General features: G+C 63.4%; 100 protein-coding genes, 1 tRNA gene and 1 other RNA gene (2 of these 102 only partly in view). 88 read left to right on the top strand and 14 right to left on the bottom strand.

All coding sequences use genetic code 11. The features are described 5' to 3' along the window. Both HMPREF0762_RS04035 and HMPREF0762_RS04030 read right to left on the bottom strand, forming a co-directional pair. Positions 1-245: the 5' portion of an FMN-binding protein gene (locus HMPREF0762_RS04035; RefSeq protein ID WP_006362181.1), read on the bottom strand. The gene continues 112 nt to the left of window position 1, outside the view; the window shows 245 of its 357 coding nt (coding positions 1-245); its start codon is at positions 243-245; its stop codon lies off the left edge, out of view. Positions 246-397: 152 nt separating this feature from the next. Next, a complete protein-coding gene (locus tag HMPREF0762_RS04030) occupies positions 398-1,408 on the bottom strand; it encodes an FAD:protein FMN transferase (RefSeq protein ID WP_006362180.1) in 1,011 nt (336 codons plus the stop codon). 280 nt (positions 1,409-1,688) lie between these two features. On the opposite strand from HMPREF0762_RS04030, the gene HMPREF0762_RS04025 reads away from it, so the two are divergent. The 10 genes from HMPREF0762_RS04025 (at position 1,689) to recR (ending at position 12,258) form a co-directional block, all read left to right on the top strand. Further along, positions 1,689-3,263, top strand: a complete 1,575-nt coding sequence (locus tag HMPREF0762_RS04025) for an MBOAT family O-acyltransferase (RefSeq protein ID WP_006362178.1) — start codon at positions 1,689-1,691, stop codon at positions 3,261-3,263. Continuing rightward, complete coding sequence (locus HMPREF0762_RS04020; protein ID WP_006362177.1) at positions 3,250-4,590, top strand: hypothetical protein; 1,341 nt, start codon at positions 3,250-3,252, stop codon at positions 4,588-4,590. The genes HMPREF0762_RS04025 and HMPREF0762_RS04020 overlap by 14 nt, the downstream gene beginning before the upstream one ends. A 13-nt stretch (positions 4,591-4,603) precedes the next feature. Next, positions 4,604-6,121 carry an amino acid adenylation domain-containing protein gene (locus HMPREF0762_RS04015; protein WP_006362176.1) on the top strand — a complete coding sequence of 506 codons (1,518 nt, stop codon included), beginning with the start codon at positions 4,604-4,606 and terminating at the stop codon, positions 6,119-6,121. Continuing rightward, positions 6,121-7,311 (top strand): alanine racemase, encoded by a 1,191-nt coding sequence (locus tag HMPREF0762_RS04010; protein WP_006362175.1) that lies wholly within the window; start codon positions 6,121-6,123, stop codon positions 7,309-7,311. The genes HMPREF0762_RS04015 and HMPREF0762_RS04010 overlap by 1 nt, the downstream gene beginning before the upstream one ends. A gap of 18 nt (positions 7,312-7,329) precedes the next feature. Further along, a complete protein-coding gene (locus tag HMPREF0762_RS04005) occupies positions 7,330-7,575 on the top strand; it encodes a hypothetical protein (RefSeq protein ID WP_006362174.1) in 246 nt (81 codons plus the stop codon). Between the two features lie 150 nt (positions 7,576-7,725). Then, an RNA gene (ffs, locus tag HMPREF0762_RS08975) (signal recognition particle sRNA small type) lies at positions 7,726-7,821 on the top strand. Further along, positions 7,808-8,545 carry a VTT domain-containing protein gene (locus HMPREF0762_RS04000; protein WP_245935491.1) on the top strand — a complete coding sequence of 246 codons (738 nt, stop codon included), beginning with the start codon at positions 7,808-7,810 and terminating at the stop codon, positions 8,543-8,545. The genes ffs and HMPREF0762_RS04000 overlap by 14 nt, the downstream gene beginning before the upstream one ends. A gap of 70 nt (positions 8,546-8,615) precedes the next feature. Then, positions 8,616-11,204, top strand: coding sequence for a DNA polymerase III subunit gamma/tau (gene dnaX / locus HMPREF0762_RS03995; RefSeq protein WP_006362172.1), 2,589 nt, complete (start codon positions 8,616-8,618; stop codon positions 11,202-11,204). Positions 11,205-11,334: 130 nt separating this feature from the next. After that, positions 11,335-11,646: a YbaB/EbfC family nucleoid-associated protein gene (locus tag HMPREF0762_RS03990; protein WP_006362171.1), complete on the top strand. Its 312-nt coding sequence runs from the start codon at positions 11,335-11,337 to the stop codon at positions 11,644-11,646. A gap of 15 nt (positions 11,647-11,661) precedes the next feature. Further along, positions 11,662-12,258, top strand: a complete 597-nt coding sequence (gene recR / locus HMPREF0762_RS03985) for a recombination mediator RecR (protein ID WP_006362170.1) — start codon at positions 11,662-11,664, stop codon at positions 12,256-12,258. Positions 12,259-12,640: 382 nt separating this feature from the next. Here the strand turns inward: recR and HMPREF0762_RS03980 are convergent. Continuing rightward, positions 12,641-12,715: transfer RNA gene (locus HMPREF0762_RS03980), tRNA-Val, on the bottom strand. A gap of 209 nt (positions 12,716-12,924) precedes the next feature. Between HMPREF0762_RS03980 and cpaB the strand changes: the two genes are divergently transcribed. The 19 genes from cpaB (at position 12,925) to HMPREF0762_RS03880 (ending at position 28,839) form a co-directional block, all read left to right on the top strand. Beyond that, positions 12,925-13,752, top strand: a complete 828-nt coding sequence (cpaB, locus tag HMPREF0762_RS03975) for a Flp pilus assembly protein CpaB (protein WP_040619000.1) — start codon at positions 12,925-12,927, stop codon at positions 13,750-13,752. Next, a complete protein-coding gene (locus HMPREF0762_RS03970; protein ID WP_006362168.1) occupies positions 13,749-15,053 on the top strand; it encodes an AAA family ATPase in 1,305 nt (434 codons plus the stop codon). The genes cpaB and HMPREF0762_RS03970 overlap by 4 nt, the downstream gene beginning before the upstream one ends. After that, the gene (locus HMPREF0762_RS03965) at positions 15,050-16,393 is read left to right on the top strand and encodes a CpaF family protein (protein ID WP_006362166.1); all 1,344 of its coding nucleotides are present in this window, start codon (positions 15,050-15,052) and stop codon (positions 16,391-16,393) included. Before HMPREF0762_RS03970 ends, HMPREF0762_RS03965 begins: the two co-directional genes overlap by 4 nt. Further along, positions 16,345-17,352, top strand: coding sequence for a type II secretion system F family protein (locus HMPREF0762_RS03960; RefSeq protein WP_006362164.1), 1,008 nt, complete (start codon positions 16,345-16,347; stop codon positions 17,350-17,352). Before HMPREF0762_RS03965 ends, HMPREF0762_RS03960 begins: the two co-directional genes overlap by 49 nt. A gap of 10 nt (positions 17,353-17,362) precedes the next feature. After that, entirely contained in the window at positions 17,363-18,001 is a 639-nt protein-coding gene (locus HMPREF0762_RS03955; RefSeq protein ID WP_006362162.1) for a type II secretion system F family protein, read from the top strand. A gap of 47 nt (positions 18,002-18,048) precedes the next feature. Beyond that, positions 18,049-18,336, top strand: a complete 288-nt coding sequence (locus HMPREF0762_RS03950; RefSeq protein ID WP_245935490.1) for a class III signal peptide-containing protein — start codon at positions 18,049-18,051, stop codon at positions 18,334-18,336. Beyond that, complete coding sequence (locus HMPREF0762_RS03945; RefSeq protein ID WP_006362159.1) at positions 18,333-18,596, top strand: hypothetical protein; 264 nt, start codon at positions 18,333-18,335, stop codon at positions 18,594-18,596. Before HMPREF0762_RS03950 ends, HMPREF0762_RS03945 begins: the two co-directional genes overlap by 4 nt. After that, positions 18,580-19,098: a TadE family protein gene (locus tag HMPREF0762_RS03940; protein ID WP_006362158.1), complete on the top strand. Its 519-nt coding sequence runs from the start codon at positions 18,580-18,582 to the stop codon at positions 19,096-19,098. Before HMPREF0762_RS03945 ends, HMPREF0762_RS03940 begins: the two co-directional genes overlap by 17 nt. Positions 19,099-19,145: 47 nt before the next feature. Then, the gene (locus HMPREF0762_RS03935) at positions 19,146-20,990 is read left to right on the top strand and encodes a hypothetical protein (protein WP_006362157.1); all 1,845 of its coding nucleotides are present in this window, start codon (positions 19,146-19,148) and stop codon (positions 20,988-20,990) included. After that, the gene (locus tag HMPREF0762_RS03930; protein ID WP_006362156.1) at positions 20,987-21,406 is read left to right on the top strand and encodes a hypothetical protein; all 420 of its coding nucleotides are present in this window, start codon (positions 20,987-20,989) and stop codon (positions 21,404-21,406) included. Before HMPREF0762_RS03935 ends, HMPREF0762_RS03930 begins: the two co-directional genes overlap by 4 nt. Further along, positions 21,403-21,747, top strand: a complete 345-nt coding sequence (locus HMPREF0762_RS03925; protein ID WP_006362155.1) for a DUF192 domain-containing protein — start codon at positions 21,403-21,405, stop codon at positions 21,745-21,747. Before HMPREF0762_RS03930 ends, HMPREF0762_RS03925 begins: the two co-directional genes overlap by 4 nt. A 652-nt stretch (positions 21,748-22,399) precedes the next feature. After that, positions 22,400-22,675 (top strand): FeoA family protein, encoded by a 276-nt coding sequence (locus tag HMPREF0762_RS03915; protein WP_006362152.1) that lies wholly within the window; start codon positions 22,400-22,402, stop codon positions 22,673-22,675. Positions 22,676-22,761: 86 nt separating this feature from the next. Beyond that, a complete protein-coding gene (locus HMPREF0762_RS03910) occupies positions 22,762-23,004 on the top strand; it encodes a FeoA family protein (protein WP_006362151.1) in 243 nt (80 codons plus the stop codon). A gap of 118 nt (positions 23,005-23,122) precedes the next feature. After that, positions 23,123-25,405, top strand: coding sequence for a ferrous iron transporter B (gene feoB, locus HMPREF0762_RS03905; protein WP_040618998.1), 2,283 nt, complete (start codon positions 23,123-23,125; stop codon positions 25,403-25,405). Between the two features lie 101 nt (positions 25,406-25,506). Next, complete coding sequence (locus HMPREF0762_RS03900) at positions 25,507-25,707, top strand: hypothetical protein (RefSeq protein WP_006362149.1); 201 nt, start codon at positions 25,507-25,509, stop codon at positions 25,705-25,707. A gap of 305 nt (positions 25,708-26,012) precedes the next feature. Next, positions 26,013-26,441, top strand: coding sequence for a metal-dependent transcriptional regulator (locus tag HMPREF0762_RS03895; protein ID WP_006362147.1), 429 nt, complete (start codon positions 26,013-26,015; stop codon positions 26,439-26,441). A gap of 114 nt (positions 26,442-26,555) precedes the next feature. Further along, positions 26,556-27,236: an FAD-dependent thymidylate synthase gene (gene thyX / locus HMPREF0762_RS03890; RefSeq protein WP_009077393.1), complete on the top strand. Its 681-nt coding sequence runs from the start codon at positions 26,556-26,558 to the stop codon at positions 27,234-27,236. Between the two features lie 3 nt (positions 27,237-27,239). Next, the gene (locus HMPREF0762_RS03885; RefSeq protein ID WP_006362145.1) at positions 27,240-28,445 is read left to right on the top strand and encodes a DUF1385 domain-containing protein; all 1,206 of its coding nucleotides are present in this window, start codon (positions 27,240-27,242) and stop codon (positions 28,443-28,445) included. After that, positions 28,435-28,839: a Fur family transcriptional regulator gene (locus HMPREF0762_RS03880; protein ID WP_006362144.1), complete on the top strand. Its 405-nt coding sequence runs from the start codon at positions 28,435-28,437 to the stop codon at positions 28,837-28,839. Before HMPREF0762_RS03885 ends, HMPREF0762_RS03880 begins: the two co-directional genes overlap by 11 nt. Positions 28,840-28,883: 44 nt before the next feature. Here HMPREF0762_RS03880 and HMPREF0762_RS03875 read toward each other — a convergent pair whose 3' ends face one another. Beyond that, positions 28,884-30,077 carry a dicarboxylate/amino acid:cation symporter gene (locus tag HMPREF0762_RS03875; RefSeq protein ID WP_006362143.1) on the bottom strand — a complete coding sequence of 398 codons (1,194 nt, stop codon included), beginning with the start codon at positions 30,075-30,077 and terminating at the stop codon, positions 28,884-28,886. A 135-nt stretch (positions 30,078-30,212) separates the two neighbouring features. Beyond that, on the bottom strand, positions 30,213-31,007 hold the full coding sequence (locus tag HMPREF0762_RS03870) for a mechanosensitive ion channel family protein (RefSeq protein ID WP_006362142.1): 795 nt from the start codon (positions 31,005-31,007) through the stop codon (positions 30,213-30,215). A gap of 202 nt (positions 31,008-31,209) precedes the next feature. Here HMPREF0762_RS03870 and HMPREF0762_RS03865 point away from each other — a divergent pair, with 202 nt between their 5' ends. From HMPREF0762_RS03865 to uvrB, 4 genes are all read left to right on the top strand, one after another. Then, complete coding sequence (locus HMPREF0762_RS03865) at positions 31,210-31,674, top strand: 2-thiouracil desulfurase family protein (protein ID WP_084779347.1); 465 nt, start codon at positions 31,210-31,212, stop codon at positions 31,672-31,674. 479 nt (positions 31,675-32,153) lie between these two features. Beyond that, positions 32,154-33,353 (top strand): 30S ribosomal protein S1, encoded by a 1,200-nt coding sequence (gene rpsA, locus HMPREF0762_RS03860; RefSeq protein ID WP_006362138.1) that lies wholly within the window; start codon positions 32,154-32,156, stop codon positions 33,351-33,353. Between the two features lie 164 nt (positions 33,354-33,517). Further along, positions 33,518-34,162 (top strand): dephospho-CoA kinase, encoded by a 645-nt coding sequence (gene coaE / locus HMPREF0762_RS03855; protein WP_006362137.1) that lies wholly within the window; start codon positions 33,518-33,520, stop codon positions 34,160-34,162. Positions 34,163-34,221: 59 nt separating this feature from the next. Further along, positions 34,222-36,381, top strand: coding sequence for an excinuclease ABC subunit UvrB (gene uvrB / locus HMPREF0762_RS03850; RefSeq protein ID WP_006362136.1), 2,160 nt, complete (start codon positions 34,222-34,224; stop codon positions 36,379-36,381). Positions 36,382-36,471: 90 nt separating this feature from the next. Here uvrB and HMPREF0762_RS03845 read toward each other — a convergent pair whose 3' ends face one another. Together HMPREF0762_RS03845 and HMPREF0762_RS03840 are read right to left on the bottom strand one after the other, a co-directional pair. Further along, positions 36,472-36,927 carry an Hsp20/alpha crystallin family protein gene (locus tag HMPREF0762_RS03845; protein ID WP_006362135.1) on the bottom strand — a complete coding sequence of 152 codons (456 nt, stop codon included), beginning with the start codon at positions 36,925-36,927 and terminating at the stop codon, positions 36,472-36,474. Between the two features lie 321 nt (positions 36,928-37,248). Next, a complete protein-coding gene (locus tag HMPREF0762_RS03840; RefSeq protein WP_006362133.1) occupies positions 37,249-38,778 on the bottom strand; it encodes an alanine/glycine:cation symporter family protein in 1,530 nt (509 codons plus the stop codon). Between the two features lie 458 nt (positions 38,779-39,236). On the opposite strand from HMPREF0762_RS03840, the gene rpoB reads away from it, so the two are divergent. Together rpoB and HMPREF0762_RS03825 are read left to right on the top strand one after the other, a co-directional pair. Then, positions 39,237-42,806 (top strand): DNA-directed RNA polymerase subunit beta, encoded by a 3,570-nt coding sequence (rpoB, locus tag HMPREF0762_RS03830; protein WP_040618994.1) that lies wholly within the window; start codon positions 39,237-39,239, stop codon positions 42,804-42,806. Beyond that, complete coding sequence (locus HMPREF0762_RS03825) at positions 42,807-47,183, top strand: DNA-directed RNA polymerase subunit beta' (RefSeq protein ID WP_006362130.1); 4,377 nt, start codon at positions 42,807-42,809, stop codon at positions 47,181-47,183. A 393-nt stretch (positions 47,184-47,576) separates the two neighbouring features. Here HMPREF0762_RS03825 and HMPREF0762_RS03820 read toward each other — a convergent pair whose 3' ends face one another. Beyond that, complete coding sequence (locus tag HMPREF0762_RS03820) at positions 47,577-47,930, bottom strand: hypothetical protein (protein ID WP_006362129.1); 354 nt, start codon at positions 47,928-47,930, stop codon at positions 47,577-47,579. A 142-nt stretch (positions 47,931-48,072) separates the two neighbouring features. Between HMPREF0762_RS03820 and HMPREF0762_RS03815 the strand changes: the two genes are divergently transcribed. From HMPREF0762_RS03815 to HMPREF0762_RS03675, 29 genes are all read left to right on the top strand, one after another. Then, positions 48,073-48,795, top strand: a complete 723-nt coding sequence (locus tag HMPREF0762_RS03815) for a DUF554 domain-containing protein (RefSeq protein ID WP_006362128.1) — start codon at positions 48,073-48,075, stop codon at positions 48,793-48,795. 3 nt (positions 48,796-48,798) lie between these two features. Further along, positions 48,799-49,425, top strand: a complete 627-nt coding sequence (locus HMPREF0762_RS03810) for a manganese efflux pump MntP (RefSeq protein WP_006362127.1) — start codon at positions 48,799-48,801, stop codon at positions 49,423-49,425. Between the two features lie 236 nt (positions 49,426-49,661). Then, complete coding sequence (locus HMPREF0762_RS03805) at positions 49,662-54,884, top strand: InlB B-repeat-containing protein (protein ID WP_245935489.1); 5,223 nt, start codon at positions 49,662-49,664, stop codon at positions 54,882-54,884. A gap of 9 nt (positions 54,885-54,893) precedes the next feature. Next, positions 54,894-55,721 (top strand): DUF4430 domain-containing protein, encoded by an 828-nt coding sequence (locus tag HMPREF0762_RS03800; protein ID WP_006362125.1) that lies wholly within the window; start codon positions 54,894-54,896, stop codon positions 55,719-55,721. Then, entirely contained in the window at positions 55,700-56,581 is an 882-nt protein-coding gene (locus tag HMPREF0762_RS03795) for an energy-coupling factor transporter transmembrane component T (RefSeq protein WP_006362124.1), read from the top strand. Before HMPREF0762_RS03800 ends, HMPREF0762_RS03795 begins: the two co-directional genes overlap by 22 nt. Then, entirely contained in the window at positions 56,569-58,017 is a 1,449-nt protein-coding gene (locus tag HMPREF0762_RS03790) for an ABC transporter ATP-binding protein (RefSeq protein WP_006362123.1), read from the top strand. The genes HMPREF0762_RS03795 and HMPREF0762_RS03790 overlap by 13 nt, the downstream gene beginning before the upstream one ends. Further along, positions 58,014-58,739: a DUF6580 family putative transport protein gene (locus tag HMPREF0762_RS03785; RefSeq protein ID WP_006362122.1), complete on the top strand. Its 726-nt coding sequence runs from the start codon at positions 58,014-58,016 to the stop codon at positions 58,737-58,739. Before HMPREF0762_RS03790 ends, HMPREF0762_RS03785 begins: the two co-directional genes overlap by 4 nt. Continuing rightward, positions 58,736-59,398, top strand: a complete 663-nt coding sequence (locus HMPREF0762_RS03780; protein WP_006362121.1) for an L-threonylcarbamoyladenylate synthase — start codon at positions 58,736-58,738, stop codon at positions 59,396-59,398. Before HMPREF0762_RS03785 ends, HMPREF0762_RS03780 begins: the two co-directional genes overlap by 4 nt. 143 nt (positions 59,399-59,541) lie before the next feature. Then, complete coding sequence (locus HMPREF0762_RS03775) at positions 59,542-60,126, top strand: prepilin peptidase (protein ID WP_245935488.1); 585 nt, start codon at positions 59,542-59,544, stop codon at positions 60,124-60,126. Between the two features lie 28 nt (positions 60,127-60,154). Continuing rightward, on the top strand, positions 60,155-61,096 hold the full coding sequence (locus HMPREF0762_RS03770) for an alpha/beta fold hydrolase (protein WP_006362119.1): 942 nt from the start codon (positions 60,155-60,157) through the stop codon (positions 61,094-61,096). Between the two features lie 13 nt (positions 61,097-61,109). Further along, positions 61,110-62,606, top strand: a complete 1,497-nt coding sequence (glpK, locus tag HMPREF0762_RS03765; RefSeq protein ID WP_006362118.1) for a glycerol kinase GlpK — start codon at positions 61,110-61,112, stop codon at positions 62,604-62,606. A 268-nt stretch (positions 62,607-62,874) separates the two neighbouring features. Next, on the top strand, positions 62,875-63,330 hold the full coding sequence (gene rpiB / locus HMPREF0762_RS03760; RefSeq protein WP_040619251.1) for a ribose 5-phosphate isomerase B: 456 nt from the start codon (positions 62,875-62,877) through the stop codon (positions 63,328-63,330). Positions 63,331-63,381: 51 nt separating this feature from the next. Continuing rightward, complete coding sequence (glyA, locus tag HMPREF0762_RS03755) at positions 63,382-64,632, top strand: serine hydroxymethyltransferase (RefSeq protein WP_006362116.1); 1,251 nt, start codon at positions 63,382-63,384, stop codon at positions 64,630-64,632. Positions 64,633-64,728: 96 nt separating this feature from the next. Beyond that, positions 64,729-65,373: a uracil phosphoribosyltransferase gene (upp, locus tag HMPREF0762_RS03750; protein WP_006362115.1), complete on the top strand. Its 645-nt coding sequence runs from the start codon at positions 64,729-64,731 to the stop codon at positions 65,371-65,373. Between the two features lie 83 nt (positions 65,374-65,456). Further along, positions 65,457-65,918 carry a deoxycytidylate deaminase gene (locus tag HMPREF0762_RS03745; protein WP_009076873.1) on the top strand — a complete coding sequence of 154 codons (462 nt, stop codon included), beginning with the start codon at positions 65,457-65,459 and terminating at the stop codon, positions 65,916-65,918. Positions 65,919-66,090: 172 nt separating this feature from the next. Then, a complete protein-coding gene (locus tag HMPREF0762_RS03740) occupies positions 66,091-66,390 on the top strand; it encodes a hypothetical protein (RefSeq protein ID WP_006362112.1) in 300 nt (99 codons plus the stop codon). A 26-nt stretch (positions 66,391-66,416) separates the two neighbouring features. After that, on the top strand, positions 66,417-67,211 hold the full coding sequence (gene atpB / locus HMPREF0762_RS03735; RefSeq protein WP_006362111.1) for a F0F1 ATP synthase subunit A: 795 nt from the start codon (positions 66,417-66,419) through the stop codon (positions 67,209-67,211). Positions 67,212-67,326: 115 nt separating this feature from the next. Continuing rightward, positions 67,327-67,548: an ATP synthase F0 subunit C gene (atpE, locus tag HMPREF0762_RS03730; protein ID WP_006362110.1), complete on the top strand. Its 222-nt coding sequence runs from the start codon at positions 67,327-67,329 to the stop codon at positions 67,546-67,548. Positions 67,549-67,562: 14 nt separating this feature from the next. After that, a complete protein-coding gene (gene atpF, locus HMPREF0762_RS03725; protein WP_006362109.1) occupies positions 67,563-68,210 on the top strand; it encodes a F0F1 ATP synthase subunit B in 648 nt (215 codons plus the stop codon). After that, positions 68,200-68,775, top strand: a complete 576-nt coding sequence (gene atpH / locus HMPREF0762_RS03720) for an ATP synthase F1 subunit delta (protein WP_006362108.1) — start codon at positions 68,200-68,202, stop codon at positions 68,773-68,775. The genes atpF and atpH overlap by 11 nt, the downstream gene beginning before the upstream one ends. Further along, on the top strand, positions 68,769-70,337 hold the full coding sequence (gene atpA / locus HMPREF0762_RS03715) for a F0F1 ATP synthase subunit alpha (RefSeq protein WP_006362107.1): 1,569 nt from the start codon (positions 68,769-68,771) through the stop codon (positions 70,335-70,337). Before atpH ends, atpA begins: the two co-directional genes overlap by 7 nt. Positions 70,338-70,350: 13 nt before the next feature. Then, on the top strand, positions 70,351-71,265 hold the full coding sequence (atpG, locus tag HMPREF0762_RS03710) for an ATP synthase F1 subunit gamma (protein ID WP_006362106.1): 915 nt from the start codon (positions 70,351-70,353) through the stop codon (positions 71,263-71,265). Continuing rightward, positions 71,266-72,723 (top strand): F0F1 ATP synthase subunit beta, encoded by a 1,458-nt coding sequence (gene atpD, locus HMPREF0762_RS03705; RefSeq protein WP_006362105.1) that lies wholly within the window; start codon positions 71,266-71,268, stop codon positions 72,721-72,723. Between the two features lies 1 nt (position 72,724). After that, a complete protein-coding gene (gene atpC / locus HMPREF0762_RS03700) occupies positions 72,725-72,994 on the top strand; it encodes an ATP synthase F1 subunit epsilon (RefSeq protein ID WP_006362104.1) in 270 nt (89 codons plus the stop codon). 231 nt (positions 72,995-73,225) lie between these two features. After that, entirely contained in the window at positions 73,226-76,744 is a 3,519-nt protein-coding gene (gene dnaE / locus HMPREF0762_RS03695; RefSeq protein WP_040619249.1) for a DNA polymerase III subunit alpha, read from the top strand. 5 nt (positions 76,745-76,749) lie between these two features. Continuing rightward, positions 76,750-77,709 (top strand): tRNA pseudouridine(38-40) synthase TruA, encoded by a 960-nt coding sequence (truA, locus tag HMPREF0762_RS03690; protein WP_115314205.1) that lies wholly within the window; start codon positions 76,750-76,752, stop codon positions 77,707-77,709. 398 nt (positions 77,710-78,107) lie between these two features. Continuing rightward, positions 78,108-79,481: a sodium-dependent transporter gene (locus HMPREF0762_RS03685; protein WP_040618988.1), complete on the top strand. Its 1,374-nt coding sequence runs from the start codon at positions 78,108-78,110 to the stop codon at positions 79,479-79,481. A 1,127-nt stretch (positions 79,482-80,608) separates the two neighbouring features. Next, entirely contained in the window at positions 80,609-80,995 is a 387-nt protein-coding gene (locus HMPREF0762_RS03680; RefSeq protein WP_084779346.1) for a Fur family transcriptional regulator, read from the top strand. An 80-nt stretch (positions 80,996-81,075) separates the two neighbouring features. Further along, positions 81,076-81,507: a Dps family protein gene (locus HMPREF0762_RS03675; protein WP_040619246.1), complete on the top strand. Its 432-nt coding sequence runs from the start codon at positions 81,076-81,078 to the stop codon at positions 81,505-81,507. A 548-nt stretch (positions 81,508-82,055) separates the two neighbouring features. Here HMPREF0762_RS03675 and HMPREF0762_RS03665 read toward each other — a convergent pair. After that, on the bottom strand, positions 82,056-83,510 hold the full coding sequence (locus tag HMPREF0762_RS03665; RefSeq protein WP_006362088.1) for an aminopeptidase: 1,455 nt from the start codon (positions 83,508-83,510) through the stop codon (positions 82,056-82,058). Positions 83,511-83,636: 126 nt separating this feature from the next. On the opposite strand from HMPREF0762_RS03665, the gene HMPREF0762_RS03660 reads away from it, so the two are divergent. The 5 genes from HMPREF0762_RS03660 (at position 83,637) to HMPREF0762_RS03640 (ending at position 91,067) form a co-directional block, all read left to right on the top strand. Further along, positions 83,637-85,157: an IMP dehydrogenase gene (locus HMPREF0762_RS03660; RefSeq protein ID WP_006362087.1), complete on the top strand. Its 1,521-nt coding sequence runs from the start codon at positions 83,637-83,639 to the stop codon at positions 85,155-85,157. 93 nt (positions 85,158-85,250) lie between these two features. Then, entirely contained in the window at positions 85,251-86,348 is a 1,098-nt protein-coding gene (locus HMPREF0762_RS03655; protein ID WP_006362086.1) for a coiled-coil domain-containing protein, read from the top strand. 122 nt (positions 86,349-86,470) lie between these two features. Then, on the top strand, positions 86,471-89,050 hold the full coding sequence (gene leuS / locus HMPREF0762_RS03650; protein WP_006362085.1) for a leucine--tRNA ligase: 2,580 nt from the start codon (positions 86,471-86,473) through the stop codon (positions 89,048-89,050). A 74-nt stretch (positions 89,051-89,124) separates the two neighbouring features. Next, a complete protein-coding gene (locus HMPREF0762_RS03645) occupies positions 89,125-89,772 on the top strand; it encodes a SanA/YdcF family protein (protein WP_009076897.1) in 648 nt (215 codons plus the stop codon). A gap of 116 nt (positions 89,773-89,888) precedes the next feature. Continuing rightward, on the top strand, positions 89,889-91,067 hold the full coding sequence (locus HMPREF0762_RS03640) for a 4Fe-4S binding protein (protein WP_006362083.1): 1,179 nt from the start codon (positions 89,889-89,891) through the stop codon (positions 91,065-91,067). 40 nt (positions 91,068-91,107) lie between these two features. Here the strand turns inward: HMPREF0762_RS03640 and HMPREF0762_RS03635 are convergent, their stop codons facing one another. Further along, complete coding sequence (locus HMPREF0762_RS03635) at positions 91,108-92,745, bottom strand: helix-turn-helix domain-containing protein (RefSeq protein WP_006362082.1); 1,638 nt, start codon at positions 92,743-92,745, stop codon at positions 91,108-91,110. 240 nt (positions 92,746-92,985) lie between these two features. Here HMPREF0762_RS03635 and HMPREF0762_RS03625 point away from each other — a divergent pair, with 240 nt between their 5' ends. The 8 genes from HMPREF0762_RS03625 (at position 92,986) to HMPREF0762_RS03590 (ending at position 101,436) form a co-directional block, all read left to right on the top strand. Beyond that, positions 92,986-95,502, top strand: a complete 2,517-nt coding sequence (locus tag HMPREF0762_RS03625; RefSeq protein WP_040618977.1) for a DMSO/selenate family reductase complex A subunit — start codon at positions 92,986-92,988, stop codon at positions 95,500-95,502. Between the two features lie 28 nt (positions 95,503-95,530). Beyond that, entirely contained in the window at positions 95,531-96,193 is a 663-nt protein-coding gene (locus HMPREF0762_RS03620) for a 4Fe-4S dicluster domain-containing protein (protein WP_006362079.1), read from the top strand. A gap of 330 nt (positions 96,194-96,523) precedes the next feature. Further along, complete coding sequence (locus HMPREF0762_RS03615; RefSeq protein WP_009076880.1) at positions 96,524-97,153, top strand: 4Fe-4S dicluster domain-containing protein; 630 nt, start codon at positions 96,524-96,526, stop codon at positions 97,151-97,153. A 49-nt stretch (positions 97,154-97,202) separates the two neighbouring features. After that, positions 97,203-97,895, top strand: a complete 693-nt coding sequence (locus HMPREF0762_RS03610; protein WP_006362077.1) for a molecular chaperone TorD family protein — start codon at positions 97,203-97,205, stop codon at positions 97,893-97,895. Positions 97,896-97,904: 9 nt separating this feature from the next. Then, entirely contained in the window at positions 97,905-98,768 is an 864-nt protein-coding gene (locus HMPREF0762_RS03605; RefSeq protein WP_006362076.1) for a dimethyl sulfoxide reductase anchor subunit family protein, read from the top strand. Positions 98,769-98,897: 129 nt separating this feature from the next. After that, positions 98,898-99,734, top strand: a complete 837-nt coding sequence (locus HMPREF0762_RS03600) for a transporter substrate-binding domain-containing protein (protein ID WP_040618975.1) — start codon at positions 98,898-98,900, stop codon at positions 99,732-99,734. 120 nt (positions 99,735-99,854) lie between these two features. After that, positions 99,855-100,508, top strand: coding sequence for an amino acid ABC transporter permease (locus HMPREF0762_RS03595; protein ID WP_006362073.1), 654 nt, complete (start codon positions 99,855-99,857; stop codon positions 100,506-100,508). Positions 100,509-100,665: 157 nt separating this feature from the next. Continuing rightward, positions 100,666-101,436 carry an amino acid ABC transporter ATP-binding protein gene (locus HMPREF0762_RS03590; protein ID WP_006362072.1) on the top strand — a complete coding sequence of 257 codons (771 nt, stop codon included), beginning with the start codon at positions 100,666-100,668 and terminating at the stop codon, positions 101,434-101,436. Positions 101,437-101,525: 89 nt separating this feature from the next. On the opposite strand, the gene hpf is transcribed toward HMPREF0762_RS03590, so the two are convergent. Continuing rightward, positions 101,526-102,086, bottom strand: coding sequence for a ribosome hibernation-promoting factor, HPF/YfiA family (gene hpf, locus HMPREF0762_RS03585; RefSeq protein WP_009076884.1), 561 nt, complete (start codon positions 102,084-102,086; stop codon positions 101,526-101,528). Between the two features lie 267 nt (positions 102,087-102,353). On the opposite strand from hpf, the gene HMPREF0762_RS03580 reads away from it, so the two are divergent. From HMPREF0762_RS03580 to HMPREF0762_RS03555, 6 genes are all read left to right on the top strand, one after another. Then, positions 102,354-103,151, top strand: coding sequence for a YebC/PmpR family DNA-binding transcriptional regulator (locus HMPREF0762_RS03580; protein WP_006362070.1), 798 nt, complete (start codon positions 102,354-102,356; stop codon positions 103,149-103,151). Between the two features lie 100 nt (positions 103,152-103,251). Beyond that, the gene (ruvC, locus tag HMPREF0762_RS03575; RefSeq protein ID WP_006362069.1) at positions 103,252-103,803 is read left to right on the top strand and encodes a crossover junction endodeoxyribonuclease RuvC; all 552 of its coding nucleotides are present in this window, start codon (positions 103,252-103,254) and stop codon (positions 103,801-103,803) included. Further along, positions 103,800-104,390: a Holliday junction branch migration protein RuvA gene (ruvA, locus tag HMPREF0762_RS03570; RefSeq protein ID WP_006362068.1), complete on the top strand. Its 591-nt coding sequence runs from the start codon at positions 103,800-103,802 to the stop codon at positions 104,388-104,390. Before ruvC ends, ruvA begins: the two co-directional genes overlap by 4 nt. A 279-nt stretch (positions 104,391-104,669) precedes the next feature. Beyond that, the gene (ruvB, locus tag HMPREF0762_RS03565; RefSeq protein ID WP_006362067.1) at positions 104,670-105,770 is read left to right on the top strand and encodes a Holliday junction branch migration DNA helicase RuvB; all 1,101 of its coding nucleotides are present in this window, start codon (positions 104,670-104,672) and stop codon (positions 105,768-105,770) included. Then, the gene (locus HMPREF0762_RS03560; RefSeq protein WP_006362066.1) at positions 105,770-106,210 is read left to right on the top strand and encodes a hypothetical protein; all 441 of its coding nucleotides are present in this window, start codon (positions 105,770-105,772) and stop codon (positions 106,208-106,210) included. The genes ruvB and HMPREF0762_RS03560 overlap by 1 nt, the downstream gene beginning before the upstream one ends. A 324-nt stretch (positions 106,211-106,534) precedes the next feature. Then, positions 106,535-106,738, top strand: coding sequence for a cold-shock protein (locus HMPREF0762_RS03555; protein WP_009077005.1), 204 nt, complete (start codon positions 106,535-106,537; stop codon positions 106,736-106,738). A 147-nt stretch (positions 106,739-106,885) separates the two neighbouring features. On the opposite strand, the gene HMPREF0762_RS03550 is transcribed toward HMPREF0762_RS03555, so the two are convergent. Continuing rightward, positions 106,886-107,794, bottom strand: coding sequence for an HAD family hydrolase (locus tag HMPREF0762_RS03550; protein WP_281269786.1), 909 nt, complete (start codon positions 107,792-107,794; stop codon positions 106,886-106,888). Between the two features lie 301 nt (positions 107,795-108,095). Here HMPREF0762_RS03550 and HMPREF0762_RS03545 point away from each other — a divergent pair, with 301 nt between their 5' ends. From HMPREF0762_RS03545 to HMPREF0762_RS03525, 5 genes are all read left to right on the top strand, one after another. Beyond that, a complete protein-coding gene (locus tag HMPREF0762_RS03545) occupies positions 108,096-108,821 on the top strand; it encodes an epoxyqueuosine reductase QueH (RefSeq protein WP_006362063.1) in 726 nt (241 codons plus the stop codon). Continuing rightward, positions 108,808-109,887, top strand: coding sequence for a tRNA preQ1(34) S-adenosylmethionine ribosyltransferase-isomerase QueA (gene queA, locus HMPREF0762_RS03540; RefSeq protein ID WP_006362062.1), 1,080 nt, complete (start codon positions 108,808-108,810; stop codon positions 109,885-109,887). The genes HMPREF0762_RS03545 and queA overlap by 14 nt, the downstream gene beginning before the upstream one ends. 99 nt (positions 109,888-109,986) lie before the next feature. Further along, complete coding sequence (tgt, locus tag HMPREF0762_RS03535; RefSeq protein ID WP_006362061.1) at positions 109,987-111,135, top strand: tRNA guanosine(34) transglycosylase Tgt; 1,149 nt, start codon at positions 109,987-109,989, stop codon at positions 111,133-111,135. Between the two features lie 181 nt (positions 111,136-111,316). Continuing rightward, positions 111,317-113,965 carry a protein translocase subunit SecDF gene (locus HMPREF0762_RS03530; RefSeq protein ID WP_006362060.1) on the top strand — a complete coding sequence of 883 codons (2,649 nt, stop codon included), beginning with the start codon at positions 111,317-111,319 and terminating at the stop codon, positions 113,963-113,965. Between the two features lie 4 nt (positions 113,966-113,969). Then, positions 113,970-114,299 carry a DUF1292 domain-containing protein gene (locus HMPREF0762_RS03525; RefSeq protein WP_006362059.1) on the top strand — a complete coding sequence of 110 codons (330 nt, stop codon included), beginning with the start codon at positions 113,970-113,972 and terminating at the stop codon, positions 114,297-114,299. Positions 114,300-114,620: 321 nt separating this feature from the next. Here HMPREF0762_RS03525 and HMPREF0762_RS03520 read toward each other — a convergent pair whose 3' ends face one another. Both HMPREF0762_RS03520 and HMPREF0762_RS03515 read right to left on the bottom strand, forming a co-directional pair. Beyond that, positions 114,621-115,052 carry a pyridoxamine 5'-phosphate oxidase family protein gene (locus HMPREF0762_RS03520; protein ID WP_006362057.1) on the bottom strand — a complete coding sequence of 144 codons (432 nt, stop codon included), beginning with the start codon at positions 115,050-115,052 and terminating at the stop codon, positions 114,621-114,623. A gap of 11 nt (positions 115,053-115,063) precedes the next feature. Continuing rightward, a protein-coding gene (locus HMPREF0762_RS03515) for an energy-coupling factor transporter transmembrane component T family protein (RefSeq protein ID WP_006362056.1) crosses the window boundary here: on the bottom strand, positions 115,064-115,343 show its 3' portion. Its footprint extends 521 nt past the window's final position; 280 of the gene's 801 nt are visible here — the last part of the coding sequence; its start codon lies off the right edge, out of view — the gene reads right to left on this strand; it ends in the stop codon at positions 115,064-115,066.

Genomic DNA, 115,343 nt, shown 5'->3' with positions numbered 1-115,343 from the left:
TTGTAGGTGCCGTCCTGGATGGCCTCATAGCCGCCGATGCCCTGGGTCTCGTTGTCGCCCTTGATCTCGGAAACGGTGATGGTGCCGTCGGAAGCCTTCGCGAGGGTGACGGTGATCTCGCCGCCCTTGCCCTGGCCGGTGCCGGTTGCGGTCTGACCGTCGGCAGCGCCCGAGCCACCGCCGCAGGCGGTAAGGGCGAGGCAGCTCACGACGGCAGCGGATGCAGCAATCTTCGTAATCTTCATCCTAGATCCTTCTTTCGAATCGCCAACAGTAGGATGCGGGCAAGTGTATAGCATCGTTGCCAAGGTGCGTTCTGAAAAGGACGAAATCTCGACAATTATGGATGAAAAGGCATCACCCGCAGATAATTTCTCTATGCAACCAGGTGAAAAAGCTATTTCGAAGCGCTTGGGACGGTCTTGTCGACGACGTGCGCGACATTGTCGCGGTCGATGAAGACCGCCGTCGTGATTTCCGGCCTTGACCGGGCATAGTCCATGCCGTATTCGATGCCGAGCGCGCAGAGCGTCGTGGAGAATCCCTCGCAGTCGACGCTGCGGGGGCCGACGACCGTCACGCCTTCGACATCGGTTTCGACGGGCATGCCGGTCTGCGGGTTCAGGATGTGCGCGAACCTGCGCCCGTCCTTCTCGAACATGCGCTCGTACAGGCCGCTCGTGACCACCGAGCCGTTCGCGATGGATACGGCGCCGAGGATCTGCGAAGCGTCGCGCGGATCCTTCACACCGATGCGGAACGGCGTGCCGTCGGGGCGCCCGCCATGAACGGCAACATTTCCGCCCAAGTTGACGAAGAGATGCTCGAGCCCTTGGGATGTCATGAGATCGATCAGCCGGTCCGCGATCCAGCCCTTCGCCGTGCCGCCCACGTCGATCGAGGCCTCGGGGTCGGAAAGCGTCGCGATGCAGACGTCGTCGCCGTCCAGAAGCTTCAGCTTCTGCCATCCCACGTGCGCGACGGCTTCGTCGAGGGATTCCTGATCGGGGATGATGCCCCGATGGAAATCCCAGAGCCGCGTGACCGAGCCCATCGTGATGTCGAGCATACCCTCAGACAGCTCGCAATAGCGCAGGCTGTGCGCCAGCACGTCGTAGGTATCGCGCGCGATGACGACGCTTGCGCCGCGCGATTCATTGATGCGCGCGATGTCGCTGTGGGGAAGGAATCGCGAGAAGAGGCGCTCGTACGTTCGGCACGCATCGCGGCCGGCGAGAAACGCCGCCTCGACGGCGTCTCGGTCGCCTGATGCCTTGAAGGTGACGATGGTGTTGAAGGCGTAGAAATTCGCTTCATGGTAGCGATGCGGATCGTCCGCGGATGCTTCCTTGAAGCGCCAGTCCTCTTCGCGCGGGATTATGTCAAGTGCGGTGTCGTTGGTGTCCATGCGTCCATTGTAGGATGCAGGGTATGCGAAGAGTTTACGAAAAGAAAACCATATCGAATTCCCTCAGGGGAAAGCGGGTATGCTTTTCGCACATGCGCATTTCTCGGGCGATTTCATGGTATGACGTGCGAGAAGCCGGATGCCGTCCCGCAGCGGGGCGCGTCCGCGCATCGAAAGAGGAAGTGGCAGGACGAAGGCGGATCGCGTCGTTCCAAGATGCCGGTCGTGCGTCTCGGATCGCGTCGTCCCCGGAAGGACGCTAGGGGAGTTAGGCTAGGACATGCAACTGTATTCGCTCGAGTTCGTCTGCTTTCTCTGCACGCTGCTCGTCGCATATTTCGCCGTCGGACGGCTGTTCGGACGCGGTCAATGGATCGTGCTTCTCATCGGATCGCTCGGGTTCTACACGGCCACGGGCTGGCAGCACCTCTTCTTCATCCTGCTGACGGCCGGTTCCACCTGGCTCGTCGGCCTGGCGTTCGGCAAGCTCGACGCGCGCTGCAAGGAATTGCGCAAAGCCGCGGAGAAGTCCGAGAAGAAGAAGATCAAGGCGAAGTTCGCCCGCCGCAAGTGGTACTTCCTGCTCGCAGCTCTCATCTTGAACTTCGGCGTGCTTTCCTACATCAAATACTGGAACACGTTCCTCGACACCGTGGGCGCGGGCGACAGCTTCCTGGCATCCAGCCTGCTTCTGCCGCTCGGCATCTCGTTCTACACGTTCCAGTCCGTCGGATACCTGATCGACACCTACAACGGCAAGGGCGAACCCGAACGCAATTTCGCGAAGTATCTCCTGTTCGTTTCGTACTTCCCGCAGCTTATCCAAGGTCCCATCAACCGCTTCGACGCGCTCGCCCACCAGCTGTACGAGCGCCATTCGTTCGACGCGGACAACGCCAAGCGCGCGCTTCTGCTCATCGGCTTCGGCATGATGAAGAAGTTCGCGATCGCGGACCTGCTCGTACGTTCGATCAATGGCTGCCTGAACCACATCGACGGCTCCACGCCGGGCTCCATCGTGGTGTTCGGCATCCTGCTCTACTCGGCCCAGCAGTATGCCGACTTCTCCGGCGGCATCGACATGGTGCGCGGCGTCTCCCAGCTCTTCGGCGTCAAGCTCGCCGAGAACTTCCGTCAGCCGTATTTCTCCATCTCGCTCGGCGACTTCTGGCGTCGCTGGCACATCACGCTGGGCGCGTGGATGCGCGACTACGTCTTCTATCCGTTCGCGCTGCGTCCCTCGATGCAGAAGCTGGGCAAATGGTCCGGCGACAAGCTCGGCCGTCACTGGGGCCGCACGCTGCCGGCATCCATCGCGAACATCCTCGTGTTCTTCCTCGTGGGCCTCTGGCACGGCGCCGACGCCCACTTCATCTGGTGGGGCCTGTACAACGGCATCGTCATCGCGGCGGCCGACCTCGCATCGCCTCTGTTCGAACGCATGATCAAGCTATTCAGGGTGAATACCGAAACCGCGTTCTGGCACGTCTGGCGCATCCTGCGTACGTTCATCGTCGTCAACATCGGCTGGTACTTCGACCGCATCGAGGATTTCGGCGACGTGCTCACCGGCTTCTACAACACCATCTTCAACTTCAGGGCCGATCTGTTCATGTCGGTGCTGAAAAGCTACAGCGTCAATTACATCGGCATGTCCTTGCGTATCGCCATCATCGGATGCCTCATCATTTTCGTCGTGAGCGTCCTGCGCGAACGCAAGGTGGATGTGGCCGGCGAGATCCTGAAGCTCAACGTCGTCGCTCGCTTCGCGATCTATACGTTCGTGCTCGTGCTGACCATCGGATCGTTCGCGTATGCGCCGAGCGCAGGAGGATTCATCTATGCGAATTTTTAAGGCAGGGGCGAAGATCGTCGCCGTTCTCCTCTTCATCGTCCTCGTGAACTGGGGCTTGACGTTCGTGATCGAGCCGACCGGCTCCAAGAGCCAGGTCATGTGGCATGACTACTACGAGCAATCCGATATCGACACCGTCTATGTGGGCACGTCCCAGGGCGAGCGCGGCTTCGATCCCGCGGTCATCGACAAGGAATGCGGCACGTCCTCGTACAACATGTGCACTCCCAGCCAGCTGATAGAGGAGTCGTTTCTCGGCATCAAGCAGGCGTACAAGGATCATCATATCAAGCGCGTGGTTCTGAGCTTCGAGGTGTCGCTCGTGCAGAGCGAGGACTCTCCGAGCCCGGGCGGCGCCTATATCCGCAACAAAGACCGCGGCAAGCCGCTGCAGTTCGCCAAAGACGCGCTCCCGTGCCTGACCGACGATCGCTTCTATGGCAAGAAGGATTCGATCAACTGGATGTTCCCTTGGGTGATCAATCATGTCGACGCGAAGCCGCAGAAGCTGTATCGCAACATCAAGATGAAGCTCGACGGCACCTCGATCGCCGATGCGGCCATGGAAAACGAGAAGGGCTGGACCTACTACGGCAAGGGCTACGGCAACTACGACAGGGTCTACGACTACAATCCCAAGGTCTATCGCAGCTACCTGGATACCTACGGCAAGAGCAAGCCGAACGACCGCAAGATGCAGACGCTTGCCGATATCTGCGACTATTGCGCCGATCACGACATCGAGCTCGACGTCATCTGCACGCCCCTGCCCGCTTACGACATCCTCGAGTACGACGGCTATTTCGACAAGCTGGTCGGCATCAAAAGCCTCGTCGAAGAGCATGGCGCGCACTACTACGACTTCAACCTGGCGCGCCCCGAGCTTTTCGATCAGAAGCCGGAGTATTTCGCCGACTATCAGCATATGAACACCGAGGGCGGCAGGATCTTCAGCGAAGGCGTCGCGAAGCTGTTCCAGCATATCGATGCGGGCGACGACGTGGACGGCCTCTTCTATGCGCCGGAGGACTACGCCTCGCACATCGACTATATCGACATGGTCACCTACAAGACCAAGAACAACGACGACGGCAGCACCAAGATCGACGCCAGCGTGCTTGCCGGCGAAGGCGTCCAGGCCGAATACCAGTTCCTCGTGAAGAACAAGGACACGGGCAAGTGGGACGTGCTGCAGGATTACTCCGATGAGTCGAGCTACACCTTCGACCCCGACAAGCCCGGCACGTACCGCGTCTGCGTCAATGCGCGCAAGGTCGGATCGACCGCCGAATACGAGCGCTGCAGGACGTTTTCCATCACGAAATAAGATAGGAGAAGGCATGAGAAACGTACTTGAGTGGCTGGAGTCCACGGCCGCCGTCTCCCCTGACAAGACGGCATTCGCCGATCCCGATTCGACGGTGGGCTTCGCCGAGCTCGTGGCGCGTGCGCAGGGCGTGGGAACCTACCTCGCCGCGCGGCAGGCGCCATGCACGCCGGTCGCGCTGTTCCTCGAGAAGAGCACCACGGCCATCTGCGGCATGCTGGGCGCCACGTACGCGCGCTGCCCGTATTCCGTGCTCGACGTCCGCCAGCCTCGCGAACGTCTGCTCGGCATCGTCGGAACGCTCGAGCCGGGCATCGTCCTGACCGACGCCGCCTATGCCGATGCCGCGCGCGAGGCATTCGAAGGCACGTCGCTCGATGTGGTCGAGCTGGAAGGCATCCTCGGCACCGCGGCCGATGCCGATGCCATCGCCGCTCTCCGCGCGTCGGCGCTCGACGTCGATCCGCTCTATATCAACTTCACGAGCGGTTCGACCGGCACTCCCAAGGGCGTCGCCGTGTGCCACCGTTCCGTCATCGATTTCATCACGCACTTCACGAGCCTTTTCGGCTTCACTGCGCATGACGAGATCGGCAATCAGGCTCCGTTCGATTTCGACGTGTCCGTCAAGGACATCTACAGCGGCCTTCTGACGGGCGCGACGGTACACATGATTCCGCGCGATTACTTCAGCCAGCCGGCGAAGCTGATGGATTACCTGGTGGAACGTAAGATCACGACCTGCACCTGGGCGGTAAGCGCCATGTGCTTCGTCTCGATCATGGGCGGCTTCGACTACAAGGTTCCCGAGACGGTGAACAAGGTCATCTTCAGCGGCGAGGTCATGCCGGTCAAGCAGCTCAACGTCTGGCGCGCGCATCTGCCGCACGCCACGTACGTCAACGTGTACGGCCCGACGGAGATCACCTGCAACTGCACCTACTACGTCATCGACCGCGAGTTCGCGCGCGACGAGGTCATTCCTGCAGGTCGCGCGTTTCCCAACGAGAAGGTCTTCCTGCTCGACGAGGACGATGCCGAAGTCGTCGGTGCGGGGGAGCACGGCGAAGTGTGCGTGAGCGGAACCGCCCTTGCGCTCGGGTACTATAACGACCCGGCGCGCACGGCCGAGGCATTCATGCAGAATCCCCTGAACGCGCGCACGCTCGAGATGATGTACCGCACGGGGGACATCGGCATGTGGGACGAGGCGGGCAACCTTGTCTACGTCGGGCGCAAGGACCATCAGATCAAGCATCTCGGCCAGCGCATCGAACTCGGCGAGATCGAAGCGGGCGCCCAGGCGGTCGACGACGTCGAACGCGCCTGCTGCATCTATAATGCGAAGAAGAAGCGCATCCTGCTCTTCTACACGGGCGGCATCGACAAGGACGCGCTGCTCGAGGAGCTGAAGTCCAGGCTTCCGCAGTATATGGTCCCGAGCAAGGTCTTCGAGGTCGAAAGCATGCCCATGACCAAGAACGGCAAGATCGACCGCAAGGTCCTGGCGGAGATGGGAGGCGTCAGATAATGATGACGAACGAAGAGCTTTCAGCCGTCGTCGCCGATTACGGCACGCCCGCATTCGTGTTCGATGCAGGCGCCCTCGAGCGCCGCATCGCGGCATGCAGGGATATCGTCGGCGAGACCGTCGGCCTATGCTACGCGATGAAGGCCAACCCCTTCTTCGTGCGCCCGGCCGCCCATGCCGCCGACCGCCTCGAGGTCTGCAGCCCCGGCGAACTCGACATCTGCAAGCGCGCCGCCATCGATCCGGCGAAGATCGTCTATTCCGGCGTGAACAAGCTGCCGGAAGACATCGGGGACGCCATCGACTACGGCTGCGGCGTATTGACCGCCGAATCGCTTCTGCATGTGCGTTACATCAATCAGGTTGCGCTCGAAAAAGGCCTGGTCGTCGACGTGCTGCTGCGTCTCAATGCGGGCAGCCAGTTCGGCATGTCCAAGGAAGACCTCGTGTCCGTCGTGGACGACCTGGGTGCCTGGCCCGGCATCCGTGTGGTCGGCATCCATTATTTCGTGGGCACGCAGCGCAAGAAGCTCACGCACCAGATCAAGGAGCTCGAGAAGATCGAAGCGTTCATCGACGAGCTCGCATCCGAGCACGATTTCGTCGTCGAGCGGCTCGAATACGGCCCCGGCCTGGCTGTCCCGTATTTCATGGACGACGATTTCTCCGACGACCTCGCGCCGCTCAAAGAGATGGCCGACGTGCTGAAGCGCGTGGCGACCAAGGCGGAGCTCACGATCGAGATGGGCCGCTTCTTCGCGGCTCCCTGCGGCGCGTACGTCACGCGCGCGATGGACATGAAGTCCAACAAGGGCACCAATTACTGCATCCTCGATGGCGGCATGAACCATCTGACCTATTTCGGCCAGATGATGGGCATGCACGTTCCGCAGATCGCGAACCTTTCGCACCTCGATCGCACGGTCGATGCCGGCAACGTCGCGGAATGGTGCCTGTGCGGCAGCCTCTGCACGATCAACGACATTCTGACGCGCGCGGTCGAGCTCGAGGACTTCCGTCCGGGCGATGTGCTCGCGTTCTTCAACGTGGGAGCCTATTCCGTCACGGAGGGAATCCATCTTTTCCTGAGTCGCACCATGCCGCGCATCGTCGTGCGCTATGATGACGGGAGCGTGGCGCTCGTGCGCGATTTCATCGAGACGAGCACCCTCAATTGGATCCAGCAGTAGCGAAGGAAAGAAGCATCCATGGAAGAAATCACGCTTGATGCGGTCATCGAAATGCTCGAAGACGTCAAGGAAGGCGTCGACTACCGCAACGCCACCGCGCTCGTGGACAATCGCGAGATCGACTCGTTCGATATCCTTGCGATCATCTCCGCGATCGACGACGAGTTCGACCTTTCGGTTCCCGCGAAGGACATCGTTCCCGCGAACTTCAACAGCGCCCAGTCCCTCTGCGCGCTGATCAACCGTCTCGCCGAAGAGGAATAGCCGCCCGGGCGCGCATGGCGTCTGAAATCGGGAAACGGAGGGCGTTCGGGCCGATGCGGCTCGGGCGCCCTTTCGGCTATGGCCGTTTGGTGGCAGAGCGCATCGCGCTCGGCCGTATCGGGTATACTGAACCGAGTTCATGCAGTGCCTTGGACGGGCATGGGCGGCGATATGTTTCGAACCTGGTCAGGTCCGGGAGGAAGCAGCCATAAGGAACCTCTGACGAGCGCCCTTGCCTGTCCAAGGCACTGCGTTTCTCGGCCTCGCCCGCGGTGCGGTGGCATCCGAGGCCATCCGACACAGGCAGGCGAACGTGGGCATCATCCGATTCTTCATCAATCTGCTGAGCGACCCTCGCACGGCCATCGCGGGATGGATCGTGTCATTGGGCCCGGCGCTCGTCTACGCTCCGCTCTTCCTCGTCGTGTTCGTTGAGACGGGGCTCGTCTTCTTTCCGTTCCTTCCCGGCGATTCCCTCCTGTTCGCCGCAGGCGTCTTCAGCGCCGACGGCGGCGGGCTCAATATCGTCGCGACGCTCGTCGTCTTCTGGACGGCGGCCATTCTCGGCAACACGTCCAACTACTGGATCGCACGGTTCTTCGGATCGCGCATCGTCGATTCCGGCCGGGTCAAGGCCCTGACGCCCGAGCGTGTCGCCAAACTGGACGGGTTCTTCGCGACATACGGCGGGCTCACGATCGTGATCACGCGGTTCATGCCCTTCTTCCGCACGTTCGCGCCGTTCGTGGCGGGCATGGGACACATGGGATTCGCGACGTTCACGCTTTTCAACGCCATAGGCGGCGTATCATGGGTCAGTCTGTTCGTGCTGTCAGGATATTTCTTCGGCGGGATTCCGCTCGTCCAGGCCCATTTCGAGGCCATCCTTTTGGGTATCGTGGCGGTGTCGGCCGCGCCGGCGGTCGTCGGCGCGGCACGGTCTGCGCTCGCATCTCGGAAGAAGCGATAGCCGACGGTGTTTTCAGATGCGGGACGTGCGAAGATGACGTTCCGGAGGTTCATGGCGAAGGCAGGTTTCTATGACAGAGGCGCTCTATAGGAAGTATCGCCCGCAGACGTTCGACGACGTCGTGGGCCAGATCCATATCGAACGCACGATCAAGAACGCGCTCGAATCCGATCGCGTGAGCCACGCCTATCTCTTCTGCGGCCCGCGCGGCACGGGAAAGACCACGATGGCGCGCCTGCTGGCGAAGGCGCTCCTGTGCGAGAAAGGTCCGACGCCCGCGCCCGACGGCGAATGCGAGCAGTGCCTCGCCATCGCCGAGGGCACGCACCCCGACGTCAACGAGATGGACGCGGCCAGCCGCACGGGCGTCGAGAACGTCCGCGAGGAAATCATCGGCCGCGTTCAGTTCGCCCCGGTCCGCGGACGCTACAAGATCTATATTATCGACGAGGTCCACATGCTGTCCACGGCCGCCTTCAATGCTTTGCTGAAGACGCTCGAGGAACCTCCGAGCCATGTGGTCTTCATCCTCTGCACGACCGATCCGCACAAGGTTCCGGCGACCATCCATTCGCGCTGCCAGCGCTTCGACTTCCATCGTCTTGCGAACGAGGAGATCATCGCGCGCCTCGGCGCCGTCTGCGCCTCCGAAGGCGTGGAGTTCGAGGCGGAGGCGCTCGAGCTCGCGGCCAAGCGCGCCCAAGGCGGGATGCGCGACGCGCTGACGACGCTCGAGCAGCTCATCGCGTTCGGCGAGGGCCGCGTCACGATGCAGGTCGCTCTCGACGTCCTGGGGGCACTCGATTCGAACGACATGACGGACATCGTCGCGCGCATCGCCCGACGCGATGCGGCCGCATGCTTCACATGGGTGGCGGAATATGTCGAAACCGGTGCCGACCTTGCGCAGTTCGCACGCGACCTGGCATCGTACGTGCGGGATCTGTATGCGTTCATCCTGACCGACGGGGCGCTGGAGCCTCGGTCGTCGGCGACGAACGAGCAGCTTGCGGCTCAGGCGGGGCTGTTCGGTCCCGATCGGCTCGCGCATGTCCTTTCGATTCTGGGCGATGTGTGCGCCGAGCTGCGCTCATCGGCCAATCCGCGCCTGTCGTTCGAAATCGCGCTGACGCGCATGGCGCGCCCTGAAAGCGATCTGACGCTCGCATCGCTGGCGGCGCGCGTCGAAGAGCTCGAGCGCGCGTGCGCGCAGGGCGCCCGTCCCGTGGATGCGCCTGCCGTTCGTGTTGCGGCTTCGATGTTCGACTCGACGTCGGTCGCCGACGTGCCGATGGCTGCGTCCGCAGCTGCGGATGCGCCTTCCGCATCCGGCCTCTCACCTTCGGTGATCGCGGCGGCGCGCGCGATCAAGGGGGGAGGGGCTCCGTCGTCCGTACCTGTCGTCGATACCGGCGCCCCGGCATCGGCTGCGTCCGATGCGTCGGGATCCGACGCATCTTCCGGCGCGGCTGCGGTTGCGTCTGCAGAACGCATTCCCGCCGTGCAATCGGGGCTCGATTCCTCGCCGGCGCCTGCGGCGGATTCTCCGTCGGCGTCTGAGCCGAAGCTGGCCTTCTCGTCCGCGGAGCCTTCCGAAGCCGTCCGCGCGAAGCTTTCGAATCCCGCTGCCCTGCAGAGAGGATGGCAGGCGGCCGTCGCCGAGGTCAAGAACCTGAGGACGGCATATGGCGCGTTGCTCCTGTCCGCAAGCGTGTCGCCCGTTCAGGGCGCGTCGGGCTTGGCCGTCGAATTCTCGCATGAGAATTCTTTCGCGTTCTCGGCCGTGCAGAAGCCCGAAGTGTCCGAGATGGTCTCCGCCGCGCTCGCGCATGCGTTCGGAGGAGAGGTGCCCTTCGAATTCACGCAGGGAGGCGGCCGTCCCCAAGGATCGTCGCGCACGAAGGGCGGCGATTCGGCTTCGTCCGCTTCGGTGCCTGATCAGTCGCGTTCTTCGGGACGTGCGGGGATGAGCGCTGCCGAACGCGCGCGCGCCGCTATGGAAGCGGCCCGTGCGCGCGGGGATATGGACGCATCCGTCGCACCCGCGTTCGACCGTGCGACGACGCGTCCGATGCCGATTCCGTCCTCTGCGCTTCGGCCGGCCGTCGCGGAGGCGGCTGCGCCGCCCGACGGAGATGCCGTCCCGTATTCGGATGCCGACGCGGAATCCTACGCCGACGAGGCTGCCGCGCACGCCGTCCTGACCGTCGACGGTGCGAAGCCCGTCGATCCCGCCGAGGCGGGCAGGCGTCTCGGATTCGATTCCATGGTTCCCGCGCGCAGCGAGGAGATGCCTCCTCTCGCCGGATGGCCGATGCCTGAAGATGCTGCCGGGACGTCGAACCCTGCACAGGAAAAGGCATCCGTCCCGGAACCTTCGGCGAAGCGTGCGCCGCATCCGTCTGCGATGCCTGCGAGGAAGGCGCCGGCATCGTCCGCGTCCGCCTCTGCTTCGGCCGATTCCGACCCGGCGGCGCCCGGCGTTTCGGGGCAGCAGGCCGGAGGCCGCCCTCGACCGTCCGATTCGGAGCCTCGGACCAAGAGTCGCCCTCGACCGCCCGCGCCGGCGCCTGAGCCTGCGCAGGATGCGGGGATGGATGCCGCGAGCATCTTCAGCGCGCTCGGCGTTTCCCTCGACGACGTGCAGGAAAGCTCGTAGGTCCGTCGCGGCGGCGTGGCTGCCGCCGCGCGTCGTGGCGCGATTGCCGTCGGACGACGAACGATATGAGATAATCCGCTGCGGCGCCCGTCGGCGTCGCAGCCTTGGATCGAGACGAAGGAGCATTCCCATGCCCGATATGAAGCAGATGATGCGTCAGGCCCAGAAGATGCAGGCCCAAATCGCAGCCGTTCAGGACGAGATCAAGGACATGACCGCCGAGGCGACCGCGGGCGGCGGCATGGTCAGGGCCGTCGCGGGCGGCGATATGTCGATCCGCGAGCTCGTCATCGATCCGGCCGCCGTCGATCCCGAAGATGTCGACATGCTGCAGGACATGGTCCTCGCGGCCTGCAACGAAGCGTTGCGCGCCGTCACCGCCAAAGGCGAGGCCCGTATGAGCATGGTCGCAGGCGGGATGCATATTCCCGGCCTTATGTAGGAAGGCGGCCGACCAGTGGAGGCCGCTCCTGCCATACAGACGTTGCTCGACGAGCTCGAGCGCATGCCAGGCGTCGGTCCTAAGAGCGCCCAGCGCATCGCGTATTGGATCCTGAATTCCGATAGAGCGACGGCCGAACGTCTCGCGCAGGCCGTGCTCGATGTGAAGAGCTCCGTGCATTTCTGCCCGCGCTGCTTCAACTACGCGCAAGGCGATGTCTGCGATATCTGCGGGTCTGCGAATCGCGATGCGCATACGATCTGCGTGGTGAGCGAGCCTCGGGACATCGCGGCCATCGAACGCACGGCGGTGTACAAGGGTCTGTACCATGTGCTCGGCGGGGCCCTGTCTCCCATGGACGGCATCGGTCCCGACGATCTCAAGGTCGCGGAGCTCATGGCGCGCCTTGCCGTCGAAGATGTGACGGAGGTTCTTATCGCCACGAACCCCGATGTCGAAGGCGAGACGACGGCGACGTACCTTGCGCGCCTCATCAAGCCGTTGGGCATCGAGGTCTCGCGCCTCGCGAGCGGCCTTCCGGTCGGAGGGGACCTTGAATTCGCCGATGAGGTCACGTTGGGGCGGGCGATCGAAGCGCGCCGCGCGCTATGACGGACGCGTTCGCGATTTCGCTCGGGGCGAAGCCTTGCCTGATGTGTAGAAACGTTGTAGAATAATCCTCGTTTACAGAGGCGCAAGCTTCGGTAAGTTTGAGGACCTTGCTCATAGGAGGGGAAGCAAGGTCCTCTTCTTGTGTGCGGATGCGTTCGATTTCTTCGGCATGGTCGCATGCATTGAACATTCCATCTCGGGCTATAGGTGAGAATGCGCGCCCAGGGCCCATCGACGATCCGAATGCATCGAATGGTCCGTTCAGAGCGTATGCGATGCATCGAAGGCGTCCGGCGTGCATCCGAAGCATAAGGGCCATAGCCATAGGCCCAGCATGAAAAGGAGAACGGCCTCGGAATCGTCCGAGGCCGTTGTGCATGCATGGTGGGCGATGAGGGGTTCGAACCCCCGACCTTGTGCGTGTAAAGCACCTGCGCTCCCGCTGCGCCAATCGCCCATAAGGCAATCCATTTTCACACATCCCGACGTTCGTGTCATGGCTTTTCTCGGAACGTGATGAGAAGCGCATCGGATCCGACGGCCTTCTCCGCAAGAAGGGATCGCATCGCGCGGCGTATCCCCTCGTGCTTTCGGCAAGGCTTCGGATAGGGCGGCGCAAGGTCGTCGCGCTACCGTCTCTTCCACGCAACAGGCGAGGAGGAAGCGATGAGGAAACGAAGATCCCTGGCGTTCGGCGCGGCATGCGGGGTCATATGCGCCGCATGCATGGCGGCATATGGCAACCAGCTCGAAAGCGCGGTAGCCGACGAGCGCGCGGAGATGCTCGAAAGGTTCGGAGGCGAGCAGGTGGAAGTCCGCGTCGCGACGCGCGATATCGCGGTCGGCGAGAGGCTGAGCGATGCGAATTCGACGTCGCAGCTCTGGCTTTCCGCCCTCCTTCCCGATCAAGCCGTCATAGACGCGGGCGATGTGGCGGGACGTTCCGTCACGACGCCCATATTCGAAGGGGAGGTCGTGTGCGCCCAGCGCTTCGACGAGACCGAGGAGAAGCCTCTGCAGGTTCCCGACGGCATGTGCGCGGTGAGCGTTCCGGCCGACACCCTCGCAAGCGTCGGCGGTTCGGTGGCCCCCGGGGCGCTCGTCGACGTGTATACCTCGTCGGGTTCGTCGACCGATCTGCTCGCCCAGTCCGTGCTCGTGCTTTCGACGAGCGCATCGGGCCAGGCGTCCGCTTCGCCTGCGGCGTCCTCGCCTCTTTCCTGGGTGACTCTCGCGGTGGCACCCGATCGCGTCGAGGAATTCGTTGCCGCCGCCCAAAGGACCGAGCTGTACTTCACCCTGCCGGCTTCCGGCGTTCGCGGATCCAAAGAGGGCGGTGCGCAGGGCGAGGACGGCGGATCGGCCGATGCCGATGCGAAACGGGAAGAAGGCTCGCCCGGCATGTCGGCCGGGACGGCAGGTACGGAAAGAAGCGCAGGGGCGGCATCGACCGATGGCGAGGCCTCGCGCGCCGATGGCAAGGAGGGGAAATGAAGCGGCTCAGGCTTCTGTGCGCCGAGGAGGAAGTTCTCGCGCATCCGGAGATGATGGGGCTTGAAGGCGAGCGTCTCGATGCGCTCGAATGGGTCTTGTGCGTGCATGGCGCCGAAGAATGCCGAAGCGCGGCGGAATCGCTTCCCGATTCGGTCGGCGTATGGATCGTGTCATGCGACGACATGGATGCCGTGAACCTTGCGGCTGCGCTCAAGCGGGACGATCCCGATCGAAACGTGTCCCTGGTCTCCTTCTCTCCCGACGGATCGCTTTCGAGCCGCGCATCGCAGGCGAGTATAGACGGCGTGCTCGACGAGGGCGCGTTCAAACGGGAATTCGCCACATGGAAGGCGATGATGCGAGGGTTCGTCGCCGCAGAAGGACCGATGCGCGAAGGCGTGCGGACGGTGGGGGAGTTTGCCGAGGACGATCCGTGCGACGCGCTTGAGGAGCGCGCGATGCCTTCGCTCGAAGCCTCGGTGCCGCGCATGCTTTCGCATGCGCCCGATTCCGCCGAGGCTTGCGGCAAGGCTATAGGCATTCTGTCGGCGAGCGGAGGTTCGGGCAAGAGCACCGTCGCGGCCCTGTGCGCCATCCGGGCCGTCCACCTCGGCTTGAGCGCGGTGATCGTAGATGCCGACCTGCAGTTCGGCGATATAGCGTGCGCATTCGGCGTGAAGGACCCTCTTTCCGCGGACGAGGCTCTGAGACGTCCTGACCTGGTCACGTCTTCGGTCGAGGGCGCACCGGCCGTCGTAGGGCCTCCTGCCTCGATCGAGGATGCCGAGGCGGCGGCGATCGCCCTTCCTGCGCTTGTTCGAAAACTGAAGGCTCGGTTCGACGTCGTCGTCGTCAATACCGGCTCGTTCTGGACGGACGTGCATGCAGCGATCCTGGATTGCACGGATGCGGTCGTTTTCGTTCTCGACCAGCGTTCGACGTCGTTGAAGTCGACGGTTCGGGCGGTCGAGCTGTGCGGGAGGCTCGGCGCCGCTACGAGCTCGTTCTCCTTCCTCGTCAATCGATACGAGGAGTCCGGCCTGATCACGATTATGGATGCATCGTGCGCGCTGCACGGTGCGCACGTCGGTGCCCTTCCCCGTGCGGGTCGGGAGGTCGAGGAGCTGTTCAGCTCGGGATGCCTCATCGAGCTCACGAGGGAACGCAACGCCCTGTGCGACGCGCTCGCCGAGGCCGTCGATCCGTTGCTTCCCGGCATCGAGCCTCGCGGCGCCCAGGAAGGAAAGGCGAAACGGTGGAGCCCGTTCGGGTTCCTTCGCAAGAAGGAGGCGTGCGCATGAGCCTGGCGCAACGGGTCGAGGAGGCGCGTTCATGCGCGTCCGATTCGGCGGCCGAGGGCGTCGCCGTCGACTTCGCCCTGCTTCGATCCGCCGTGTCTCGATTGCTCGATGCCGACGAGCTCGCGCGCATGGTGTCCGACAATCCCATGCAGGCGCGAAACGAAATCAGGGAGGCGTGCAGGCGCGTCTTCGCGCGTCCCGATTGGAACGGCAGGTCGACGGCGCTGAACGAAAGCCTCGTCCAGGCGCTGCTCGACACCGTCTTCGGCCTCGGTGCGATCCAGCCTCTCATGGACGACGGGGATATAACCGAGGTGATGGTGAACGCGGGGAGAAAGGTGTTCGTGGAGCGGCGGGGCGTTCTTGAGCCCTGTGCTGCCCAGCATCTTGACGAGAAGCAGGTCAGAGCATTGATCGATAGGATTCTGTCGCCGCTCGGCCGTCGTGTGGACGAGTCGTCTCCCATGGTCGACGCTCGTCTTCCGAGCGGTCATCGCGTGAACGTGGTCATTCCGCCCATAGCGGTCGACGGTCCGTGCATGACCATCCGCAAGTTCACCGTGCGCGTCATGACGCTCGATGAGATGCGAGGCTCGGGTTCGTTCGGCCGCGAGGAGCAGACGATGCTGGAATGGGCCGTCGCCCTGCGCAAGAACATCGCGGTCTGCGGCGGGACGGGAAGCGGGAAGACCACGATGCTCAACGCCCTTTCATGCCTCATTCCGCAGGACGAGAGGATCGTGACCATCGAGGATTCCGCCGAACTGCGATTCCTGGAGCATCCTCACGTCGTGCGCCTGGAAGCGCGGCCGGCGAGCTCGGAGGGGTCGGGCGCCGTCACCATTCGCGACTTGGTAAGAAATGCGTTGCGCATGCGGCCCGACCGCATCGTCGTGGGGGAGTGCCGCGGATACGAAGCGCTCGACATGCTTCAGGCGATGAACACCGGACACGATGGGTCGCTGACCACCCTGCATGCGAATTCGCCTGAGGATATGACGATGCGTCTTGCGGCCATGGTCCGTTTCGGGTCCGACCTTCCGGTCGACGTCATAGAGGGCATCATCGCGTCTGCGCTTGACGTGGTCGTGCAGGTGGCGCGTTGGAGAGACGGCCGCAGGTTCGTATCTTCGATCGCGGACGTCCTTTCTGCGGACGATGGAGCAGGCTGTCGCGTCGTGCGCGCATATGAAAGGGTCTCGCCGGATGCTCCGGGCGCATGGAGGGCCGTGCCGCGATGGCTTGACGAGGCCGCGCACGTGGATGAGAGCCTGGGAGGGGAGGTGGAGGCGTGGATGCGCAGGTGCTCTTGGGCGGAGCCTGTCTTGCGGCGGGCATAGCCTGCGGAATCGTTGCGGCCCGCACGTTCGCCTGGGGTTCAGGGGTGCTCGTGCGCGCACGGGCGCAGGCGGATTCCTTTCGCGGTGAAGATCGATCGGGCGTCGGCGACACGGGCAGGGCGCTTCGTATCGTCGGATACGTGACGCGAAACGGCGTTCCGGCGTTTTCGTGGGCGCGAAGGGCGGTCCTGTCCTTCCCGCGCGCGAGGCGGCGCTTCGAAGGGGTCGCGGACATCGTGTCCCGATCATGCGGAGGCGCATCGGTCGAAGGGGTCTGCGAGGCATTCCTTCTGCTCCTGTGCATGCTTGGAACCGTGTCTTTGATCGCCGCGAGGTCCGTGATCTTCACGGCTTGCCTCTGCGCCCTGGCCGTCGCGTGCACCTTCGCGGCTGCGTCTCGTCGAAGGGATGCCGAGCTGCAGCGCATGCGCGAGCTCGTTCCCGACGCCCTGCGATGCATGGAAGCCTGCTTCCATGCAGGCCTTACGGTCCCCCAGGCGTTCGCAGAGGTCGCCCGTGAAACCAAGCCTCCTTTGCGCGACGCGTTCTCCATGGTTTCTCACGACATGGAGCTGGGCAGGTCGGTCGATGAAGCGCTCGAAAGGTTTCGACGGGCGTCGAGCCTTCCCGAGCTGTCGTTCGTCGCCATGGCGCTTGACGTGCAGCATGCATGCGGTGGCGATGCGTCGCGAATCGTGCAGAGCGCGCAGGAAAGCGTGGAGAGGGGAATCGAACTCAGGCGTTCGCTCAGGGTGCAGACCGCGCAGGCGAAGCTGTCCGCCCAAGTCGTCAGCATCATGCCGATCGCCCTGCTCGTCGTTCTGTCGGGCATAGACCCCGGCTTCATGGACCCGTTTTTCGAAAGCGGCGCAGGCATCGCCCTGCTCGTGTGCGCTGCGGCTATGGAGATCGCCGGCATCGCGATCGTGTCGCGCGTGCTTGACGTCGATATAGGATAGGAGGAATCCCATGAACGTGCTTCCGATGGCAGCCGTGCTCTTCGCCGCTGCAGGAGGGGTCGTCATCTCGACGGAGGCGATGCGCTCTCGCGCGCGAAAAGAGCTCAAGCGTTCCGTGCTGCACGCGTCGTCGCTTCCCGAGCGTCCTGCCGAAGAAGGATCGCTCTTTCGCTTCCGGCCATTCGTCCCCACGTCGGGCGGAAAGCCCGATCTCAGGATCGAGCGGCATGCATCGGAGCTGTTCGATGCCGTTTCCCTTGGCATGAGGGCAGGGCTTTCCTTCGATGCGGCCTTCGCCTTGTATTGCACGAGGTTCGACGACGAGCTTGCAGGGGTGTGCCGGGATGCGCACAGGGCATGGTCGACCGGCGTGCTGACCCGCGCCGAGGCGCTTGCTTCCATAGCGTCGAAAGCCCGAAGTCCCACATTGGAGCGCTTCGCCGCGAATGTGGAAAGAAATGTCCGGTTCGGAAGCCCCATGGGGCGCATGCTCGACGCGCTCTCCCGGGAATCGTCGGGCGCGTACCGCACGAAGATCGAAGAGCGCGTCGCAAAGGCGCCGATCGAAATGCTCATTCCGACGGCGACGCTCATACTTCCCGCGATGCTCATCGTGATTCTCGGCCCCGTGCTTCTCGACCTGGCATGACGTATGCGTCATGCATCATCACGAATTTCTCAGGAAAGGATCTTCCCATGTATGAGAACCAGCTCTCTTATCTCTCTCCTGCCGCCTCGCGCGATGGAGCATCCTGCGTTTCGGCGCCGTCGCCCGCCCGTGTACGCACGCGTGCGATCCGCATTGCCCAGAGTCTCCACGCGTCGGCGAAGGCGAAGCTTGCGTGCAGGAAAGGGCAGGGCACGACGGAATACGCGATCCTCGTGGGCGTCCTGGTGGTGATCGCCATCCTCGCGATCACGGTGTTCAAGCCCAAGATCCAGGAACTTTGGGATGCAATCGCGAGCGGCATAAACGGGCTATGAAGCGGTGCGGTGCGGATGCGCGCCGGCGGCTCGCGACGGGCTTGCCGCGCAATCCGATGGGCTTTTTCAGGCGGGCACGTGTCGGGGATGCGGGCCAATCCACCGTCGAATACGCCGTGGCCCTTTCCGTCGCGACGGCGATTTTCATCGCGCTCGGGGTCTTCTGGAGATTCTCTTCAGGGGAGGGTTTGTCCCAAGGGATCGTCGAATCCCTCATGAGCAGGATTCCAGGAGGTCTTGTCTATGCTGCGATGCTCTGACCTGCGTTTGCGTTGTCTTGCTGGCGGAGCCTTCGGTCAGGCGACCGTTGAAGCGGCGCTTCTCATACCGGTGCTCTGCATTGCGGCCCTCCTTGTCCTTCAACCTTCGTTCATCCTGTTCGGACGCCTCGCCATGCAGGCATCGGCAGCCGATGGGTGCAGGGTTCTCGAAACCCTCGAACCTGGCCACGAGGCGTGGGCGAAGGATTTCATAGCGTACCGGCTGTCCGGAGTGCCGGATGTCCCGGCGTTTCATGCAGGCCCGTGGGACATCGCGGTCGAAGGGGACGAGACGTCCTCCGTCGTGCATGTGAGCATCGCGCACCGCGTGAAGCTCCTGCCCTTGCTGGGCTTCGCGGCCGGTGCGGCCGGGTTCGCGGATGCGGACGGATGCTGCGAAGTGAGCGTCGAGGATTCATTGACGAAAGACGAATGGCTGGCCGAGGTCGAGTCGGGGCTTGCGCCGTCGGTCTGGGTAGCGCGTTGGGAGGAGAAGGTGTGAAGCACCGGTCGAAGCAGCGGCGCGCAGGATGCCGCGTAAAAGGGGCGATGGGCCTGTTTTTCAGGGAGGATGGCTACACGACGGTCGGCGCGGCGCTGGCCGTTCTTCTCACGTGCTCGCTCGTGTGCATGTCGGCCTGGGCGTACGAGGCGCAATCGCGCACGTCTTCCATCCAGTCGATTGCCGACGCCGCGGCGTTGGCGGCGGAGAACGAGGTCGCCGAGTTCGATAGAGTCGTCAAGGTGGCGGATGCCACGTTGCTGAGCATGTCCCTGACGGGAATCGTCCTGCTGGGAGTCGGCACCGTCTGCTGCTGCGTTCCTGCAGCCGCTCCTCTGGGGGAACGGCTCGTGGAAGCGGGAGCGAAGGTCATAGAGAAGCGTTCCGCGGTTGCGAAACGCTTCTCGGAATCCCTGAACGCGGCCCAGGCCGCGCTGCCCGCCCTCGCCGTCGCATCCGCCGAGGCGGTCATTCTGGAAAACGCTTCGGACGATCTGCATCTGTTGGGATACGTGGAGGTCGTGCCCTGGAAAGGCGAGGCTATAGACGTGCCCGACCCTGCTTCTCTCAAAGACGCCTCCGATACGGCCGAATCGAACGCCGAAGAAGCCGAGCGGCTGGCCAAAGAGGCGGACGAAGCGTCGACGCGCGCGAACGAAGCGCTCGAGCGCGGGTTCGAGGCGGATTGCGGGGCGTACCCAGGCGCATGCATGCGCGAGAGGGCCGAAACCCTGTCGACTATCTCGCCGATCGACAATCCTTTGTATGAATCGAGTGCGACCTGGACGTTCTCCGTCGCCCTCGAACGTGCGCGCGCATATTACCGATGCCGCTACGACCAGGAACGTCCTGCTTCGGCCAGCATGGAGGAAGAGGTGCGCAGCGCGCTGCGCAAGAGGTTCTACGATTTCGCGATGGACGAGCTCGCCCGCGGGAGGGCGTACGACGACGGCGTGTCGGAGCCCGACCTCTATTTTCCGCTGCTGCCGAAGAACGCCGACGAGTTGAAGCGCACGTCGCTGTACACCGACCCGCTCTTCCCAGTGAGCGGCGGTGCCCATCGATACCTCTGCGCCTGGTCGGGATGCCCGTCTCTTGCGGAATCCGGTTCGGCGGGCATGGGATCCCTCTCGCATATCGATGCGGGAACGCTCGAGGTATGTCCGCATTGCGGCGTGAACGCGTCGTACATGGGAAGGGTCATGGCGGCTTCGTCCTCGATCGATAATGGCTTCGAATACCACTATCGCATCGTCGCGGATGCCGCAGAGGAATACGAGTCGTCCAAGAAGGCCGCAGTCGAGAAGACGAACGAGGCGAAGGATCTCGTCACGAATACGTTCGACGCGCTGGGCCGGGCGCTTGCCGATGCCGTTTCGTATCGAATCGAGGCGTTTCCTCCCGGCAGGTTCGGCGTCGTCGTCGCCGTATCGGCCGATGCGAGCGCCGAAGCGCCGGCGGCGTTCGTCACCGCGCCCGGCGATCTGGGCTCGTTTACGGCCATCTCGGCGAGCACATGCGTGGAAGATCCATCCGAGAACGTCATGGCGTCCTTGCTCGACGGAGCGCGCGAGGAAGTCGACTCCGAGCTCGTAGCGGGAGGAGACGTGGCTTTGGGGATCTGGGGCGTGATGATCGATGCGTACGGGGGAGGCGTGGACGCGCTCGCATCCGGAATCGAATCGATCTTGAACGGCATTCCCCTCATCGGACCGAGCGGACTTGGAACCTGGGCCTCCGATGAGCTGACGAGGCGCATTCGGGATATCGGCCTCGAGCCTGCAAGCACGGGGGCTCCGAAACCGGTGGTCATCAATACGAGGCATGTGCTCGACCGGGTCGACGGTCCCTTGGCCGAAGCGATCATGCGTGTGAAGGAGGTGGCGCCATGAGATCGGAGAAGCGCATAGCGGGTCAGATGACCGTTGAGTTCGCCGTCGCGTTTCCCGTCATCGCGATGATCGCGGCAATCGCCTGCCTTAGCGTCGCCTACATGGGGTTCTGCGCATCGTTCGACGGTGCGGCGAGGAACGCTATGCGGCTTGAGGCAGACGACGGGAACGACGCCGCGGCATCGGCTGAAATCGCGGATCGCATAGCGGCTGCGACGGGCATCGATCGATCGTGCATCTCGGTCGATCGGTCGCGCACGGGGCTCGGCCACATGCGGTATACGGCCACGTTCTCGTTCGATCCTTCCTTGGTGGGGCTTCATGTTCCCACAAGCATCTTCGGGATCGAGATGCCGATGCTCACGCACGAATGCAGCCTGGTCGTAAGCCCGTACAGAAAGGGGGTGGTCGTGTGATCGGGGATGCGGTCGTTCTTTTCCGCTGGACCGCGCGCCTGCGCGGACTGATCGCGCGCGATCAGTCGTGGAATGCGATGGTCGTGCTCGTGCCGTGCGGGAGCATCCACACGTTCGGCATGCGCGCCTCGATAGACGTCGCATTCTTCGACGCCCGAGGAAGGGCTCTCGCCTCCTTTCAAGGAGTTCCGCCGAATCGGCGTCTTGCGGTGCGCGGCGCCCGATTCGTATGCGAACGATTCGCGCGTGAGGAAAAGGCCTGGTTCCTGCCGGGACAGAGCGCATTTCGCGATTTCGAGGGCCGATGCTGCGCGTGCGCGGCCGGTGACGATTCCCCGTAATCGGGGCGGGCGGATCGCGCCCGTTTCGACCGTGCGTCTTCAAGCGCGATGGCAGCTGAGGGGCAGGCGCCTCGACAAGGCCGAGGACGTCATGCGCGCAGCGTGCGCCTTCACGTGCGATCGCAGGCGGGGAAAGGCTTCGCGCTTCGCGAGCCGTTTTTCAAGATCCCATATCGATGAAGGAGAAATGAATGAAAGAGTGTCCTATATGCGGCTCGCGTTGCTTCGACGACATGGATAGGTGCTACGGATGCCTGCATGATTTCACGAGAGACGAGGCCGGTGCCGTGGAATCGGGCGTCGATGGCTCAGGAGCAGGAAGCGGCGAAGAGGCGCATGCGCTTCGACGGAGCGCCTCTCGGCAGGTATCTCATGCGCCGAGCGATCCGGGTTCGCCGGAGGGGGATGTGCGGCCGGAACATGCCGCGCCCGCCCTATCGTCGTTGAACCTCGGTTCCGCTTCGGGAGAGCTTTCGTTCGTCGTGAGGATCTCGCTCAGCCCCATGGCTTCTTGAGCATCTCGGGACGAGCCGTATGGAATAAATATCCGTAGTTTACTTTTTAGTTAGTTGAGGATTACTATAATGCCTTAGTTTGTCGAGTTTACTTCGCACGGCATTCGTGCGAAGGATGATGAGAAGGAGGTGCAGGCATGGAAGATACCGCTCTTTCCGCAGGCGCGCATAATGCATCGACGGGCGTCAGCATGCCGAGCATGCCGCTTTCGTTTCTTCATGTGAACGAAAGCGCGACCATCGTGAGCATCCATGCGGACGAGAAGCTCCACCACCACCTTGAGAACATGGGGTTCGTGGAGGGCGCTTCCGTGACGATCGCGTCCCAGAATGCCGGCAACATCATCGTGCAGGTGAAGGGCGCCAGCATCGGCCTCGATAAGAACATGGCTCGCAAGATCATCGTGGGCTAGCGTAACTCGTATTGCACGCCGCTTCCCGCAATGGGGGCGGCGTTGCGATAGCCACTATCCAATCGAAAAAGGAAGGGGGAAGAACGATGGAGACGAAACAGGTCACGCTCAAGGAGATTCCCGTCGGCGGCAAGGCCAAGGTCCTGAAGATCACGGGATCCGGCGCCGTCAAGAAGCACATCATGGACATGGGCGTCACCAAGGGCGCGGAAGTGTTCGTGCGCAAGGTCGCTCCTATGGGCGATCCGGTCGAATACACCGTGCGCGGCTACGAGCTCTCGCTTCGCAAGGACGAGGCTCAGAACGTCGTCGTCGAGCCGCTCGCGTAGCGGCGGCGAACGACGTCGGCCGTGAAACAAGATGCCGATGGGCAAGGACCGCTTCAAGCGGTTTTTTACGGCATCGGGGTTAACGAGAGTTGACCGTATAAGGTAAGGAAGGAATGAAATGGCTATCCGCATTGCTCTTGCAGGCAATCCCAATTGCGGCAAGACCACAATGTTCAACAAGCTCACGGGCGCGAACCAATACGTTGGCAACTGGCCCGGGGTCACTGTTGAGAAGAAAGAAGGAAAGTACCTACGCGACAAGACCGTGACCATCACGGACTTGCCGGGTATTTACTCTCTCTCCCCGTACTCGCCCGAGGAGATCGTCGCGCGCGATTACCTCATCGACGAACGTCCCGACTGCGTGGTCAATCTGGTCGACGCGACCAACCTCGAGCGCAACCTGTATCTCACCACGCAGATCGTCAACCTCGGCCTTCCCGTGGTGGTCGCGCTGAACATGGCCGACCTCCTCGAGAAGAACGGCGACAAGATCGACCTGGCGAAGCTCTCGAAGACGCTGGGGTGCCCCGTCGTCACGACGAGCGCCCTGCATAACAAGGGCCTCGACGAGCTTCTCGACGAGGCGATCAAGGCGGCGAACGCCGGCGTGGCCGCCAAACCCGCCTTCAGGTTCGACGCCGCCGTCGAAGACGCGCTCGCCGAAATCGAGAAGACCCTGACCGCCACGCCGGATTACCTCCGTCGCTGGTACGCCATCAAGCTCTTCGAGCATGAGGAGCGCGCCATCGCGACGCTCAAGCCGGGCAAGGACGTCCTCGCGAAGGCCAAGGCCGTTCGAGAAGGCCTTGAGAGCCAGTTCGACGACGACGCGGAGTCCATCGTCACGTCAGAACGCTACGACGCCATCGCGCATATCGTCGATGAGACCGTCAAGCGCTCCGGCAAGACCCTGACCGCCACGCAGAAGATCGACCGCATCGTCACGAGCCGTTGGCTCGGCCTGCCGATCTTCATCCTGGTCATGTTCATCGTCTACTACGTCTCCATCTCCACGGTCGGCACGGGTGCGACCGACTGGGTCAACGACAGCCTGTTCGGCGATGGGTTCTTCATTTCCGGAGGCGACGGCTTCGAAGAGGCGACGGCGGCCGCCGAAGAGGCGGGCGCGGAAGCTCCCGATCCGTCCGAATTCGGAACCTGGGTCAACGGCATCCCCACCGTGGTGACCGGCGCCCTTGAATCGGTCGACGCCGCTCCTTGGCTCCAGTCGCTGATCATCGACGGCATCATCGCGGGCGTCGGCGCCGTTCTCGGCTTCATCCCGCAGATGCTCGTGCTCTTCCTCTTCCTGGCGTTCCTCGAAGGATGCGGCTACATGTCGCGCGTCGCGTTCGTCATGGACCGCATCTTCCGCAAGTTCGGTCTGTCGGGCAAGAGCTTCATCCCCATGCTCATCGCCTCCGGCTGCGGCGTGCCCGCCGTCATGTCCACTCAAACGATCGAGAGCGAGAAGGATCGTCATATGACGATCATGACCACGACCATGATTCCGTGCTCGGCCAAGCTGCCGATCATCGCTCTGGTCTTCGGTGCCCTTGCCGGCGCCGAGGACAGCACGGTCTGGTGGGTCGCTCCGCTGTTCTACTTCATGGGCGTCACGGCGATCATCGTCTCCGGCATCATGCTGCGCAAGACGCGCCTGTTCGCCGGCGAGGCAACGCCGTTCGTCATGGAGCTTCCCCAGTACCACGTTCCCACGGTGCGTTTCGTCCTGCAGTCTTCGTGGGATCGCATCAAGAGCTACTGCATCAAAGCCGGTACCATCATCTTCCTGTCCACGATCGTCATTTGGTTCCTGCTCAACTTCGGGTTCGGCGAGGGATCGTTCGGCCTCATCGATCAGGAAACCCAGATGGATTCCAGCCTGATGGCGTACCTGGGCAAGGGTCTTGCCTGGATCTTCATCCCGCTCGGCTTCGGCGACTGGCAGGCTACCGTCACGACCGTCACCGGACTCGTCGCCAAGGAGAACGTCGTCGCCACGATGGGCATTCTCACGAGTCTCGGATCCGAGGTCGGCGAGACCGACCCGTCGCTGTGGTCGTCCTTCGCCGCCATGTTCGGCGGATCAGCCCCCGCGATCATGGCGTTCTGCGCGTTCAACCTGCTGTGCGCGCCGTGCTTCGCCGCCATCGGCACCATTTGGCGCCAGATGGGCAATGCCAAGTGGACGTGGATCGCGATCGGGTATATGACCGGGTTCGCGTATGTCGTCGGTCTGATCATCTACCAGCTCGGCATGCTGCTCTCGGGCCAGGGCTTCGGCATCGGCACCGTCATCGCCGTCATCGCCCTCGCAGGCATCCTCTTCCAGCTCTTCCGTCCCATGCCTCATTTCGAGGACAAGAAGGATGAAGCGGTCGTAGAGAACGCGTAGCGATTCCGTTGCTTCTATCGGGTCCTGGACGCATGCGTTCGGGGCCCGATGTACGTTATGCGATGAGAAAACGAACGATCCTGTGAAAGGAGGATGAGGTCATGAACTTCTCGACATTCATCATCCTGCTCGTGCTCATCGGCCTTGTGACCCTGTCTATCAGGTACTATCGGAAGAAGGGCACGTGCGGGTATAAGGATAAGTGCGGCCATCAGGATTGCAACGCCGAATACACCGGGGAATGCAGCGCGGCGGAGAAGATGATGGAAGACGTCCGCCGCAACCTTGAGTCGCATTCTTGACAGGAATGCTTAATGGGACGGAGATCCCGTCGTGCGTGCAGGAGGGGCCTTCGAGTCGTTGCGTCATGACGGGTCGAAATCCTCGGCCGCATGTTCCGTTCGAAGAATGTATTCTTCCGTCCGGCATTCGCAAACGCGGAGCTTGGCGGAAGGATTTCTTGCTAGAATGCAAGCAGTATCACCATCGTGCAGTATCACCGATGCGCCTCGAGGGTTCGAACCTGAGAGCCGCCGAGCCTCCACGGGGCCTTGCAGTCGCGTATTTCGCGTGAAGCAGGCATGCGTGGACGCAGGAAGGGTCTGACATGACGAACGCTCCCACCGAAACAATGCTCGAGTCTCGCGAAGACGAGGTCCTGAGCCATTCGCTCGAAGACTACCTCGAAGCCATCGTCGATCTTGCGGGGCCGGAGCGCAAGCCCATCCGCGCGGTCGACCTTGCCAACAAGCTCGACGTCTCCAAGGCGTCGGTTTCCAAGGCCCTCACGACCCTCAAGGCGAAAAGCTATGTGGAACAGCCGTACTACGGTGACGTCACGCTTACCGAAGAGGGCGAGGAATACGGCTCGTACATCTGGCGCAAGCATAACAAGCTCTATAAGTTCCTGAACGAGACGCTCGGTATCGAACCGGAGCTTGCGAACTACGAGGCATGCCAGATGGAACACACCATCAGCCGCGATTCGTTCGCGAAATGGGAAGCGTTCTTCGAAGGGCTTGAATCGAAGAACTGACGCTTCCATTGCGGTTTTTCCGAATTACTTATGGGCGGCATCTTTCAGGTGCCGCCTTCTTGTATCGTGGCATGCATTCCGCTCGCTTCCCAGGCACAGAAGGATGGCCGTCCCATGCACGTAGAGCTGCTGTACCATACGCCCGAACCCGAGCGCGCCATCGCCACGGCCGCACGCCTGTGCTATGCGCCCGTCGGTGCTGCCGAGCTGATGGAGACCATGCCTGCAGAGCGTGTGACCAGCGTGCTTTCAACGATTCTGAAAAGCGGCCACCATTCGACGCTCGAACATGCGAGCTATACGTTCGCGGTCGAAGGCGTCTCGCGCGCCTTGACGCACCAGCTGGTGCGTCATCGCATCGCAAGCTTCAATCAGCAGTCGCAGCGCTACGTCAAGTTCAAAGAAGGCGTCCCATACGTGACGCCCGATTCCGTATCGTCCGACCCTGAGCTCTCGCGCGTCTTCGATGCGGCCGTCGATGCGGCCGTGCAGGCCTACGAGAAGCTCCTCGCTGCGGGCGTCCCCGCAGAAGATGCGCGCTACCTGCTTCCGAATGCGACGGAATCCAAGATCGTCATCACGATGAACGTTCGCTCTCTGCTCAATTTCTTCTCGCTGCGCTGCTGCAATCGCGCGCAATGGGAAATTCGCGAGCTCGCATGGAAGATGCTCGAGCTCGCGCGTCCGACCGCACCGTTCATCTTCATGGACGCGGGTCCGTCGTGCGTGCGCGAGGGCTGCCACGAGGGGAAGATGACCTGCAAGAACCCGTATCCTAAGATCGTGAGGCCGTAACCTATGCCGAAAGCCCGCATCGAAAGCGATTTGAACAGGGCCTTCGCCGAAGACGGTCCGCTGAAGACGCATGTGGGCGGGCAAGCCCTGCTGGGCGGCATCATGATGCGCGGGAAATACAACTGGTCCGTGGCCGTGCGCGAGTCCGATGGTTCCATCTATACCGAGGAACATGACCTTGCAAGCGGCCGTCGCAGGAACTCCTGGATGCATTGGCCCGTCGTGCGCGGATGCCGTGCGTTCGTCGAAAGCCTCGCGCTCAGCTACAAGGCCTCGGGCATCGCGGCGGAGCATGCCTTCGCGGAATTCACCGAAGATGCCGACGGGGAACCATCCTCCTTGTCGACACCCGCTTCCATCGCGTGCGCCGGCGCCGGCGACGCGGCTCTTGCCGATATGCCGGCATCCCCGTCGACGACGCCTTGCGCGGATGTCCCCGACGCCTCCGGCACGTCCGATGCCTGTGGCGTGCTCGCAGCCTCGAAAGAGACTCCGTCCACGAAGGCCGGAAAGCGTTCGGGCGACGGCGGCTTCGGCGGCAAAGAAGTCACCATCTCCCTGGTCATCGGCCTTATACTGGGCGTCGTGCTCTTCGTCGTGCTGCCTGCGTTCCTCGCGAACGCCATCGTCGGCGAGTACGATGCGCATACGTTCGCATGGAATATCGTCGACGGCATCGTACGCGTCGCCATCTTCGTGTTCTATATCTGGCTCATCGGCCATATGAAGGACGTCCGCGACATGTTCGGCTATCACGGCGCCGAGCACAAGACCATCCACTGCTTCGAACACGGGCTTCCGCTGACCGCCGAGAACGCGCGGTCGTTTCCGCGACTGCACGTGCGATGCGGCACCGCGTTCCTCATCATGGTCATGATCATCGCGATCATCGTGTATACCCTCACGCCCTTGAACGCGCTCATCTCCGCCTGGGGCGTTCCCGACGGCGCTCCGAAGCTTGCGCTGGTCATCGTCGTGCGGATCCTGCTCATGCCCCTCATCGCGGGCCTAAGCTACGAGATCACGGTGAAGTGGGCGGGCAGCCATCCCGATAATCCGCTGGTCAAAGTCATCTTATGGCCCGGCATGCAGATGCAGTATCTGACGACGAACGAACCTGACGACGGTCAGATCGAATGCGCCATCGCGGCCATGCGACTCGTGCTCGAACGCGAGGAACGGGAGGAAGGCGCGGCCCATGCGTCCTGATACCCGTCAAACCGTTCAGCGTTCGCTCGTTCTCGAGGCCGTTCGCGCATCGAACGACCATCCGACCGCCATCGACGTCTTCGAGACCGTGCGCGGGAAGCACCCGTCCATCTCCCGCGCGACCGTCTATCGCAACCTGAACGTTCTCGCCGATGCAGGGCGTATCCAGCGGATCAGCGTGCCCGATGCCGCGGATCGCTTCGACTGGCGCCTCGATGCGCACGGGCATGGAATCTGCGTGCGCTGCGGGAAGGTGGTCGACGTGGAATTGAACGACGGCATCTCGATTCCATCCCTCGTTCGCGGCGACGCGCCGATGGACATCGATTCGTTCACGGTCGTATTCTCGGGCATCTGCGACGAATGCCGAGGCCAAGAATCGAATTCGCTCTAGGATGCGGGTACCCGGCGCATGCGCTCGGCCGCACGGGTTCGCACTTAGAAGATATTTCCCGACTCGGTGACCTCGGCGATGCCCTTCTTGTCGGCATATCCGCTCAAAAACAGCGTGAGCGCGCCGTCGCCCGTCACGTTGCAGGCGGTTCCGAAGCTGTCCTGCAGCGCGAAGATGGTGAGGATCAGCGCCGTGCCGGTCGCATCGAATCCGAGCACGCCTGCAACCAAGCCCAAGGATGCCATGACCGTGCCGCCGGGAACGCCGGGCGCCCCGAGGGCGAAGATTCCGAGCAGAAGGCAGAAGAGCACCATCGTCGCGATGTTCGGGATGAATCCGTAGAGCATCTGGGAGATGGTCATGCAGAAGAACACCTCGGTCAGGACGGAGCCGCACAGGTGGATGTTCGCGAACAGGGGAATGCCGAAGCGCACCATGTCCTTGCGCAGCGGCTCGGCCTTCTCGGCGCACTGGAGCGACACGGCGAGCGTCGCGGCGGAAGACATCGTGCCGATGGCCGTCAGGTACGCGGGTCCGTACCGCCTCAGCACGTTCAGCGGGTTCTTGCCCGAATACGCGCCGGCCACACCGTAGATCAGCGCAAGCCAGAGGTAGTGCCCGACGATGACGATGAGAATGACCGCGAGGAAGACAGGCAGCTGCTTGGTGATGGTTCCTTCGTACGACAGGCACCAGAACGTCGAGGCGATGAAGACGGGCAGCAGCGGGATGACGATCTTCGTCACGATGGCGAGCACGATCTTCTGGAATTCGTCGAGCAGCTTCGCCATGGTCTCGCCGCGCGTCCAGACGGTGGCCAAGCCGAGCAGGATGGCCAGCACGAGCGCGCTCATGACCGGCATGATCTGAGGAATATCGAGCTGGAAGACGACGTTCGGAAGCTCCTTGAGGCCGTCGACCGTCGTGGCGATGGAGAGGTGGGGGATGATCGCGTATCCGGCGACGGTCGAGAAGAGCGCGGCGCCGATGGACGATAGGTAGGCGATGACGACGGCGACCCCTAAGACGCGCGAAACGTTCGAGCCGAGCTTGGTGATGGACGGCGCGATGAATCCGATGATGATGAGCGGCACGCAGAACATGATGATCTGGCTCAGCACGTATTTGACGGTGACCACGACGTTCATGACGGATTCGTTCGAGACGAGCCCGAGGACGATGCCGACGACGACGGATACGAGAAGGATGAAGGGCAGGCTCGTGACTATCTTCTTCATGGCATGCTTTCCGTGACGGGCGTGCCGTCTCCCTGCGGCCCGCGGATCGGTGCATAAATGTACCAGTTTCATCGGCAGGAACGTTCGAGAGCGCGACGAGCGGAGGAGGATGGCGGGGCTGCTGCGGCAGAGACGCTACTCGGCGCCTTCGCCCGCATGCGTCTCGCGGCGCGTCATGGGCGCGATGGCCGTGATCACAGCGTCGATGACGTCGTTCGCATGCGCAGGGTCGTCGATGCTCAGGGCGAGCTTGCCCTTGAATCCGTATTCGGTGATTTCGGAGAAGGAGGCATGAGGCCCCTCCGTGATGGGGCATACGGATTCGGCGGCCTGTTTGGCGGATGCTTCGATGTCCCGCTTCACGGCACGCATATCATGCGCGTCGCCCGTCACGGCGAAGGGCACCGAGACGCGTTCCGCCGGGGGGAGCTGGACGAGGGCGGTCGTCGCGATGACCGAGTTCGGTATGACCACCGTTTCGCCGAGACGGTTCGAAATGGTGGTATGGCGCCAGTTCACGTCCTGCACCACGCCGGCATCTCCGCCGACTTCGATGTGGTCGCCCGGCACGACGATGCCCATGAGCGTCATCTGAAGGCCGCCGATGAAGTTGGAGAGCGTGTCCTTCAGCCCGAGCGATAGGGCGACGCCTCCGACGCCTAGGGCGGTCACGAGCGCGTTCACGTTCACGTCGAAGCAGGCATCGAGCATCACGCTGATGCCGATAGCCCAGATGGCACCGCGCACGACATTGACGATGAGGCTTGTGGACGGCAGGGGCGTCGCGTCTTTGTCCAACAGGTGGCGCAGAGCCTTGGCGGCGACGTGGGCGAGCGCCGCCGTGACGATGACGATGACGACGGCCATGAGAAGGTCGCGTGCGAACTCGCTTTCCGACGAGATGCCTAATGTCGCGAGGAACTGGGTCATGGCCTGCCTTCCGAAAAGCCGCCCGTGGGCGGAGAGATGGGCGAGATGCGGCCCGGCGCCGTAGGGGAAGCGCGCTTCGCCGTATTCGCGCCGTCGGGCCGTGCCAACATATCATGTCGGAATCGCTCGGTCGAATCAGCGATTGGCAAGGTTCGCGTAAGATAGGGGCGAACGGACCGCCATCGATCCTTAAGGAGCCGCCGTGCCGCCGAAACCGAAGCTTGCCATCAGCGCCTGCCTGATGGGGGAGCCGTGCACGTATCGGGGAGGCCACCATCGCCTGGATTGCCTCGCGCAGCTCGAGGCCGCGTTCGACCTGGTGCCCTTCTGCCCCGAGACGGCAGGCGGGCTGCCCGTGCCGCGTGACCCCGCTGAAATCAGCGGCGGACGGGTCATGTCGTGCGCGGGCGAGGATGTGACCGACGCGTTCGTCCGCGGGGCCGGGTCCTGCCTTGCGTATGCGCTCGATGCCGGCTGCACGCATGCCCTTCTCAAAGGCAAGAGCCCGTCGTGCGGATGCGGGAGCGTCTACGACGGGACCTTCTCGGGCCGGCTCGTCGCCGGCGACGGCATAACGGCCGCGCTCTTCAAGAAGGCGGGGATCGAGGTCTTTCCGGATACGAAGGCGCGCATGCTGATCGAAGCCGCCTCGACTGCGCGCGGATAGGTTTCGAGCGAGCATCGGGACCGAGCCTGCGACCATGACCGGCCCGGCTGCGCGCGGATTACGCCGGATACGCCTGCGACGTGCAGCCGTCGGCGAGTATGCGCGAGAGCCGCCTCGACTGCGCGCGGATATGCTGCTCGGAGCGGCGGATGCCTCTCGGCGCCCGCCACCGTGCGCGTGTTCGGTTCAGGCTGCGCGCGCCCTCAGGCGGATGACGCAGGCGATTCCATACGGCGATGTCCGATGCCTTGCGCATGCGCGGCGGTAGAAAGCAGGGTTTCAGCAGGAATTTCGGAGGGTTTGGGGAAGGTCTCTTCGAGGGTGGGAGCGCATGGGGGCTATGGTACAATGCAACGGCTTGTCTGAGAGATGGCAGGCCCCGCATGCAAAAGCACGCGGGAACCGCAACTGTAGGCCCCCGAGACATGTTGTATTCAACCACCATGGCGAAGGGTCCCTGTGCTTGAAAGGGGTCCGTTTTGACCGACATCAAGAACACGTCCGTCATCGATTTCGAGGACATCAGCGACGAGCAGATGAACGCGATGATCGATGGCACCCTGACCGACTTCGACGAAGGCGATCTGGTCAAGGGCACCGTCGTGCAGATCGAGCATGACGAGGTTCTGCTCGACATCGGGTTCAAGAGCGAAGGCGTCATTCCTTCCCGCGAGCTCTCCATCCGCAAGGATGCCGATCCCTCCGAGATCGTCGCCCTCGGCGACGAGATCGAGGCCCTCGTCCTCCAGAAGGAAGACAAGGAAGGCCGTCTCATCCTGTCCAAGAAGCGCGCCGAGTACGAACGCGCCTGGATCAGCGTCGAAGAGAAGTTCAAGGCCGGCGAAGCCGTCACCGGCGAAGTCATCGAAGTCGTCAAGGGCGGCCTGATCATCGACATCGGACTGCGCGGCTTTTTGCCTGCATCCCTCGTCGACCTGCGTCGCGTCAAGGATCTCGACATGTATCTCGGCACCGAGCTCGAGGCCCGCGTCATCGAGATGGACCGCAACCGCAACAACGTCGTGCTCTCCCGCCGCGTCCTCCTCGAAGAGGGCCGCAAGAACGAGCGCGCCGAAATCCTCAGCAAGCTCACCAAGGGCATGCGCCTCAAGGGCACCGTCTCCTCGATCGTCGACTTCGGCGCATTCGTGGATCTCGGCGGCATCGACGGCCTGGTCCACATCTCCGAGCTTTCCTGGAACCACGTCAACCATCCCTCCGAGGTCGTCAAGGTCGGCCAGGAAGTGGAGGTCGAGGTTCTGGACGTCGATCTGAGCCGCGAGCGCATCTCCCTCGGCCTCAAGCAGACCACGCCTGATCCGTGGATCAAGCTCGTCGAGTCCTATCCGGTCGGCTCCGTCATCGACGGCAAGGTCACCAAGATCGTTCCGTTCGGAGCATTCGTCGAACTCGGCAGCAATGTCGAAGGCCTGGTCCACATCTCCGAGATGGCTCCTCGCCGCATCGAGACCCCGGCTCAGGTCGTCAAGGTCGGCCAGGAGGTCAAGGTGAAGGTCATGGAGGTCAACCCCGACCGTCGCCGCATCTCCCTGTCGATGAAGGCCGCCGCCGAAGAGCTGGGCATCGAAATCGAAATCGACGAGACCGTCCAGGCCGAGCCTCGCCAGCCCCGCAAGAAGGACCGCAAGGACGAAGAGTCCGAAGCCGCTGCGGAGTAAGCACCCCTCGCACCCATCGACCGGACCGTCTCATCAAGCAAGGCGGTCCGGTCTTGAAGAACCCGGCGTCCGTGCATCATGGGCGTCGGGTTCTTCGTATGCGTAGATGAGGTAGTATCGCGTACCGAGGAAGAGATGCACGGCGCATCGAAAGGAGTCGGCGCATGAGCGGACGCGCGCCCATCGTCATAGTGGCAGGCGGGATCGGTTCCGGAAAAAGCCTGGTTGCGCGCCTCATGTCCGACTATGGAGCGGCGGTCATCGATCTGGACGCCATCGGGCGCGACGTCCTGCGCGATCCTGACGTCGCGTCCGCCCTGGCGCATGCGTTCGGTCCGGACGTCGTCGATTCCGACGGACGCGTCGATGCTGCCGCGCTTGCGCGTGCGGCGTTCTCGACGCCCGAAGGAACCGAGACGCTCAACGGGATAACGCATCCCGCCATCATCGAGGCTGCCCGTGCACGTTCCGAGGCGCTTGCGCTTACGCATCCTCTCGTCGCGGTCGAGGTGAGCGCAGGGGAAGCCACGCATGAACGGTACCCCTGGTCCGATGCCGTCGTCGCCGTCGTGGCCCCTCTCGAGACCCGCATCGCCCGCGTCGTCGCGCGCGGCCGGCAACGCGAAGAGGATGCCCGTGCACGGGCATCGCGCCAGCCGGACGAGGCCACGCTGCGTGCATGGGCCGATTATGCGATCGTGAACGACGGCCGCATCGAGGACGTCGAGAAGCAGGTCCGCCGTCTCGTCGATGTCCTGACGGGTTTTCCCCCTGGTGCGCGCCGCGCATCTCCATCAGACGTACGATAGCCGAAACGTCCCCGCCTGCACCGTGCAGGCGGGCAGACGCACGACGGAGGAGTTCGCGCATGTCCAGCCATCTCAAGAACATCGAAGGCGCCGTCATGGAAGGCAAGCTTCCCGAGGTGCGCCTATCGAGCGAACCGTTCAAGGTTGTGTCCCCCTACGAACCGTCGGGTGATCAGCCTCAGGCCATCGCGTCGCTCGCCGAAGGCGTCGAGCGCGGTCTGCGCTATCAGACGCTTCTCGGCGTGACAGGGTCGGGCAAGACGTTCACGATGGCGAAGACCATCGAGGCCGTGCAGAAGCCCACGCTCGTCATGGCGCCGAACAAGACGCTCGCCGCCCAGCTCGCTGCCGAGCTCAAGGAGTTCTTCCCCCATAACGCGGTCGTCTATTTCGTCAGCTATTACGACTACTATCAGCCGGAAGCCTACGTGCCTCAGACCGACACGTTCATCGAGAAGGACGCCTCCATCAACGAAGAGGTCGAGAAGCTGCGCCATGCCGCGACCTCAAGCCTGCTCAGCCGTCGCGATGTTATCGTCGTCGCCTCCGTGAGCTGCATCTACGGCATCGGAAGTCCGATGGACTACGCCGGCATGGCCGTGTTCGTCGACCGGCAGAAGCCTGCCGAGCGTGACGACGTGATCCATCAGCTCATCGACATCCAATACGATCGCAACGATTACGAGCTGTCACGCGGCACCTTCCGCGTGCGCGGAGATGCGCTCGACGTCTTCCCTCCGTATGCCGACAATCCGTTGCGCATCGAGTTCTGGGGCGACGAGATCGAATCCATCCAGGAGATCGACAATCTCACGGGCGAGGTGCTGATGAGCTTCGAGGCCATTCCTATCTGGCCCGCATCGCACTATGTCACGGCGCGTCCCAAGATGCGGAAGGCGATCGGCACGATCCAGGAGGAGCTGCGCGGGCGCCTTGAGCAGCTGCGCGCCGAAGGCAAGCTCCTCGAGGCGCAGCGGCTCGAGATGCGCACCAACTACGATCTCGAGATGCTCGAAACCATGGGCTTCTGCTCCGGCATCGAGAACTATTCGCGCCATCTCGACGGCCGCAGCCCCGGCGAGCCGCCGTATACGCTCATCGATTATTTCCCGGACGACTTCCTCTGCATCATCGACGAGAGCCATGTGACGGTTCCGCAGATCAGAGGTATGCACGAGGGTGACCGTAGCAGGAAGGTCACGCTCGCCGAGCATGGGTTCCGCCTTCCGAGCTGCCTTGACAACCGCCCGCTGCGCTTCGACGAGTTCGAGGAGCGCGTTCCTCAGTTCATCTACGTGTCGGCGACTCCGGGCGATTACGAGAACCGTGTGAGCGAGCGGCGCGTCGAGCAGATCATCCGTCCGACGGGGCTCCTCGATCCCGAAATCGAGGTACGCCCGATAGCCAGCCAGATCGACGACATCATCGACGAGGCGCGCGCACGCTCGGACGCCCATGAACGCGTGCTTATCACGACGCTTACGAAGAAAATGGCCGAAGATCTGACCGATCATCTTCTTGATCAAGGGATCCGATCGCGATACATGCACAGCGACATCGGTACGCTCGAGCGCGTGGAAATCCTTCGCGACCTGCGTACAGGTGAATTCGACGTGCTCGTCGGCATCAACCTGCTGCGCGAGGGGCTCGACCTGCCGGAGGTCACGCTCGTCGCAATCCTCGATGCCGATAAAGAAGGCTTCCTGCGCAATCATCGCAGCCTGATCCAGACGATCGGCCGCGCCGCGCGCAACGTGTCGGGCAAGGTGATCATGTACGCCGACAAGATCACCGATTCCATGGATCTCGCGATCACCGAGACGCGCCGCCGCCGCGCCATCCAGATGGCTTACAACGAAGAGCATGGCATCGAGCCGAAGACCATCCGCAAGGCCATCAACGACGTCATGGGATTCATCACGGATGGCGACAACAACGAGGTCGGTACGGCCGAAGACGTGAACAAGGTGCTTGCGGAGCTTTCGCGCGGGGAAGTGATGCGCATCATTGCAGGCATGGAGGAGGAGATGGCCTCAGCATCCGAATCGATGGACTTCGAAGAGGCCGCGCGTCTGCGCGACCAGGTGGTGAAGCTTCGCGCGCAGATGGAGGGGACGGACGAGCGCGATGTGCTTGCCGATCTGAAGAAGACGGCGCGCAAAGGAAGCGCGTTCGGAAACCGCAAGAACGCGGCTTACGGTTCGAGCCGCAGGTCATAAGACGTCCTTTGCATGCGAAGACGGCCCCGCATGCATCGCGGGGCCGTCAAAGGGGAAGGAGAAGCGGGTTGGGCGTATGGAGGTGCGGCTCTAGTCGATCGAGATGAGCTTCTTGGTCTCGACCTCGGGAAGCGCCTGCTTCTTCGGGACGGTGACGGAAAGGATGCCGTTCTCGAACTTCGCGTGGATGTCTTCCTCGGAGATATCCTCTCCGACATAGAAGCTGCGGCGGCATTTGCCGGTGAAGCGCTCCTTGCGCAGATAGGTTCCGGCTTCGTCCTTCTCTTCGTTCTCGGATTCGGTGGACGCCTCGATGGTCAGGTATCCGTCCTCGATTTCCGCGTGGACGTTTTCCTTCTTGAAGCCGGGCAGGTCGATATCGATCTCGAACGTCGTGTCGGTTTCTTTGATATCGGTCCTCATCGTGGTGGGCAGGGGCTTGCGAGCAGTGCTGCGGGCAGGGGTTCCGAAGACGCTGTCGAACGGATCGCTCAGGAAGTCATCGAAGAAGCCGTGATTGCGGGGTACCAGCATCATGATCATCATCTCCTAGCAAGAGGTCGCGGCTATCGTTCAGGCCGCATTTCTTTTGACGCCTTGAAGCATAGGAGCTTGATTGGCACTCTGCAAGCGAGAGTGCCAATACGATACCGTTCTGTAATCTTCGTTTCATACACGCAGGAAATCTAAGTCTATGTATTGAGATATTTCTCTTATGGAGCGGCAGGAAGAGACGGCAGGGAAGGCCGGGGCATCGGCGCATTCGGCGAAAGAGCCCTCTACGAACGAAGCCCCGCAGAATGCGAGGCTTCGAATACGAGCGAATGGTTCGGTTCAGACGCGGGAAACCCTTCTCGCGAAGCGTCCTTAGGCGTCTTCGTCGGCGAGCAGCGTCTCGGCGATGGGATTGCCCTGCTTCTCGTCTTTGACCGCGTCGTCGAGGTGCGACGCATCGACGTGCCAGCACTCGGTCTGCGGCAGGCCAGGGATGACGTTCGCGACGAAGACCGGGTCGATGCCCTGGGCCTTCTGAGCTTCGTAGTCCTTGAGCGCGGCGAGCGCCCACTTGCCGAGGATCAGGATGACGATGATGTTGATGGTCGCCTGGATGCCCATGAAGATGTCCGCGAGGTTCCATGCGAGCGTGAGGTTGGACTGCGCGCCGAAGAAGATGACGATGCAGCACAGGATGCGGAAGACGTAGAGGGCGGGCTTGCTGCCGGTGATGTATTTGAAATTGCCCTCGGCATAGAAATAGTTGCCGATCAGGCTCGAGAAGGCGAAGAAGAAGATCGCGAGCGTCATGAAGTGCAGGCCCGCTGCGCCGAATCCGTTCTGCATGGCGGCCTGGACAAGCGTCATGTTGGTGAGCGCCGCCTCTCCGGTCGCGCCGCCCCATGCGATGAGGTCCACGTTGTCGTTGACGAAGAACATGATCATGACGGCGGAGCAGGAGCAGATGATGATCGTGTCGATGAAGACGGAGAATGTCTGCACCAGGCCCTGCTTGACGGGATGGGAGACCGATGCGGATGCAGCGGCGTTCGGAGCGGAACCCATGCCGGCCTCGTTGGAGAACAGGCCGCGCTTGATGCCCTGGACGACCATCGAGCCGGCGAAGCCGCCGACGACGGAGCTGAAATCGAAGGCCTCGGTCACGATGGTGGCGAAGATGCCGGGAAGCTCGCCGATGTTCATGATCGAGAGAATAATGGTCAAAAGGATGTAGCCGCCGGCCATGGTGGGAACGATGACCGAGGTCATGTAGCTGATGAGCCGTGTTCCGCCGAAGATGATGAAGGCGAAGACGACTGCGAGCAGGATGCCGAGGGCCATGGGGGCCGCGGTCTGCGTGTAGTTCGGGATGTACGCCTGGAGCGAGGAGCTCATGTTGTAGGTCTGCAGGCCGTTGAAGCCCAGGCCGAAGCAGAGCAGCAGCGAAATGGCGAAGACGACGCCGAGCGCGCGGCTGTGCAGCGCCTGCTGGATATAGTAGGCGGGGCCGCCTCGGAACTCGCCGTTCTCGCCGCGGACCTTCCAGATCTGCGCGAGGGTGGATTCGATGAATGCGGATGCGGAGGAGATGGTGGCCATGACCCACATCCAGAAGACCGCGCCCGGCCCGCCGACGGCGATGGCCGTGGCGACGCCGGCGATGTTGCCCGTGCCGACGCGGGAGGCGGTGGAGACCATCAGGGCCTGGAACGAGGAAACGCTCTTCTTGCCGGGCACATGCTTGTGCTCCGTGAGATGCCTGATCATGTCTTTGAACCCGCGGAACTGGATGAACTTCGTGCGGATGGAGAAGTACAGCCCGGTGAAGATGAGGAGGAATACCAGGAAGTACGTGTACATATACGTATCGATGGTATCCGTTACGGCGACGAGTGCGTCCATGGACGGCCTTTCTTGTATGCATGCGGCTGCGCATCGCGGCGACATGCTCCTACAGTTACATAACGCGGTATTTTACCGTTCGATGACGCGTTTGTGCCGTTTCAAAGGAATTAAATCGACGCCGATGCGCAAAAAAGAGCCTTCGCGCGGATGTGCGGCCGCGCTGCGCAGGATGTTCATGCATGCGTCCTCACGTGCTCGACGGCGCATGCGCGGAGCAACCGGATCCGTCTGCACGGCGTTGCCGGCGCCAAGGCGCATGGGTGCGCATGGGCGGGGCCGGCCGCGGGATCCTCGCCACGCGGCTTCTTCCCGTCGCCTGACGCGCATGCCCATATAAAACTACAGAAGCTACATAGTTTGTGAAAAAAAGTCTTGACTTGATTTTTCTGCGTGCTTAAATATCAAGTTTGCATCTTTTAGTGCATCTCATCTGTTCACCAGCGGAAGGAAAACCTGTGGCCAAAGCAGAAAAGCGCACGCCAGCCAGCGTTTACCGGGATCGTCGCAGTTTCGCGAAGACCCCCGACGTCATGGACGTGCCCAATCTGATCTCCGTCCAGACGGACAGCTTCACGTGGTTCATGACCGAAGGCATCACGGAAGCGTTCAACGCCGTCTGCCCGATCGAGAGCTCCTCGAAGGACATGTTCGTCGAATTCGGCGCCCATGAGTTCGGCGACCCGAAGTACACGGTCGACGAATGCAAGGAAAAGGACGTTTCCTACCAGGCTCCTCTGTTCGCCGAGGTCCGTTTCGTCAATCGCGAGACGGGCGAAATCAAAGAGCAGCAGGTCTTCATGGGCGACTTCCCGCTCATGACCCCGCGCGGGACCTTCATCATCAACGGCACCGAGCGCGTCGTCGTCTCGCAGCTCGTCCGTTCGCCCGGCATCTACTTCTCCGCCGAGCGCGACAAGACGTCCGACAAGACCATCTACGGCGCGAAGGTCATCCCTTCCCGCGGCGCATGGCTCGAATTCGAGACCGATAAGCGAGACATCCTCTCCGTTCGCATCGATCGCAAGCGCAAGCAGCCGGCCACGCTGCTCCTCCGCGCGCTGGGCATCGCCGAAACGCGCGAGGAGATCATCGAAGTCCTCGGCGGCTCCGAGATGGTGCTGCGCACCCTCGATCGCGATCCCGCCACTACTAAGGAAGAAGCCCTGATCGAGCTCTACAAGCGCTTCCGCCCGGGCGAGCCGCCCACGCTGGATTCCGCTTCCACGCTGCTCGACGGCCTGTTCTTCAATCCTCAGCGCTACGATCTCGCGAAGGTCGGCCGCTACAAGGCCAACAAGAAGCTCGGCTTCGATCCCGACGACGAGCTGGGCGCTTCCTCCACGCTTACCGAGCGCGACATCATCTCCACGATGCGCTACGTCGTCGCGCTGCACGGCGGCGAGGAAGGCTTCCAGGTCGACGACATCGACCACTTCGGCAACCGCCGCATCCGCACGGTCGGCGAGCTGATCCAGAACCAGTTCCGCATCGGCCTGTCCCGCATGGAGCGCGTCGTGCGCGAGCGCATGGGCATGCAGGAATCCGACGAGATCACCCCGCAGTCCCTGGTGAACATCCGTCCGATCGTCGCCGCCATCAAGGAATTCTTCGGCTCCTCGCAGCTGTCGCAGTTCATGGACCAGTCCAATCCCGCCGCCGGCATCACGCACAAGCGCCGCCTGTCGGCTCTCGGCCCGGGCGGCCTGTCCCGCGAGCGCGCAGGCTTCGAAGTCCGCGACGTCCACAACTCCCACTACGGCCGCATGTGCCCGATCGAAACGCCTGAAGGCCCGAACATCGGCCTGATCGGATCGCTGGCGACCTATGCGCGCGTCAACCCGTACGGCTTCATCGAGACGCCGTATCGCCGCGTCATCGACGGCAAGGTCACCGACAAGGTCGACTACCTGACCGCGGACGAGGAGGAGAAGCACACGATCGCCCAGGCGAACGACTTCTTCGATCAGGAGACCCGCGTCTTCGGCCGCACCGTGGACGGCGCGTTCGTCCCGTCCGATCGCGTGCTCTGCCGCACCCGCGACTCCAAGGGCGTCTTCGGCGAGCCTTCCGAGGTGCCTGTCGGCCAGGTCGACTACATGGACGTCTCCCCGCGTCAGATGACGTCGGTCGCGACGTCGCTCATCCCGTTCCTCGAGCATGACGACGCGAACCGCGCGCTCATGGGATCGAACATGCAGCGCCAGGCCGTGCCTCTGCTCAAGACCGCCGCCCCGTACGTCGGCACGGGCATCGAGCATCGCATCGCCGTCGATTCCGGCGAGGTCGTCGCCGCCCAGAACCCCGGCGTCGTCGACTATGTCGACGGCTCCACGGTCATCATCCGCAACGACGAGGGCGAATTCGACGAATACCTGGTTCCTAAGTTCCAGCGTTCCAATCAGTCCGGCTGCGTGAACCACAAGCCGCTCGTCCGCAAGGGCGACGAGGTCTTCGCGGGTGACGTGCTGACCGACGGCCCGTCCTGCGACATGGCCGAGCTCGCGCTGGGCAAGAACCTGCTGGTCGCGTACACCACGTGGGAAGGCTACAACTACGAGGACGCCATCGTCATCAGCGAGCGCGTCGTCGCCGAGGACCTGCTCACGTCCATCCATATCTCGGAATACGAAGTCGACGCCCGCGACACCAAGCTTGGGCCCGAGGAAATCACCCGCGAGATCCCGAACATCTCCGAGGACATGATCGCCGACCTCGACGCCGACGGCATCATCCGCGTGGGCGCCGAGGTCGAGCCGGGCGACGTCCTGGTCGGCAAGGTCACCCCGAAGGGCGAGACCGAGCTCACCGCCGAGGAACGCCTGCTGCGCGCCATCTTCGGCGAGAAGGCCCGCGAAGTCCGCGACACGTCGCTCAAGGTGCCTCACGGCGCCGGCGGCCGCGTCGTCGGCATCAGCCGCTTCAGCCGCGAAAGCGACGACGAGCTCGCTCCCGGCGTCAATGAGCTGGTGCGCGTGTTCATCGCCCAGAAGCGCAAGGTCCAGCAGGGCGACAAGCTCTCCGGCCGTCATGGCAACAAGGGCGTCGTGTCCCGCGTCCTGCCGGTCGAGGACATGCCGTATCTCGCCGACGGCACGCCGGTCGACGTCATGCTCAACCCGCTGGGCGTTCCTTCCCGTATGAACGTCGGCCAGCTGCTCGAGTGCCATCTCGGCTGGGCCGCCAAGTGGGGCTGGTCCGATGCTGAAGAGACCTCCGAATCCGTCGACGGCCCGATCTACGTCGCCACGCCGGTCTTCGACGGCGCGACGGAGCAGGAGATCGCCGACGTCATCCAGAAGGCCAACCGCAATCTCATCAACCGGAACCACGAGAAGTTCGGCGACCTGGCGCGCGACGAGTTCGTCCCCCAGCTCGATTCCTTCGGCAAGACGACGCTTTTCGACGGCCGCACCGGCGAGCCGTTCCGCGAGCCCATCACCGTCGGGTATCCGTACATCCTGAAGCTCGGCCACATGGTCGACGATAAGATCCATGCGCGCTCGACCGGCCCGTACAGCCTCATCACCCAGCAGCCTCTGGGCGGCAAGGCCCAGTTCGGCGGCCAGCGCTTCGGCGAGATGGAGGTCTGGGCCCTCTACGCGTACGGCGCGTCCAACGTGCTGCAGGAGATCCTCACGATCAAGTCCGACGACACCGCGGGCCGCGTGAAGGCGTACGAAGCCATCGTCAAGGGCGAGAACATCCCGCCCGCGGAGGTCCCCGAGTCCTTCAAGGTCCTGCTCAAGGAGATGAAGTCCCTCGGACTGAACGTCGAGATGATCGGATCCGACGACCAGGCCATTGATCTTGACGACATGGACTCCGAAGAACGCTCCGCCGACCAGGCCGCGCTCAAGACGATGATGAAGGAAGCCGAGAAGACCGAGGAGGAGCATGGGGACGCGCTGCGCGATATCGCCGCCGACCTGCGCACTCTGATGGCTGACGATTCTGCGTCGTCCGCCGATGCATCCGAGCTCATCGGCTCGGACGAATCTGCCGATGACGAAGGAGAGGATCGATAAATGACCGAATTCGACGTTAACAACTTCTCCGCGCTCAAGATCTCGCTTGCGAGCGCCGAAGACGTGCGCAGCTGGTCCCATGGCGAAGTCAAGAAGCCGGAAACCATCAACTACCGCACCCTCAAGCCCGAGAAGGACGGTCTGTTCTGCGAAAAGATCTTCGGTCCCACGAAGGATTGGGAGTGCGCCTGCGGCAAGTACAAGCGCATCCGCTTCAAGGGCATCGTCTGCGAACGCTGCGGCGTCGAGGTCACGCGCTCCAAGGTGCGCCGCGAGCGCATGGGCCACATCGAGCTCGCCACGCCGGTAAGCCACATCTGGTATTTCAAAGGCAGCCCGAGCCGCCTGGGCTACCTGCTCGACATCGCCCCGAAAGAGCTCGAGAAGGTGCTCTATTTCGCCTCTTCGATCATCACCTGGGTCGATGAAGAGGCTCGCGAAGCCGACATCGACGAGCTGCGCGACGAGCTCGAAGCCGACCTGCAGGAACTCGACGCCGAGCGCGACCGTCTGGTCGAAGCCACGCGCCGTCTGTCCACCGAATACGTGCCCGAGGCCGACGACTTCGAGGACGACATCGCCGAAGAGGAGCGCATGTCCCCTGAAGAGGTCGAAGCCGAAATCGCCGATGTCTACGACGAATTCAACGAACGCAAGGCCCTGCGCAGCGAAGCCCTCGACGTCTTCCTGAAGATCGTCCCGAAGCAGCTCATCTCCGACGACGCCCTGTATCGCGAGATGCGCGTCAACTACGGCGACTACTTCCGCGGCGGCATGGGCGCCGAAGCCGTGCGCGACCTGCTCGACGGACTCGATCTCGAGAAGGTTTCCGAAGAGCTCAAGGACGTCGTCGAGAACGGCAAGGGGCAGAAGCGCGCCAAGGCCGTCAAGCGCCTCAAGGTCGTCGACGCGTTCATGAAGTCCGACAACGCGCCGTCCGACATGATCCTGGACGTCATTCCGGTCCTGCCGCCCGATCTGCGCCCGATGGTGCAGCTCGACGGCGGCCGCTTCGCGACGTCCGACCTCAACGACCTGTATCGCCGCGTCATCAACCGCAACAACCGCCTCAAGCGCCTGCTCGACCTGGGCGCCCCCGAGATCATCGTCAACAACGAGAAGCGCATGCTCCAGGAGGCCGTCGACTCCCTATTCGACAACGGCCGTCGCGGCCGTCCCGTCACGGGACCCGGCAACCGTCCGCTGAAGTCGCTCGCCGACATGCTCAAGGGCAAGCAGGGCCGCTTCCGCCAGAACCTGCTCGGCAAGCGCGTCGACTATTCCGGCCGTTCGGTCATCGTCGTCGGCCCGAACCTGAAGCTGCACCAGTGCGGCCTGCCTCAGCAGATGGCGCTCGAGCTGTTCAAGCCCTTCGTCATGAAGCGACTGGTCGAGCTCGAGTATTGCGGAAACATCAAGGCCGCCAAGCGCGCGGTCGATCGCGGCGCGAGCTACGTGTGGGACGTCCTCGAAGAGGTCATCGTCGACCATCCCGTGCTGCTCAACCGCGCACCCACCCTGCACCGCCTGGGCATCCAGGCCTTCGAGCCGGTGCTCGTCGAGGGCAAGGCCATCAGGCTCCATCCGCTGGTCTGCACCGCGTTCAACGCCGACTTCGACGGCGACCAAATGGCCGTGCACGTGCCTTTGGGCAACGAGGCCCAGGCCGAGGCGCGCATCCTGATGCTTTCCGCCAACAACATCAAGTCGCCGGCCCACGGCCGTCCGCTGACCATCCCGACGCAGGACATGGTCATCGGCATGTACTTCCTCACCACCCCGCGCGAGGGCTTCCCGGGCGAGGGCCATGTCTTCACCGACTTCGAAGACGCTCTGCACGCCTACGAGGCCCATGCCGGCGTCGACATCCAGGCGAAGGTCTACGTGCGCCTGGATCGCGACATGCTGGTCTCCCATGCGTTCGGCGAATCCGAGGAATACAAGGCCGGCCAGCGCCTCGAGACCACGATCGGCCGCGTGCTGTTCAACGACGTCCTGCCTGACGACTATCCGTTCGTCAACTTCGTCGTCGACAAGTCCCGCGTCGGCGATCTGATCGAGGACTGCTGCAACAAGTATGATCTGTCCGAGATGCCTCCGATCCTCGACGGCATCAAGAACCTCGGCTACCACTACGCCACGCAGGCGGGCATCACCGTGTCCGTCTACGATGCCACGATCCCTCCGAACAAGGAAGAGATCCTGGCGAGCGCCGAAGCCAAGGTCGCGGCCATCAACGAAGATTACGAGATGGGCCTGATGAGCGACGAAGAGCGCCATCGTCAGACCATCGACGTCTGGACGGACGCCAACGAAGAGGTCGGCAACGCGATGGACGCCAACTTCGACCGCCTGAATCCCATCTACATGATGGCCACCTCGGGCGCTCGAGGCAACGTCAAGCAGATCCGCCAGCTCGCCGGCATGCGCGGCCTGATGTCCGACCCGAACGGCGACATCATCGACCGTCCGATCAAGGCGAACTTCCGCGAAGGCCTGTCGGTGCTCGAGTACTTCATCTCGACGCACGGCGCCCGCAAGGGCCTGACCGACACCGCGCTGCGTACCGCCGACTCGGGGTATCTGACCCGTCGTCTGGTCGACGTCGCGCAGGACGTCATCGTGCGCGAGATCGACTGCGGCTCCACCGAGGGCGTCGTGTACCCGCTGCACGACGACAAGGGCGAGATCGACGAGAACCTCGTCGGCCGCTGCCTGCTCGAAGACGCGGGCGCCCTCAAGGCCGGGGAATACATCACCTCGATGGATCAGCTTAAGAAGATGTCCGAGGACGGCGTCGAGACGCTGAGCATCCGTACGATCATGACCTGCCATGCCGAGCACGGCGTCTGCCAGAAGTGCTACGGCTGGGATCTGGCCACGGGCCGTCCGGTCAACATCGGCACCGCGGTCGGCATCATCGCCGCCCAGTCGATCGGCGAGCCGGGCACGCAGCTGACGATGCGCACGTTCCATGCCGGCGGCGTTGCGGGCGACGACATCACGCACGGCCTGCCCCGCGTCACCGAGCTGTTCGAGGCCCGCAAGCCCAAGGGTCTCGCGGTGCTCGCCGAAATCGCCGGCACGCTGCAGGTCTCGGGCGACAAGAGCACCAAGTCGCTCACGATCCACGACGAGAACGGCAACTACCGCGAATACGTCGTGTCCGCCCGCGCGCAGCTGCTCCCGGGCGTGCATGACGGCGACAAGGTCCGCGTCGGCCAGCAGCTGACCAAGGGCTCGGTCAACCCGCACGACCTGCTCCGCCTGACCGATGCGAACACCACGCTTCGCTATATCGTGTCCCAGGTCCAGGACGTCTACGTCTCCCAGGGCGTCGACATCAACGACAAGCACATCGAGGTCATCGCGCGTCAGATGCTGCGCAAGGTCCTCGTCGTGTCCGCCGGCGATTCGATGCTCCTGCCGGGCCGTCAGGTCAACCGCTATGAATTCGAGCGCATCGCCAACGAGCTCATCGCGGAGGGCAAGGAGCCGCCGGTCTGCCAGCCGCTGCTGCTCGGCATCACCAAGGCGTCCTTGGCCACCGATTCCTTCCTGTCGGCCGCATCGTTCCAGGAAACCACCAAGGTCCTGACCGATGCCGCCATCGAAGGCAAGGTCGATGGCCTTCAGGGCCTCAAGGAGAACGTCATCATCGGCAAGCCGATCCCTGCCGGCACGGGCCTGTCCCGCTACCATAAGGTCGGCCTGACCTACCACGGCACGCCGACGGCGCCGGTCGAAGGCGAGGATCTTCCCGAGAGCGCGCCTGCCGAGCTGCGCGAGATCGAGGACCTGCTGCCTCAGCCGCAGGACTGGGCTCTTGACGAAGGCTACGGCGCCTATGCGAACTATTTCGGCGCCAACGGCTATCGCGGTCACGGCAAGAAGCTCTCCGACGAGGATGCGCGTCTGTACCTGTACGATGACCTAGGAGTCTCCCAGCGCTGGGCCAATAAGTTCAGCGAAGCGGGCATCGATACGGTGGGCGATCTCGTCGGCTACACCGAAGACGAGCTCCTGCGCATCGAAGGCATCGGCGCGAAGGCCCTCGAGGAGCTCAAGGCCGGTCTCGAGGAACACGAGCTCTCGCACCTGCTCGATGACGAGCTCGCGGCCACGAATGATGAGATGAGCCAGCTGCTCGACATGGTGTTCAGCCCGGATGACACGGTGCTCATCGGCGGCGATCAGCCGGCGACGTTCAACACCGAAGGCGAGGAGATGCTCGGCGAGGCCCTGCCTCCGCACAGCTACCATCGCGATCTGTCCGAGCTCGACGCGCTGCTCGGCGGCCTGGGCGATTTCGGGTTCGGCGAGACGTCGAAGCAGGACGAAGAGGCTTCCAACGCCGAAGACTCCGACGAGGAGTAACGGCGTGCGGCCGTAAGGCCTGAAACGAATCGCATGCGGCCCGGCGTATCCGACAAGGAGCGCCGGGCCGTTTCCGTTCGAGCGCAGCATGTCGCAGCGTTGCGAAGAGGCGGCGTGCGCGAATCGCCCGCGCGGCCGAGACGCGCCGGCGTGATGGCGCGGTGCGAAGAGGCGAAACGGCGCGCCGCGCACGACGGCCGAAGAAGAGCGAGCCCCCTGCGCGCGGCATCGGCTCCACGAGGGAGGAGCCGCGTCGTCCAGCTCGCGAGTCTCGCGCACGGCGGCCGGAAAAGGGGCGAGCCCCGGCGCCAGGGCGGGCGTCGGGGCTCTTGCAAGGAGGATATGCTGCGTAACGGGATTGAGGCGGTCCCGTGCAGAAGGGGTAGCGAGATTCTACGGCGCGATGGCCATGGCCAGGCCGATGCCGATGAGGAGGAGGCCCGGTCCGGGAAGGATGAGCAGCGGCACGCCGACGGCGGCGACGACGAGCCCGGCCAGCCTGCGGCCGATATGAAGTTTCGGCGCAGGTGCCGTGTTCACCGCAGGGCCCGCATATTGACGCGTGCCCTGCGCGCCTTCGGTCCGCACGTATGCGAATCCCGGGAAGGGCGTGCCCACCGCGAAGCCGCGCGGCGCGGAAGCGGATGACGACGGCGCGTCGGCATAGGAGACCGTGGTCTCCGTCGTGGTGCCGTCAGGATTTATGACGTAGGCCTCATAGCCTGTGCTCTGCGATGTCTGAGCCATGTCGTCCGCCTTTCTTGTGCGAGATACACTATCGCACGTCTCAACCGTTATTATTTTCTGGCGCGCAATGCGAAAGCCTCGCGTTTGCGCGATGTAAACGGGATGTCAGAATCTTCATGCGAAGGGGGGGCTCGGGACGCGCATGGTCATTCTGGGAGCGCTGGTCAACGGTATTGCGACCGTCGCCGGAGGAACGATAGGGCTTGCGTTCAAGAGCCGCGTGTCGACACGGCTCGGCGATTTCCTCATGCAGGGCATGGGGCTCGTCGTGCTCTTGGTCGCCATCTCGGGGATGGCGAAGGGCGGCGATATCATCGTCGTCGTGCTCTCGATGATCGCAGGAGGCATTCTCGGCTATCTCGTCGGAATCGACGGCTGGATTCGCCGCTTGGGCGATTGGGCTCAGGATCGGCTGACGCGCGCCGCATCCGGAACCTCGTCGCTCGGGAGCTTTTCCGAGGGCTTCGTCACGTCCTCGCTGTTCATCTGCGTGGGCGCGATGGCGATCGTCGGATCCCTGCAAAGCGGCCTGCAGCTCGATCACACGACGCTGTTCGCGAAGGCTCTGATCGATGCCGTAGTCGTGATGGTCATGGCCACCACGCTCGGTATCGGCGTGCCGTTTTCGGGACTATCGGTCTTCGTCTATGAGGCGCTGCTGAGCCTCGGCGCCAGCTTCATCGCTCCTTTGCTGTCCGACGCCGTCATCGCGCAGATGGTGTGCGTCGGGTCGTTGCTTCTGCTCGCCGTCGGGCTCAACATGCTCAAGATCACCGAGATCAATGCCGCGAACTTCCTTCCTGCCGCCTTCGTGCCCATCGCTCTCGTCCCGGCCGTCTCTTTCGCGGCTGCATTGCTCGGGTAGCCCATGGGTCTGTTCGACATCATCCTTCTCGGCATCGCCCTTTCGATGGACGCCTTCGCCGTCACCGTGTCAGACGCAGCGGCCTGCAAGGATCGACGTCGTCTGCGGGCGCTTCCTCCGGCGTTCGGCCTGTTCCAAGGCATCATGCCTGCGCTCGGTTTCGTATTGGGCGACCTGTTCGGCTCCGTGATCGAATCGTACGCCGGACTTGTGTCGTTCCTGATTCTCGCCGTCATCGGCGGCGGCATGGTCAAAGACGGCGCAGCGGCCCTGCGCGATGCGCGTGCGGAAGGAAGGTCCGTCTCGGGCGGCGCCTCGGAAGCCGGCTCGAATGCATGGGAGTCGGGTTCGGATGATTCCTGCGCCAAGACGGGTTCTCAGCTCTCGGCGGCATCGATCTTCACGCAGGCCGTTGCCACGAGCATCGATGCCTTCGCCGTGGGCGTGAGCCTGCGCGCCGTCGGCGCCGACATCCTGTCGTCGTCTCTCATCATCGCCGCCGCCACGTTTCTCGTCTGCCTCGCGGCATTGCGCATCGGGCGGCGCTTCGGCATCGTGCTCGGCGACCGTGCCCAGATGGCGGGCGGTCTCGTTCTCGTAGCCATCGGCGTGAAGGCGCTGCTGTCCTAGCTGCATGGTACAATCCGCATACATATGTATGGCCATGATGGATGCGTGGCGACACGCGGGCGCGCGCAGGCGCGCTTGGGGAAATCGGGGTGGGATTCCCCGGCTATGCCAGTAACCGTGAATCCGACGGGAATGAGTCGATGCGTGCGCTGATCGGGCGCGCGCCGTTTCCGAATGACGACAAGTCGGAATGCCTGTCCATCGATATTCAGAGCCCTGGAAGAAAGGTGCCTCCCATGTCCGGAGCCTTCTCTCGTCGCGTTCGCCTCTCGGCGGCAGACGGCACTCCCGAGGTGACGCTTGCGAGCATTCCCGATCGCGTGATCGCGGTGCTTGCGTCCGTGGTTCTCGCCGTCTCCCTCTGCCCGATGCCGTCTTGGGCGGACGAGGTCGAAAAAGCCGCTGCCGATCAGGACGGGCCGTCCGCCGCCATCGAAGGTTCCGCCGAAGGGCCGTCATCCGCTGCGGCGCCCGAGCCTGCGGGAAGCGCATCGGATGCCGAGAGCCATGCGGCTGCGGTGGAACCTGAGGGCGAGGCGGACGCTTCGGCCGTCGACGAACCGTCTGCGAACCCCGTTTCCGACCCAGATCCCGAAGCGGCGCCTTCCGCGGACGTTCCGGACGCTTCCGAGCCTTCGGCTGCCGCCAAGCCTGCGGGCTGGGGCGACGACGATGACGATTGGGGAGGCGACGACGACGAACCCGGCGCCTCGACGGATGTCGATATTTCGAGCGTCGCGGTATACGACGCAGCCGGCGAGGGCGTCGCTCCCAAGGCCGAATTCGGCGCCACGCTCAAGGCGTATGCGTACGATTCCTCGAAGAAGCTCCTGACCGAAGGCGTCACCTTCCAATGGCAGTACTCCTCGCACGACACGTGGGGGTACAAGGACATTCCCGGCGCCACGGGCGCTACGTTCGCGATACCCGAGGCGGGGACGGCGGGCGGCATCGATCTTTCGGGCATGTACGTGCGCGTGCATGCTTCGGACGAATCGGCATGGGAAACCCAGGATTCATCGGGCGTCGGTCCGCTGGCGCCCCAGGGCGCGGCGTTCCTGAGCCGCGTCGAGATGCATCGCGGCGCGACCAAGATAAGCGGCGACGTCGACGCGATCATCAATCCGGGCGACACGATCGGTGCGGTCGCCTTCACGGGGGGCTCGAGCGCCGCGACGGCGTCGAACGGGACCGCGGTCGACGCCTCCAAAGCGACCTATGCGTGGACGCTCGTCGATTCGCCGACGGCGACGACGGGCGCATCGCTTGGGACGTCGCCATCCGTCGCCATCCCGGACGACGGCTCGGCGAACGGCAAGTTCCTGCGCGTCGTCGCGTCGGCGGGCGCGAACGAGGTCTCGTTCACCATGGGCCCCATCACGCCCAAAGGCTCGCTGCGTCTCGCGCGGCTCGATATCGAGAAGCCGAACGGCAAGAGCGTCGTCGCCACGGGCGACACGCTGACGGCCCAGGCCCGTCTCTCGGGAGGCGTGCTGCCTGACGAAACGGCCATGAGCTACCGGTGGTACGTGAAACGCGCAGACGCGTCCGAATTCGAGGAGATCGCAGGGCAGACGGGAAAGACGCTCGTCGTCCGATCCGACTGGGAGGGCGCGACCCTCAAAGTCACGGCCACGGCGGGCGGCTATAACGAGAAGTCCGCCTCGGCGGGGCCGGTCGTCGCGGCCGATTCCGCGAAGGCCGCCGTCGCGGCGCTGCGCGATGCGGGATACGTTCCCGCGCCCGTCTTCGGCGCCGACGCGAACATGAACGCCATGGTCGCGTCGAAGCTCGCCGAACTCGGCTTCCCTGATGCGACGGTGCGCGTTGCGACCTGCGGTTCCGCCAAGGGAGGCGCATCCGTCTCGGCGGATGCCGGCGACTCGAACGGGACCATCTCCTATTACTACGAGGATCCGTCCCGCACGCCTGTGGGATTCGGATCGCCGCGCGTCACGTTCGAGGTCTCCTCGGGCGCAACGATCGAGACCTGGACGTGCAGCCCGAAGATCCGTTGGGATATGGATAAGGTCGCGGCCGATCTCGAAGCCCTGGCCGCCAAGAAGCTCGTCGCGTCGAACCTGGTCAGGTATGAAGGCGGCGAAGCCGATGACGAGGCGTCTTCCATCGATGCCCGCGGCGACCTCTCCTTGCGCCTGTCTCTTCCCTCATGGGCATCCGTGACATGGGAATCCACCGATGAGAGCGTCGTCGCATCCGACGGCGCGGTCACGCGCCTGGCCGACGAGGACCGCAGCGCGGACATCACCGCGCATCTGGCGTTCAAGCTCGCCGATGCATCGGAGTCGGCGCCGACCGTCGATCGAACCTTCCATGTGACCGCGAAGGCCACCGCATCCGATCCGACGGACCTCGACAAGGTCCGCGCGGCGCTCGGCCGCGTCAAGCTGACGTATTCGCAGAGCGGCGAGATCGTCGATCCGACCGCGGTCACGGCCGATATCCAGCTGCCGCGCAAGCGCGACCTGAAGGCCACGGGCTCGGGTTATTCCGTTTCCACGACGGTGAAGAAGGTGGATGCGAATGGCGCGCCTCTCGCCGACGAGGCGACCGACGCATCCGGCTCCGCTACGGTGAACGGCTACCGTCTCAAGGTCGTTCGACCCATACCGGGGGCCGGCGATGCGCACTACGTCCTGACGGTCGCCGTCGCGCTCAACGGCACGTCCGATTCGCTCGATATCCCCCTGACCGTCAAGGAGACCGATCCGGCCGAGCTCGACGCCGAGGTCGCGCTCATGATGCAGGTGCAAGGCGAATACGCTGCGCACCTGGCCGGAGGCGCGGATGCCGTCGATCATGTGACGGGCGATCTGAACGCCTTCAAGGAGGCGTCTCGTTGCGGCGCGACTGGGCTGTCCTGGTCGCGTTCCGACACGTCGGCCTCGGGCATCATCGTCACCGACATCGATTCGACGCATCCCTCCGAGCAGTGGAACCTCTTCCGTTCCAGCAGGCCGGGCGTGATTGCGCATGAAACGCTGCGTCTCGTGCACACGCCCGAATACAATGCCAAGGTCACGGTGACCAGCTGCTTGACCAGCGAGAAGTTCGGCGGATACTACGAGCGCTACAAGGATGCGGGCATCGATGCCACGACGCTCGCGAAGTACCGGATGCTGTACCGCCAGCCCGTGAGCGCGACGTTCACGGTCGCGGGAACGTCGGGTCAGGACGATCCGAACGCCGGACATGCGGCCGATATCGCGGTTACGGTCACAGGGCCGTCCCGCGCGGGCGCCGACGGTTCGTTCGTCATGGAGCCGTGGGCGACGCCCACGCAGGTCTCCCTTTCGACCGACGGCGACAAGACCGCATGGGATGCGTTCAAGCCGGTGCTCGACGAGGCGGGCCTCACATACGACTACGCCGGCGGATTCCTCAACTCCATCACTTCGGCGGACGGCACGCGCACGCTCGGCACGAAACAGGAGCAGGGCGGCGGTTGGAGCTACTGGCAGTTCCTCGTCAACGGCAAGATGGCGCAGACGTCCATCGGGAACTTCCTGATCGACTCCTCGACGACGTCTCTCGAGCTGCGTTACGTCGATGCGTCGGGCAAGGAGAAGGCCCCCGACGTTCCCATCCATCCGCGCGACGATCTGCCTTCCTACGATGCCGACTGGCCGGCGTTCGCGAGCGGCAAGGTCGGCGGCGCGACCACGGACGCATCGACGCCGTCGCGCGCGGCGAAGCTCGCCTGGAGCTATGCTTGGCGTTCGGGCGCCGACTTCAGCGGCGCCTCCGATCCGCTGCTCGTCAACGGGAACGCGTACATCGCGACGAAGCATACGCTGCGCATCGTGAGCGGCGCCGACGGCACGGTGCTCAAGGAAGCTCCCATGACGGCTTCCGTCGGATATTTCTCCCGCCCGGTCTACGCGGGCGGCCGCATCATCGTGCCTGCCGACGGCGGTGCCCTGTCCGCCTATGCGGCCGATGATCTGACCTGCGTCTGGTCGCTTACGGGCCTCGCGCCCGACGCGCAGGCGCTTTCTTCGGTCTCGGTCATCGGCGATTACGTCGTGGCGGGGTATACGTCGCTCGACGCGAAATGGAACGGCGCGGCGGGCACGCTCGTCTGCGTGAACGCCCGTACGGGAGCCGTGGTCTGGAAGAAGGTCGATAAGGCGGATGAAACGCCCGAAGGCTACTACTGGGCCGGCGCCGCGGCCTCCGCTTCCGATGTCGTCATCGGCGGCGAATCCGGCTCGGTGAAACTGCTCGACGGCGCGACCGGCAAGGAGCTGTCCTCGGTTTCGGTGGGCGGTGCCGTGCGCGCCGGCATCACGAAGGTGCCCGCGGCCGATGCCGCAGGCCAGGATGCCTATCTTGCCGTGAGCCGCAACGACGGGACGCTCCATCGGATCGTGCGCGTCGGCGATTCCCTCGAAGAGAGCGGATCCGTGAGATTCGCCGCGACGTCGACCTCGACGCCCACGGTGTCGGGCGGCAAAGCCTTCGTCTGCGGCATGGATGCGACGGGCGCGGGCACGCTTTCGGTCATCGACCTTGCAACGATGCAGGTGGAACGCACCGTTGCCATCGGTGCGGGAGCAGCCCAGGCCACGCCTCTGGTTTCTTCCCGCGGCGGCGAGACCTACGTCTATTTCACCGTGAACTGCAATCCCGGCGGCGTGTATCGCTACCGCGTCGGCGACGATCGCGCGTATGCGCTCTACGTGCCCGATGCCGACAAGCGGAATTACACGACGGCGTCGGTCGTCGCCGATGCGCAGGGGTCTCTGTACTACACGAACGACTCGGGGCATCTGTTCAAGCTCGTGCCTGCCGACGGCTTCGCCGTCACGTTCGACTCGACCGGCGGCAGCGCCATCGAATCCCCGATCGTCGAAGCGGGAGGCACGGTCGAAAGGCCTGCGGATCCGACGCGCGAAGGATACGCCTTCGAAGGCTGGTTCTCCGATAAGGCATGCACGACGGCCTGGGATTTCTCTCAGCCGGTAGCCTCCGATACGCGTCTTTTCGCGAAATGGTCGAAGACCGCGGGCCCCGACGCGCCTACGCCCCGGATTCCCGATCCGGAGGGCGCCGGGACATCGGATGCGCCGCGATCTCAGGGCGAGACACGGGCATCGTCCGATTCCGACGCCCCGCATGCGCGCGGCGGCAGGGTCGCGCCGTCCCATGCGCCTGTCTCCGGCGCGCTCGTCAAGAACAAGGCGAAAGGTTCCGAGAAAAAGGGCGACGGGTCGACCGACGGCGAGGCGCTCGACGCTTCCTCCGCACCGTCCGGCACCGCGGGGGCCAGGGGCATGGATGAGGGCGGAGCCGTCCTCAAGAGCGTCGCCGAGCCATCCGGTTCGTCGGCTTCTCCGCTTCCGCTCGTCGGGCTTGTCGTGGGCATGTGCGGGCTCATCGGTTCGTTCTGGTGGTTCTTGGTCGCGCGTCGTCGCAGCGATACGGCCGAGGGCTAGGAGAGGTCCATGGTCGATAAAGACGAACGCATAGCCCCCCTCGGCTCCGCCGGAGGCGCATTCGATCCTACGGAGAAACGACGCGCGTCCGAAAGGGGCCGCGCGTCGTACCGTGCGCCCTATCCTCTGATCGCCCTTCTCGCCCTCGCGTCGGCCGCCCTGATCGCGACGTCGTCGTGGGCGCTCGTCCACTCCGGCATCCCGGCCGACGACGGGCTCTTCGCCACCGTCCTGGGCGAGGGTTCCCTGTCGCAGGCCGATGGGGCCGAGGCCTCCGCCTTGGATCGGGACGATGCCGGCGCCTCGGCGTCCGATGAATCCGGCGCCGCCGCCGCAGATGCCTCATCGGGTTCTGCGGCCCCATCGGGCACGGATTCCGCATCCCAGGCGAAGGCATCGTCCGATGCGGGATCTTCGTCGAGCGCCGCCTCGCCGGACGAGGCGGGGGGATCGTCGTCCGCGGATGCGGGGTCGTCTCCGTCCGAACCGTCGTCGTCCTCGTCGGAGGATGCGGCAGGGAAGCGCGACCGGACCATCACGGTGACGTGCAGCATCGATTCAAGCGCGGCGGACGGCAGCGTGGGCGGCTCGGCGACGCTCACCTTCGAGAAGGGCGCCACGGCCTATGATGCGCTCGTCGCCACGAACGGCAACGTCAATGCGGTGTCGACGTCCATGGGGCTGTACGTGAGCGCCATCGGGGGGCTTGCCGAGAAGGAATACGGCGCGACGAGCGGATGGACCTACTACGTCAACGGGTCGTTCCCCTCGTACAGCGCGGGGAACTACGTGCTTTCCGATGGGGATGCGGTCTCATGGGTGTACGTGACGGGGTAGGGGGCAATCCCTTCGACGCGTTCCATCCGTCGGTCACGTTCGCGTACCTGGCCTGCGCGATCGCATTGTGCATGGGGGCGTTTCATCCCGTGTGCGCAGGCATTTCGTTCGTCGGCGCGCTCGCGTGCTCGTTCGTGACCCGCGGCGCGCGGCCGACGGTGCGCTCGCTCGGCTGGTCCGTTCCCATGGCCTGCGCCATCGCGATCGCGAATCCGCTGTTCACTTCGTCCGGGTCGACGCTGCTCTTCCATATCGGCGCGCGCGCCGTCTATCTCGAGGCGCTTGCGTACGGCGCGGTGGCAGGCTGCGTCTTCGCCGCCATGATCCTCTGGTTCTCGTGCTATGCGGCCTGCATGGACAGCGAGCGTTCGCTGGCGGTGGCAGGACGCGCGCTTCCCGTCGTGTCGCTCATGGTTTCGCAGGTCCTGCGGCTGGCTCCCCAGCTCGTGAAGCGCGGACGTTCGATCCTGTCCGTGCAGGAAGCCATGAGCGCCGGCGCTCCCTCGGGCATCCGCGCAGCGGGCAAGGCGCGCATGCGCGTCACGTCGGTGCTGATGGGATGGGCCATGGAAGACGGCCTCGTGCGCAGCGACGCGATGCGTGCCCGCGGCTTCGGCGCTACGGCGCGCCGCACGTCCTATCGGCGCTACCGCATGCGCGCGCGGGATGCGGCATTCCTTGCGATCGCGCTTGCGCTTGCAGCCGCATCGGCCGCGCTCGTCGCCGTCGCCTGCGCCCGATTCGCCTTCTATCCCCGGCTCGACATGCCCGCCCTGTGGTGGGGGTATGCGCCGTACGCATCGTTCGTCCTGGCCCCTGCGGCCCTGTATGCAAGGGAGCGTCTGGCATGGCGATCGTAGAGGTTCGCGGCCTTTCGTTCTCCTATGCCGGCTTTGCCGCCTGCGCCCTGCCGCCGACCACGCTTCGCGTCGAAGCAGGCGCGTTCTGCGTCGTCGTCGGATCGACGGGTTCGGGCAAGACGACGCTGCTGCGCTCGCTGAAACCCGAGCTCATGCCTCAGGGCGTCTACGGCGGGTCGGCGTCGGCGGACGGGATCGCCGTCGTGTGCGACGGAATGCCCGTCGAAGGCATCGACGTGCGCGAATCCGCCGCGCGCATCGGGTTCGTGGGGCAGGATCCCGATGCCCAGATCGTCTGCGACACCGTCTGGCACGAGCTCGCCTTCGCATTCGAGAATCTCGGGGAAGACCCTGACGCCATGCGCCGCCGCATCGCGGAGGTCGCGCATTTCTTCGGCATCGAATCCTGGATGAACACGTCGACCGAGAGCCTTTCGGGCGGCAGCAAGCAGCTGGTGAACTTGGCGGCCGTGCTCGCGCTGCGCCCGCGCGTCATCCTGCTCGACGAGCCTATGGCCCAGCTCGATCCGAACGCCCGCCGGCGATTCGCGTCTTTGCTCGCGCGCGTGAACCGCGAGCTCGGCGTGACGGTCGTCATGACGACGCACGCTCCGGAGGAGGTGGAAGGGATCGCCACTCAGACGGTCTCGCTCTCGCCGCTGGAACCTTGCGCGCCGCGCTCCGCGATAGCGGATCTGATGGCATCCCAGAAGCGCCGTTTCGAGGAACGCTTCGGTGCTGCGCGGGCGCTTTCCTTCGACGATGTCTACACGCGTTACGACAGGCAGGACCCTTGGGTGCTGCGAGGCGCCGATCTCGAGGTCGCGCGCGGATCGGTGCATGCGGTCGTAGGCGGCAACGGTTCGGGCAAGACGACGCTCGTGCGCGTCGCGGCCGGTGTGCCGCCCAAGGTCGCGCGCGGCCGCGTGCGCAACGCCTTCCGCGGGTCCCAGGCGCTGCTTCCTCAGGATCCTCGGGCCCTCTTCGTGTGCGACGACGTGTTCGAGGAGCTCATGGAATGGTCGGGGCGCTGCGCGTACGGCGAAGACGAGGTGCGCGCCGCCATCGAACGGTACGGGCTTGCGAGGTGCGAAGGCCGGCATCCGTACGACCTTTCGGGCGGGCAGCAGCAGATGCTCGCCTTGGCGAAGCTTCTGCTCTGCAAGCCCGATCTGCTGATGCTCGACGAACCGACCAAGGGGCTCGATCCTGCATTCTGCGCGCAGGTTCACGATGTTTTGCGGGCGGCCGCCGATAGGGGCGTCACGGTCGTGCTCGTGACGCACGACCTCGATTTCGCCTATGCGACGGCCGATGTGGTCTCGATGGTCTTCGACGGGCAGGTCGTCTGCACGGAGGCCGTGGCCGACTTCTTCGAGAACAACCTCATCTATCGGGCGAACGATTCCTCGCGCCTGTTCGGAGCCCTTTCATGACGGTCGCTTCCGCACTCGAGGCCGTCGCCGTCGCGATCGTCCCGCTGGGACTTGCCGTCTGCGCGGCTGCGGGCATAGACCAAGCGGGGCTGTTGAGCTTCGTCGTCGTGACGGTCTCCCTCGCGGCGTTCTTCGCCTCCTTCGAGCATCGCCGCCCTCGCCTGCGCGACACCATGCCCATTGTCGTGCTGGCAAGCCTGGCCGCTGCCGGGCGCATCCTGTTCGCACCTATTCCCGACTTCAAGCCCGTATCGGCCATCGCCATCGTCGCCGGCGCCTCCTTCGGCCGTCAAGCGGGGTTTCTCGTCGGCGCGCTTGCGGCTTTGGTCTCGAACTTCTTCTTCGGGCAAGGCGCATGGACCCCGTGGCAGATGTATGCGTGGGGCATGGTCGGTTACGGTGCGGCGTTCGTGGCGAAGGCGTGCGGGGACGGGGCCGGCGGCGAAGCGGACGGAGGCGGGCGGACGTGGCCTCTGTACGCGTACGGATTCGTATCGGGATTCGGCTACGGGTTCGTCCTTAATCTCTGGAGCGTCGTCGGGTTCTTCCATCCGCATACGTTCGCCGAGCTCATCGCCGTATACGCCGCCGCCGTTCCATTCGATGCCGTCCATGCGGCGTCCACGGTGTTCTTTCTGGTGGTTCTCTATGCGCCGTGGCGTCGCAAGATCGCACGCGTGAAGCGGCGGTACGGTATCGGCGACGGGTGTGCCCGATCATGACGATAGGCAATGGATTCTTCGAGGTCAGGAGCGTTTCCATGGATATGGGGGAAGCGGTTGCGCAGGCCGCGCGCGCGGCGCGGGAAGGCAAGGCCGTGGTCTTTCCGACGGATACCGTCTACGGCATCGGCGTCTCGGTGGCGCATGCGCGGACCCCGGATCTCATCTACGGCATCAAGCGACGCGATGCGGGCAAGGCGATTCCGTGGCTGGTCGGGTCGATGGATGATCTGATGCGATACGGGCGCGACGTCCCGTCGTACGCGTCGGCGCTCGCGCACGCGTTCTGGCCGGGCGCGCTGACCCTCATCGTGCGCGCCTCTGCGGCGGTGCCTCCGGCGTTCGTCGGAACGGGCGGGACGATCGCCCTGCGCATGCCCGATGACGAATGGGCGCTCGCGGTCATCCGCGCGGTCGGTTGCCCCATGGCGACCTCGAGCGCGAACATCCAAGCCCATACGCCTCCCCATCTGCGCTCCGAAGTCAGTGCCGAGGTTCGGTCGGGCGTCGCTGCATGCATCGGGGATGAACGCGCGCGCAGCGGGCGATCGTCGACGATCGCCGATTGCACGGGTGCGGCATTCCGGATCCTGCGCGCAGGCGGCGTTTCGGAAGAGGCGATGCGCGATGCCGTCCGCGCCGCCGGCATCGATGCATAAGAGCTACGTGCCGCCTTGGCCGGATGCAGGACGGAATCGTGCCGGATTCCTGCTTCGATCCTGACGGGATAGGGAAGGTTTCGACGGATGCGGGCGGGATTCCGGTCGGAATCGGCCGGGGCGTTCGTAAGGCTCGGACCAGGATGCCGCTTTCTGCGGCCAAGGTCTGCGCAGGGCCTGCATGCGAGCCTGTCCGTATGGCAACCGTTCTGACATACGAATCGGCATGCATCGCGCTGGAGACGGCGGGATGCAGCGTGCTTGCCTGCGCCCTTGTCCTCATTGTTTGGCACGACGTGCGTTCAAGGGTCGTTCCGAACGCTCTCGTCGGCGCCATCGCCTGCGCCTGGATCCTTCATGCGGGCGCGTGCGCGCTGCGTTCGGGGTCGGATGCGGCCGGTATCGACGCGCGGTTCGCGCCCGGTCTGCTCGTCTTCGCGCTGACGGGCTTCCTGCTTCTGGGAGGCCTGCCTCTTCTCTGCGCGATTCTGCTGGAGCGCGTCTTCGACCTCACGGAGGTTCTCGGCGGGGGCGACGTCAAGCTCCTTGCGGCGCTCGGCCTTTGGCTCGGTCCCTCGTCGGGGCTGGTCATGCTTCTGTCGGCATGCATGCTCGCGTGCACGGTCCAGCTCGTCCGCCGCTTCGTGCGCGGATGCGCGCCGCCGTTTCCCTTCGCTCCGTACCTCGCATGCGCGTCGGCCCTGGTTCTCATAGGCGGTATAATCTGACACCTCTGCGAAAAAAGGAGGAATTCGTATGAGGACATCGACCGTCGGTTACATGAGCAGCGACGGCGTATCGCGCATCCATGCACGTACGTGGGAACCCGACTCGTCCGGCCCCGTGGTCGCCGGCATCGTGCAGATCGCCCACGGCATGGCCGAGCATATCGAACGCTATGCGCCCTTTGCCGAGCAGCTGGTATCCCAAGGGTATGTGGTCTGCGCGGAAGACCACATCGGACACGGCGGAAGCGTGTCGAGCACGTCCCAGCTGGGCCATATTCCCCACGACGCCGGGGCGGACGCCCTCATCGAAGACATGCATGAGCTTCGGCGCATCGTCGCGGGCCGCTATTCGTCGGTCGTTCCGTACGTCATGTTCGGGCACTCCATGGGCAGCTACATGGTGCGCGCGTACCTGACGCGCCATGCCGACGGGCTCGCCGGGGCGATCATGTGCGGAACGGGCCAGGTGCCGGCGGCCCTTTCGACGGCGGGGCTCCTGGTCGCGCACGCCCTCAGGACGATCAAGGGCGAGGAGCACCGATCTCCGCTTCTGGACTCCATGGGCGTCGGGGCGTATGCGAAGGCGATACGCGATGCGCGCACGCCCCTCGACTGGCTTTCGCGCGACGAGAAGAACGTCGACGACTACATCGCCGACCCCCTGTGCGGCTTCATGTTCTCCGTCGGCGGCTACGAAGCGGTGCTGTCCCTCACGAAGGAGGCCGCGAACGCCGCGAAGGCATCCCGCATCCCTGCCGACCTGCCGATGCTCTTCATCTCCGGCGCGGACGATCCTGTGGGCGCGCAGGGAAGGGGCGTGCGCGAAGCCGTCGAAGAATACCGACGCGCCGGAATGCGCGATGTCGATCTCGTTCTCTACGAGGGCCTGCGTCACGAGATCCTGAACGAAGCCGAAGCGGGCACGGTCGTCGCGGATGTGACCTCTTGGCTCGAGAAGCATCTGCGATAGGAAGGGCAGGGCAATGGCACGTACGTACATCATGGCGCTCGACCAGGGAACAACCTCGTCCCGAGCCATCCTCTTCGATCATGCCGGCGCGATCCAGGGAGTTGCCCAGCATTCGTTTCCGCAGATCTATCCTCAGCCGGGCTGGGTCGAGCACGATCCGAACGATATCCTGTCGAGCCAGCTGGGCGTTATGACCGAGGTCATGGTTTCGGCAGGCGTCAACCCTGCGGACATCGAAGCCATCGGCATCACGAACCAGCGCGAGACGACGATCGTCTGGAACCGTCGGACGGGCCTTCCGGTCGCGAACGCCATCGTATGGCAATGCCGTCGCACGGCTCCTATCATCGAAGAGCTCTGTTCCGATCCCGACGTCCGCGCGCGCATCACGGCCAAGACGGGGCTTGTGCCCGACGCCTATTTCTCGGCGAGCAAGATCAAATGGATCCTCGACCGCACGCCCGGCGCGCGGGAGGCCGCGGAGGCCGGCGATCTGGCGTTCGGCACGGTCGATTCCTGGCTCATCTGGAATCTGACCGGCGGTGCGGTCCACGCGACCGATCGAACGAACGCGTCCCGCACGATGCTCTACGACATTCACGAGGGACGGTGGGACGAATCGCTGCTCGAGCTGTTCGGCATTCCCGCGTCCATGCTGCCCGACGTCCGTCCGTCGGCCGGCGACTTCGGCCGCACCGCGTTCGGCAGCATCCCCTCGGGCATCCCTATCCGCGGCGTCGCGGGCGATCAGCAGGCGGCCCTCTTCGGGCAATGCTGCTTCACGCCGGGCAGCGCGAAGAACACGTACGGCACCGGCTGCTTCTTGCTCATGAATACCGGTTCGGACGCCGTATTCTCTCCTCATGGCCTGGTCACGACGATCGCCGCCAGCGCTCCAGACGTCCGCGGCATCGAATACGCGCTCGAGGGCAGCGTGTTCGTCGCCGGCGCGCTCGTGCAGTGGATGCGCGACGAGCTCGGCATCATCGCCACGGCATCGGAAAGCGAAGACCTCGCGCGGACGGTCGAAAGCTCGGACGGCGTCTACGTGGTGCCCGCCTTCACGGGCCTTGGCGCTCCGTACTGGGATTCCGATGCGCGCGGGGCGATCCTCGGCCTGACGCGCGGAACTTCGCGCGGGCACATCGCCCGCGCCGGCCTGGAATCCCTCGCGTTCCAGGTCGCCGACGTCGCTTCGACGATGGCGGCGGACGCCGGCATCCCCATCGCCGAGCTCCATGTCGACGGCGGGGCATCGGTCAACAACCTCATGCTCCAGTTCCAGGCCGATATCTTGGACGCGACGCTCCTGCGGCCCGCCGTGACCGAAAGCACGGCCTGGGGCGCGGCGATGCTTGCAGGCCTATCCACCGGTTTCTGGGAAAGCACCGACGAGCTTGCGCTGCTGTGCTCTTCGGGCGACCGTTTCATCTCGAAGATGGGCGAACGCGAACGCGCGGCGCGGCTTGCGGGGTGGCACGAAGCCGTCGGGCGCATCATGACGCGGTAGGATGTCGCAGGGGCGCGTCGGGTTGCGGCGCGTTCGTGCCGAGCTCCCCTCGAGCGTCGGAGGCGCCGCGCGGCGGCGATCGTCCAAGGCCGACGAGCGCTTCGGCGCCGTCGCCTCGCCCGTGTGCCCTTCACGGAGCCATGCGGGCATCTCGTCGTGCGCCGCGGCCTTGTTGCGCGGCCGGCATGCGGGCGACGGTATCATGGTCGAGTTTCGATTCAGCATGCGCGGACGGATGCTCCGTTCGGGCGAACGAAGGGGTGCGAGGATGAAGGTTTCGATCGCAAGCGACCATGCGGGGTTCGAGCAGAAGGAAGCCCTTGCGGCCTATCTGGTCGAACGTGGCTTCGACGTGGTCGACCGCGGTCCTGCCACCGACGATCGGGTCGATTATCCCGACTTCGCGCTTCCCGTCGCGCTCGATGTCGCGCGCGGGTTCTCCGAGAGGGGCGTCCTCGTGTGCGGCACCGGCATCGGCATGGCGCTCGCGGCCGACAAGGTCGCCGGCGTTCGAGCCGCGAACATCGTGTCCGTGAAGTTCGCGGAGCTCTGCCGCGAACACAACGATGCGAATGTCATCGCGCTGTCGGGACGTTTCGTTGACCTTGAGACGAACGAGCACATCCTGGACGCGTTCTTCTCGACCGATTTCGCCGGCGGACGCCATGCCGGCCGCGTCGAGAAGATCATGAAGCTCGAGGGGACCGTCGTCGAAGAGGCCTGATGCCGCAGGTGCGGCATAGTCGCGCCGGATGACCAGAAAGGAAGGCGAGCAATGCCATTTTCGTATGTTTCTGCCGATCAGGAAGTAGCCGCAGCCATTTCCGCGGAACTGTCCCGTCAGCGCGATTCCGTTGAGCTCATCGCATCCGAGAATTTCACGAGCCCTGCGGTCATGGAGGCCATGGGGTCCGTCATGACGAACAAGTACGCCGAGGGCTATCCGGGCAAGCGCTACTACGGCGGCTGCGAGAAGGTCGATATCGTCGAGAATCTCGCACGCGACCGCGCCGAAGAGCTCTTCGGCGCCGATTTCGCCAACGTGCAGCCCCATAGCGGCGCCAACGCGAACCTCGCCGCGTATTTCGCGCTCATCGAGCCCGGCGATACGGTGCTCGGCATGAGCCTCGACAACGGTGGGCATCTCACGCACGGCTCCCCGGTCAACTTCTCGGGCAAGCTGTACGACTTCCACGGCTACGGCCTGGGAGAAGACGAGACCATCGACTACGATGCGATCGACCGCATGGCCGACGAGCTCCATCCCAAGCTCATCGTCGGCGGCGCCTCGGCCTATCCGCGCGTGATTGACTTCGAGCGCATGGCCGACATCGCGCATCGTCACGGCGCGCGCTTCATGGTGGACATGGCCCACATCGCGGGCCTCGTCGCCACCGGCGCGCATCCGAGCCCTCTGCCCTTCGCCGACGTCGTCACCACCACGACGCACAAGACCCTGCGCGGCCCGCGCGGAGGCCTGATCCTCACCAACGACGAGGAGCTCGCGAAGAAGATCGACAAGGCGGTCTTCCCCGGCAGCCAGGGCGGCCCCCTCATGCACGTCATCGCCGGCAAGGCGGTCGCGTTCGGGGAAGCTTTGAAGCCTGAGTTCAAGACCTATATCGATGGCGTCGTCGCCAACTGCGCCGCGCTTGCGGACGGCCTGGTCGAGGGCGGCCTGCGCCTCGTATCCGGCGGCACCGACAATCATCTGTGCCTGGTCGACCTCACGCCCGCCGACGTGAGCGGCCGCGACGCCGAGCGCGCGCTCGATCGCGTGGGCATCACCGTCAATAAGAACACGATTCCCCATGAGCAGCGTTCCCCGTTCGTGACGAGCGGCATCCGTGTCGGGTCGGCCGCCGCCACGACGCGCGGCCTGACCGCGGACGACTTCCGTGCGGTGGGGCTCCTCATCGCCAAGACGGTTTTCTCGATCGAAGACGCGGCCGCCCTCGCCGAGGTTTCGGAAGAGGTCGAGCGCATCCTCGCCGCGCATCCCCTGTACCCCGAATACGATTTTTAGGGCATAATCTGAACGGCCGCGCGCGGGATCGACGCCGCGCGCGGCCGGTTCTTCAGAGCGAGGATGCGCCTCGCAGCATCGATAGGAGCTTTCAGCATGGATTACACCGAAACGGACAGGGTCGTGCTCGTCGACCATCCCCTCGTGAAGCACAAGATCGGCGTCCTGCGCGCCGAAGACACGCCCTCGTCGCTCTTCCGCCAGCTCGTACGCGAGCTTGCGCAGCTCGAGGCGTACGAGGCGACGCGCGACCTGCCCACGACCGCGACGGACGTCACGACGCCCATCGCGGTCGCACGGTGCGAATCCGTACGCGGTCGCGACGTCGTCATCGTTCCGATCATCCGTGCCGGCCTCGGGATGACCGAGGGCATGCTCGATCTCATCCCGACCGCCCGCGTCGGCCACCTGGGCATGTATCGCGACCCCGAGACCCATCGTCCGCATGAGTATTACGCGAACGTCCCGGAGGACGCGGCCGAGGCCGAGGTCTTCGTCGTCGATCCGATGCTCGCGACCGGCGGAAGCGCCATCGCGGCCATCGAATATCTGCGCAAAGCGGGCGTGAAGAACCTCAAGCTTCTCGTGCTCGTCGCCGTGCCCGAGGGCATCGATGCCGTGCTCGCCGCCGATCCGGACGTGGCCGTCTATACGTGCGCGATCGACGACAAGCTCAATGAAAACGCCTACATCGTGCCCGGCCTGGGCGATGCGGGCGACCGTATCTTCGGCACCTGCTAGCCGTCGCACGAAGGCATCGTCGCCGCATGCGTCATCTCGGCACGTGTCCGGGGCGCGCATGCGGCTTCGCGTAGGGGGGCGTCGTGAAATCGCATATCGAACGTCCAAGCTGGGACGAATACTTCATGCACCTCGCATTCGAGGTGTCCGGGCGCGCCACTTGCCTGCGTCGCGCGGTGGGCGCGCTTCTCGTCAAGGACCGCCGCATCCTGGCGACCGGCTACAACGGCGTTCCTACGGGCCTGCGCCACTGCGAAGAGGTCGGATGCTTGCGCGAGCGCCTCGGCGTCCCCTCCGGTCAGCGCCATGAGATCTGCCGAGGCCTGCATGCGGAGCAGAACGCCATCATCCAGGCCGCCCGCCACGGGATCAACATCCAGGGTTCGTCGATCTATATCACCACGCAGCCCTGCTCGGTCTGCACGAAGATGATCATCAACGCGGGCATCGGGGAGATCGTCTATGCCGAAGGGTATCCCGACCGGCTTTCGCTCGACCTCCTCGCCGATACCGACATCGTCGTGCGCAAGGTCGAAAGAGATTGAGCCGCTTTTCGTGCCCGAGCGTTTCGCCCGCAGTCGTTTCCGCCGTTCGAAGGACGTTTCCCTCTTTTTGCGCTTTTAGTTGCGCGGTTCCTTTCGGCTTGCTGAATATCTGATAGCATTCCGCAATGCGGCTGTAACCGAATGGTTGAGAAAAGGGGGTTGAACGCACGTCATGCCTATCGTCCTCGGGGCATTGGCCGGAGCTTTCGGCTTCGCGCCCATCTTCCTGTCGATGAGGCTTTCGCGCCGCTCGGCATCCCAAGCTGCTCTCACCATCGGCCTCTATGGGCTCGTCGGCGTCTTCGCGTCCCTCGTCGTCCTGATCGCCGGCCTGCTGGCATGCGCGTTCAACGCACGAGGCGCGCTCGTCCCCTTCGTCGTCGCGGAGGGAATCGTGTTTCTAGGCGCGACCATAGCCTATGTCGTGTATAAGAACGTCCTCGCGAAGCGCAGAACCCGTCGCGGGGAATAGGGTCGTTTTCAAGGAAGGGTCAAAGCATGGGCGAAGCTCTTGATTTGTTCGTCTCCCAGGCGCAGCACGTCTCGGAAGACTTCAATCCCACCACGGTGCTCAGCATCGGCGGATGGCACGTCACCCAGTACGTCGTCTGGCTCTTCATCGCCTTGGCCGTCACCTTCCTCGTGGTCCTTCTGGCCGCGAAGAAGATCAGGATCGTTCCGTCCAGCAAGTTCGTGAACATGGTCGAGTACGGCTACGAATTCGTGAATCGCAACATCGCCGAAGACGTCATCGGCGAAGGCTTCAAGAAGCACGTGCCGTTTCTGGCATCGCTGTTCTTCTTCATCCTGATCTGCAACATCCTGGGGCTCGTTCCCGGCTTCAAGACATCGACGGGCGCGATCTCCTGCACGTGGGCGCTGTCCATCATCTCGTTTTTGTATTTCAACATCTACGGCATCAAGACCTTCGGCCCCGTCCGCTATCTCGGCAATCTTTGCCCGAGCGGCGTTCCCGCCCTCATGGCGCCGATCATCTGGTTCCTCGAGCTTTTCTCCATGGTCATCCGCGTGCTCACGCTGGCCGTCCGACTCTACGGCAACATGCTCTCGGGCCATATGATCCTGGCCGTCTTCGGCATCGCCACCACGTCGTTCATCTACTGCGGCCTGCTCGATGCCTCCATGTCCATCGCGGCGGCGGGCACCTCGATCGTCTGGTTCGCGCTGCTCGTCCTCATGTATGCGCTCGAATGCCTGGTCGCGTTCCTTCAGGCGTTCGTGTTCGCGATTCTATCCTCGTCCTACATCGGCATGGCGATCCATCGCCACTAGGACGCGCGCCGGCAACGGCGCACCGCTTCGGTGACACGGCTGTCTTCCTTGCAGCTTGGCACATAGTTTAGGTAGAAGGTCCCAAGAAGGCTGGGACCCGTCGAAGGAGGAAATTGTGACAGAGATCACCCTTACGCTTGCCGCACTGAAGGTCGTCGGCTACGGCCTGGCCGCCATCGGCCCCGGCATCGGCATCGGCATCGCCACCTACGGTCTGTGCGTCGCCGCCGCCCGTCAGCCTGAGATGAAGGGTCAGCTCATGGGCTACTTCTTCATCGGCGCCGCCATGTCCGAGGCCCTGGCCCTGCTCGGCCTGGTTCTGTTCTTCATCGGCTAAGACGGATCTTCCGTATGGCATATACGAGAGAAGGACAGGAGGGAAGCGAATTGAAGGCATCTATCGCACAGGCGAAGGCGTTCATCGGCACCGCAGGCGTATCCGCCGCGGCCGTGGCCCTTTCGACCCCGGCGTATGCGTTCGCTGAGGAGAGCGGCGGCATCAGCGCCATCCTCCCCAAGATGAACGAGTTCATCCCGATGCTCGTCGCCTTCGTCATCCTCTGGGTCATCCTTGCCAAGTTCGGCTGGCCGGTGTTCGACCGCATGCTCGAAAAGCGCGCGACCACCATCCGCGAAGACCTGAAGAGCGCCGAAGCCGCCCGTCAGGAAAGCGAGAAGCTCCTTGCCGAATACAAGCAGCAGCTCGCCGACGCGAAGGCCGAGGCATCGAGCATCGTTGCCGAGGCGAAGAAGACCGGCGAGGCCGTGAAGGCCGATATCCAGAAGAAGGCGGCCGACGAAGCCGCCGGCATGATCGAGAAGGCCCAGGCGGCCATCGAGGCCGAGCGCAAGCAGGCCGTTTCCGACCTGCAGAAGTCCGTGGCGGACATCTCGGTGTCCGTGGCGTCCAAGCTCATCGGCACCGACCTTTCCGATGACGAGCATCGCGCGATCATCAAGCGCTACGTCGAAGAGGCAGGTAGCTTCAATGCCTCATAATCGACTGCTCGTCAAAGAAGAGATCGCGACGTATGCCGAGACGCTCTTCTCGGCCGCTTCGGCCGAGGGCCAGGAGCGCGTGTTGGCCGTGCGCGACCAGCTCGAGCAGGTCGTGTTCCTGTATCGCGGGAACGCCGATCTGCGCGATGCCTTCGATGAGATCGCCTATACGGCAGAACAGCGCCGCACCATTGCCCAGGGCGTGTTCGAAGGCTTCGATCCTCTGCTCGCAAGCGTCCTCTCGGTCATGGCCGAGCGTCAGGACTTTTCGGAACTTTCCCAGATCAACAATGCATTCGCTGCGTTGATCGACGAAAGGCTGGGTCTCGCCGTCGTCGACGTGACGACCGTCGTAGAACTCGACGACGAGCTGCGGACCCTCATTTCCGAGAAGGTCGCCGCCGACCTTGGCAAGAGCGTCGTGCTGCGCGAGCATGTCGATCCGTCCATCCTGGGCGGGATCATCATGAGCACTCAAGGTAAACGCATCGACGCGAGCATCGTCTCCAAGCTGGAGCAGGCTCGCACCGTGCTTTCGGAATCTAATGATGGAGGTGAATGCTAGTGACAGAAATCACCGCAAAGTCTATCGACGAAGCATTGCGCAAGCAGCTTGAAGACCTCGAGACGAGCGTCGATGCACGTGAGGTGGGCACGGTCGTCCAGGTGGGCGACGGTATCGCCCGCATCGATGGATTGAAGGGTGCCATGGCGGGCGAACTCCTGGAGTTCATCGGCGCCGATGGCAGAACCGTCTACGGTCTTGCGCAGAACCTCGAAGAGGAAGAGGTCGGCGCTGTCCTGATGGGCGATGTCACCGCTATTCGAGAGAACGACCAGGTCCGTACGACCGGCCGCATCATGGAGGTGCCTTCGGGCAAGAGCCTCCTCGGACGCGTCGTGAATCCGTTGGGCATGCCGATCGACGGCAAGGGCCCCATCAAGGCCGAGGGCATGCGCCCCGTCGAGTTCAAGGCCCCTGGCGTCATCCACCGCAAGCCCGTGCATGAGCCCATGCAGACGGGCATCGTCGCCGTCGACACGATGATCCCCATCGGCCGCGGCCAGCGCGAGCTCATCATCGGCGACCGCCAGACGGGCAAGACCGCCATCGCCATCGACGCGATCATCAACCAAAAGGGCAAGGACATGATCTGCATCTACGTCGCCGTGGGCCAGAAGGCTTCCACGGTGGCCAACGTGATGGAGACCCTCGAGAAGCACGGCGCCATGGAATACACGATCATCGTGTCCGCCACCGCGTCCGATTCCGCCCCGCTGCAGTACATCGCGCCTATGGCCGGCGCCGCGATGGGCGAGCATTTCGTCTACACCGGCGAGGACGGCAAGCCTGCGGGCCCCGAGAACCTGGGTCGCCACGTGCTCATCATTTATGACGACCTGTCCAAGCAGGCCGTCGCCTACCGCCAGATGTCCCTGACGCTGCACCGCCCGCCGGGACGCGAGGCGTATCCCGGCGACATCTTCTACCTGCACAGCCGCCTGCTCGAGCGCGCGGTGAAGATGAACGAGGCCAACGGCTGCGGCTCCATGACGGCTCTGCCGATCATCGAGACCCAGGCCGGCGACGTCTCCGCCTACATCCCGACCAACGTGATCTCCATCACCGACGGTCAGATCTTCCTGTCCACGGACCTGTTCTTCCAGGGCCAGCGTCCCGCCATCAACGTCGGCATCTCCGTGTCGCGCGTCGGCGGTTCCGCCCAGACGAAGGCCGTCAAGTCCCAGTCCGGCACGCTGCGCCTCGACCTCGCGTCCTATCGCGAGCTTCAGGCGTTCACGCAGTTCGGCTCCGACCTCGACAAGTCCACCCAGGACCAGCTGAACCGCGGCGCCCGCATGACCGAGCTTCTCAAGCAGGGTCGCTACATGCCGCTCGAGTTCGAGGAAGAGGCCTGCGCGGTCTACGCCGGCGGCCACGGCTACCTCGATGACGTGGCGGTCAAGGACGTCGTCCGTTTCCGCACCGAGCTTCTCGAGTACCTGCGCGCCAAGCACGCCGACGTGCTCGCCCAGATCCATGCGGATGCGAAGTTCACCGACACGACCGAAGGTGCTCTGAAAGAGGCGATCTCCTCTTTCAAGAAGCAGTTCGCGGCGTCGTAGGAAGGCGTGAGACATGCCTAACCTGCACGACATCGATAAGCGCATCAAGTCGGTTTCATCGACTAAGCAGATCACGCGCACCATGGAGATGGTGGCCGGCGCGAAAGTCAAGCATGCGACCGAACGCATCGCCGCCGCCGCGCCGTACTCCGATTCCATGGTCGAGATGCTGCAAGGTGTCGCGGAGCGCGTGCAGCCCAGCGAGAACCCGTTGCTGGAGAAGCATGAGAGCGTGAAACGCATCCTGGCGGTAGCCGTGGTTTCCGACCGCGGCCTTGCCGGGGGCTTCAACTCGAATGTTCTGCGCGCCGTCGAGAAGACCGTTCGCGCGAAGAAGTCCGAAGGAGTCGAGGTCGACATCATCGCATGCGGCAAGAAGGCCGGTGGGTTCTTCCGGTTCCGCAAGATGACGCCCGTTCTCGAGTTCAAGGACCAGTCTGCCGATCCCACGATCGAGCAGGCCGGCGAAATCGCCGACTACGCCATCAAGGCGTATGAGGAAGGCAGCATCGACGAGGTCGTCCTGATCTACAACCACAGTAAGAACGCTGCCACGCAGGTTCTCACCGAGCAGGTCATCCTTCCCGTCGATACGACGGCCGCACCTCAGGCGCACGTCCGCACGGCATCCGCCGTCGAGGAACCCGCCGAAACCGAGACCGTCCCCGCGAGCATCGAGTTCGAGCCTGAACCCGCCGACGTGCTGGCACGTCTGCTGCCCGCGTACCTGCGCACGTCGATCTACCGCGCGCTGATCGACTCCGCGGCCGGGGAGCAGGCGGCTCGCCGCAGTGCCATGCACTCGGCGACCGATAACGCCACCGAGATGGTGGAGACGTTGTCGAGGTTGTATAACCGTGTACGTCAAGGTGCCATCACCACTGAGATCAACGAGATCGTTGGTGGCGCAGCAGCTTTGGAGGAATAAATGGCTGACGAAAGAATGCTTACCAGAGAGGAGCTTGACGCCAGCAAGGGCGCTACCGGTCGCATCGTGCGCATCGTGGGCCCTGTCGTCGACGTCGAGTTCCCGGCTGATCAGCTGCCGGCGATCTATAACGCGCTGACGGTTGACGCCATCACCCCCGCCGGCGAGATGCGCGTCGTCCTGGAAGTCGAATCGATGCTTCCCGGCAATCTCGTGCGTTCCGTCGCGATGAGCTCGACCGACGGCCTGGTGCGCGGCGCCGAGGCCGTCGACACGGGCCATCCCATCATGATGCCCGTGGGCCCCGAGACCCTCGGCCGCATCTGGAACGTCATGGGCCAGCCCGTGGATGAGAAGCCGATGCCCGAGGTGTCCGGCTACATGCCCATCCACCGTCCTGCCCCCGACTACGAGTCCCTGTCGACGACGACCGAGATCTTCGAGACCGGCATCAAGGCGATCGACCTGATCGAGCCGTTCATTCGCGGCGGCAAGACGGGCCTGTTCGGCGGCGCCGGCGTCGGCAAGACCGTCATCATCCAGGAACTCATCAACAACCTCGCGCAGGAGCACAGCGGCACGTCCGTCTTCACGGGCGTCGGCGAGCGCACGCGCGAGGGCACCGACCTGTTCCTCGAGATGAGCGAATCGGGCGTCGTCGAGAAGACGTGTCTGGTCTACGGCCAGATGAACGAGCCGCCGGGAGCGCGCCTGCGCGTCGGCCTGGCCGGCCTGACCGAAGCGGAGTACTTCCGCGACCAGGGCCAGGACGTCCTGCTGTTCATCGACAACATCTTCCGCTTCACCCAGGCGGGCTCCGAAGTGTCCGCGCTGCTCGGCCGCATGCCTTCCGCAGTAGGCTACCAGCCTACGCTGGCGACCGAGATGGGCGACCTCCAGGAGCGCATCACGTCGACGACCACGGGCTCCATCACGTCCGTGCAGGCCGTCTACGTGCCCGCCGACGACCTGACCGACCCCGCGCCGGCCACGACCTTCACCCACCTGGACGCCAAGACGGTTCTGTCCCGTTCGATCGCCGAGCTGGGCATCTACCCGGCCGTCGATCCCCTGGAGTCCACCTCCCGCGCGCTCGAGCCGGCCATCGTCGGCGAAGAGCACTACCGCGTGGCGACGGGCATCCAGGAGCTGCTCCAGAACTACAAGGACCTTCAGGACATCATCGCCATCCTCGGCATGGACGAGCTGACCGAAGAGCAGAAGCTCACGGTCTCCCGCGCCCGTAAGGCCCAGCAGTTCTTCGGCCAGTGCTTCCACGTCGCGACGCAGTTCACCGGCCTGCCCGGCAAGTACGTCAAGATGGAGGACACCGTCCGTTCCTTCGCCGCCATCCTCGACGGCGAGTGCGACGAGATTCCCGAGCAGTGCTTCCGCCTGAAGGGCTCCATCGACGACGTGTACGCCGAGTACGAGGCCATGCAGAAGAGCGAGGACTGACATGCCGAAGCTAACCTGCGACATCGTGACCCCTGAAGCGAAGTGCTTCACCGACGAGGCCTTCATGGTCGTGGTACCGGGGACCGAAGGTCAGATGGGCTTCCTGTACGACCACGTGCCTCTGGTGTCGGCGCTTGCCGACGGCGTTGTCCGCGTCCAGCTCGATGAGGCCGGCTCCGTGAAGGAGTTCGACGTCGAAGGCGGCTACGTGCAGGTCACCGGCACGAAGGTCATCATCCTGGCCGACAAGGCCCAGGAGCGTACGGCCTGAGGTTTCGAAGAGGATTCCTCACGATTTCCGAAAGGGCGTCCCATCAGGGGCGCCCTTTCTCATGAGCCGACCTATCAGGCGCTATGGAGCTTCCGGAACGAGAGGGCCGTTCCCGTTTCGGAAGCGTCGGGCTGGTATCATAGGCGCGTCGAAGAATCCAAGCATATGGCACGCGTCCAGGCCGGCGAGGACGGCGGGGGAGCGTGCGCGCACGCGCATGAAGGGACTGCCATGCCGTTCGTCCACCTGCATAATCACACCGAGTATTCGATGCTCGACGGCGCCACGCACGTGAAGGACATGGTGCGTCGCGCGGCCGACCTCGATATGCCCGCCGTCGCCATCACCGACCACGGCGTGATGTGCGGCGTGCCCGAGCTGTGCGACGCCTGCGCGGCAGTCGAAAGGGAAACGGGCAAGAAGGTCAAGCCCATCTACGGCTGCGAGATCTATTTCACCGAAGATCCCGAGGTAGGCACGAAGAAGCGCTCTCCGCTCTATCACATGATCATGCTCGCCAAGAACTCCGAGGGCTATCACAATCTGCTGCATCTCGTGTCCGAGTCGCATATGGACAATTACTATTACAAGCCCCGCACGACGCTCGATATGATCAAGAAGCATGCGAAGGGCATCGTCGCGACGAGCGCCTGCATCGCCGGCATCATCCCCCGGCGTCTGCGCGAGCGCGATGTCGCGGGGGCACGGGAGTGGGCCCAGACGTTCAAGGACATCTTCGAGCCGGGGGATTTCTATATCGAGCTTCAGGATCAGGGCATTTCCACGGAAGAGGGCTTCTCCCAGCACGAGCTGAACGTGCAGCTTTCGAACCTTGCCCATGATCTGGGGCTCGAAACCATCGCCACGAACGACTTCCATTACCTGACGCGCGAAGACGCCAAGGCGCAGGACATCATGCTGTGCATCGGCACGGGGTCGAACTACGACGACGAGAACCGCATGAGGTTCGCGAACGACGAGTTCTACATGAAGACCGAGGAAGAGATGCGCGAGGCCCTGCGCGATTTCCCCGAGGCCTGCGACAACACGGTCAAGGTCGCCGAGAAATGCTCCGTGGAGCTCGAGCGCGATTCCATCCTTCCGCGTTTCCCGTTGCCCGAAGGCTACACCGAGGAGATGCTCTTCCGCGAGGAATGCGAGAAGGGGCTCATCCACCGTTACGGCAACAACGGCGAGATCACGACGATGGACGAGCTGCGCGCCGCGCGCCCCGACGTGGTCGAGCGATACGAATACGAAGCCGGCGTCATCATCCAGCAGGGATTTCCCGCCTACTTCCTCATCGTGCAGGAATACATCCGCTGGGCGAAGGACAACGGCATCGGCGTCGGTCCGGGGCGCGGGTCGGCCGCAGGTGCCATCTGCACGTACGCGATGGGCATCACTGACCTGGAACCTCTGGACAACGGGCTGCTGTTCGAACGCTTCCTGTCGCCCGAACGCGTGGAGATGCCCGATATCGACGTCGACTTCGACGATCAGCACCGCCAGGACGTCATCGACCACGTGCGCGATTTCTATGGGGCCGACCATATCGCGGGTGTCATCACGTTCGGCAAGCTGCAGGCGAAAAACGCCGTGCGCGACGCCGCGCGCGTGCTCGGACACCCCTATGGCGTGGGCGACAAGATCTGCAAGACCATCGGCGACGAGCTCGGCATCACGCTCGACGACGCTCTGGAGAACAACGTCGACCTCAAGAAGATGTACGACGACGATGCCGACACGCGCGACATCATCGATGCGGCACGTTCCATCGAGGGCAACATCCGCGGCGAGGGCGTGCATGCCTGCGCGACGATCATCTGCCGCGACCCCTTGGTCGACCACGTGCCCGTGAAGCGCGATACCAAGGGCGGCGGCATGATCACCCAGTACGACGGCCACTACACGCCTGAACTGGGCCTGCTCAAAATGGACTTCCTGGGCCTGCGCACGCTGGGCGTGCTGTCGCGCGCCTGCAAGAACGTGAAGGCGCGCCACGGTCTCGAAATCCGTCCCGACGAGATACCCATCGAAGACGCCGAGGCGTTCCGTCTCATGCGCGGCGAGATGCGCTGGGGCATGGACGGCCTGTTCCAGGTCGAAGGCGCGCTCTATGTGAGCCTGTTCAGCAGGCTTCCGCCGCGTCGGTTCTCCGATATCGTCGCCTCCATCGCGCTCAACCGTCCGGGCCCGCTCGAATCAGGCATGGTCGACGACTACGTCAAGGTGGCGAACGGCACGACCGAGATCCATTACTACGACGATCGTCTGCGCCCCATCCTGGAAGAGACCTACGGCACGATGGTCTACCAGGAGCAGATCATGCAGATCTCGATGGCTATGAGCGGGTTCTCGGCCGGCAAGGCCGACCGCCTGCGCAAGGCCATGGGCAAGAAGAAGCTGGATATCATGCGCCAGCTTCAGGCCGATTGGAACGAAGGGGCCGTCGAGAACGGCTATTCGCTCGAAATCGCGAAGCAGATCTGGGAAGACGCCGAGAAGTTCGCGAAGTACGCGTTCAACAAGTCGCATTCCGCGGCCTACGCCCTGCTCGTCATGCGCACGGCGTATCTGAAGGCGCACTATCCGTATGAATTCATGGCGGCCGTGCTTTCCAGCTACATGGGCAACGCCGATCGTCTCATCAAGTACATCTCCAGCTGCACGCATTCGGGCATTCCCGTGCTGCCGCCCGACGTGAACACGTCGAATCTCGAATTCACGCCGCTTGAGGAGGGCATCCGCTTCGGACTTGCCGGCGTGCGCGGCATCGGCGAGGCGGTGGCGCAGTCCATCATCGACGAGCGCGAGGCCAACGGCCCGTACTCGAGCCTGCACGACTTCGTGAACCGCCTGGATGCGAAATGCTATAACCGTAAAACGCTCGAAGCGCTGGTGAAGTCGGGTGCGTTCGACTCGACGGGGTACACGCGCAAGCAGCTCATGCACTTCATCGACGACACGCCGCTGCTCGAATCCGCCGCGAAGCGCCAGAAGGATCGCGATGCCGGCCAGGTGAGCATGTTCGACCTGTTCGCCGATGTGCCCGACAGCGGGTTCGACGACGACGTGCCGGCGCCGGACGGCATCGAGTGGGACAAGCGCATGCTGCTCGCCTATGAGAAGGAGATCCTCAAGATCTATGTCTCCGACCATCCCCTGCGTCCGTACGAACGGTCGCTCGAGTCGGTCACGAAGTACCACCTGGGCGACCTTGCGGAGCACAAGGGCGATATCAAGAACGCCGTGTTCGCGGGGCTCGTGGCAAGCGTCACCGTCAAGATGACGCGCAAGGGCACCAAGATGGCGAACTTCGATCTCGAAGACACGACGGGCCATATGGAGTGCGTCTGCTTCAAGTACAGCGACTTCGAAGAAGCCATCCAGGAAGACGCCATCGTCAAGATCAAGGGCCGGTTCGAGCATTCTGAGCGCGGAGACCAGATCCTCGCCTTCGAGGTGGAACGTCTGGATGTGGACAGCATGCGCGAGACGCCGAGCAACCTGCAGATCTCGCTCGCCGCTGCCGACTTCGACCAGTCCGTCGCCACGCGGCTCTACGGCATACTCGGGGACTATCCGGGCAACGATCCCGTCGTCCTATACGTGGAGCAGTCCGACGGGCGCAAGTTCCGCGCCGAGCTTCCGATCAAGGTCGATGCGGCCGATAACCTGCTTTATTCGGGCATCATGACGCTCTTCGGGCGCCCGGTGTGGAAGAGCCTGCAGGAGCAGAGGAGATAGGCGTCGTGGAACAGGTGTCGGTCCATCGTGCGGACGAAGGGCATACGTATGGCGCACGCGACGGATTCGTCGCGTGCGCCGGCATCGCGCATGCCGTCGGTGTGACGGACGTCGCACGCGATGGTTGTGCCGCCGGTGCGGTGTTCTCCGCCGCAGAAGCCTTGGAAACATCGCGGTTGTCGCGCTGCGTGGCTCTCGGCGTCGCCTATGACGGAGCGCCCTTCGCAGGGTTCGCGCGCCAGGCCGAAAGCCATGTGACGACGGTGCAGGGAGAACTCGAACGGGTGCTGTCCGTGCTCTACCGTCGCGCCGTCGACACGGTGTGCGCCGGACGTACCGATGCCGGCGTGCATGCGCTCGGTCAGGTCGTGAGCTTCGACCTGACCGAAGAGGAATTCGCGAGCCGTCCTTTGCGGACGCTCATGAAATCCATGAATGCGCTGGTGGACGAACGCATCACCGTCACATGCGCCGAAGAGCGTCCTGCAGGGTTCTCCGCGCGCTTCGACGCGACGTCGCGGGAGTACCGCTATTTCATCGCCACGGGCAACGCGCGTCCCGTGCTCATCGCGCGCAGCGTCTGGCATCTGCGCGGCGCTCCGCTCGATGTCGACGCCATGAACACTGCGGCGCGGTTCCTGGTGGGCGAGCATGATTTCAAGAGCTTCTGCGTCGCCTCGTCCGCCTTGCATCTGGAAGGGGAGGGGCGGTCGACCTGCCGACGCGTCATCGAGGCGGACGTGCGCTCGACGCACGTGATGGGCACGCCCGTCGTCGAGGTCCGCATCGTCGGCAATGCCTTCCTGCATTCGATGATCCGCATCATCGTCGGAACGCTCGTCGCCGTGGGACAGGGAAGGCGTGATGCGTCCTGGGTCGCCGACGTGCTCGCGGCGCGCGACCGCACGGCCGCGGGCGAGACGGCTCCGGCATGCGGCTTGACGTTCTGGAGCGTCAGGTACTAGATGCCGAACGCCAGGGAATCGACGTGTCTCGATAGGATGCTCGAATCCCGGCGCATAGAGGGGCATTGGATGCCGAACGCCAGGGGATCGGCGCGTTTTCGAGATGCGCGGCATGGGTAACGGGTCTCACCAGCATCTCGCATGCCGGCCCTCCCTGCGTTCGCCCTAGGGATACGGTCGCATGCCTTTCATCGCGCCATCTCCATGGAGACTCCTCGATCCATCGGGGCGAACAGCCGTTTGCCACCGTTTTGTTACTTTTTTCGAAAGAAAAAACTCCCGATGGAATCTCCTCGCTAGAATAACGCGTCATAGTTTCGGAAGGCGTCGCATCCGACTCGTGCGGAGGACGCGTGTTTCGCGAAGCCGCCTGCAAGGGCGGCGAGCAAGGAGAGAAAATGGCGGATTCGACTCAGACCCGATCCACGTGGTCGGGCAAATGGATGTTCATCCTGGCGGCTGCGGCATCGGCGGTCGGCCTGGGCAATATGTGGCGCTTCCCGTATCTTGCGGCCAAGTACGGCGGAGGCATGTTCCTTCTCACCTATGTCGTGCTCGTCTTCACGTTCGGCGTATCGATGCTGATTCTCGAAATCTCGCTCGGTCGCCGCACGAAGCTGTCGGCGATCGGCGCCTTCTCCCATTTCGGGCGTAAGTACCTGCCCATCGGCATCCTGGCGTCCCTCGTGCCCTTCATCATCACGCCGTACTACAGCATCATCGGCGGCTGGGTGACCAAATACGCGTTCGCCTATATCGCCGAGCCGTCCGCCGTCACCGGCGACGGATATTTCGCAGGGTTCATCACGAGTCCCGTGTCGAGCTTCGTGTTCATGGCGATCTTCATGGCGGCTACCTTCATCGTCGTCGCGCTCGGCGTCAAAGGCGGCATCGAGAAGGCCAATCTCGTCATGATGCCTGCGCTCATCGTCATGGCCATCGCGCTGTCCGTCTACACGCTGACCCTTCCCGGCGCGATCGACGGACTGCTGTACTATGTCACCCCTGACTTCTCCAAGTTCTCTCCCGAGCTGCTCATCGGCGCGCTCGGCCAGATGTTCTACAGCCTGTCGCTTGCCATGGGCATCATGATCACCTACGGCAGCTACCTTGAGAAGAAGGAGGACATCGTCCAGTCCTCCGCGCGCATCGCGGGCTTCGACTTGCTCGTATCCTTCCTTGCAGGCCTCATGATCGTCCCGACCTCGTTCGTCGCCCTCGGCGGCGGCGATGCGGTTGCGGAAAAGGCCGGTCCGAGCCTGATGTTCGGCACGCTGCCCCAGCTGTTCGACAGCCTGGGCGCCGCCGGCCAGGTGGTCGGGCTCGTGTTCTTCCTGCTCGTGCTCTTCGCGGCGCTGACGAGCGCCATCTCGCTCGTCGAGGCGTGCACCTCCATCGTGCATGACGCCACGCATTGGACCCGCACGAAGTCGATGGTCGTGACGATGGTCGCCATCTTCCTCGGAGGCATCTTCATCAACCTCGGCTACAACCACCTGTCCTTCATCCAGCCGCTCGGCGAAGGCTCGTCCATCCTCGATCTGGCCGACTTCCTTTCCAACTCGGTCATCATGCCGATCGTCGCGCTGTTCACATGCCTGCTGGTCGGTTGGTTCGTGAAGCCCCAGCAGTTCATCGAGGAGATCAAGGACGGCAGCGCGTTCAAGGCTGCCGGCGCTTGGACCGTCATGATCAAGTACATCGCGCCGGTGCTGGTGGCCATCATCCTCGTTGCATACGTCGGTATGCAGTTCGGCCTCTTCAGCGTCTAGGCACCTGCGGGGTGCACTGCGCGCGATACGGGCGTTCGGACGATCTTCTTTCGGCGTCTAGACGTGTGTAGGACTCATTGCGCGCGATGCTCGGATTGCTTCACGTCGCCTCGAAGGGCTGTGTCGGATCGGTTCCGACGCAGCCCTTTTTGCATGAAGATCAGGATTCTCAGGAAGAACCCGTGGCACCCATCGCGCCGGATCGGTTCCGATGCAGCCCTTTTTGCATGCGGGAGGAAGGGATCGACAAATGGCAACGGCAAGCTTGTACGACCTGTGTCTGAAGCGCGATGCGGTGAACGCTGCGAACATGGACGTGCCGCTAACTTTCGGAACGGAAAGGGAATCGGTGCGCGGACTGCGGCGTTCAGGGCACCCAAAGCCTGGGATCATCCAAAGCTTCAGGTCATTCAATGCTTCGGACCGTCCAAGGCTTCGGGACGCCCAATGTTTCGGGTCGTTCAAGATTTTAGGTCGCCCAAGGCTTCTGACCACACAAGGCTTCAAATCGCCCAAATCTCCGGGTTCCAAGCTTCGCTCATGAAAAATAGCAAGAAAAAAAGGGGTATAGCCCCTTTTCGACCATCGAATTCGATGCCGATGTCAAAAAATCGCTGCTTAGAGAATCTTGTGCATCATTTAGAATCTTGTGCATCATTTTTGTTGCATTCACAACGAAACTGCCCCTAATCAAGCATCATTTCGTTGCAATAACAACATATGGACTGAAAATATACCCCTATAGGGTATACTAAACGTCGATTTTTTGGCATTAAGGAAGGGTTTGACTTACGGCCTTCGGCGGCATTCGCTTGCATGTCCGGCCGACATGTCAGGCTCTTGGGCATGCGCCCGCGATTCCGAGCGTGCTCGCCCGTATGCGCGGACGGAGTCATATCTGGTTGTCTTCTCGGTCGATTCGCGGGTTTTCCGGGAAGCCAGGTGCGTCGAGGCCTCTGGCAGGACGGCGATGGTCCCCGCATGCGATAAGGATGGGAAGTCCGGGTTCGTTGCGGCTCCAGACCCGAATGTGATGAAATCTTAAATAAGAATCATTCTCACTTGAAGAATTCAAAGAATGCTATATAAACAATACCAGTAACTGTTACTGATAAGGATTGATTGAATTGAGGTACAGCAGACAGAGAGAGGCCATTCGCGCATGCGTCATGGACCGGTCGGACCACCCCACCGCCCAGGACGTATACCGGGAAGTGCTCGAAACATTTCCCCGCATCAGCGTCGGCACGGTGTATCGCAACCTCATGCAGCTTGCGGATGCGGGAGAAATCAGGCTCGTGGACGTAGGGGACGGAACCTCGCGATTCGATTGCAACGCCGACGACCATCAGCACTTCAAATGCACGGAGTGCGGTCGGATCTTCGATGTCTCCTCGATCGAGCCTCAGGCTCTTGAGGATGCGCTCGGGGCTTCGGTTCCCGGCATGCCTTCGTCCTTCGCGCTCACGGTCTACGGGGTGTGCGACGAATGCTTCAAGGAAAGCAAGGATTAGATGCGGGGATGCCTGCGCATGAGATGCAGGGGAGCTCGCATATGAGATGCGGGGCATCGTCCCGCAGGAAAGGAACCATCATGTTGAACGAAAAGCTGAACGTCCTGCTCGCCGACTGGGCCGTCGCCCATCGTAAGCTTCAGAACCTTCACTGGTACGTCAAGGGCCACGCGTTCTTCCAGGCCCATGTCAAACTCGAGGAATTCTACGACGAGGCCAACGAAGCGGTCGATTCCGTGGCCGAGCTCATCCTCATGAACGGCGGCAAGCCGCTCGCCTCGATGAAGGAATACCTCGATGCCTCCAACGTCGTGGAACGCGAATCCGACTTCATCTCCGTCAACGATGCCATGACGCAGGCCAAGGCAGATTACGAACTCATCCTTGCAGATGTCAAGGCCGTCAAGGATGCTGCTGACGAAGAGGGCAACGCGCTCGTTTCCGCCGCCATGGACGATCATATCGCCCAGCTTTCCAAGCATCTGTGGATGCTCGGCCAGTCCGAGCGATAGGAAGCCTCCTTTACGCTTCGCGCTTTCTGTCCGTAAACAGCATATAGCCAGGACAAGACATACATTGGCTTACGCAGGAGATCCGGGATGACCGTTCGTTCCGGATCTCCTGCTGTGCGACGAAAGAGCGAGACGCTCGCAAAGCGTTCGGGGCAGCCCTCGACATTGCGACGATGCTGCCGTATCCGATGCCGCATCCGTCACCGACGACGGCGCTCCGATGGCGGCATGCGCGGTCCGGGGTCGTCCGCATATGGGCGGACGACAGTCTTTCATACTCGGCTGTTACATCTAACGTGTAAGGGGTCGTTCGTATATGGGCGGGGCCGTTGAGCTGCTGCATCCCGACAAGCACCCCGGCAAAGGGTCGTCCGTGCATGGGCGGAGCCGTCCCAAGGATGCATCCGACATGTCGCATCCGACGACGGCGGCATGCGCCCTATCGACTTCGCTTCGCGCCCGATGCGTCGAAGCCGGCATAGTGGCCGGCTTCGCAGACGAATGCGTCGGCATCGCGGCCGGTATCGCTGATGAACGCGCGATGCCGATCACGCCCACTTCAAAAACGCGCGATAGCCCTTGAGCGCCTCGTACAGGTCGGCCTTGTCGACCACTTCCCACGGCGCGTGCATGTTCAGCACGGGCACGCCGCAGTCGATGACTTCCATGCCGTACTGGGCCAGGATGTAGGCGATGGTCCCGCCGCCGCCCACATCGACCTTTCCCAGCTCGGCGGTTTGGAATGCCGCGCCGCCCTTCTCCATGACCGCACGGATGCGCGCCATGTACTCGGCGTTCGCGTCATTCGAGCCCGCCTTGCCGCGGCTGCCGGTGAATTTGTTGAAGACGACGCCGCGCCCGAGGAAGGCGGCGTTCTTCTCTTCGAAGGCCGAGGCGTACGTCGGGTCGAATCCGGCGGACACGTCGGAAGACAGCATGCTCGAGCGCGCAAGGCAGCGACGCAGCGCCAGATCGCCCGGTTCGCCTGCGAGCGCGAGGATCTCGGCCATCGTGTTCTCGAAGAACAGCGACGTCATGCCCGTGGCCCCCACGCTGCCGATCTCTTCCTTATCCACGAGCAGGCAGACGCCGGTGCGCTCCAGGTCTTCCGCCTCGAGCTGCGCGACGAGCGAAGGGAACGAACAGGAGCGGTCGTCATGACCGTAGCCGAGGATCATTGACCGGTCGAACCCGAGATCGCGCGCCGCGCCGGCAGGGACCACTTCAAGCTCGGAGGAGAGGAAGTCCTCCTCTTCCATGCCGTACTTCTGCGCGAGCAGATCGAGCAGGAACGCCTTCACCGGCTCTTTCTCGGCGAGCTTCGCGAGCGTCTCGTCTTCCTCGTCCTCGCCGGCTGCGTCGGCTTTCGATGCCGGCACATCTTCGATCTCGCCCTTCTTCGCCGGTCGTCCGCCGACGAGCACGTCGAGCGCCTCGCCGTCGATCACCTTCGCCGCGTTCTTCTGCAGCTGCTCCTGCGAGAGGTGGATGAGCAGGTCGGTTACGCAGAAGACGGGATCGCCCGCGTCCTCGCCCACGTCGACGCGCTCGACCGAGCCGTCCTTCTTCGCAATGACGCCATGGATGGCCAGCGGAATCGTGACCCACTGGTACTTCTTGATGCCGCCGTAGTAGTGCGTGTCGAGCAAGGCGAGCTCGCACGCTTCGTACAGCGGGTTCTGCTTGACGTCGAGGCGTGGGCTGTCGATGTGCGCGCCCAGGATGTTGAGGCCCTCGGATAAGGGGCGCGCTCCGATGTGCGCGAGCAGGACGCTCTTGCCGTAATTGGCAGCGTACACCTTGTCGCCCGGCTTGAGGCTGCCGCGCTCAAGCGCCTCGTCGAGCGAAACGTATCCGGCGGCGCGCGCCATGTCGATCGCGGTCGCGGCGCATTCGCGCTCGGTCTTGTTCTCGCTGATGAACATACGGTACCGTTCGGCGAAATCGAATGCTTCGCCGCGCGCGGCCTCGTCGTATGCCAGCCATGCGTTCGTGCGTTTCATAGAACCTTCCTTCTTACGGCGTACGTGGCGAAATGCCGTTGATTGCTGACATTATGGCGCAACGGGGAACCCCTTGCGTATAATGGTCGGCCACATACCGTGAACCACCAGAAAAGGAGTTGCGACATGGCGTTCTACTTCGATGAGCCGGCTCGGACGTTCAACGAATACCTGCTCGTCCCTGGGTACTCTTCCTCGGAATGCATCCCTGAGAAGGTTTCCCTGAAGACTCCGCTCGTCAAGCACAAGAAGGGCGAAGAGCCCGCCATTTCGCTCAACATCCCCATGGTGTCCGCCATCATGCAGGCCGTTTCCGATGACAAGATGGCCATCGCGCTGGCGACCCAGGGCGGCCTCTCGTTCATCTACGGCTCTCAGACCGTCGAAGACGAGGCGGCCATGGTCGCGCGCGTCAAGTCGCACAAGGCCGGCTTCGTCGTCTCCGATGCCAACCTTTCTCCCGAAACGACGCTCGGCGAGGTGCTCGAGCTTCGCGAGGCGACCGGCCACTCCACGATGCCCGTCACCGAAGACGGCACCGCCGCCGGCAAGCTGCTCGGCATCGTCACCGAACGCGACTATCGCCTGAGCCGCATGGGCCTCGAAGAGAAGGTCGCCACGTTCATGACCCCGCGCGAGAAGCTCATCGTCGCGCCGGCCGACACGTCCCTGCGGGAAGCCAACGACATCATCTGGGATCACAAGCTCAACAGCCTGCCGCTCGTCAATGCCGACGATTCGCTGGCCTATCTGGTCTTCCGCAAGGACTACGATTCCCACAAGGAAAATCCGCTCGAAATGCTCGACGCCGAGAAGCGCTACATGGTCGGCGCGGGCATCAATACGCGCGACTACGCCGAACGCGTTCCCGCCCTGGTGGAAGCGGGTGCCGATGTCCTGTGCATCGACTCTTCCGAGGGTTATTCCGACTGGCAGCGCTTCACGCTCGAGTGGATCCGCGAGCATTACGGCAACACCGTCAAGGTGGGCGCCGGCAATGTCGTCGATCGCGAAGGCTTCCGCTTCCTCGCCAAGCATGGCGCCGATTTCATCAAGATCGGCATCGGCGGCGGGTCGATCTGCATCACGCGCGAGCAGAAGGGTATCGGCCGCGGCCAGGCCACAGCCGTCATCGATGTGGCGCGCGCCCGTGACGAATGGTTCGAAGAGACCGGCGAATACATCCCCATCGTCTCCGACGGCGGCATCGTGTACGACCACCACATCACGCTTGCTCTCGCCATGGGTTCCGACTACGTCATGCTGGGCCGCTACTTCGCCCGATTCGACGAGTCCCCGTCGAATCGCGTCACGGTGAACGGCTCCTATATGAAGGAGTATTGGGGCGAAGGATCCTCGCGCGCCCGCAACTGGCAGCGATACGATTTGGGCGGCACCAAGAAGAAGATGGCCTTCGAGGAAGGCGTCGATTCCTACGTGCCCTATGCCGGCTCGCTCAAAGACAACGTCGATACCACGCTTTCGAAGGTGAAGTCCACGATGTGCAACTGCGGGGCGCTTTCCATTCCTGAACTGCAGGACAAGGCGAAGCTCACCGTCGTCTCCTCCACGTCCATCACCGAGGGCGGCGCGCATGACGTCATGCTCAAGGACAAGTCGCCCTACGTGGGCAACACGATCGGGTAAAGCCCGGTCGCTTTCCTGTTCCCGATAGAAAGAGAACATCTCATAGAAGCTCATTCCAACATACGAAAGCCGATCCTGAAGGCGATCCTGGCCGTGGGGGTGGCGACGAGCATCGCGGTCGTCCCTGCGGCTCCTGCGTTCGCGACCAGCAGCGTCACGGATGCTCGGACAAGCCTCGATCAGGCTGAATCACGTCTCGCCGATATCACGAAGGAATACGATGACCTGCAGGCCCAGGTCGACGATCTCCAAACCCAGATCGACGATGCGACCGCAGGCGTCCTCGACGCCCAGGACGCGGCCCAGAAGGGCCGCGAGAAGCTGGGCGAATCGGCCCAGTTCGCATATAAGACCGGCGGCATCTCGCTGCTCGATGTCGTGCTCGCTTCGCAAAGCCTCGATGAATTCATCGACAACGCCCAGTATGTCCTGGCCGTTCAGGACGCCCAAGCCGACATCATCTCCCGGCAGCGCTCTCTCGAGGCCGAATACCAGGCTGCGCTCGAGGATTTGGGTGCCAAGAAGGATCTGCAGATCAAGAAACTGAACCAGGCGGCCGACAAGTCCGCCGAGGCCCAGCAGGTCGTGGATTCCGCGCAGGCCCAGCTCAAGGATGCCCAGGATGCCGAGGCAGAATCCGAGCGCCTCGCCAAGCTCCAGGAGGAGGCGAAGGCCCTCGCCGCCGCGCAGGCGGCCTCCGCGTCATCCAAGGATGCCGTCGTGGCCTCGAATGATTCGACCGGCTCTTCGTCAAGCTCGTCCAGCTCGACCGCGTCGTCGACCTCGAGCAGCCCATCGTCGAGTTCGCCTTCGGCCTCGAATTCGTCTTCGAACGCCGGCTCGTCGTCCTCGAATACGCCCTCGTCGTCGGACGGCTGGCATAGCGGCGAGGCGTCGGCGTACGGATCGACGAGCGACGGCACCTTGGGAGAGGCCACGGCGACCGGCGCTATCGTCACGCAGAGCTCCATGGGCGTGGCGGTTTCCATGTCTATGCCGAACTACCGTGATTACTTGGGACGTTCCGTCGAAATCTCCTACGGCGGGCGCACGGTGGTCGCCACCGTCAACGACTGCGGCGGTTTCGGCGGCAGCCGCGTGCTCGACCTGCAGCCCGGCGTCTGGAGCGCGCTCGGGGCCAGCTCCTGCGAGGATTGGGGCGTGCGCACCGTCTCGTATCGCTTCCTCTAAGCGTTTTTGCAGGTATCGCATCTAGGCCGCATCCTCGTCGAGGGTGCGGCCTTATACTGGGCAGCATCCGTTTGCGGGTCCGCGCACGCGCGGCCCTTCGTACGTTCAGGAGACCGGTAGGCATGAAAGAGTACAATCCGCAGGATATCGAGCCTCGCTGGCAGGCTTCGTGGGAAGCATCCGGCGCCCATAAGGCGGCGGAGGGCGATGGACGCCCCAAGAAGTACGTGCTCGAGATGTTCCCGTATCCTTCGGGCGACATCCACATGGGTCACGTGCGCAATTACACGATCGGCGACGTCATCGCTCGCTATAGCCGCATGCAGGGCTTCGATGTGCTGCATCCGATGGGTTGGGATGCCTTCGGCCTGCCTGCCGAAAACGCCGCCATCAAGCGCCATAGCCATCCTGCGAAGTGGACCTATTCCAACATCGAGACCCAGAAGGCCAGCTTCAAGCGGATGGGTTTCTCGTACGACTGGAACCGCTCGGTCGTGGCCTGCGACCCTGAATACTACCGCTGGGGCCAGTGGATCTTCGAGCAGTTCTGGAAGCGCGGCTTGGTGGAACGTCGCAACTCTCCGGTGAATTGGTGTCCGAGCTGCGCCACCGTGCTCGCGAACGAGCAGGTCATCGACGGCCGTTGCTGGCGGTGCGATTCCGAAGTCGAGAAGCGCGACCTGACGCAGTGGTACTTCAAGATCACCGACTACGCCCAGGAACTGCTGGACGACCTCGATCAGCTGGAAGGCTGGCCCGAGCGCGTCAAGCAGCAGCAGTCCAATTGGATCGGCCGCTCCGAGGGCGCGCAGGTCGACTTCGTCCTGTGCGACGCCGACGGCACCGAACCCGCGAACCCGTCCGACGACGATATCATCACGGTCTTCACCACGCGCGCCGACACGCTTTTCGGCTGCAGCTTCTTCGTGCTCGCACCCGAATACGCGCGCCTGCCCGAACTCGTCGCCGGCAGCGCGTACGAGCAGGGCGTCCTCGATCTGATCGAAGCGTCCAAGAAGATCACCGCCGTCCAGCGCGCCCAAGGAACCCACGAAAAGCATGGGGCTTTCACCGGCCGCTATGTCGTAAATCCCATCAACGGCGAGAAGGTGCCTGTCTGGGTTGCCGACTACGTGGTGGCGGATTACGGCACGGGCGCCGTCATGGCCGTCCCGTGCGGCGACCAGCGCGACTTCGATTTCGCGCGTGCCTACGACCTGCCCATCATCCCCATCATCCTGGCCGAGGACGACCCTCTTTACGATCGTCTCAAGGACGAGCGCGGACGCGCGGTCACGAAGGTCGATTGGGAAGAGGCCTACGCCGCCGAGGGCGTGCTCGTCCAATCTGGCGCATACACCGGCATGACGGGAGGCAAGCATTCCGAAGGCGAGGCCGCCGTGGTCTCCAAGCTCGAGGAGATGGGCCGCGGCCGCCGTACGGTCGAATTCCGCCTGCGCGACTGGCTCATCAGCCGTCAGCGTTATTGGGGCAATCCGATTCCGGCCATCCACTGCCCGGAATGCGGCGTCGTGCCCGTTCCCGAAGAGGATCTGCCGGTCATGCTTCCCGAGGACATCGACCTTGCGGCAGGGGAGACGCTCGCGACGCACGAGGGTTTCGTGAACTGCGCCTGTCCCGTGTGCGGGCGCCCCGCCCGGCGCGAGACGGACACGATGGATACGTTCACGTGTTCGAGCTGGTACTACATGCGTTATACCGATCCTCATAACCAAAGCGCGCCCTTCGATCCCGCGACGGCGAACGCCTGGATGCCGGTCGATCAGTACATCGGCGGCATCGAGCACGCCATCCTGCATCTGCTCTACAGCCGCTTCTTCACGAAGGTCCTGCGCGACATGGGCATGCTCGATTTCGACGAGCCGTTCTCGAACCTGCTGTGCCAGGGCATGGTGCTCGACGAGCATGGCGACGTCATGTCGAAGTCCAAAGGCAACGTCATCGCGCCGGAAGACATGATCGCCTCATACGGCGCCGATGCGGTACGCGCCTACATCCTGTTCATGGCGCCGCCCGACAAGGAGCTGCTCTGGAACGAGGATGGCCTCGCCGGCCTGTCGAAGTTCCTGAACCGCGCTTGGCGCATCGTCTTCGACCTGAAGCGCGAGGGCGGGGACGATTCGCTGTTCCAGGCCGATCCCGGCAAGGGGGCGCCTCGGTCCGATGCCGCCCGTGCGAAGCTTCTGCGCGAACGTCATCGCGTGGCCGCCAAGGTTGCGGACGACTTCGGCCGCAACGCCTTCAACACGGCCATCGCCGCCATCATGGAGCTCGTGAACGCCGCAAGCGATTATCTGCGCGTGACCGGCGCGGACGATCGCGTTTCCGACGAGGCCGCATCGTTCGATGCCGACATGGCCGAAACCATCGTCAAGCTGCTCGCGCCCATCGCGCCTCATTGGGCCGAGGAGCTGTGGACCACGGTTCTGGGCCATAAGGAAACGTCCGTCCATGCCCAGGCATGGCCCGCGTTCGACCTCGAGCTTGCCAAGGAAGACGAGATCGAGCTTGCCGTCCAGGTCAACGGCAAGGTGAAGGCGCGCATCACCGTTGCCGCCGATCTCGATCAGGATTCGATCGCCGCTGCAGGCCGCGATGCCGCTGCAGCTGCGCTTGCGGGGAAACGCGTCGTCAAGACGATCGTCATTCCCGGCCGCCTGGTCAATATCGTCGCCAAATAGCTCGTCCGTATGCATTCGGTTCCTGCGGGTGCGCATTGCCTGCGGGGACCGTTCTTTCGAAGGAGGCCTCTCGCGTGCTCCGCACGTTCGTCAAAGCGTTCATCAAGCTCGTGTTCACGCTTGCGCTCTTCGGTGCGCTTGTCGTCGCGGGCTTGAACGGCATCGTGCTCCTTCAGGCGCATGATCGGGTGAGCACGCTCGCGGAAGCCGAATCGGAAGGCCTCAAGGCGGACTGCATCGTGGTGCTCGGGGCGAGCGTGCTATCCGACGGGTCTCTGTCCCCGATTCTCGCTCATCGCGTGGACGCGGCGGTCGAACTCTACGAATCGGGCGCCGCTCCCGTCATCGTCATGTCCGGGGACGGCCGTGCGTCGAACTACGACGAGCCTCTGCATATGAAGGAATACGCCATGAGCAAGGGCGTTCCCGAGTCCGCCATCGTATGCGATGAGGGCGGGTACCACACGTTCGACAGCATGTGGCGCTGCGCGCATGTCTACGGGGCGTCGAGCGCGATCGCCGTGACCCAGGAATACCATCTTTCCCGCGCCGTCTTCGATGGGGTGGGCACGGGAATGGACACATACGGGGTCATAAGCGATTCGGGTTCGTATGACGACCAACTCTGGTACGATGTGCGGGAATGCGCGAGTCGCTGCTCCGACTTCATCAGCGTGGCGTCGGGCGACACGGCGGAGAACGCTGCATCCGCCATCGCCTGATTCCGATCAGCCCTGATCGCCGGTCGAAGCGACGTTAGGCGTATCGGGCGCGCCAGGTGCATCGTGCGCTGCGTCCAGGCGCTCGCGCGTGCATTCCAGGGGGAAAGGACATCGTTGTGGCACTCGCCGACGATCTGGCGATTTACGCCCTCGGCTATTACATGCACGAGAGCCATCCCGTGCGCCTCGACCATCTGTGCCTGAACACGGTGCAGCGGCGCAATCCCTGCGACATCTGCGGGACGGTCTGCCCCAAGGGGCTGTCCATCTACGAATCGAAGCCCGATTGGCATGGCTGCATCAATTGCAACCTCTGCGTCTCCGCCTGTCCGACCGAAGCGATCCACGAATCCTCGTCGAGCTTCGCGGCCCTTACCGCGGCGCTCGATTCGGCGACGGACGCCATCGTGTTCGGATGCCCGAAAGCCCAAGGCCATGTGGACGTGACGGTGCCGTGCCTGGCGGCTCTGCCGTGGGAGGTGTTGGCCACGGCGGCCCTCACGCGCACGGCGGTCGTCAAGACGCATCCCTGTAAGGAATGCGACGACCAGGCTTCCTTCGACGGGGTGAAGGATCTGCTGCGCACGCTTCGCCGCTTCTTCGGCAAGGAAGAGTTCGCGCGGCGCGTGCTTTCCGCAGAGCCCAAAGACCGTCGGGCAGCCCGCGGGACTCTGCGCCGTCAGGCGTTCGGGTCCGCCGTCGGCGCCTTGGCCGCAGGTGCGGAGGCGGCCGTGAATCCTGGATCCGTGATCATGTCGCACTATCGAGCCATGCTCGTCGAGGCGCTCGAATCGTTGCCGGACGACGAACGGCCGCAGGTCACCTGGCCGACGCTCGAAGAGGACGGGAACTGCCAGGGATGCGAGATCTGCGTGCGCATCTGCCCTCATCATGCGATCGAGCTGCGCATTCCCGGGCAGGCGGAGTACCAGGAGCTGCGCGAGGCCGAGAAGCGTGCGAAGCGCGCGCCTCGCAGGCTTGCAGAAGGCGAGGCGCCGCCGATGAGCGTCGAGGAGGCTCGGGCCGCCTACGATGCGGCCGTCGGGCATGCGCGCGAAGAAGGAATCGGACAGGCGCTCATCCATGACGCGAGTCTCTGCACGCAGTGCGGGCTATGCTATATGACCTGCCCGAACGAAAACCTCGGCGGATGGGATGCGATCACGACCGCGAATGTCCCGGCGCTGGTCGAACATCCGGTCTCGCTGCGTCTGTGCGAGAAATGCGGTCGCGCCTTCAAGCCCGAAGGCGACGAAGTCGCATGCAAGGCCTGCTCCCGCGTCAACTTCTTCTAAGACGACCACCTCCACAAGGCCGTTTGATGCGCTTTCGAAACTACATCTCCTGCAGCATGGCGCCGAGTTCTTGACGGGAATGGATATCGAGCTTCGCGTAGATATGCCGGCTGTGGGTGCGCACGGTGTTTTCCGAGATGAAGAGTCTTTCAGCAATCGTCGCCATCGACAGGCCGCGCGCGATGGCCTCGCAGACCTCGGTTTCGCGCGTCGACAGCCCGTATTCCTGCTGGAGCACGAGGCATTGCTTCGAGATGCGGTCCGTGATCACGCGATCGCCCCAATCATCGTCGCGCTGCCATTTCTCGCTTGTTCCAGGCCTGCTATCCGCGACGCTCTCTTCCAGGGGTCCATCGCCCCTCGAAACCGCGCGAGGCATCCCGGATCCCGAAGCCTCGTCGGTCGTTTCCATCTTCCATTCCGTTCGCCGCGCCGCGCGCTTGAAGGAGTCGGTATTGATGAACTCCACCTGTCCGACCGGGCTCGGACGTCTGAGGCCCGTGGCGGCGAACAGCACCATGCCGAGCACGAACATGGCGAGAAGCGATAGGAATCCTACCTGTTTCATGCTGTGCACAGGCAGATCGCGTGCGAACCATCCGAGCAAGAATCCGACGCTTTGCACGCCGTAGGCGACGCTTCCGAAAAACCCGTAGATGAAGACCGGGTTGATGCCGCGGTCGCGGGAAATCTGCGCGCACTGCATCATCATCACCATGACGGCCAGCGTGAATGCGGTATGCGTAAGGCCGGCGAACAGCGTGAGCCCTGCATCGTTCTGCATGAAGGGGAAGACGAGCAGGCATGCGGCGATGAAGGGATAGGCCGTCACGTATGCCGAGTTGATGCTGAAGCGCAGCGATCTCAGGCGCCATGCCGCGACGAGCGCAAGCGCCGCGACGAGCGCTCCGATCATCGATGCGACGTTCACCGTGGATGCGAGGCTTCCCTCGAGCACGGCGATTCCCCGTGCAAGTCCTGCGGCGAACGCCAACGCGCCGATGGCGGCCGCGCTCGTCCATGAGTCCTTGAGCAGATGGGCATAGACCTGCGCGTGTTCGCGCGGCACATCTTCGAACATCGCCTGGTCGAATTCCATCTCCCGTACGCTGAGCGTCAACGCGAGCGAGCAGAGCGGCAGCATCACGATGGGAAGCAGAAACGCCGTGAGCGCGATGGGCACGGCATGCAAGGACAGATAGATGACCGACGCCGCCGCGGTGCCCAGCGCGAGACGCATGTTTCCCTCGTCCGCGGACATGGATGCGAAGCAGCGCTGCCAAAGCATGTACATACCCGCGCATCCGACGCCGAGGAAGACGGCTCCGGCGACGACGAGCTCGAGCGTGAGCGACGGCACGTACATGGCCGCGATGACGGACGAGGATCCTATGAAGACGAGCGCGGTCACCAGTCCGACGAGCATGCGCCGCGTCGCCTGGGGGATGAAGTACGCCCCTATGGCGCTTACGACGTAGGCCGCGAAGTATGCGAGAGACTGCGCAAGGTAGAAGAGGATCGTGACATCGTCGGTTTGGAAGCTCTGAGGCAGGAAGGGGAAGACGCCGCCCCATATCTGGGTCGCGTTGATGGCGACGAATATCGCGAACCCGATGCTTGAAACATGCGGGCGCATGGCGTTTGGCTGCACGGAAGACTCCTTTTTCGATATATCCATTTAACCAGACGTGCCTGCGTACGTCATGCGGCATTCCAGGGCCTTTCCCGGGATGTTCTGTTCCAGAATTAATCTGAACAGGTATTTCATAAAAATCACACCTCGTATGCGATGCGCCATGACGCCCTTCTTGGTACCTTTCTGTGCAGTGGAAGCGTTTCCGTCCATTGCACGCGCGGCATGCGCGTCGGGATTCGGAGACGCTTCAGGGGGACAATTGAGATATACGAGGGGGAAAGCATGGGCAAGAGTGCCGACACGCATGAGTTCACGCGCCGCAATTTCGTGAAAGGCTCCTTTGCGGGCGCGGTCGCGGCAGCGGGCGTCCTTGGATCCGCGTCGATGTACGGATGCTCGTCCGGATGCTCGTCGACGGCGGCGACCGATGCGTCCGAAGCTGCGGGAGAGGAAACCATCGCCTGGTCGCAATGCAACGTCAACTGCGGAGGCAACTGCATCTTCCAGTGGCATTCGATCGACGGCAAGGTCGCCTACATGGAGACCGATAACATCGGCGACGCCGAGTTCCAGTCGCGCGCCTGCCTGCGCGGCCGTTCCATGCGCCGCTGGCTCAACAGCCCCGAGCGCATCCTGTATCCGATGAAGCGCACGGGCAAGCGCGGCTCCGGCGAATTCGAGCAGATCTCCTGGGACGAGGCCATCCAGACCATCGCCGACAAGCTCAAGTACACGATCGACGCCTACGGCAACGACGCCATCCATGTGATCTATGCCACAGGCATGTATTCGGCGACAGGCAACCCGTCCGCCCGGCTGCTCAACAGCATCGGCGGCTTCCTCGCCCGCCACTACGATTACTCGACCAACCAGCTTTCCGCCGCCATGCCTTACATGTTCGGCACGCAGTTCTCTCCGTACGACAACGTGCACGCGTCTTCGTTCTCCGAAGCGGAGGCGAATTCCGATCTGGTCGTGCTCTGGGGCAATTCGCCCGCCGAAACGCGTATGGGCGGCGCGAACGCCTGCTGGGACTTCGCCCGCGTGCGCGAGGCCGTCGTCGGTCGCGGCGGCAAGATCGTCAATATCGACTACCGCCTCAACGAGACGAGCTCGGGCCATCCCGATGAGTGGCTGCCTATCTGCAACGGCACCGATGCCGCTCTGGCCAGCGCGCTTGCCCATGAGTTCATCAAGGACGGCGCGGTGGACGAGGACTTCCTGCACGCTTACTGCGTCGGCTACGACGAGGAGACCATGCCTGAATCCGCGCAGGGCCAGAACAGGTCCTACAAGGATTACATCATGGGCACCGGATACGACATGGTGGAGAAGACCCCTGAATGGGCCGCGCCCATCACGCAGATTCCCGCCGACACGATCCGCGCCCTCGCCGCCGATCTCGAAGCCGCCGAAGCGCCGTTCGTCGCCCAGGGCTGGGGCCCTCAGCGCCACTCTAACGGCGAGGACACCACACGCGCCATCTGCATGGTTCCGATCCTGCTCGGCAAGATCGGCCTTCCCGGCACGAACACCGGCCAGCGCGAGGCCGAGCCTCCTGTCTATCTGGTTAAAGGCTTTCCCGCCGCCGACGTGGACGCATCGGGCGCTCCCATCGAAGGCGGCGTCGCGCCCAATGCCGTGAAATGGACCATCCCGTGCTACGAATGGCTCAATGCGGTCGACCACGGCCATAAGATGTCCACCGTCAACGCCGGCGTCAAGGATCCGACCGGCGCCCTTCCCGACGGCATGCTCAAAAACGACGTCCATTTCATCTGGAACTACGCGGGCAACTGCATCACCAACCAGCATGGCGGCATCAATGCCGTGCACGAGACGCTCACCGACGAATCCAAGGATCTCTTCATCCTGACGTGGGACACGGTCATGACCGACTCCGCCAAATACGCCGATATCCTGCTTCCCGATGCGATGCGCTCCGAGCAGCTCAATATGCAGACGCAGGGGTATTCCGAGTACTATACCGGCGTCGTCGTGGGCGGGCCTGCGCAGCAGGCGCCCGGCGAATGCCGCAGCTCCTACGACGTCATGACCGACATCGCCGACAAGATGGGCACCAAGGACGTCTTCACCAAGGGCGGCATGACGCATGACGACTGGGTCAAAAGCCTGTATGAAGCCGGCCGCGAGGCGCATCCTGAGATGCCGACCTGGGACGAGATCCGCGAGCAGGGCGTCTACAAGGTGAAATGCGATCCTTCCATCGGCCTGAAGGCCTTCCGCGACGATCCGTCCGCCAATCCGCTCGGCACGCCGTCGGGCAAGATCGAGATCTATTCCGAACAGCTGGCGGACCTGAACGAGACCTGGGAGCTCAAGGAAGGCGAATCCATCAATCCGATCCCGGTCTTCTATCCCGGCTACGAGGGCTACGGCAGCGTGACCGACGAATACCCGCTGTACTGCACCGGCTTCCACCATAAGAGCCGCACCCATTCATCGTTCGGCTTCATCCGCGAGCTCGAGCAGGTCGCACGCCAGCAGCTGTGGATCAACCCGGCCGACGCCAAGGCCCGCGGCATCGCCCATGGAGACATGGTCCAGGTCAAATCGCCCTCGGGCGTCATCAGGATAGAAGCGAAGGTGACCAGCCGCATCATTCCCGGCACCATCGCCGTGCCGCAGGGTTCCTGGCATAAGGCGAATATGGAAGGGGACAAGGTCGACGAGGGCGGATGCGTGAACACGCTGACCGCGTACCGTCCGACGCCGCTTGCCCACGGCAACGGCCAGTCCGACTCCATCATCGCCGAAGTGACCAAGGTCAAGGCGTAGGCATCCGGAAACGAAAGGGGGATCAGCAATGACTCAGTACGGCTTCTACTTCGACAACGCCCGCTGCACCGGCTGCCGCACCTGCGAGATGGCATGCAAGGACTTCAAGGATCTGTCCGAGACCATGGCGTTCCGTCGCATCTTCGACTACGAGGGCGGCGATTGGAAGGACAACGGCGACGGCACTTTGAGCACGACGTCGTATGCCTATCACGTATCGGCGGCGTGCAACCACTGCGCCAATCCTGCGTGCATGGAAGCCTGCCCGGCCGGGGCTATCGAGAAGGATTCCGATACCCGTCTGGTCTTCGTGAACCAGGACGCATGCAAGGGTTTCGGAGCCTGCGTGGACGCCTGTCCCTACGGCGTCCCCATCCTGTCCAAGGAAGACAACAAGGCCTACAAGTGCGACGGCTGCATCGATCGCGTGAAGGAGGGGAAGAATCCGATCTGCGTGGACGCCTGCCCTTTGCGCGCGCTCGAGTTCGGCCCGATCGACGATCTGCGCGCCGCGCATCCCGATGCGCTCGACGGCATCGCGCCCTTGCCCGATCCATCTCAGACCACGCCGAGCCTTGCGATCAACGCGAGCGCCGCGGCCAAGCCGGTCGGCGACGCGACCGGCTCCGTGACGAACGAGCCGGAGGTCACCTACGTGGAGGCGCGCGAGATCACGATGGCGATGAAGTAGCGCCATCCTGCCAGGATGCGAAACGGCCGAGACGTTTTCTCCTCGGGTGCATTTCGGTCGGTGCAGGGGCCGTCGTCATGGCGGCCCCTGCACGCGCATGGGGCGAACTGGCGGTGACGTGGGCGCTCCTTCTCGCGTAGCTGGGCGGTCCGCACGTGCATAGGGCGGATCGATCGCTCGATCGCGTGCGAGGCATGCACATTCCTTCCCGATGTTGAGGCGTCCCGTGCGGGACGGGTACAATGGAAGGCGCCGTCGCGTCGCGGTTCCCGCAGACGATCGCACCGCGCGAGGCGGCGTTCGCGCATCGCGCGACAGAACGGGGGAGACGTGGGGCTTGGCTTCTATTTCGATAACGCGCGCTGCACCGGGTGCCGCACCTGCGTGATGGCCTGCATGGATTTCCATGCGCTTGAGGCCGGGCATCTGTATCGGCGCGTCATCGACTGCGAAGGCGGCGAAACCGCATGCGGCGCCGACGGCACGTGCACGACCGATGCGTTCGCCTACCACGTGTCGCTCGCCTGCAACCATTGCGACCAGCCGGCCTGCATGGAGGTGTGTCCGACGGGCGCCATGCATAAGGATGGGCTCGGCTTGGTCCAGGTCGACCATATGCGTTGCATCGGATGCGGCTACTGCACGATCGCCTGCCCATACCATGCCCCTTCGATAGATCCCGCCTTGCATCAGAGTTCCAAGTGCGACGGATGCACGTCGCGCGTGGAGGCGGGGAAGAATCCGATCTGCGTGGATGCCTGCCCTTTGCGCGCGCTTGGATGGGGCGAACGCACGGATCTCGCTGCCGCGCATGCGGGCGAAGACCTGACCTATGCCGTCCTGCCTCTGCCGCCCTCCTCCTATACGTATCCCAATCTGACGATCCATGCATCGGCGGCGGCGCGCCGCGCCCAAGAAGGCGATCTTGCCATCGCGAATGTTGATGAACTGGGATTCTAAGACCTGCGCCCGCAATGCGGCGGTCTGCTGATAGAAGAAAGGAATCGGAATGCCGAAGAATTCCCATGGATGCATCGAAGACTATCGGCTCGAAGATCGGGACGCATCCGATGATTTGCTTTCCGATCGGGGATTTCTCGAAGCATTCGGTTCGGCGTGCACGCTTCTGGGGATCTGCCTGTCGCAGCGCCCGATCGAGAAGGAGGCATCGCGTGCGCGGTCGGCCATCCGATCCGTGGACGTGGCGCGGGATTGGCCCTTGGGCGGTTCCGATGCCCTCGCGCTCGCCGTCGACCTCGTCGCGTGCGGCGCCGAAGAAGACGAGCGGACGCTCGACCTGGAATTCCAAAGGCTCTTCCGCGGGACGGGCATGCGCGCCGCCGCGCCGTTCGGGTCGGTTTACACCGATCGCGACCAGGTTATGTACGGCTGGACCTGGATGGAGCTTCGCGCATGGATGCGTATGCACGGCATCGAATGCGCCTCTTGTGAAAACGAGCCGGAAGACCAGATCGGGCGTATGCTGCTGCTGTGCGCCGCGCTTGCGTCCCGCGATTCCGCCCTCATCCCCGAATTCCTGGGACGTCATCTCATGCCTTGGGCGCCGCGCTTCTTCGAGCTCTTTCTCGGTGACATGCGCACCTCGACGTTCAAGGGTTTGGGCGTGCTTGCCCAGGCCACGCTCGACGATGCATGCGCGCTTCTCGGCATCGCGCCGGCCCGCTTCCGGCTGTATCGATAGGACATCCAGGTGAACGGTGGTTTCAACGGACAGACGCTTGCCGTGTTCACGGCTCTCGCGCCCGCAGGCGCCGTCGCGTTCCTGTGTCTCGCGACGTTTCTGCTCGTGCGACGTCCTGCGCTCGACGGAGGGCAGTTCGATCGGCTGGGGAAATGGCTTTTCGTGCCCATCGCCGTCGTGTGGGCGGGGTTCATAGCTTCCGCGACGCATCTCGGCATGCCGTCGAACGCCTTGTACGTCGTCTTCGGCATCGGGCGCTCGCCGCTCTCGAACGAGGTCGCGGCCGTTATCGCATTCCTTTTCTTCTCAGGCGTCTTCTGGCTGTACATGTACCGTATCGGGCATGCCCATGCGCTTTCGCTCGTCCTGCTTGCCGCCGCGATGGCATCTGCGGTGCTCATGCTTGCGTGCATGGCGCTTGCGTACGGCGTGGATACGGTCGTGTCGTGGCATACCTGGCATACGCCGGCGAACCTGCTGGCGACGGCCGCGTTCTCGGGACCTGCCCTTGCGTCTGCGGTCCTGCTCGTCGCCGAGGTCGATTCGAGGATGTGGCCGCGTGTGCTGATCGCGATCTCGGCCGTCGCGCTCGTCGTGGGGACGGCGCTGCTGCTTTCGTACCTGACGTTTCTTTCCGAAGCCCGCAACAACGTGATCGGCGCGCTTTCCCTTGTAGACGACCTTCCCCTGATCATCGCCGTGCACGCCGTCGTCGGAGGGGTGGGGCTCTGCCTTCAGACGGCAGGGCTGAGCCTCAAGGTCTCGCGAGCGCGCGGCATCGTATTCTCTCTTGTCGGATGGCTGCTCGTCATCGCTGCATCGCTCATCGTCCGATTCCCCTTCTACGATGCGTACCTTTCGGTCGGATTCTGACGTGCGTGCGCGATGGGCGTCTTGCACTGCCGCGGACATATGGTATACTTGCCGCACTTTAGCACGCTAGAGCATTGAAGAAGGCAAGCTCACGCGTGGTGCAGGGACCGCTATCGCATGGAGGATGCAATGAAGAGGATCACTTGGATCGTCGCGTGCGCCGCGACGCTCGCGCTCGCGCTTTTCGCGCTGTCAGGATGCGGCTCGAAGGCGGAAAACGCTTCGGTCGCCGTCGGGCCGACCGAAGGCATGGACTTCATCGTCGGGTTCGACCAGGAATACCCGCCCTACGGGTTCGTCGGCGACGACGGCCAGTACACGGGCTTCGATCTCGAGCTCGCCAAAGAGGTCTGCGCGCGCAACGGCTGGAACTTCAAGGCCCAGCCGGTTAACTGGGATGCGAAGGACGCCGAGCTCAACGGCGGCGCCGTCACATGCCTATGGAACGGGTTCACGAAGGAAGGCCGTGAGAAGAACTATACGTTTTCCGAGCCGTATATGCTGAATGGCCAGGTCGTAGTCGTGAAAGCCGATAAGGCCTCCGAATACGGCACGCTTGACGCGCTTGCGGGCAAGACGGTCGTGACCCAGGTCGATTCCTCCGCCCTCGAGGTTCTGCAGGGCGCCAAGGCCGACCTGAACGCCTCCTTCGCCGGCGGCGCCGTGAACCAGGTCAGCGACTACAACGCCGCGTTCATGGATCTTCAGAGCGGCGCGTGTGACGCTGTGGCCTGCGACCTCTCTATCGCCGAGTATCAGATGTCCGCGAATCCCGGCGCATACGCGGTGCTCAAGGATACGCTGTCCGACGAGCACTATGCGGTCGGTTTCGCCAAGGGCAACACGGAGCTCGCCGACGCCGTCACCGAAACGCTGCGCGAAATGAACGCCGACGGCACGGTCAAGGCGCTCTGCGACAAATATGCCGAATATGGCATTTCCTATGAGAACTGGACGCTGAAGTAGGCACGGCACCGATACGGTAGAATCGCGGGCGGCGATGCGTCGCCCGCGATTCGTGCGTTCGGGCGCGGACGCGGCACGCGCATCGCAGCGCGACTTGGAATTCGAGGGAAAGGGGCGTCCATGGCGATTTCGACCATGCTGTCCATACTTGGGCAGGGCTTCGTCATAACGCTTGAGATATTCTTCCTGACGCTGATCGGATCGCTGCCGCTCGGCATCGTGGTCGCGCTTGCGCGCATGAGCAGGATCAAGCCGATTTCCTGGATCACGAAGTTCTACATCTCCATCATGCGCGGCACCCCGCTGATGCTGCAGATGTTCGCCATCTACTTCGCGCCGTACTACGTCTTCGGCATCGAGCTTTCCCCAGGCTCGAAGTTCACGGCCACCATCGTCGCGTTCGTCGTCAACTACGCGGCGTATTTCGCGGAAATCTATCGCAGCGGCATCCAGTCCGTTCCGCGCGGCCAGTACGAGGCGGCCGCGGTCTTGGGCTATTCGCGCGCCCAAACGTTCATGAAGATCGTGCTTCCCCAGGTCATCAAGCGTATCCTTCCCGCAATGGGCAACGAGGTCGTTACGCTGGTGAAAGACACGTCGCTCGCGTTCTCCATCGGCGTCATGGAGATGTTCTCCTCGGCGAAGGCCATCGCGGCCTCTCAGGTCAACATGCTTCCGTTCGCGTTCGCCGCGGCGTTCTACTGGGCTTTCTGCCTGATCATCGAATTCGTCATGGGACGCATCGAAAAGAAGCTCGACTACTACCACGACTAGCTCGCGCGATCGGCGCGCCGGCCTGACGGCTACGGCTCGTCGATGCGTCGCGTCGGCACGGCGGATGCGGTTCGTCGCCCGTGCCGGCCGCGCATGGGGCTTGTCGGATAAGGACGGCGAGCCCGTCTTTCGTCTTGAAGCGTAAAGGAGCACCGTAATGCCTGAGAATCGCCCGGTCCTGCATCTTGGACATGTCAAGAAGAGCTTCGGCGGCGTCGAGGTTCTGAAGGACATCTCGATTGACGTCGAAAACGGCGAGGTCGTTGCCATCATCGGCCCGTCGGGCGGCGGCAAGTCGACGCTCCTGCGTTGCGCGACGCTGCTCGAAACGTTCGATTCGGGCGAGCTTTCCTACGGCGACCTCGAGGTGGCCGTCACGCGCGACGGACGCGCCTCGTATGCGGGCAAGGACGTCTTGAAGCAGGCGAAGTCCCGTTTCGGTCTGGTCTTCCAGAATTACAACCTGTTTCCCCACTACACGGTCATGAAGAACATCTCCGACGCGCCGATTCACGTGCTCAAGCGCGATCGGGCGGAGGTCGAGGCGCATGCGCGCGAGCTTATCGCGAAGATGGGGCTTCAGGGCAGCGAATCCAAGGTTCCCTGCGAGCTTTCGGGGGGTCAGCAGCAGCGCGTCAGCATCGCGCGCGCCCTCTGCATGGATCCTGACATCGTGTTCTTCGACGAACCGACGAGCGCGCTCGATCCGGAGCTCACGGGCGAGGTGCTCAAGGTCATCAAGAACCTTGCGGCCGAGAAGATGACGATGGTCATCGTCACGCACGAGATGCAGTTCGCCCGCGATGTGGCCGATCGCATCGTGTTCATGGACGGCGGCGTCATCGTCGAAGAAGGCGCGTCCGAAGACCTGATCAACAATCCGAAACATGAACGCACCAAGGCGTTCCTCTCGCGTTTGAGCGAATAGGCGATCCGGCATCGCCGGCCCCCTGAAAGAAGAGGCCCGCGCAATGCGGGCCTCTTCGGTGGTGCAAGGTGCGGAAAACGCCGGTCTCGTCATTCCTTCGGCTTCAGCATGCCGTAGCCGCCGTTGCTGCGACGGTAGACCACCTGCACGTCGTTGCTGTCGCGGTCGGTGTAGACGAAGAAGTCGTGGCCCAGAAGATCGATCTGGATGAGCGCCTCCTCTTCGGTCATCGGCGAGTATTCGACTTCCTTCACGCGGACGATCTCGTCATCCGAAAGCTCCTCCATGAGCTTGTCGAAATCGGTCGGTTCGACGGGCGTGCCTTCGGCGCCCTTCAGCGTCTCGCGCATGCGGTGGTCGATCACGCGGGTCTTGTACTTGCGCAGCTGGCGCACGACCTTGGCGGCGGCGATATCGATGGCGGCGTACATGTCGGTGTCGCGCTCTTCGACGCGGATGACATGGCCCTTCGGGCGCAGGGTTACTTCGCAGATGCAGGGAACGACATGGGATTTCTCAATACGGAGTATGACTTCGGCTTCGATCGAATAATCGTCGAGGACCTTCATCGAGTTGCCGATTTTCTCGATCGCGTAGTCGCGCAGAGAATCGGTGACGGTGATGCGACGACCGGTGACCTTGATGTTCATAGGCTCCATCCTTTCTTTCGGATGCCTTGCTGAAACCATGGTACCACTCCGTCGCCGCGGGGCGCGGGTTCAGTTGCCCGTCCGATATCTGCCCGAGGGCTTCCCGGCATCTCTCCGGCGTCAGTCAAGAGGCGTGCGTTCCTGAGGACGCGCTGCGTGAACGTGGTATGGTGCGGATAGCTCCTGATAAATGAGCCGACGCAAGTGTGGTACCATCTTGTGTCGGTTATTTCCAGGCTCTATCTGCATGCATAGGAAGAGGCGAATATGTCAGGGCATTCCAAATGGGCTACCACCAAGCATCGTAAGGCCGCGCAGGACGCGAAGCGCTCGGCCTTGTTCAGCAAGCTTTCCCGCAACATCACCGTTGCCGCTAAGGAAGGCGGCGACCCGAACCCTGAGAACAACGCGTCCCTCGCCGCCGCCATCGACAAGGCCAAGGGCTATTCGCTGCCCAAGGACAAGATCAAGACCGCCATCGACAAGGCGTTCGGCACCGGCAAAGATGCCGCGACCTACGAGACCCTGACCTACGAAGGCTACGGTCCGGCCGGCGTCGCCATCCTCTGCGAAGCCCTGACCGACAACCGCAATCGCACCGCTGCCGATGTCTCCGCCGCATTCCGCCATGCGGGCGGCAACCTGGGCACTCCCGGCTCCGTCGCGTTCCAGTTCGATCGCAAGGGCCAGATCATGGTCGACAAGGTCATCAAGAGCGAAGAGAAGAAGGTCGCCGACAAGGAAAACGCCGTCGACGAAGACGAGTTCATGATGGCCGTCGCCGAAGCGGGCGGGCAGGACTACGAGGACGCGGGCGAGGAATGGATCGTCTATACCGCGCCGACCGAGCTCATGGCCGTCAAGAACGCCCTGAACGAAGCCGGCATCGAAACGAAGGGCGCCGAGCTCACGATGATTCCGCAGAACCCCGCCGAGGTCGGCGTCGCCGATGCCAAGAAGGTCATGCGCCTCATCGACAGGCTCGAAGAGCTCGAAGACCTTCAGAACGTCTATCACACGATGGACATCACCGATGAAGTCGCCGCAGCTCTTGACGAGGAGTAACGGCTGCGCAGATTCGATATGGCGCAAGGCGGCGGGCGAGCTATCGTCCGCCGCTTTTTCGTGCGCGCGCTCGCCGTCGGTATGGTAGTATAGCGAACAAATGTTTGATATTCGTTCGGAGAAAGGAGGCTTGTTCGTGACGGATTGCGCATCCCGCGTGATTCTCGGGATAGATCCGGGCCTTGCGAACACGGGCTGGGGGATCGTTCGCCAGACGGGCGGGCGTCTCGCCTGCCTCGCGTACGGCTGCATCTCGACGTCGCCGAATACCGACCTCTCCCAGCGCCTTCGCAAGATATACGACCAGATGGCCCTTATCGTGCAGCGCTACGAACCGAACTGCCTCGGTATCGAAACGGTCTGGTTCGGCGCCAATGTGCAGAGCGCATTCGCCACGGGGCAGGCGCGCGGCGCCGCGCTCGCGGCCGTCGCGCGGTTCGATGCGAAGGTGGGGGAGTTCTCTCCTTCGCAGATCAAGAAGGCCGTAACGGGCGAAGGCAGCGCGGAGAAAGACCAGGTGGAATATATGGTTCAACAGCTGCTCTCATTGCCCGAGCCTCCCCGCCCCGACCATGCGGCCGATGCGCTTGCCGCGGCCATTTGCTTCGTCACGCATGAGCTTTCCTACGTTGAGAAGGGTCGTTTCCGATGATCGCATTCCTGAACGGCGTCGTCGCCGGAAAGAACCAGAGCACCGCCTTCGTCGATGTGGGAGGCGTGGGGTTCGCGGTCGGCATGTCCGCGAACGATCTTTCCCGTCTGCCTCCGACGGGGGAGCGCGTGCTCATCCATACGTATTTCGCCGTGCGTGAAGACGCCATGACGCTCTACGGTTTCCTGTCCCTGGAATCCAAATCGCTCTTCGAAAAGCTCATCGGGGTCTCAAGCGTCGGCCCCAAGATCGCGCTGGCGGCTCTTTCCACGTTCAAGGCCTCGGAATTCATCGCCGCGGTGCTTTCCGGAGATGCGGCGGCCGTGTCCAAAGTTCCTGGAATCGGGAAGAAGATGGCCCAGCGCATCATTCTGGAGCTGAAGGGCTCCCTTGCCGATGCGTCGGTGGACGACCTGTTCTCGACGAAGGCCGGAGAGCAGGCGGCCCGTTTGCAAGGTGCGAAAGAAGCCCTGCTCGCCATGGGGTTCACGTCCGCCGAGGCCGATGTCGCGCTCAAGGATGCCCCGGAAACGCTCGTCACGGACAGCGCCTTGCTACAATATGCGCTGCGTCGTCTGGGCGATTAGGCGATCGGCGCCCGAACGCAGAGGTTTTCGGCATCGGGGCCCTGGGCGCTTGGGTGCATCGAAGCGTGCGGCGCGAGGCTCCGGCAGATCGGTTTTGCTTGGACGATCGTGTGAGGCGCTTGGGCGCGCCGACGCATGCGGCGCGGCGTTCGGAGAGCGTCGGGCGGCGGTTCGTTTCGATCGAATCGTGGTTTCGGGTCCGCGCGACGGCGACGCTCGCTCCATGCGGGGTACCGTGCGGATAGATGATGATGGACAAGGTGAGGAAGGGTTCGCGCTGTGGTTGCATCGGACGACAGGGGATTCGCCGAAGGCATAGAGGGCCTGCTGTTCGAGGCGTCTGGCCAGGGCGCTTCCTCGGCTTCACGCGCCGACGCGTCCGTCTCCGGTCCGCGCGTCGTCGCGCCTGAGCTGACCGAAGACGACCTCGCCCTCGACCGCTCTCTTCGCCCGAAGCGCCTGATCGACTATCTGGGGCAGACGCGCATCAAGGAAAGCCTTTCCATTCTTATCCAGGCTGCGCGCCAACGGGGCGAATGCATGGATCATGTCTTGTTCAGCGGACCTCCGGGCCTCGGCAAGACGACGCTTGCAACCGTGGTCGCCAATGAGCTGGATGCCAATATCCGCACGACAAGCGGCCCTGCCATCGCCCGTCCAGGGGATCTTGCGGCCATCCTCACCAACCTCGAAGACGGCGATGTGCTCTTCATCGACGAGATCCATCGACTGAATCGCCAGGTCGAAGAGGTGCTCTACCCCGCACTTGAAGATTACGTGCTCGATATCGTCGTGGGGAAGGGTCCTGCGGCCCGCAGCATCAGGCTGGATCTTCCGCGCTTCACGCTTGTCGGCGCCACGACGCGCACCGGGCTTCTGACGGGCCCGCTGCGCGATCGTTTCGGCATCGCGTTTCGCCTGAACTACTACACGCCCGAGGAGCTGAGCGATATCGTCGCGCGCTCCGCCGGTATTCTGGACGTCCCTATCGACGCCGACGGCGCCATTGAAATCGCCCGCCGCAGCCGAGGGACGCCGCGACTTGCGAACCGCCTGCTCAAACGAGTGCGCGATTGGGCGCAGGTACGGGGGACGGGCATCATCGACGAAGACGTGGCGGCGCAGGCCTTAAGCTTCTTCGAGGTCGACTCCCTCGGGCTCGATGCTCTGGACAACCGCATCCTCGAACTGCTCTGCGTTTCGTTCGGAGGCCGCGCCGTGGGGCTTTCCACGTTGGCGTCCGCCCTGTCCGAGGATCAGGATACGGTGGAAGATGTCTACGAGCCGTTCCTTATCCAGCAAGGTCTGATCATTCGTACGCCCAAAGGCCGTCTGGCCACCGATCGCGCGTACGAGCACATGGGAATCAAGAGGTCCTGATGCTTCAGCAAGACTACCTGATGCGCATGCTCATCCAGTTCTTCCAGGCCGTCACGCGCGCCATGGAAGAGGGCAACAAGCGCCGCCCCGACGAAGCCGCCGAGGCGCTCGAGAATGCGATGTCCGAAGCCATCGACATGGATGCCAACGTGATGCTGGGGCTTGAACCGACGAGCTTCGCCTCGATCGCATCGGTATCCGGCACCGATCCGCGCGTCGTGGAATACCTTGTGCGGTCACTGTCTCTTGAAGCGACGTATCTGGACGAGGCCGGGAAGGGTTCGATCGCCGACCTTCGTCGCCGGCAATCCGACGCCTTGGCCGACGCCTTCGATATCGACCGCATCGATCACGAGGCCCTGCCCGTGGAAGATCTCGAATCTCAGATGCGCGACATGCTCCGCGCCGACGGCATCGAGGAAGCCGATCTCGAAAGATAGGCGCGTCTCGTTTCCGTAGGCCGCATCGTCCCGTATGCCCCATTCGATCGTCCGGAACGAAAAACTTTCCTGCAGACTCGATATCGCCCGTGTGCGCGGCGAAAACTGGGGTATAGTTCATAGTGCCGCTTACGAGCGCGGATGAGCCTTTCGTCATCCGCATCGCTGGATTGCGCGAGGTCTTCAAGGATAATCGAATCCGTATAGACGTCCGTTGCAGCATGTGGTCGCTTTGAGGCATCTCTTGTGTGGCGGCGTAGAGGTAAGAATGGCGTCAAGCCACATTGAATGCTTCTCGGAGACGGGAAGAGAAAGAGGCCGAAGATGGCAGAAGGTACCGTCAAATGGTTCAGCCCCGAGAAGGGCTACGGGTTCATCTCTCAGGCGGATGGCGAAGATCTCTTCGTTCATTTCTCTGAGATCAAGATGGACGGTTACAAGACCCTCGAAGAGGGCGCTCGCGTTCAGTTCGAGGTCACGACCGGCTCTAACGGCAAGCTCCAGGCGAGCAACGTCTCTCCTCTGTAAGTCTTCTTACGCGACCATCATAGATGTTGATCGACGGCACACGCCGCCGATCAGGAATGTCGTCCCGGACGTCCTGGGGCGGCATTCCCGTTTTTCGGGACTGAAATCGATAGATGCCTATTGTCCGCGCTTGCATCAGGGCACATATCACGCATCAAGCGAGTGGTACGACCGCTTCGCTTCGCCCAAGCGCTCGCAGAAGGCCAGGAAGTCGGCGGACGACCCGTGCTTCACGTCGTCGAGGCGCACGCCACCCTCGCGTTCGATCAGGAAATCCTCGATGAGGAACAGATCGCATCCAAGCTTCGTCGCAATGCCGTCTTCAAGCGTGTTATTGCCGACCATGAGCACCTCGCGCGCTTGGGCGCCGGCGCGTTCGAGCGCCTCGGCGTAGAACGCGAGCTGCGGCTTCACGGCGTGCGCCGTGTCGTAGGTCGTCATGAACCCGAAGTCGTCGGGATCAAGCCCCGCCCACCTCACGCGGGCTTCGACGGCCGGCAGCGGAAAGAGCGGCATCGTCGTGACGGCCAGGCGATAGCCCTTGTCTTTCAAGGTTTTCACGGCGGCGACGATACGCGGGTTCGGCGCGACGTTCGCACCTAGGGCGTCGAATCCATGCAGGTAGTATTCCTCGAGCAGCGGTTCGAAATCCACGCGTGCGTGCCCGCGGGCCTCGAACGCCTTCCAGAACGCATCGGCGTTCAGCACGTCCGTCCCCGAACGCCCCATGTCGCCCGTCGACGCGAATATATCTTCGACCAGCGATTTCGCATCAAGTCCCTTGCGCTCGAAAAACGCGTCCAAGGCTTGGGCGTATCCGCCGAGGAATTCGTCGAGCTCCATCGGGAGCAGCGTTCCATCCAAGTCGAAGAAGACCGTCGAATAGGTCGAGGTCGACCGGGTCGGACTCGTGCAGTCCGCGCTCGCAGAGGCGGAGGGTGCATGCACAGGATTCGAGTGGACAGAAGCTGCAGGGGTAGCATTCGAAGCCGCAGAAGCCGCAGGTGCCGTAGGTGCCGCGGAAACCGTGGCTTGTTCTCTCGCGATGTCGTTCATATGCATCCAATCTCGTGCCCATCGTTTTCTCGAGCATAGGACTCCTCGCCGGATGCCGCACCCGCCATGCATCCATGTGCGGCAATTCTCTAGATGTGTGCGCGAAGGTGTCGGCCGTCCCGTATCGCGTGATACCATATTCAGGTTGAGCGGGCGAAGACGACCTGCGAAAAGCTGAATCGAGGCATGGCGACGGCCGTCTCTCGGACAGGCGGGGCGCGCCCGTGCGATCGCGGGGAAGAAACGCAAAACCGCCCATTGCGGCATCCACAGATTCGAATCAGGAAGGCGAGGCCAGGTCATGAAGCTTCTTCTGCATGCATGCTGCGGCCCCTGCACTCTCGAGCCCCTGCGTCTGCTCCTCGAAGAGGGGCATAAGATCTCCATCGCGTACATGAATTCCAACATCCAGCCGAAAACCGAATACGACCATCGGTTGGAGACGTTGCTCGCATTCGCGCGGGATCAGGGAATCGAAGTCATCGAAGGCGTCTACGACGCGCATGCGTGGGCGACGCGCGTCGGATCGTACGGCCCGAGCTCCGAAACGCGTCCCGACCGCTGCCGCGCCTGCTATCGGCTGCGCCTGGAAGAAGCCGCCGCCTATGCGGCCGCGCACGGATTCGACGGGCTCGCCACCACGCTGACCGTGAGCCCGTACCAATACACGACCGTCATCGGCGAAGAGCTCGCCGATGTGTGCGCTGCGCACGGACTCGCGCCGGTGTTCCACGACTATCGCGAGAACTACGCGGAGGCCACGCGCCGCAGCCGCGAGATGGGCATGTATCGCCAGGACTACTGCGGCTGCGGCTTTTCCAAGGTGGAGGCCGACGACGAACGCGCCATGCGCGCGGCGGAGCGCGCCCGCGCGAAGGCCGAGCGCGAGATACGCCTCGCGCCGATCAAGGCGCAGAAGGAACGGGAGCTGGCGGCCAGGCGGGCGGAGAAGCAGGAATACGCCTCGCGCCGCGCGCGCCAGAGGGCCGCGCTGAAGGAGTACAAGAAGACGCATGCGAACCGATGATTTCGATTACGACCTGCCTGAACGCTGCATCGCGCAGGAACCCGCGCCCGTGCGCGACGCCTGCAGGCTGCTGGTCATGGACCGCGAGACCGGCGCGCTCGCCGACCGCATCTTCCGCGATATCGAAGGCTATCTGAACCCCGGCGACCTGCTGGTCGCCAATAGCACGCGCGTCATGCCGGCGCGCCTTCTGGGACACAAGCGCACGACGGGCGGCGAAGCCGAGGTCTTCCTTCTGCGCGAGCGCTTCGACGTGGAGCCCAAGGCCGACGCATCGGCCGTATGGGACGTGCTCGTGCGTCCCGGCAAACGCCTGAAGCCGGGCGCCATCGTGGATTTCGTCGACGGCGAAGGGGCCGTGGCGCTTTCCGCCGAGATCATCGACTGGGGCTTGGAAGGCGGCAAGGGGGAGCGCATCGCGCGCCTCTCCACCGAACGCCCCTCGCTCGACGAGGCGCTGCATGCCGTCGGGCGCACGCCGTTGCCGCCCTACATCAAGCACTACGCCGGCGACGAGGAGATGTACCAGACCGTCTATTCCCACGACGAGAAGAGCGCCGCCGCCCCGACGGCCGGGCTCCACTTCACGCCCGAGCTCATCGAACGCCTGCGCGCCAAGGGCGTCGCATGGAAGACCGTCGAGCTCGAGGTCGGGCTCGACACCTTCCGCATCGTGGACGAGGACGACCCGACGCAGCACACGATGCACACCGAGCATTACACGGTATCGCAGGAGGTCGTGGATGCGTGCGATGCCTGCCATGCGCGCGGCGGGCGCGTCTTCGCCGTGGGCACGACGAGCGTCCGGTCGCTCGAAAGCGCATTTGACCGCGAGACGGGCCGCCTGCACGCGCGCGACCATGAGGCGACGTCTCTCTATATTCTTCCCGGCTTCGAATTCGGCGTCGTGGACGGCCTCATCACGAACTTCCACGTGCCGCGCTCCACGCTCATGATGCTGGTCAGCGCCTTTTCCACGTGCGAAAACGTGCGTGCGGCCTATCGGCACGCCATCGAATCCGGCTACCGCATGCTGTCGTTCGGCGATGCCATGCTGTTCATCTAGGGCGCGCGCCGGCATGCCTTTCCGGTCGGTAACCGCATCGCATTCCGCGTGGTCCGAGCGGGACGATCGGGATGCATCAAGAAGATCAGAGGAGGATCGATGTCGCTTTTCGACGTCACGGTGGAAGCGTCCTGCGGCGCCGCCCGTGCGCTTTCGTTCGAAACGGCGCACGGCACGGTGCGCACGCCGATGTTCATGCCGGTGGGCACGCATGCTACGGTCAAGGGCATCACGCCTGACCAGCTGCATGCCCTGAACAGCCAGATCGTGCTCGCGAACACGTACCATCTCTACATGCGTCCCGGCGTCGACGTCGTGGAAGAGGCCGGCGGGATCCAGCGGTTCATGAACTACGACGGGCCGATGCTCACCGATTCGGGCGGCTTCCAGCTGTTCAGCCTCGACCACATGATGAAGGCCGACGCGGACGGCGTCACGTTCCACGCGCGCGACTACGACGGCAGCGCGCACCGCTGGACGCCCGAATCCAACATGGACATCCAACAGCGCATCGGCGCCGATATCTGCATGCAGCTCGACCAGTGCATCGGCTATCCGTGCGAGAAGGAGGACGTCGCGGCGTCGACTGCGCTCTCGTGGGAATGGGCGAAGCGCTGCTGCGACGCTCATACGCGCATCGACCAGGCGCTCTTTGCCATCGTGCAAGGGGGCATGCACCTCGACCTGCGTCTTGAAAGCGTGCGTCGCCTGCTCGAGATCGATGCGGAAAGCCGTTCGTCGGGCGGCCGGGGCTTCCAGGGCTTCGGCATAGGCGGGTATTCCGTCGGCGAGCCCCACGACGTGATGTTCGAAACGCTCGGCCAGGTCACGCGCGCGCTGCCCGATGACCGCCCGCGCTACCTGATGGGCGTCGGCAACCCGACGACCCTCGTGCGCGCCGTGCGCGAGGGCGTGGATATGTTCGACTGCGTGCTGCCGACGCGCACGGGACGCATGGGCACGGCGTTTTCCAGCCAAGGCCGTATGAACATGCGCAACGCCAAATACAAGCGCGACTTCACGCCGCTCGATCATGCCTGCGACTGTCCGGTCTGCCGGCAGTACACGCGCGCCTACCTGCGGCATCTCGTCATGCAGAAAGAGATGCTCGGCGGAATCCTGCTGTCCGTCCATAACCTGCATTTCCTGATCAGCCTGATGGGTCGCGCACGCGAAGCGATCCTTGGCGGAACCTACGAGGAGTTCTATCGCGCTTGGATGGCCTCTCCGGCCGCGAACGACTACTGATCCGATCGCGCACCAGTCGGCGGGCGGCCGCGAACGGCCGTCGGTTCAGCAGCGAATGGCTGCCGAGGGTCGGGCGGCACATCGTTTTTTACTGGTATACTCGTAAAGTTCGCCGCGGTTTTTCGATCGCGGCGTGCAGGGAAACCGTCTCACAGCTCATAGCGAGGAGTTAGAAGCAGATATGAGCGATATCTCATCGTCGAAGAACCGCAGCGCCCAAAGCGCTCCCGCCCGTCGCAACCTATGGCTGCTCATCGCCACGATCGTTCTGGTCCTCGGCTCCATCTTCCTGTTCATGCCGCCCCAAGACCGCATCAACCAAGGCCTCGACATCCAGGGCGGCCTGTCGGTCGTCTTGAGCGCGAACAGCACCGATGGCTCCGATGTCTCGTCGGACGATATGGAGAAGTCGCGTTCCATCATCGAAAGCCGCGTGAACGCCCTCGGCGCGTCCGAGGCGGTCGTCCAGCTTCAGGGCGATAACCAGATCCTCGTGCAGATCCCGGGCATCTCCGACACCCAGGAGGCGCTCAACACGATCGGCAAGACCGGCAAGCTTGAGTTCGCGCGCCTCGACTCCTTCACCGACGCCGATGTGGCCAAGAAGATCGATGCCGGCGAATACATGACGCAGAAGACCGCGACCGACGCGTACGGCACCACGCTGCCGACCGGCGAAAGCGAGCTTGCGGGCATGACCGTCGAGCCGGGCACCTACACGCCCATCGTCACGGGCGACGACATCGAGCGCATCACGGTCGACCGCGCAAGCGAAACGTCTGCGGACTATGCGGTCAACCTCGCTTTGAACAGCGAAGGCGGCAAGGCCTTCGCCGAGGCGTCCACCGACCTCGCGCCCACCAAGGGCAAGATCGTCATCATCCTCGACGGCGTGGTGCAGAGCGCGCCGGCCGTCCAGTCGGCGATTCCCGACGGCAGGGTGTCCATCACCGGCAACTACACGCTCGACGAGGCGAAGTCGCTGCAGACCGTGCTCGAGTCCGGCTCGCTGCCCATCGATTTCGAATTCGAGCAGGCGCAGACCGTCGGCCCGACCCTCGGTCAGGACGCCCTGCATTCCGGCGTGCTCGTCGCCGCCGTCGGCCTGCTGCTCGTCATGCTGTACCTCCTTGTGTTCTATCGCGGGCTCGGCTTCATCACCGCTGCCGCCATGCTCGTGTTCGCAGCGCTCTACCTGGGTATTCTCGCGGGGCTTTCGCGTCTCGGCCTGTTCTCGCTGTCGCTGGCCGGCATCGCGGGCATCGTGCTCACCATCGGCATGGCCGCCGACTCGTCGATCCTTACGCTGGAGCGGTTCCGCGAAGAGATCCGCATGGGCAGAAGCGTGCGCGCCGCATCCATGACCGGCGTGCGTCACGGCATTCTGACCTCGATCGACGCCGACCTCGTCACGCTCGTGTCCGCGCTCACGCTGTTCTTCCTGGCTTCCGCGTCGGTCAAGGGCTTCGGGTTGACGCTCGCGCTCGGCATCTTCTGCGACATCGTCATGATGCTGCTGTTCAAGGCGCCTATCATCCGTCTGCTCGCGCCGCGCCTCATCGCGCGCCATCCGGGCTTCTGGGGCGTGAAGGACTGCGAGAACGCGGCTCCGTATTTCGAAGGGTCCTCCGTTGCGCCCGAGGGGTATAAGATTCCCGGCCGCTTCATCAAGCGCGACTTCGCGATTCTCAAGTACCGCAAGGTCACGCTCGCGCTTGCAGCCGTCGCCATCGTGGCGGTCGTGGGCCTCATCGGCATCCGCGGCATCGAATTCGGCATCGAATTCGTGGGCGGCACCTCGGTTTCGTTCCATGACACGGGCGACGTGACCACCGAGCAGCTGCGCGACGCGTTCGCCGATGCGGGCGAGGGCGATGCCGTCATCCAGACGACATCCGCCGATGGCGCCGAAGGCTTCCTCGTGCGCACCACCACCACGTCGGCCGAGGATGCCACGGCCGTCGCCAACCAGGTCGCCGGCTCGTTCGGCTGGTCGACCGACAGCTTCGAGGTCACGACCATCGGTCCTGACTGGGGCACGTCGGTCATCAAGGCCTCGGTGCTCGCCTTCCTGGTTTCGCTCGTGCTCATCATCATCTACATCTCGCTGCGCTTCCGCGACTACAAGATGGGCGTCACCGCCGTCGTGGCGCTGCTGCACGACCTGATCCTCGTGTTCGGCATCTACGCCCTGCTCGGGCGCGAGGTCACGCCGAATACCATTGCGGCCATCCTGACGATCCTGGGCTATTCGCTCTACGACACGGTGGTCGTGTTCCACCGCATCAACGAGAACATGAAGGACGAATCCATCAAGTGCACCTTCATGTCCATGGCGAACCATTCGATCAACGAGGTCCTGATGCGTTCGATGAACACATCGATCACCTCGCTCATCCCCGTCGTCGCGATGCTCCTCTTCGGCGGCGAGACGCTGAAAGACTTCGCGCTCGCCATGACGATCGGCCTGGTCGCCGGCGCGTATTCGTCCTATGCGATCGCCACGCCGCTGTATGCCGTCTGGAAGACGACCGAAGAGCGCTTCGCACGCCTGCGCAAGAAGCATGGCGACGAGGTCCAGCGTTTCGTGCTCAACCGTCTTCCCGAAGAGGCGGCGAAGATCGCGGCGGCCGTGAACGTCGCGGCGCCTGCCGCTGCGACCGAAGGCGCGCCTGTGTCCGGCGCTGTCGCGACCGAGGCGGCCGGAACGGCCGGATCCGACGCGCCCTCGAAGCGCGCAGGGTCGAAGAAGGCCTCGTCCGGCAAGACGTCTTCCTCCAAGGGCGCCTCGCGCACCTCGAATCATCATTACCGCAGGAAAGGCAGGTAATCCTATGGCAGAGGCACGCAAAGGGAGCGCTCCGAACTTCGCGCCGCCCGTCGAGGAGGGCCAGGTCTTCTCGTTCGAGGACGAGCATGGCGATCCGATGGATCTCGAATTCCTGGGCCTGCTCATCCACGAAGGGCGCAGCTATGGGTTCTTCTTTTCCGTGGACGAGGGCCATCCTGCCAAGTCGTCCGGTGAGGTCATGATCCTCGAGGCCGTCGCCTTCGACGAAGACGGCCAACCGTCCGAGTTCGAACTCGTGTGCGACGAAGGCATTCTCGCCGAGGTCTATGCGGATTTCGTCGGAGCCACGAAGGATATCTACCGTTTCGAATGAACGGATGCGCGGAAGGGATCGAGGGCATGCCTCGGTCCCTTCCTTCTTCATGAGGGGAAAGAGATGTCGCATGGCGTACGACTTCAAGAAGGAATGCAAGGAGCTCTATCTGCCTTCCAAGAAGCCGGGCATCATCACGAAATCTATCTCGGCGATGTCCGCAAAGTCGTACCCGAAAAGCTGAGAACCGTTGTCCGACATCCCATACGACGCGTCTGAGGCGGTTGCTGAATTACGTCCGGAGAAACAGCGGGAAGGCTTGCTCGGGAAGTACTTGGTGCGAGGGACGATCGTCTGGCGCGATGCGCTCGCGCATTCGGTTTATTCCCACGCGATTTCGCGCGACGAGCCGTCGATGTCGTCGATGCGGGCGCGTGCGCTCTTCACGCTGAAGTAGGTCAGGCGGCCGTCGTCGGGGGAGTCGTGGCCTTCGCCGAGGGCGACCATGTGCTCGAAGCCCGCCGTGCGCACCTCGTCGCTCACGGCATCCGTCATGTTCGCCACCCCTGACATGACGAGCCATCCATGCCCGACCCACCAGGAACACAGTTCGAACTTCGGATTGGCCAGAAGCTCGCGGTAGACGTCTTTGTCCTTGGACGTGCTGAACCAGAGCCTGCCGTTCTCGATGGCGGCGAAGCTGAACGGCCGGACGCGCGGCTGGCCGCCGTCATGCTCGTCGGTCGTTGCCAGATACCATGCCGGGACGTGCGTCAGATAGTCGAGCACGGTCTGCATGCCTTGATCGTCCATGAGGACTCCTTTCACCGCAGCACGTTCATGGCGCCGATGGCGATACCGAGCGCGATCAGGCATGCAAGCGCTAGGGCATCGCGGCGCGAATAGGAGAGCGGATGCATCTCGGTGCGCCCGTCGGCTCCGTGGTAGCAGCGTGCATCCATGGCGGCCGAGAGCGTCTCGGCATGGCGGAACACGCTCGTGAACAGGGGAATGAGCAGCGAAGAGACCATGCGCACGCCCTTGACCGGGCTTCCTGCGAGGTCTGCCCCGCGGCTGATCTGTGCCTGGCGGATCAGCACGAAT

This window comes from Slackia exigua ATCC 700122 (genome assembly GCF_000162875.1).
In the GTDB taxonomy this organism is placed as follows: domain Bacteria; phylum Actinomycetota; class Coriobacteriia; order Coriobacteriales; family Eggerthellaceae; genus Slackia; species Slackia exigua.
Note: the sequence above shows the minus strand (reverse complement) of the source record. Positions and strands in the feature narration are given on the sequence as shown.

Bases quoted from the DNA above. Each gene is read 5' to 3' on its own strand.
- HMPREF0762_RS03525 (WP_006362059.1), top strand. From the start codon at position 113,970: ATGGCAGAGGCACGCAAAGGGAGCGCTCCGAACTTCGCGCCGCCCGTC.
- HMPREF0762_RS03520 (WP_006362057.1), bottom strand. From the start codon at position 115,052: ATGGACGATCAAGGCATGCAGACCGTGCTCGACTATCTGACGCACGTC.
- cpaB (WP_040619000.1), top strand. From the start codon at position 12,925: ATGAGGAAACGAAGATCCCTGGCGTTCGGCGCGGCATGCGGGGTCATA.
- HMPREF0762_RS03915 (WP_006362152.1), top strand. From the start codon at position 22,400: ATGGAAGATACCGCTCTTTCCGCAGGCGCGCATAATGCATCGACGGGC.
- HMPREF0762_RS04025 (WP_006362178.1), top strand. From the start codon at position 1,689: ATGCAACTGTATTCGCTCGAGTTCGTCTGCTTTCTCTGCACGCTGCTC.
- HMPREF0762_RS03945 (WP_006362159.1), top strand. From the start codon at position 18,333: ATGAAGCGGTGCGGTGCGGATGCGCGCCGGCGGCTCGCGACGGGCTTG.
- ruvC (WP_006362069.1), top strand. From the start codon at position 103,252: ATGTTTGATATTCGTTCGGAGAAAGGAGGCTTGTTCGTGACGGATTGC.
- HMPREF0762_RS03800 (WP_006362125.1), top strand. From the start codon at position 54,894: ATGGTCGATAAAGACGAACGCATAGCCCCCCTCGGCTCCGCCGGAGGC.
- HMPREF0762_RS04010 (WP_006362175.1), top strand. From the start codon at position 6,121: ATGATGACGAACGAAGAGCTTTCAGCCGTCGTCGCCGATTACGGCACG.
- HMPREF0762_RS03620 (WP_006362079.1), top strand. From the start codon at position 95,531: ATGACTCAGTACGGCTTCTACTTCGACAACGCCCGCTGCACCGGCTGC.
- HMPREF0762_RS04015 (WP_006362176.1), top strand. From the start codon at position 4,604: ATGAGAAACGTACTTGAGTGGCTGGAGTCCACGGCCGCCGTCTCCCCT.
- feoB (WP_040618998.1), top strand. From the start codon at position 23,123: ATGGCTATCCGCATTGCTCTTGCAGGCAATCCCAATTGCGGCAAGACC.
- glyA (WP_006362116.1), top strand. From the start codon at position 63,382: ATGCCATTTTCGTATGTTTCTGCCGATCAGGAAGTAGCCGCAGCCATT.
- HMPREF0762_RS03825 (WP_006362130.1), top strand. From the start codon at position 42,807: ATGACCGAATTCGACGTTAACAACTTCTCCGCGCTCAAGATCTCGCTT.
- HMPREF0762_RS03545 (WP_006362063.1), top strand. From the start codon at position 108,096: ATGAAGCTTCTTCTGCATGCATGCTGCGGCCCCTGCACTCTCGAGCCC.
- HMPREF0762_RS03930 (WP_006362156.1), top strand. From the start codon at position 20,987: ATGAGATCGGAGAAGCGCATAGCGGGTCAGATGACCGTTGAGTTCGCC.
- upp (WP_006362115.1), top strand. From the start codon at position 64,729: ATGGATTACACCGAAACGGACAGGGTCGTGCTCGTCGACCATCCCCTC.
- HMPREF0762_RS03990 (WP_006362171.1), top strand. From the start codon at position 11,335: ATGCCCGATATGAAGCAGATGATGCGTCAGGCCCAGAAGATGCAGGCC.
- HMPREF0762_RS03820 (WP_006362129.1), bottom strand. From the start codon at position 47,930: ATGGCTCAGACATCGCAGAGCACAGGCTATGAGGCCTACGTCATAAAT.
- HMPREF0762_RS03550 (WP_281269786.1), bottom strand. From the start codon at position 107,794: ATGAACGACATCGCGAGAGAACAAGCCACGGTTTCCGCGGCACCTACG.
- atpC (WP_006362104.1), top strand. From the start codon at position 72,725: ATGCCGAAGCTAACCTGCGACATCGTGACCCCTGAAGCGAAGTGCTTC.
- HMPREF0762_RS03840 (WP_006362133.1), bottom strand. From the start codon at position 38,778: ATGGACGCACTCGTCGCCGTAACGGATACCATCGATACGTATATGTAC.
- tgt (WP_006362061.1), top strand. From the start codon at position 109,987: ATGTCGCTTTTCGACGTCACGGTGGAAGCGTCCTGCGGCGCCGCCCGT.
- HMPREF0762_RS03625 (WP_040618977.1), top strand. From the start codon at position 92,986: ATGGGCAAGAGTGCCGACACGCATGAGTTCACGCGCCGCAATTTCGTG.
- HMPREF0762_RS03590 (WP_006362072.1), top strand. From the start codon at position 100,666: ATGCCTGAGAATCGCCCGGTCCTGCATCTTGGACATGTCAAGAAGAGC.
- HMPREF0762_RS04005 (WP_006362174.1), top strand. From the start codon at position 7,330: ATGGAAGAAATCACGCTTGATGCGGTCATCGAAATGCTCGAAGACGTC.
- HMPREF0762_RS03660 (WP_006362087.1), top strand. From the start codon at position 83,637: ATGGCGTTCTACTTCGATGAGCCGGCTCGGACGTTCAACGAATACCTG.
- HMPREF0762_RS03780 (WP_006362121.1), top strand. From the start codon at position 58,736: ATGACGATAGGCAATGGATTCTTCGAGGTCAGGAGCGTTTCCATGGAT.
- HMPREF0762_RS03970 (WP_006362168.1), top strand. From the start codon at position 13,749: ATGAAGCGGCTCAGGCTTCTGTGCGCCGAGGAGGAAGTTCTCGCGCAT.
- HMPREF0762_RS03790 (WP_006362123.1), top strand. From the start codon at position 56,569: ATGGCGATCGTAGAGGTTCGCGGCCTTTCGTTCTCCTATGCCGGCTTT.
- HMPREF0762_RS03555 (WP_009077005.1), top strand. From the start codon at position 106,535: ATGGCAGAAGGTACCGTCAAATGGTTCAGCCCCGAGAAGGGCTACGGG.
- HMPREF0762_RS03595 (WP_006362073.1), top strand. From the start codon at position 99,855: ATGGCGATTTCGACCATGCTGTCCATACTTGGGCAGGGCTTCGTCATA.
- HMPREF0762_RS03610 (WP_006362077.1), top strand. From the start codon at position 97,203: ATGCCGAAGAATTCCCATGGATGCATCGAAGACTATCGGCTCGAAGAT.
- atpA (WP_006362107.1), top strand. From the start codon at position 68,769: ATGCTAGTGACAGAAATCACCGCAAAGTCTATCGACGAAGCATTGCGC.
- HMPREF0762_RS03600 (WP_040618975.1), top strand. From the start codon at position 98,898: ATGAAGAGGATCACTTGGATCGTCGCGTGCGCCGCGACGCTCGCGCTC.
- HMPREF0762_RS03900 (WP_006362149.1), top strand. From the start codon at position 25,507: ATGAACTTCTCGACATTCATCATCCTGCTCGTGCTCATCGGCCTTGTG.
- HMPREF0762_RS03770 (WP_006362119.1), top strand. From the start codon at position 60,155: ATGAGGACATCGACCGTCGGTTACATGAGCAGCGACGGCGTATCGCGC.
- thyX (WP_009077393.1), top strand. From the start codon at position 26,556: ATGCACGTAGAGCTGCTGTACCATACGCCCGAACCCGAGCGCGCCATC.
- HMPREF0762_RS03685 (WP_040618988.1), top strand. From the start codon at position 78,108: ATGGCGGATTCGACTCAGACCCGATCCACGTGGTCGGGCAAATGGATG.
- atpG (WP_006362106.1), top strand. From the start codon at position 70,351: ATGCCTAACCTGCACGACATCGATAAGCGCATCAAGTCGGTTTCATCG.
- HMPREF0762_RS03940 (WP_006362158.1), top strand. From the start codon at position 18,580: ATGCTGCGATGCTCTGACCTGCGTTTGCGTTGTCTTGCTGGCGGAGCC.
- HMPREF0762_RS04020 (WP_006362177.1), top strand. From the start codon at position 3,250: ATGCGAATTTTTAAGGCAGGGGCGAAGATCGTCGCCGTTCTCCTCTTC.
- HMPREF0762_RS03885 (WP_006362145.1), top strand. From the start codon at position 27,240: ATGCCGAAAGCCCGCATCGAAAGCGATTTGAACAGGGCCTTCGCCGAA.
- HMPREF0762_RS03880 (WP_006362144.1), top strand. From the start codon at position 28,435: ATGCGTCCTGATACCCGTCAAACCGTTCAGCGTTCGCTCGTTCTCGAG.
- HMPREF0762_RS03935 (WP_006362157.1), top strand. From the start codon at position 19,146: ATGGGCCTGTTTTTCAGGGAGGATGGCTACACGACGGTCGGCGCGGCG.
- atpH (WP_006362108.1), top strand. From the start codon at position 68,200: ATGCCTCATAATCGACTGCTCGTCAAAGAAGAGATCGCGACGTATGCC.
- HMPREF0762_RS03955 (WP_006362162.1), top strand. From the start codon at position 17,363: ATGAACGTGCTTCCGATGGCAGCCGTGCTCTTCGCCGCTGCAGGAGGG.
- HMPREF0762_RS03870 (WP_006362142.1), bottom strand. From the start codon at position 31,007: ATGACCCAGTTCCTCGCGACATTAGGCATCTCGTCGGAAAGCGAGTTC.
- atpF (WP_006362109.1), top strand. From the start codon at position 67,563: ATGGCATATACGAGAGAAGGACAGGAGGGAAGCGAATTGAAGGCATCT.
- HMPREF0762_RS03965 (WP_006362166.1), top strand. From the start codon at position 15,050: ATGAGCCTGGCGCAACGGGTCGAGGAGGCGCGTTCATGCGCGTCCGAT.
- dnaX (WP_006362172.1), top strand. From the start codon at position 8,616: ATGACAGAGGCGCTCTATAGGAAGTATCGCCCGCAGACGTTCGACGAC.
- HMPREF0762_RS03845 (WP_006362135.1), bottom strand. From the start codon at position 36,927: ATGATGATCATGATGCTGGTACCCCGCAATCACGGCTTCTTCGATGAC.
- HMPREF0762_RS03875 (WP_006362143.1), bottom strand. From the start codon at position 30,077: ATGAAGAAGATAGTCACGAGCCTGCCCTTCATCCTTCTCGTATCCGTC.
- HMPREF0762_RS03895 (WP_006362147.1), top strand. From the start codon at position 26,013: ATGACGAACGCTCCCACCGAAACAATGCTCGAGTCTCGCGAAGACGAG.
- HMPREF0762_RS03740 (WP_006362112.1), top strand. From the start codon at position 66,091: ATGCCTATCGTCCTCGGGGCATTGGCCGGAGCTTTCGGCTTCGCGCCC.
- HMPREF0762_RS03810 (WP_006362127.1), top strand. From the start codon at position 48,799: ATGGGTCTGTTCGACATCATCCTTCTCGGCATCGCCCTTTCGATGGAC.
- HMPREF0762_RS03665 (WP_006362088.1), bottom strand. From the start codon at position 83,510: ATGAAACGCACGAACGCATGGCTGGCATACGACGAGGCCGCGCGCGGC.
- HMPREF0762_RS03580 (WP_006362070.1), top strand. From the start codon at position 102,354: ATGTCAGGGCATTCCAAATGGGCTACCACCAAGCATCGTAAGGCCGCG.
- HMPREF0762_RS03910 (WP_006362151.1), top strand. From the start codon at position 22,762: ATGGAGACGAAACAGGTCACGCTCAAGGAGATTCCCGTCGGCGGCAAG.
- HMPREF0762_RS03635 (WP_006362082.1), bottom strand. From the start codon at position 92,745: ATGGATATATCGAAAAAGGAGTCTTCCGTGCAGCCAAACGCCATGCGC.
- HMPREF0762_RS03795 (WP_006362124.1), top strand. From the start codon at position 55,700: ATGGGTGTACGTGACGGGGTAGGGGGCAATCCCTTCGACGCGTTCCAT.
- HMPREF0762_RS03775 (WP_245935488.1), top strand. From the start codon at position 59,542: ATGCCGCTTTCTGCGGCCAAGGTCTGCGCAGGGCCTGCATGCGAGCCT.
- HMPREF0762_RS03950 (WP_245935490.1), top strand. From the start codon at position 18,049: ATGTATGAGAACCAGCTCTCTTATCTCTCTCCTGCCGCCTCGCGCGAT.
- HMPREF0762_RS03805 (WP_245935489.1), top strand. From the start codon at position 49,662: ATGTCCGGAGCCTTCTCTCGTCGCGTTCGCCTCTCGGCGGCAGACGGC.
- HMPREF0762_RS03530 (WP_006362060.1), top strand. From the start codon at position 111,317: ATGAGCGATATCTCATCGTCGAAGAACCGCAGCGCCCAAAGCGCTCCC.
- HMPREF0762_RS03815 (WP_006362128.1), top strand. From the start codon at position 48,073: ATGGTCATTCTGGGAGCGCTGGTCAACGGTATTGCGACCGTCGCCGGA.
- leuS (WP_006362085.1), top strand. From the start codon at position 86,471: ATGAAAGAGTACAATCCGCAGGATATCGAGCCTCGCTGGCAGGCTTCG.
- atpB (WP_006362111.1), top strand. From the start codon at position 66,417: ATGGGCGAAGCTCTTGATTTGTTCGTCTCCCAGGCGCAGCACGTCTCG.
- HMPREF0762_RS03675 (WP_040619246.1), top strand. From the start codon at position 81,076: ATGTTGAACGAAAAGCTGAACGTCCTGCTCGCCGACTGGGCCGTCGCC.
- glpK (WP_006362118.1), top strand. From the start codon at position 61,110: ATGGCACGTACGTACATCATGGCGCTCGACCAGGGAACAACCTCGTCC.
- uvrB (WP_006362136.1), top strand. From the start codon at position 34,222: ATGTCCAGCCATCTCAAGAACATCGAAGGCGCCGTCATGGAAGGCAAG.
- HMPREF0762_RS03560 (WP_006362066.1), top strand. From the start codon at position 105,770: ATGCTTCAGCAAGACTACCTGATGCGCATGCTCATCCAGTTCTTCCAG.
- HMPREF0762_RS03785 (WP_006362122.1), top strand. From the start codon at position 58,014: ATGACGGTCGCTTCCGCACTCGAGGCCGTCGCCGTCGCGATCGTCCCG.
- ruvA (WP_006362068.1), top strand. From the start codon at position 103,800: ATGATCGCATTCCTGAACGGCGTCGTCGCCGGAAAGAACCAGAGCACC.
- dnaE (WP_040619249.1), top strand. From the start codon at position 73,226: ATGCCGTTCGTCCACCTGCATAATCACACCGAGTATTCGATGCTCGAC.
- atpD (WP_006362105.1), top strand. From the start codon at position 71,266: ATGGCTGACGAAAGAATGCTTACCAGAGAGGAGCTTGACGCCAGCAAG.
- hpf (WP_009076884.1), bottom strand. From the start codon at position 102,086: ATGAACATCAAGGTCACCGGTCGTCGCATCACCGTCACCGATTCTCTG.
- coaE (WP_006362137.1), top strand. From the start codon at position 33,518: ATGAGCGGACGCGCGCCCATCGTCATAGTGGCAGGCGGGATCGGTTCC.
- queA (WP_006362062.1), top strand. From the start codon at position 108,808: ATGCGAACCGATGATTTCGATTACGACCTGCCTGAACGCTGCATCGCG.
- rpiB (WP_040619251.1), top strand. From the start codon at position 62,875: ATGAAGGTTTCGATCGCAAGCGACCATGCGGGGTTCGAGCAGAAGGAA.
- HMPREF0762_RS04030 (WP_006362180.1), bottom strand. From the start codon at position 1,408: ATGGACACCAACGACACCGCACTTGACATAATCCCGCGCGAAGAGGAC.